At 68.1% G+C, this 112,680-nt stretch carries 110 protein-coding genes, 3 tRNA genes and 4 pseudogenes (2 of these 117 running past the window's edge); 55 read left to right on the top strand and 62 right to left on the bottom strand.

All coding sequences use genetic code 11. The annotated features are described in order from the left end of the window. Positions 1-818 carry the start of a thioredoxin domain-containing protein gene (locus tag ACKY0W_RS05485; protein WP_409436709.1) on the bottom strand. The gene continues 1,258 nt to the left of window position 1, outside the view, so the window shows 818 of its 2,076 coding nt (coding positions 1-818); its start codon is at positions 816-818; the stop codon falls past the left edge of the window. Between the two features lie 175 nt (positions 819-993). On the opposite strand from ACKY0W_RS05485, the gene pstS reads away from it, so the two are divergent. Next, positions 994-2,106: a phosphate ABC transporter substrate-binding protein PstS gene (pstS, locus tag ACKY0W_RS05480; RefSeq protein WP_409436708.1), complete on the top strand. Its 1,113-nt coding sequence runs from the start codon at positions 994-996 to the stop codon at positions 2,104-2,106. 19 nt (positions 2,107-2,125) lie between these two features. After that, entirely contained in the window at positions 2,126-3,238 is a 1,113-nt protein-coding gene (locus ACKY0W_RS05475; protein WP_409436707.1) for a PPE family protein, read from the top strand. Between the two features lie 6 nt (positions 3,239-3,244). Here the strand turns inward: ACKY0W_RS05475 and ACKY0W_RS05470 are convergent, their stop codons facing one another. The 3 genes from ACKY0W_RS05470 to mca all read right to left on the bottom strand — a co-directional run bounded on the left by ACKY0W_RS05470 (position 3,245) and on the right by mca (position 4,890). Further along, a complete protein-coding gene (locus ACKY0W_RS05470; RefSeq protein WP_406758697.1) occupies positions 3,245-3,568 on the bottom strand; it encodes a DUF732 domain-containing protein in 324 nt (107 codons plus the stop codon). A gap of 150 nt (positions 3,569-3,718) precedes the next feature. Beyond that, positions 3,719-4,021, bottom strand: coding sequence for a hypothetical protein (locus ACKY0W_RS05465; RefSeq protein WP_409436706.1), 303 nt, complete (start codon positions 4,019-4,021; stop codon positions 3,719-3,721). Then, a complete protein-coding gene (mca, locus tag ACKY0W_RS05460) occupies positions 4,018-4,890 on the bottom strand; it encodes a mycothiol conjugate amidase Mca (RefSeq protein WP_409436705.1) in 873 nt (290 codons plus the stop codon). Before mca ends, ACKY0W_RS05465 begins: the two co-directional genes overlap by 4 nt. Before the next feature lie 154 nt (positions 4,891-5,044). Between mca and ACKY0W_RS05455 the strand changes: the two genes are divergently transcribed. Together ACKY0W_RS05455 and greA are read left to right on the top strand one after the other, a co-directional pair. Next, on the top strand, positions 5,045-5,467 hold the full coding sequence (locus tag ACKY0W_RS05455; RefSeq protein ID WP_409436704.1) for a DUF4307 domain-containing protein: 423 nt from the start codon (positions 5,045-5,047) through the stop codon (positions 5,465-5,467). Positions 5,468-5,588: 121 nt separating this feature from the next. Continuing rightward, on the top strand, positions 5,589-6,083 hold the full coding sequence (greA, locus tag ACKY0W_RS05450) for a transcription elongation factor GreA (RefSeq protein ID WP_308485921.1): 495 nt from the start codon (positions 5,589-5,591) through the stop codon (positions 6,081-6,083). Positions 6,084-6,107: 24 nt separating this feature from the next. On the opposite strand, the gene ACKY0W_RS05445 is transcribed toward greA, so the two are convergent. The 4 genes from ACKY0W_RS05445 to ACKY0W_RS05430 all read right to left on the bottom strand — a co-directional run bounded on the left by ACKY0W_RS05445 (position 6,108) and on the right by ACKY0W_RS05430 (position 10,645). Continuing rightward, entirely contained in the window at positions 6,108-7,268 is a 1,161-nt protein-coding gene (locus tag ACKY0W_RS05445) for a cystathionine gamma-synthase (RefSeq protein ID WP_409436703.1), read from the bottom strand. Then, positions 7,265-7,981 carry an RDD family protein gene (locus ACKY0W_RS05440; RefSeq protein WP_409436702.1) on the bottom strand — a complete coding sequence of 239 codons (717 nt, stop codon included), beginning with the start codon at positions 7,979-7,981 and terminating at the stop codon, positions 7,265-7,267. The genes ACKY0W_RS05445 and ACKY0W_RS05440 overlap by 4 nt, the downstream gene beginning before the upstream one ends. Before the next feature lie 67 nt (positions 7,982-8,048). After that, entirely contained in the window at positions 8,049-9,443 is a 1,395-nt protein-coding gene (locus ACKY0W_RS05435) for a cystathionine beta-synthase (RefSeq protein ID WP_409437659.1), read from the bottom strand. A 149-nt stretch (positions 9,444-9,592) separates the two neighbouring features. After that, complete coding sequence (locus ACKY0W_RS05430; protein WP_406758691.1) at positions 9,593-10,645, bottom strand: alpha/beta hydrolase; 1,053 nt, start codon at positions 10,643-10,645, stop codon at positions 9,593-9,595. Positions 10,646-10,827: 182 nt separating this feature from the next. Between ACKY0W_RS05430 and ACKY0W_RS05425 the strand changes: the two genes are divergently transcribed. Then, complete coding sequence (locus ACKY0W_RS05425; RefSeq protein ID WP_409436701.1) at positions 10,828-11,682, top strand: SGNH/GDSL hydrolase family protein; 855 nt, start codon at positions 10,828-10,830, stop codon at positions 11,680-11,682. Positions 11,683-11,718: 36 nt separating this feature from the next. Beyond that, a complete protein-coding gene (locus ACKY0W_RS05420) occupies positions 11,719-12,936 on the top strand; it encodes an acetyl-CoA C-acetyltransferase (protein WP_409436700.1) in 1,218 nt (405 codons plus the stop codon). 60 nt (positions 12,937-12,996) lie between these two features. On the opposite strand, the gene ACKY0W_RS05415 is transcribed toward ACKY0W_RS05420, so the two are convergent. Together ACKY0W_RS05415 and ACKY0W_RS05410 are read right to left on the bottom strand one after the other, a co-directional pair. Then, positions 12,997-13,842, bottom strand: coding sequence for a hypothetical protein (locus tag ACKY0W_RS05415; protein WP_409436699.1), 846 nt, complete (start codon positions 13,840-13,842; stop codon positions 12,997-12,999). Positions 13,843-13,952: 110 nt separating this feature from the next. Then, positions 13,953-14,804 carry a Bax inhibitor-1/YccA family protein gene (locus ACKY0W_RS05410; RefSeq protein WP_409436698.1) on the bottom strand — a complete coding sequence of 284 codons (852 nt, stop codon included), beginning with the start codon at positions 14,802-14,804 and terminating at the stop codon, positions 13,953-13,955. Positions 14,805-14,961: 157 nt separating this feature from the next. Here ACKY0W_RS05410 and ACKY0W_RS05405 point away from each other — a divergent pair, with 157 nt between their 5' ends. The 3 genes from ACKY0W_RS05405 to ACKY0W_RS05395 are packed head-to-tail and all read left to right on the top strand — an operon-like array spanning position 14,962 to position 18,494. Next, the gene (locus tag ACKY0W_RS05405; RefSeq protein WP_409436697.1) at positions 14,962-15,999 is read left to right on the top strand and encodes an enoyl-CoA hydratase/isomerase family protein; all 1,038 of its coding nucleotides are present in this window, start codon (positions 14,962-14,964) and stop codon (positions 15,997-15,999) included. Positions 16,000-16,008: 9 nt separating this feature from the next. Next, positions 16,009-16,782, top strand: a complete 774-nt coding sequence (locus ACKY0W_RS05400; protein ID WP_406758686.1) for an enoyl-CoA hydratase — start codon at positions 16,009-16,011, stop codon at positions 16,780-16,782. Positions 16,783-16,793: 11 nt separating this feature from the next. Then, entirely contained in the window at positions 16,794-18,494 is a 1,701-nt protein-coding gene (locus ACKY0W_RS05395) for an alpha/beta hydrolase (protein ID WP_409436696.1), read from the top strand. On the opposite strand, the pseudogene ACKY0W_RS05390 reads toward ACKY0W_RS05395, so the two are convergent. Together ACKY0W_RS05390 and ACKY0W_RS05385 are read right to left on the bottom strand one after the other, a co-directional pair. Next, positions 18,495-18,902 (bottom strand): annotated as a pseudogene (locus ACKY0W_RS05390) (rhodanese-like domain-containing protein); the annotation flags it as partial. Then, positions 18,899-19,444, bottom strand: a complete 546-nt coding sequence (locus tag ACKY0W_RS05385) for a cysteine dioxygenase (protein WP_409436695.1) — start codon at positions 19,442-19,444, stop codon at positions 18,899-18,901. The gene ACKY0W_RS05385 and the pseudogene ACKY0W_RS05390, both read right to left, overlap by 4 nt. A gap of 277 nt (positions 19,445-19,721) precedes the next feature. Between ACKY0W_RS05385 and ACKY0W_RS05380 the strand changes: the two genes are divergently transcribed. After that, entirely contained in the window at positions 19,722-20,720 is a 999-nt protein-coding gene (locus ACKY0W_RS05380; protein ID WP_409436694.1) for a patatin-like phospholipase family protein, read from the top strand. Between the two features lie 5 nt (positions 20,721-20,725). Here ACKY0W_RS05380 and ACKY0W_RS05375 read toward each other — a convergent pair whose 3' ends face one another. From ACKY0W_RS05375 to ACKY0W_RS05345, 7 genes and pseudogenes are all read right to left on the bottom strand, one after another. Continuing rightward, positions 20,726-21,559 (bottom strand): patatin-like phospholipase family protein, encoded by an 834-nt coding sequence (locus ACKY0W_RS05375; RefSeq protein WP_409436693.1) that lies wholly within the window; start codon positions 21,557-21,559, stop codon positions 20,726-20,728. Then, entirely contained in the window at positions 21,556-22,431 is an 876-nt protein-coding gene (locus ACKY0W_RS05370) for a class II glutamine amidotransferase (protein WP_409436692.1), read from the bottom strand. The genes ACKY0W_RS05375 and ACKY0W_RS05370 overlap by 4 nt, the downstream gene beginning before the upstream one ends. An 8-nt stretch (positions 22,432-22,439) precedes the next feature. Continuing rightward, on the bottom strand, positions 22,440-22,907 hold the full coding sequence (locus tag ACKY0W_RS05365) for an SRPBCC family protein (RefSeq protein WP_409436691.1): 468 nt from the start codon (positions 22,905-22,907) through the stop codon (positions 22,440-22,442). Between the two features lie 16 nt (positions 22,908-22,923). Beyond that, a complete protein-coding gene (locus ACKY0W_RS05360; RefSeq protein ID WP_409436690.1) occupies positions 22,924-23,982 on the bottom strand; it encodes a dihydrodipicolinate reductase in 1,059 nt (352 codons plus the stop codon). Beyond that, complete coding sequence (locus ACKY0W_RS05355; protein ID WP_409436689.1) at positions 23,982-25,613, bottom strand: long-chain fatty acid--CoA ligase; 1,632 nt, start codon at positions 25,611-25,613, stop codon at positions 23,982-23,984. The genes ACKY0W_RS05360 and ACKY0W_RS05355 overlap by 1 nt, the downstream gene beginning before the upstream one ends. Before the next feature lie 41 nt (positions 25,614-25,654). Next, positions 25,655-26,635, bottom strand: coding sequence for a YncE family protein (locus tag ACKY0W_RS05350; protein ID WP_409436688.1), 981 nt, complete (start codon positions 26,633-26,635; stop codon positions 25,655-25,657). A gap of 511 nt (positions 26,636-27,146) precedes the next feature. Continuing rightward, positions 27,147-27,254 (bottom strand): annotated as a pseudogene (locus tag ACKY0W_RS05345) (excalibur calcium-binding domain-containing protein); the annotation flags it as partial. Between ACKY0W_RS05345 and ACKY0W_RS05340 the strand changes: the two are divergent. Both ACKY0W_RS05340 and ACKY0W_RS05335 read left to right on the top strand, forming a co-directional pair. Next, positions 27,249-27,467 (top strand): annotated as a pseudogene (locus tag ACKY0W_RS05340) (IS3 family transposase); the annotation flags it as partial. The pseudogenes ACKY0W_RS05345 and ACKY0W_RS05340 sit on opposite strands and share 6 nt — an antisense overlap. A gap of 129 nt (positions 27,468-27,596) precedes the next feature. Continuing rightward, complete coding sequence (locus ACKY0W_RS05335; protein ID WP_409436687.1) at positions 27,597-28,958, top strand: cation:dicarboxylate symporter family transporter; 1,362 nt, start codon at positions 27,597-27,599, stop codon at positions 28,956-28,958. A 69-nt stretch (positions 28,959-29,027) separates the two neighbouring features. On the opposite strand, the gene ACKY0W_RS05330 is transcribed toward ACKY0W_RS05335, so the two are convergent. Continuing rightward, positions 29,028-29,101, bottom strand: a tRNA-Leu gene (locus ACKY0W_RS05330). 64 nt (positions 29,102-29,165) lie between these two features. Continuing rightward, positions 29,166-29,471, bottom strand: coding sequence for a DUF732 domain-containing protein (locus ACKY0W_RS05325; RefSeq protein ID WP_105295776.1), 306 nt, complete (start codon positions 29,469-29,471; stop codon positions 29,166-29,168). A 481-nt stretch (positions 29,472-29,952) separates the two neighbouring features. Between ACKY0W_RS05325 and ACKY0W_RS05320 the strand changes: the two genes are divergently transcribed. The 14 genes from ACKY0W_RS05320 to ACKY0W_RS05255 all read left to right on the top strand — a co-directional run bounded on the left by ACKY0W_RS05320 (position 29,953) and on the right by ACKY0W_RS05255 (position 41,727). After that, positions 29,953-30,252, top strand: coding sequence for a PE family protein (locus tag ACKY0W_RS05320; protein ID WP_406758673.1), 300 nt, complete (start codon positions 29,953-29,955; stop codon positions 30,250-30,252). 9 nt (positions 30,253-30,261) lie between these two features. Further along, positions 30,262-31,500, top strand: a complete 1,239-nt coding sequence (locus ACKY0W_RS05315; protein ID WP_409436686.1) for a PPE family protein, SVP subgroup — start codon at positions 30,262-30,264, stop codon at positions 31,498-31,500. An 8-nt stretch (positions 31,501-31,508) separates the two neighbouring features. Then, entirely contained in the window at positions 31,509-32,753 is a 1,245-nt protein-coding gene (locus ACKY0W_RS05310) for a PPE family protein (protein ID WP_409436685.1), read from the top strand. A 45-nt stretch (positions 32,754-32,798) separates the two neighbouring features. After that, positions 32,799-33,095: a WXG100 family type VII secretion target gene (locus tag ACKY0W_RS05305; protein ID WP_406757180.1), complete on the top strand. Its 297-nt coding sequence runs from the start codon at positions 32,799-32,801 to the stop codon at positions 33,093-33,095. A 14-nt stretch (positions 33,096-33,109) separates the two neighbouring features. Further along, complete coding sequence (locus tag ACKY0W_RS05300; protein ID WP_047317298.1) at positions 33,110-33,394, top strand: WXG100 family type VII secretion target; 285 nt, start codon at positions 33,110-33,112, stop codon at positions 33,392-33,394. Positions 33,395-33,597: 203 nt separating this feature from the next. Continuing rightward, the gene (locus tag ACKY0W_RS05295; RefSeq protein WP_409437658.1) at positions 33,598-33,897 is read left to right on the top strand and encodes a PE family protein; all 300 of its coding nucleotides are present in this window, start codon (positions 33,598-33,600) and stop codon (positions 33,895-33,897) included. A gap of 41 nt (positions 33,898-33,938) precedes the next feature. Then, positions 33,939-35,147 (top strand): PPE family protein, encoded by a 1,209-nt coding sequence (locus ACKY0W_RS05290; RefSeq protein WP_409437657.1) that lies wholly within the window; start codon positions 33,939-33,941, stop codon positions 35,145-35,147. 40 nt (positions 35,148-35,187) lie between these two features. After that, the gene (locus ACKY0W_RS05285) at positions 35,188-35,484 is read left to right on the top strand and encodes a WXG100 family type VII secretion target (protein ID WP_409436684.1); all 297 of its coding nucleotides are present in this window, start codon (positions 35,188-35,190) and stop codon (positions 35,482-35,484) included. 20 nt (positions 35,485-35,504) lie between these two features. Continuing rightward, complete coding sequence (locus ACKY0W_RS05280) at positions 35,505-35,789, top strand: WXG100 family type VII secretion target (protein WP_409436683.1); 285 nt, start codon at positions 35,505-35,507, stop codon at positions 35,787-35,789. Between the two features lie 135 nt (positions 35,790-35,924). Then, positions 35,925-36,740 (top strand): PE family protein, encoded by an 816-nt coding sequence (locus ACKY0W_RS05275; protein ID WP_409436682.1) that lies wholly within the window; start codon positions 35,925-35,927, stop codon positions 36,738-36,740. A gap of 51 nt (positions 36,741-36,791) precedes the next feature. Then, entirely contained in the window at positions 36,792-37,967 is a 1,176-nt protein-coding gene (locus tag ACKY0W_RS05270) for a PPE family protein (protein WP_409436681.1), read from the top strand. A 37-nt stretch (positions 37,968-38,004) separates the two neighbouring features. Next, a complete protein-coding gene (locus tag ACKY0W_RS05265; RefSeq protein ID WP_409437656.1) occupies positions 38,005-40,518 on the top strand; it encodes an ATP-binding protein in 2,514 nt (837 codons plus the stop codon). Further along, a complete protein-coding gene (locus tag ACKY0W_RS05260) occupies positions 40,518-41,201 on the top strand; it encodes a response regulator (RefSeq protein WP_406758667.1) in 684 nt (227 codons plus the stop codon). The genes ACKY0W_RS05265 and ACKY0W_RS05260 overlap by 1 nt, the downstream gene beginning before the upstream one ends. A 67-nt stretch (positions 41,202-41,268) precedes the next feature. Then, the gene (locus ACKY0W_RS05255; protein WP_406758666.1) at positions 41,269-41,727 is read left to right on the top strand and encodes a DUF1942 domain-containing protein; all 459 of its coding nucleotides are present in this window, start codon (positions 41,269-41,271) and stop codon (positions 41,725-41,727) included. 10 nt (positions 41,728-41,737) lie between these two features. On the opposite strand, the gene ACKY0W_RS05250 is transcribed toward ACKY0W_RS05255, so the two are convergent. From ACKY0W_RS05250 to ACKY0W_RS05195, 12 genes and pseudogenes are all read right to left on the bottom strand, one after another. Next, positions 41,738-44,290, bottom strand: coding sequence for a DUF4118 domain-containing protein (locus tag ACKY0W_RS05250; protein ID WP_409436680.1), 2,553 nt, complete (start codon positions 44,288-44,290; stop codon positions 41,738-41,740). Then, positions 44,283-45,185 (bottom strand): potassium-transporting ATPase subunit C, encoded by a 903-nt coding sequence (locus tag ACKY0W_RS05245; RefSeq protein ID WP_409436679.1) that lies wholly within the window; start codon positions 45,183-45,185, stop codon positions 44,283-44,285. Before ACKY0W_RS05245 ends, ACKY0W_RS05250 begins: the two co-directional genes overlap by 8 nt. Position 45,186: 1 nt before the next feature. Next, a complete protein-coding gene (gene kdpB / locus ACKY0W_RS05240) occupies positions 45,187-47,328 on the bottom strand; it encodes a potassium-transporting ATPase subunit KdpB (RefSeq protein ID WP_409436678.1) in 2,142 nt (713 codons plus the stop codon). A 1-nt stretch (position 47,329) separates the two neighbouring features. Further along, positions 47,330-49,000 carry a potassium-transporting ATPase subunit KdpA gene (kdpA, locus tag ACKY0W_RS05235; RefSeq protein WP_409436677.1) on the bottom strand — a complete coding sequence of 557 codons (1,671 nt, stop codon included), beginning with the start codon at positions 48,998-49,000 and terminating at the stop codon, positions 47,330-47,332. Continuing rightward, on the bottom strand, positions 49,001-49,090 hold the full coding sequence (locus ACKY0W_RS05230; protein WP_308485889.1) for a potassium-transporting ATPase subunit F: 90 nt from the start codon (positions 49,088-49,090) through the stop codon (positions 49,001-49,003). 195 nt (positions 49,091-49,285) lie between these two features. Continuing rightward, positions 49,286-50,257 (bottom strand): exopolyphosphatase, encoded by a 972-nt coding sequence (locus ACKY0W_RS05225; protein ID WP_409436676.1) that lies wholly within the window; start codon positions 50,255-50,257, stop codon positions 49,286-49,288. Then, positions 50,248-50,739: a DUF501 domain-containing protein gene (locus ACKY0W_RS05220; RefSeq protein WP_409436675.1), complete on the bottom strand. Its 492-nt coding sequence runs from the start codon at positions 50,737-50,739 to the stop codon at positions 50,248-50,250. Before ACKY0W_RS05220 ends, ACKY0W_RS05225 begins: the two co-directional genes overlap by 10 nt. Further along, the gene (locus tag ACKY0W_RS05215; RefSeq protein WP_409436674.1) at positions 50,732-51,376 is read right to left on the bottom strand and encodes an FtsB family cell division protein; all 645 of its coding nucleotides are present in this window, start codon (positions 51,374-51,376) and stop codon (positions 50,732-50,734) included. Before ACKY0W_RS05215 ends, ACKY0W_RS05220 begins: the two co-directional genes overlap by 8 nt. A gap of 18 nt (positions 51,377-51,394) precedes the next feature. After that, a complete protein-coding gene (gene eno, locus ACKY0W_RS05210) occupies positions 51,395-52,684 on the bottom strand; it encodes a phosphopyruvate hydratase (protein ID WP_406758657.1) in 1,290 nt (429 codons plus the stop codon). An 80-nt stretch (positions 52,685-52,764) separates the two neighbouring features. Then, complete coding sequence (locus ACKY0W_RS05205) at positions 52,765-53,499, bottom strand: lytic transglycosylase domain-containing protein (RefSeq protein ID WP_406758656.1); 735 nt, start codon at positions 53,497-53,499, stop codon at positions 52,765-52,767. 191 nt (positions 53,500-53,690) lie between these two features. Next, positions 53,691-54,251, bottom strand: coding sequence for an RNA polymerase sigma factor SigC (gene sigC / locus ACKY0W_RS05200; RefSeq protein WP_406758848.1), 561 nt, complete (start codon positions 54,249-54,251; stop codon positions 53,691-53,693). Positions 54,252-54,383: 132 nt separating this feature from the next. Beyond that, positions 54,384-55,082: pseudogene (locus ACKY0W_RS05195) on the bottom strand (DUF2275 domain-containing protein); the annotation flags it as partial. A 124-nt stretch (positions 55,083-55,206) separates the two neighbouring features. Here ACKY0W_RS05195 and ACKY0W_RS05190 point away from each other — a divergent pair. Next, a complete protein-coding gene (locus ACKY0W_RS05190; RefSeq protein WP_409436673.1) occupies positions 55,207-56,724 on the top strand; it encodes a PPE family protein in 1,518 nt (505 codons plus the stop codon). A gap of 16 nt (positions 56,725-56,740) precedes the next feature. Here ACKY0W_RS05190 and ACKY0W_RS05185 read toward each other — a convergent pair whose 3' ends face one another. The 3 genes from ACKY0W_RS05185 to ACKY0W_RS05175 are packed head-to-tail and all read right to left on the bottom strand — an operon-like array spanning position 56,741 to position 61,937. Next, entirely contained in the window at positions 56,741-57,625 is an 885-nt protein-coding gene (locus tag ACKY0W_RS05185) for a nucleoside triphosphate pyrophosphohydrolase (protein WP_409436672.1), read from the bottom strand. Positions 57,626-57,630: 5 nt separating this feature from the next. Beyond that, a complete protein-coding gene (mfd, locus tag ACKY0W_RS05180; RefSeq protein WP_409436671.1) occupies positions 57,631-61,275 on the bottom strand; it encodes a transcription-repair coupling factor in 3,645 nt (1,214 codons plus the stop codon). A gap of 59 nt (positions 61,276-61,334) precedes the next feature. Continuing rightward, on the bottom strand, positions 61,335-61,937 hold the full coding sequence (locus tag ACKY0W_RS05175) for a TetR/AcrR family transcriptional regulator (protein ID WP_024442510.1): 603 nt from the start codon (positions 61,935-61,937) through the stop codon (positions 61,335-61,337). Positions 61,938-62,082: 145 nt separating this feature from the next. Between ACKY0W_RS05175 and ACKY0W_RS05170 the strand changes: the two genes are divergently transcribed. The 7 genes from ACKY0W_RS05170 (at position 62,083) to ACKY0W_RS05140 (ending at position 66,515) form a co-directional block, all read left to right on the top strand. Beyond that, a tRNA-Gln gene (locus tag ACKY0W_RS05170) sits at positions 62,083-62,154 on the top strand. 59 nt (positions 62,155-62,213) lie between these two features. Then, positions 62,214-63,719 (top strand): bifunctional UDP-N-acetylglucosamine diphosphorylase/glucosamine-1-phosphate N-acetyltransferase GlmU, encoded by a 1,506-nt coding sequence (glmU, locus tag ACKY0W_RS05165; RefSeq protein ID WP_409436670.1) that lies wholly within the window; start codon positions 62,214-62,216, stop codon positions 63,717-63,719. A gap of 109 nt (positions 63,720-63,828) precedes the next feature. After that, the gene (locus tag ACKY0W_RS05160; RefSeq protein ID WP_308485882.1) at positions 63,829-64,815 is read left to right on the top strand and encodes a ribose-phosphate diphosphokinase; all 987 of its coding nucleotides are present in this window, start codon (positions 63,829-63,831) and stop codon (positions 64,813-64,815) included. 1 nt (position 64,816) lies between these two features. Next, positions 64,817-65,161 (top strand): arsenate reductase (glutaredoxin), encoded by a 345-nt coding sequence (arsC, locus tag ACKY0W_RS05155; RefSeq protein WP_409436669.1) that lies wholly within the window; start codon positions 64,817-64,819, stop codon positions 65,159-65,161. Beyond that, complete coding sequence (locus tag ACKY0W_RS05150) at positions 65,158-65,814, top strand: LpqN/LpqT family lipoprotein (protein WP_409436668.1); 657 nt, start codon at positions 65,158-65,160, stop codon at positions 65,812-65,814. The genes arsC and ACKY0W_RS05150 overlap by 4 nt, the downstream gene beginning before the upstream one ends. Before the next feature lie 57 nt (positions 65,815-65,871). Further along, positions 65,872-66,240 (top strand): heme-binding protein, encoded by a 369-nt coding sequence (locus ACKY0W_RS05145; RefSeq protein ID WP_409436667.1) that lies wholly within the window; start codon positions 65,872-65,874, stop codon positions 66,238-66,240. Continuing rightward, on the top strand, positions 66,240-66,515 hold the full coding sequence (locus tag ACKY0W_RS05140; RefSeq protein WP_409436666.1) for a hypothetical protein: 276 nt from the start codon (positions 66,240-66,242) through the stop codon (positions 66,513-66,515). The genes ACKY0W_RS05145 and ACKY0W_RS05140 overlap by 1 nt, the downstream gene beginning before the upstream one ends. A gap of 6 nt (positions 66,516-66,521) precedes the next feature. On the opposite strand, the gene ACKY0W_RS05135 is transcribed toward ACKY0W_RS05140, so the two are convergent. After that, a complete protein-coding gene (locus ACKY0W_RS05135) occupies positions 66,522-67,907 on the bottom strand; it encodes a DUF1254 domain-containing protein (RefSeq protein WP_409437655.1) in 1,386 nt (461 codons plus the stop codon). A 99-nt stretch (positions 67,908-68,006) separates the two neighbouring features. On the opposite strand from ACKY0W_RS05135, the gene ACKY0W_RS05130 reads away from it, so the two are divergent. From ACKY0W_RS05130 to pth, 3 genes are all read left to right on the top strand, one after another. Next, the gene (locus tag ACKY0W_RS05130; protein WP_409436665.1) at positions 68,007-68,888 is read left to right on the top strand and encodes an oxidoreductase; all 882 of its coding nucleotides are present in this window, start codon (positions 68,007-68,009) and stop codon (positions 68,886-68,888) included. A 138-nt stretch (positions 68,889-69,026) separates the two neighbouring features. Next, positions 69,027-69,656 carry a 50S ribosomal protein L25/general stress protein Ctc gene (locus tag ACKY0W_RS05125; RefSeq protein ID WP_409436664.1) on the top strand — a complete coding sequence of 210 codons (630 nt, stop codon included), beginning with the start codon at positions 69,027-69,029 and terminating at the stop codon, positions 69,654-69,656. A gap of 12 nt (positions 69,657-69,668) precedes the next feature. Further along, complete coding sequence (gene pth, locus ACKY0W_RS05120) at positions 69,669-70,253, top strand: aminoacyl-tRNA hydrolase (protein WP_409436663.1); 585 nt, start codon at positions 69,669-69,671, stop codon at positions 70,251-70,253. 88 nt (positions 70,254-70,341) lie between these two features. On the opposite strand, the gene ACKY0W_RS05115 is transcribed toward pth, so the two are convergent. From ACKY0W_RS05115 to ACKY0W_RS05105, 3 genes are all read right to left on the bottom strand, one after another. Then, complete coding sequence (locus ACKY0W_RS05115; protein ID WP_409436662.1) at positions 70,342-71,976, bottom strand: fatty acyl-AMP ligase; 1,635 nt, start codon at positions 71,974-71,976, stop codon at positions 70,342-70,344. 250 nt (positions 71,977-72,226) lie between these two features. Continuing rightward, on the bottom strand, positions 72,227-73,189 hold the full coding sequence (locus tag ACKY0W_RS05110) for a 4-(cytidine 5'-diphospho)-2-C-methyl-D-erythritol kinase (protein ID WP_409436661.1): 963 nt from the start codon (positions 73,187-73,189) through the stop codon (positions 72,227-72,229). A gap of 76 nt (positions 73,190-73,265) precedes the next feature. Beyond that, positions 73,266-74,729, bottom strand: a complete 1,464-nt coding sequence (locus ACKY0W_RS05105; RefSeq protein WP_409436660.1) for a PE-PPE domain-containing protein — start codon at positions 74,727-74,729, stop codon at positions 73,266-73,268. A 136-nt stretch (positions 74,730-74,865) separates the two neighbouring features. Here ACKY0W_RS05105 and ACKY0W_RS05100 point away from each other — a divergent pair, with 136 nt between their 5' ends. After that, entirely contained in the window at positions 74,866-75,702 is an 837-nt protein-coding gene (locus ACKY0W_RS05100) for a serine/threonine-protein kinase (RefSeq protein ID WP_409436659.1), read from the top strand. Here the strand turns inward: ACKY0W_RS05100 and rsmA are convergent. The 3 genes from rsmA to ACKY0W_RS05085 form a co-directional block, all read right to left on the bottom strand. Then, complete coding sequence (gene rsmA, locus ACKY0W_RS05095; protein WP_409437654.1) at positions 75,618-76,568, bottom strand: 16S rRNA (adenine(1518)-N(6)/adenine(1519)-N(6))-dimethyltransferase RsmA; 951 nt, start codon at positions 76,566-76,568, stop codon at positions 75,618-75,620. The genes ACKY0W_RS05100 and rsmA overlap by 85 nt on opposite strands. After that, a complete protein-coding gene (locus tag ACKY0W_RS05090) occupies positions 76,541-77,659 on the bottom strand; it encodes a transglycosylase family protein (RefSeq protein ID WP_409436658.1) in 1,119 nt (372 codons plus the stop codon). The genes rsmA and ACKY0W_RS05090 overlap by 28 nt, the downstream gene beginning before the upstream one ends. A 134-nt stretch (positions 77,660-77,793) precedes the next feature. Next, on the bottom strand, positions 77,794-78,639 hold the full coding sequence (locus ACKY0W_RS05085; protein WP_409436657.1) for a TatD family hydrolase: 846 nt from the start codon (positions 78,637-78,639) through the stop codon (positions 77,794-77,796). Between the two features lie 18 nt (positions 78,640-78,657). Between ACKY0W_RS05085 and metG the strand changes: the two genes are divergently transcribed. The 4 genes from metG to ACKY0W_RS05065 all read left to right on the top strand — a co-directional run bounded on the left by metG (position 78,658) and on the right by ACKY0W_RS05065 (position 83,654). Then, positions 78,658-80,199 carry a methionine--tRNA ligase gene (gene metG, locus ACKY0W_RS05080; RefSeq protein ID WP_409436656.1) on the top strand — a complete coding sequence of 514 codons (1,542 nt, stop codon included), beginning with the start codon at positions 78,658-78,660 and terminating at the stop codon, positions 80,197-80,199. Between the two features lie 96 nt (positions 80,200-80,295). After that, positions 80,296-81,474, top strand: a complete 1,179-nt coding sequence (locus ACKY0W_RS05075) for an NAD(P)/FAD-dependent oxidoreductase (RefSeq protein ID WP_409436655.1) — start codon at positions 80,296-80,298, stop codon at positions 81,472-81,474. Beyond that, positions 81,471-82,376, top strand: coding sequence for an RNA polymerase sigma-70 factor (locus ACKY0W_RS05070; protein ID WP_406756017.1), 906 nt, complete (start codon positions 81,471-81,473; stop codon positions 82,374-82,376). The genes ACKY0W_RS05075 and ACKY0W_RS05070 overlap by 4 nt, the downstream gene beginning before the upstream one ends. A 12-nt stretch (positions 82,377-82,388) precedes the next feature. Then, positions 82,389-83,654 carry an aminodeoxychorismate synthase component I gene (locus ACKY0W_RS05065; protein WP_409436654.1) on the top strand — a complete coding sequence of 422 codons (1,266 nt, stop codon included), beginning with the start codon at positions 82,389-82,391 and terminating at the stop codon, positions 83,652-83,654. On the opposite strand, the gene rsmI is transcribed toward ACKY0W_RS05065, so the two are convergent. Then, the gene (gene rsmI, locus ACKY0W_RS05060; protein WP_409436653.1) at positions 83,624-84,460 is read right to left on the bottom strand and encodes a 16S rRNA (cytidine(1402)-2'-O)-methyltransferase; all 837 of its coding nucleotides are present in this window, start codon (positions 84,458-84,460) and stop codon (positions 83,624-83,626) included. The two genes, ACKY0W_RS05065 and rsmI, sit on opposite strands and share 31 nt — an antisense overlap. A gap of 24 nt (positions 84,461-84,484) precedes the next feature. Here rsmI and ACKY0W_RS05055 point away from each other — a divergent pair, with 24 nt between their 5' ends. From ACKY0W_RS05055 to ACKY0W_RS05045, 3 genes are all read left to right on the top strand, one after another. Further along, positions 84,485-86,044, top strand: a complete 1,560-nt coding sequence (locus tag ACKY0W_RS05055; RefSeq protein ID WP_409436652.1) for a dolichyl-phosphate-mannose--protein mannosyltransferase — start codon at positions 84,485-84,487, stop codon at positions 86,042-86,044. Positions 86,045-86,174: 130 nt separating this feature from the next. Further along, positions 86,175-87,032, top strand: coding sequence for a hypothetical protein (locus tag ACKY0W_RS05050; protein ID WP_409436651.1), 858 nt, complete (start codon positions 86,175-86,177; stop codon positions 87,030-87,032). A 72-nt stretch (positions 87,033-87,104) separates the two neighbouring features. Next, a complete protein-coding gene (locus tag ACKY0W_RS05045) occupies positions 87,105-87,704 on the top strand; it encodes an alpha-ketoglutarate-dependent dioxygenase AlkB (protein ID WP_409436650.1) in 600 nt (199 codons plus the stop codon). 17 nt (positions 87,705-87,721) lie between these two features. On the opposite strand, the gene ACKY0W_RS05040 is transcribed toward ACKY0W_RS05045, so the two are convergent. Both ACKY0W_RS05040 and ACKY0W_RS05035 read right to left on the bottom strand, forming a co-directional pair. Next, a complete protein-coding gene (locus tag ACKY0W_RS05040) occupies positions 87,722-88,378 on the bottom strand; it encodes a DUF5642 family protein (protein ID WP_409436649.1) in 657 nt (218 codons plus the stop codon). A 42-nt stretch (positions 88,379-88,420) separates the two neighbouring features. Then, on the bottom strand, positions 88,421-89,446 hold the full coding sequence (locus ACKY0W_RS05035) for a GNAT family N-acetyltransferase (RefSeq protein WP_409436648.1): 1,026 nt from the start codon (positions 89,444-89,446) through the stop codon (positions 88,421-88,423). Positions 89,447-89,603: 157 nt separating this feature from the next. Here ACKY0W_RS05035 and gdhA point away from each other — a divergent pair, with 157 nt between their 5' ends. Together gdhA and ACKY0W_RS05025 are read left to right on the top strand one after the other, a co-directional pair. Then, complete coding sequence (gdhA, locus tag ACKY0W_RS05030; RefSeq protein ID WP_409436647.1) at positions 89,604-90,953, top strand: NADP-specific glutamate dehydrogenase; 1,350 nt, start codon at positions 89,604-89,606, stop codon at positions 90,951-90,953. Between the two features lie 101 nt (positions 90,954-91,054). Next, positions 91,055-91,384: a DUF732 domain-containing protein gene (locus ACKY0W_RS05025; protein ID WP_406781100.1), complete on the top strand. Its 330-nt coding sequence runs from the start codon at positions 91,055-91,057 to the stop codon at positions 91,382-91,384. A gap of 9 nt (positions 91,385-91,393) precedes the next feature. On the opposite strand, the gene ACKY0W_RS05020 is transcribed toward ACKY0W_RS05025, so the two are convergent. Further along, the gene (locus ACKY0W_RS05020) at positions 91,394-91,843 is read right to left on the bottom strand and encodes an SRPBCC family protein (RefSeq protein ID WP_409436646.1); all 450 of its coding nucleotides are present in this window, start codon (positions 91,841-91,843) and stop codon (positions 91,394-91,396) included. Positions 91,844-91,882: 39 nt separating this feature from the next. On the opposite strand from ACKY0W_RS05020, the gene ACKY0W_RS05015 reads away from it, so the two are divergent. After that, a complete protein-coding gene (locus tag ACKY0W_RS05015) occupies positions 91,883-92,494 on the top strand; it encodes a TetR/AcrR family transcriptional regulator (RefSeq protein ID WP_409436645.1) in 612 nt (203 codons plus the stop codon). Here the strand turns inward: ACKY0W_RS05015 and ACKY0W_RS05010 are convergent. Both ACKY0W_RS05010 and ACKY0W_RS05005 read right to left on the bottom strand, forming a co-directional pair. Continuing rightward, positions 92,447-93,499, bottom strand: a complete 1,053-nt coding sequence (locus ACKY0W_RS05010) for an EcsC family protein (RefSeq protein ID WP_409436644.1) — start codon at positions 93,497-93,499, stop codon at positions 92,447-92,449. The genes ACKY0W_RS05015 and ACKY0W_RS05010 overlap by 48 nt on opposite strands. A gap of 17 nt (positions 93,500-93,516) precedes the next feature. Then, positions 93,517-94,392 carry an SCO6745 family protein gene (locus ACKY0W_RS05005; RefSeq protein ID WP_409436643.1) on the bottom strand — a complete coding sequence of 292 codons (876 nt, stop codon included), beginning with the start codon at positions 94,390-94,392 and terminating at the stop codon, positions 93,517-93,519. Positions 94,393-94,586: 194 nt separating this feature from the next. Here ACKY0W_RS05005 and ACKY0W_RS05000 point away from each other — a divergent pair, with 194 nt between their 5' ends. After that, a complete protein-coding gene (locus ACKY0W_RS05000) occupies positions 94,587-95,066 on the top strand; it encodes a hypothetical protein (RefSeq protein WP_409436642.1) in 480 nt (159 codons plus the stop codon). A 7-nt stretch (positions 95,067-95,073) separates the two neighbouring features. On the opposite strand, the gene ACKY0W_RS04995 is transcribed toward ACKY0W_RS05000, so the two are convergent. Both ACKY0W_RS04995 and ACKY0W_RS04990 read right to left on the bottom strand, forming a co-directional pair. Next, the gene (locus ACKY0W_RS04995; protein ID WP_409436641.1) at positions 95,074-95,697 is read right to left on the bottom strand and encodes a TetR/AcrR family transcriptional regulator; all 624 of its coding nucleotides are present in this window, start codon (positions 95,695-95,697) and stop codon (positions 95,074-95,076) included. Then, complete coding sequence (locus ACKY0W_RS04990; RefSeq protein ID WP_409436640.1) at positions 95,690-96,943, bottom strand: cytochrome P450; 1,254 nt, start codon at positions 96,941-96,943, stop codon at positions 95,690-95,692. The genes ACKY0W_RS04995 and ACKY0W_RS04990 overlap by 8 nt, the downstream gene beginning before the upstream one ends. Positions 96,944-97,299: 356 nt before the next feature. Here ACKY0W_RS04990 and ACKY0W_RS04985 point away from each other — a divergent pair, with 356 nt between their 5' ends. After that, positions 97,300-98,349, top strand: coding sequence for a MinD/ParA family protein (locus tag ACKY0W_RS04985; protein WP_409437653.1), 1,050 nt, complete (start codon positions 97,300-97,302; stop codon positions 98,347-98,349). Between the two features lie 18 nt (positions 98,350-98,367). Here ACKY0W_RS04985 and ACKY0W_RS04980 read toward each other — a convergent pair. The 5 genes from ACKY0W_RS04980 to ACKY0W_RS04960 all read right to left on the bottom strand — a co-directional run bounded on the left by ACKY0W_RS04980 (position 98,368) and on the right by ACKY0W_RS04960 (position 102,675). Further along, positions 98,368-98,440: transfer RNA gene (locus ACKY0W_RS04980), tRNA-Ala, on the bottom strand. 49 nt (positions 98,441-98,489) lie between these two features. Next, positions 98,490-99,614 (bottom strand): gephyrin-like molybdotransferase receptor GlpR, encoded by a 1,125-nt coding sequence (gene glpR, locus ACKY0W_RS04975; protein ID WP_409436639.1) that lies wholly within the window; start codon positions 99,612-99,614, stop codon positions 98,490-98,492. 147 nt (positions 99,615-99,761) lie between these two features. Further along, positions 99,762-100,424, bottom strand: a complete 663-nt coding sequence (locus tag ACKY0W_RS04970; RefSeq protein WP_406756033.1) for a GNAT family N-acetyltransferase — start codon at positions 100,422-100,424, stop codon at positions 99,762-99,764. A gap of 10 nt (positions 100,425-100,434) precedes the next feature. Further along, a complete protein-coding gene (gene glp, locus ACKY0W_RS04965; RefSeq protein ID WP_409436638.1) occupies positions 100,435-101,712 on the bottom strand; it encodes a gephyrin-like molybdotransferase Glp in 1,278 nt (425 codons plus the stop codon). Between the two features lie 51 nt (positions 101,713-101,763). Continuing rightward, the gene (locus ACKY0W_RS04960; protein ID WP_409436637.1) at positions 101,764-102,675 is read right to left on the bottom strand and encodes a UTP--glucose-1-phosphate uridylyltransferase; all 912 of its coding nucleotides are present in this window, start codon (positions 102,673-102,675) and stop codon (positions 101,764-101,766) included. Between the two features lie 76 nt (positions 102,676-102,751). Here ACKY0W_RS04960 and ACKY0W_RS04955 point away from each other — a divergent pair, with 76 nt between their 5' ends. The 3 genes from ACKY0W_RS04955 to ACKY0W_RS04945 all read left to right on the top strand — a co-directional run bounded on the left by ACKY0W_RS04955 (position 102,752) and on the right by ACKY0W_RS04945 (position 104,528). Further along, a complete protein-coding gene (locus ACKY0W_RS04955) occupies positions 102,752-103,348 on the top strand; it encodes a 5-formyltetrahydrofolate cyclo-ligase (RefSeq protein ID WP_409436636.1) in 597 nt (198 codons plus the stop codon). Positions 103,349-103,442: 94 nt separating this feature from the next. Continuing rightward, a complete protein-coding gene (locus ACKY0W_RS04950) occupies positions 103,443-103,811 on the top strand; it encodes an FmdB family zinc ribbon protein (protein ID WP_409436635.1) in 369 nt (122 codons plus the stop codon). Positions 103,812-103,877: 66 nt separating this feature from the next. Further along, positions 103,878-104,528 carry an SAF domain-containing protein gene (locus tag ACKY0W_RS04945; RefSeq protein ID WP_409436634.1) on the top strand — a complete coding sequence of 217 codons (651 nt, stop codon included), beginning with the start codon at positions 103,878-103,880 and terminating at the stop codon, positions 104,526-104,528. A gap of 6 nt (positions 104,529-104,534) precedes the next feature. On the opposite strand, the gene ACKY0W_RS04940 is transcribed toward ACKY0W_RS04945, so the two are convergent. The 6 genes from ACKY0W_RS04940 to rpmF all read right to left on the bottom strand — a co-directional run bounded on the left by ACKY0W_RS04940 (position 104,535) and on the right by rpmF (position 109,600). Beyond that, positions 104,535-104,963 (bottom strand): MscL family protein, encoded by a 429-nt coding sequence (locus ACKY0W_RS04940; protein WP_409436633.1) that lies wholly within the window; start codon positions 104,961-104,963, stop codon positions 104,535-104,537. 231 nt (positions 104,964-105,194) lie between these two features. Continuing rightward, on the bottom strand, positions 105,195-105,689 hold the full coding sequence (locus ACKY0W_RS04935; RefSeq protein WP_406781119.1) for a molybdenum cofactor biosynthesis protein B: 495 nt from the start codon (positions 105,687-105,689) through the stop codon (positions 105,195-105,197). Between the two features lie 46 nt (positions 105,690-105,735). After that, on the bottom strand, positions 105,736-107,163 hold the full coding sequence (locus ACKY0W_RS04930; protein ID WP_409436632.1) for a S1C family serine protease: 1,428 nt from the start codon (positions 107,161-107,163) through the stop codon (positions 105,736-105,738). A 55-nt stretch (positions 107,164-107,218) separates the two neighbouring features. Further along, a complete protein-coding gene (locus tag ACKY0W_RS04925) occupies positions 107,219-108,670 on the bottom strand; it encodes an ATP-binding protein (protein WP_406781121.1) in 1,452 nt (483 codons plus the stop codon). After that, complete coding sequence (locus ACKY0W_RS04920) at positions 108,670-109,362, bottom strand: response regulator transcription factor (RefSeq protein WP_024442851.1); 693 nt, start codon at positions 109,360-109,362, stop codon at positions 108,670-108,672. The genes ACKY0W_RS04925 and ACKY0W_RS04920 overlap by 1 nt, the downstream gene beginning before the upstream one ends. A 64-nt stretch (positions 109,363-109,426) precedes the next feature. Further along, the gene (gene rpmF, locus ACKY0W_RS04915) at positions 109,427-109,600 is read right to left on the bottom strand and encodes a 50S ribosomal protein L32 (RefSeq protein WP_024442852.1); all 174 of its coding nucleotides are present in this window, start codon (positions 109,598-109,600) and stop codon (positions 109,427-109,429) included. Between the two features lie 271 nt (positions 109,601-109,871). On the opposite strand from rpmF, the gene ACKY0W_RS04910 reads away from it, so the two are divergent. After that, the gene (locus ACKY0W_RS04910) at positions 109,872-111,587 is read left to right on the top strand and encodes an acyclic terpene utilization AtuA family protein (RefSeq protein WP_409436631.1); all 1,716 of its coding nucleotides are present in this window, start codon (positions 109,872-109,874) and stop codon (positions 111,585-111,587) included. Beyond that, positions 111,584-112,680, top strand: the 5' portion of a protein-coding gene (locus ACKY0W_RS04905) for an acyl-CoA dehydrogenase family protein (protein WP_409436630.1). It continues 52 nt past the right edge of the window; the window shows 1,097 of its 1,149 coding nt (coding positions 1-1,097); it begins with the start codon at positions 111,584-111,586; the stop codon falls past the right edge of the window. Before ACKY0W_RS04910 ends, ACKY0W_RS04905 begins: the two co-directional genes overlap by 4 nt.

Here is a 112,680-nt window from a genome sequence, read left to right as displayed (position 1 = left end):
TAGGCCCGCAGCAGCAGTGCATTGTCGTAGAGCATCTTCTCGAAATGCGGTACCACCCAGGCATTGTCGACGCTGTAGCGGGCGAAGCCGCCGGCCAGCTGGTCGTAGATCCCGCCGCGGGCCATCGCCGCACCGGCGCGTTCCACTGCCTGCAGTGCCGGGCGGGTCGCCGTCCGTTCGTAATGACGCAGCAGGGTTTCCAGCAGCGCCGACGGCGGGAACTTCGGTGCGCCGCCGAACCCCCCGTGGGTGATGTCCTCGTCGCGCAGCACCGCGGCCACGGCAGCGTCGCACAGCATCGCATCGACCGGCGGCCCGTCCCCCGGCAGTCCGGCGGCCATCGAGCGCAACTCGGTGGCGATGTTGTCCGAAGCCTCCTCGACTTCGTCGCGGCGCTCGTTCCAGGTGGCGGTGATCGCCGAAAGCAGGTTCAAGAACGCGTCTTTGGGGTAGTACGTGCCGCAGTAGAACGGCCGGCCATCGGGGGTCAGGAAGCAGGTCATCGGCCAGCCGCCGCGCCCGGTGAGCGCCTGGGTGGCGGTCATGTAGATCGCGTCGATATCCGGGCGCTCCTCCCGGTCGACCTTGATGCACACGAAGCCCGCGTTCATGGCCGCCGCGACTTCTGCGTCCTCGAACGAGCCGTGCGCCATCACGTGACACCAGTGGCAGGCCGCGTAGCCGACCGACAGCAGGATCGGCACGTCGCGTTCGACCGCTTCGGCCAGGGCCTCGGGCGTCCACTCCCACCAGTGCACCGGATTGTCGGCGTGTTGACGCAGGTAGGGGCTGGCGGACGTTGCGAGACGGTTGGCCATCCGTCCACGCTAATCCCGTGGCGCTCGGCACGCCGACAGACCCGTAGGCAGACGCTGCCTGCCCGGCTGATGGCCAGATCGAAAACGGTTGCTGAACTCTTGAATTCCCCTGCGAAGTACCAATGTTGCGGGTGCATGCCATTGCTACATTCGCCGATGAGACGACCCGAGGGGTGTGGTTGACATCAATCGACGTGCCGTACCGAGCTTGCTGACCGTGGGCGTGGCGCTGCTGTCCGGATGCGGAGGCGGCCATGACGCGACCGCACCGAGCCATGCGGCACAGGCCCCGGCATCCGGGGTGGACTGTGGCGGTGACCCGAACCTGAAGGCCAGCGGATCCACCGCTCAGGCCAACGCCATGACGCGGTTCGTCGCGACCTTCAGCCAGGCCTGCCCCGGCCAGAGCCTGACCTACCGGCCGAACGGCTCCGGTGCCGGCATCGACGAATTCATGGCCGACCAAACCGATTTCGGTGGATCCGATTCGCCGCTGAGCAAGGGCGAATACGACCGCGCCCAGCAACGCTGCGGTGCACCGGTCTGGAATCTGCCGATGGTGTTCGGACCCATCGCCATCGCGTTTCGCCTCGGCGGCGTGACATCGCTGAACCTGGACGGCCCCACCGCGGCCAACATCTTCAACGGCACCATCACCAGCTGGAACGATCCGGCGATCGCCGCGCTCAACACCGGCACCGCCCTGCCCGCCCTGCCGATTCGGGTGGTGTCGCGCAGCGACGCATCCGGCACCACCGACAACTTCCAGCGCTACCTGGACACCGCATCCGCGGGCACCTGGGGCAAGGGCGCCGGGCGAACCTTCAACGGCGCTGCCGGACAGACCGCCCACGGCAACGAGGGCGTCGCCGCGGCCGCGGCCGACCTCGAAGGGTCGGTCACCTATACCGAATGGTCGTTCGCGCAGAACCACCAGCTGGGTATGGCCAACGTCATCACCTCGGCAGGCCCGGATCCGGTCGCGATCAGCGAGGACTCGGTCGGCAAGACCATTACCTCGGCCTGGTTCATCCGCGACGGCAACGACCTGGCCCTGGACACCATCTCCTTCTACCGGCCGAATCAGCCCGGCGCGTATCCGATCGTGCTGGCCACCTACGAGATCGTCTGCTCGAAGTATCCCGACCCCCAGGTCGGAACCGCGGTGCGCGCCTTCCTACAGAGCGCGATCGGCGACGGCCAGCACGAGCTGGCCGACCACGGCTACGTCCCCATCCCCGACGCGTTCAAGGCGCGCCTATCGGCCGCCATCAGCGCGATCGCCTAACGAGCCACCACCACGGGTCATGCAGTCCATAACCGCGCCCCCCGAGGTCACCTCCGCGCTGGTCCACACCGGCCCCGGCGCGAGATCCCTCGTCGAGGCGTCCGGCGCGTGGCGGCAGCTTGGCAGCTACCTCGATGAATACGCCGATGACTATGTCGCCGCGCTGTCGTCATTGGTGGACTCGTGGCGCGGCCGGTCCGCGGCTGCGATGGTGCAGTCCGCCGAGCCCTACCTGGTGTGGCTGCGCGCCACGGCACAGCAGTGCCGGCGGACTGCCGCCTCGATTCAGGCCGCCGCGGCGGCCTTCGAAACGGTCCGCACCGCGGTGGCCCCGACCGCGGCGATAAAGGCCAACCGCACTCGCCGGGTGCAACTCCTGGCGACCAATCGATTCGGGAACAACTCCCCGGCGATCGCGGAGAACGAGAGCCAGTACCTGGGCATGTGGACGAACAACTCCGCCGCGATGACCCGCTATCAGGCGGCCGCGGCGCAGGCCACCACACTGCCCGCGTTCAGCTCCCCGAAGCCCGCGACAGCCGGCAGTGGAACCACTTCTGCCGACTCGACTTTGGCGTCATTGGAGTCGTCGCTGACCTCATTCGACCCGAACACCAGTTGGACCGGCCTGGCGAACACCTACGCCAACCAGTTCGTCTCGTCCGGCTTCCCGATCAACCTGCTCAGCTATCTCGCCCAGAACACCTCGGCGCAGGCGTTGCAGAACGTCAACGCCGCGATGGCGCAGGGCCTCGCCGAGGGCGAGTCCGCCTTGATCCCGGCCATGCCGCTCGGGGGGCTGGGGGCACTGGGCGCCGCCGGCCTGTCCGAAATGCCCTCGGCCGCCATCGGTGTCGGGATGAAGGTCGGCCCGCTGACCGCGCCGCCCGCCGCGGCGGGATTTCTGGCCGCGACTCAGACGCCGGTGCAACTGGCGTCGTCGGCGGCACCGCTGCCCGCAAACCAGTCCACGACGTTCGCCGGCATCCCGCCGATCATGCCGCCGATGGTGCCCCCCTCGAATTCTGCGGGCAGCGGCTGGCGCAAGCGCAAGCAGCAGAAGTACGAGGACCTGGAAGTCGGTTTGGAGCTGCGGGGCCCGGTCATGCCGAAGCCGCCCTCTGCCGGCTGAGCAGGACTAACCGTGATGCCTCGGGCAGAACGCACTGACGCTGACCCCGACGAAGAAACCGGCGTGGTAACCGTCGAGCTGGCTACTCTGCATCACTTCGGAGACCACGTCGTTCTTCTGCCGGCCGCTGTCGAGCTCGTCGCAGACCTCATGACCGGCGATGACCGCAGACTGCCCGTTGGCGAAATCGATGCCCTTGGAGTTGAGGGCGCCCAGGAAAGTGGTGTCGACCGCGTCGGCATGCACGGCCGGAACCTTGATGAGGCCGACCAGTAACACCATCAAGATGATCGGCGACAGCGCCAACCCGGGTGAGCGATCTGCGAGCATGGCCAACCCCGAACCTTTCTCCCAAGCCGCGGTTCAGGGCAATCATCGCACGCCGCGCTGGCGTCGGCGATACTCGCAATAGCGACGAAACCCCAAGGGGCAAAGGTTAATCCGGCTGTCGCATGTGCGAAACCCGGCGTTGGGGAGCTGTTAGCTCGACGACTGCTGCGGCGCTGAGCCCGGCCCGTCATCGCCCGGAAGATCGCCGGACGAAGCGGACCCGACGGTCCCCTCGTCGGCGGCTTGGTCCGCGGCCGGGTCCTCCCGGTCGAACGATTCCGGCAACTTCTTGAGCTGCCGGTTCATCGACCACACCAGCGCGAACGTGCCGAGCATCAGCAGCACGATGACCAACAGCCCGAACGGGCTGGCCTTGCCGAAATCCGGCCCGGTGTCGCGCGGCACGCCGTCGTCGGCCGCCATCCACAGCACAGTCAGCACAGCGTGGTTCATCCGTTGTCCTCGATCCCGGCGAACAGGTCCGTCTCCGGCAGAGTAACCGGCACCCGAGACCGGGCCAGCTCGAACTCCTCGGTCGGCCAGAGTCGCTGCTGCCACTCGATCGGCGCGGCGAAGAAGTCGCCGTTGGGGTCGATCTGGGTGGCGTGCGCGCGCAGCGCATCGTCACGCTGGCTGAAGTACTCGGCGCATTCGACGCGGGTGGTCACCCGGTCGGCGAACACATCGTGGTCGGGCTGCCAGTGTTCCAGCCATTTGGCGAACGGGCCCACCTCGCCGTTGCGGGCGAACTCGTCCTGCAGTAGCTGCATCCGTTGCCGCAGGAACCCGTGGTTGTAGTAGAGCTTGGCCACGGACCAGGGCTCACCGGCGTCGGGAAAAAGTCGATGGTCGCCTGCCGCCTCGAACGCGGCCAGCGACACCTGGTGGCACCGGATGTGATCGGGGTGCGGATAGCCGCCGTTCTCGTCGTACGTGGTCATCACGTGCGGACGGAACGTGCGCACCGCCCGCACCAGGGCTTCGGTGGACACCTCCAGCGGCACCAGCGCGAAGCAGTCCTCGGGCAGCGGTGGCAGCGGGTCGCCCTTGGGCAGACCGGAGTCGACGAATCCCAGCCAGTGGTGTTCGACCCCGAGGATCTCGGCGGCCTTGGCCATCTCGTCGCGACGCACGTCGGCGATACGGCCGTGCACGTCGGGCAGGTCCATCGCGGGGTTGAGGATGTCGCCGCGCTCGCCACCGGTCAGAGTCACGACCATCACCCGGTGCCCAGCTGCGGTGTAGCGCGCCACCGTGGCCGCGCCCTTGCTGGACTCGTCGTCGGGGTGGGCGTGCACCGCCATCAGCCGCAGTCCACTCATGCGCACATTCCCCGTTCCCTCCAGGTTCCTCCTGCCGGAACTCCGGACCGGACGCCTATAGTTCCAGATGGTTCCGGCCCCCATCGTTACACCACCTGCGGCGGGCGCGGTAACCGCTCCCGACTCCACCGGCGACCATGGGACACACCTGACGATGACCGACTCCAAGCCGGCCCGTTACGGGGATACCCGGGGCAGTGCCCTGCCCCGTCGACTGCTGGCGATCGCACTGGCTGCACTGGCGATCGCCACCGTCGCCGCCATCGCGGTGGTGGGCTACCAGCGCTTCGCGACCGCCGAGGTCAAGGGCGAGCTGTACGGCTACGAGGTGCTCGACGACCAGACGGTCAAGGTTAGGTTCAGCGTGACTCGATCCGAACCGTCGCGTCCCGCGGCGTGCATCGTGCGAGTTCGGTCCAGCGACGGCAGCGAGACTGGCCGGCGTGAAGTGCTGATTCCGCCGTCGGAGTCGGCCACCGTACAGGTGACGACGACGCTGAAATCTTCCCAGCCACCTGTCATGGGAGACGTCTACGGTTGCGGCAGCGACGTCCCGGATTACCTACGATCGCCATGATGCCGCGGTGGTACCCTGTACGGATACACGGTTCCAGCTGGGACCGTGTATTGCTGCATTAGAACGATGTCGCCCCGCTGCCCGACGGCGCCGGATCCGACGACACAAGGAGCACAGTGAGATGACGGACACCCAGGTGACCTGGTTGACGCAGGAGTCACACGACCGGCTCAAGGCGGAGCTGGACCAGCTGATCGCGAACCGTCCGGTGATCGCCGCGGAGATCAACGACCGCCGCGAAGAGGGCGACCTGCGCGAGAACGGCGGTTATCACGCCGCACGCGAGGAGCAGGGCCAGCAGGAGGCCCGCATCCGGCAGCTGCAGGAGTTGCTCAACAACGCCAAGGTCGGCGAGGCTCCGACGCAGTCCGGCGTGGCACTGCCGGGCTCGGTGGTCAAGGTCTTCTACGACGGCGACAAATCCGACACCGAGACCTTCCTGATCGCCACCCGCCAGGAGGGCGTCAGCGACGACAAGCTCGAGGTGTACTCACCGAACTCGCCGCTCGGGCACGCCCTGCTGGGCGCCAAGGTGGACGAGGAGCGCAGCTACACGGTGCCCAGCGGCAAGACCGTCAAGGTGACCCTGGTCAGCGCGGAGCCCTACCACTCCTGAGCCCCGCAGCGGGGGCTGGTCGCTTCAGTCCAGCGCCTGCTTCAGGTCGGCGATCAGGTCGTCGATGTCCTCGATACCCACCGACAGGCGCACCAAGTCGTCGGGAACCTCGAGTTGCGAACCCGCCGTCGACGCATGCGTCATCGCGCCGGGTAGTTCGATCAGCGACTCCACTCCGCCCAGCGACTCGGCCAGGATGAAGATCTCGGTGCCGGCGCACAGCTTCTCGGCGGCGGCCCGGCCACCACGCATCCGGACCGACACCATGCCGCCGAATCCGCGCATCTGGGCCGCGGCGACATCGTGGCCGGGGTGCTCCGGCAACCCCGGATAGAGCACCCGACTCACCGCGGGATGGCCGTTGAGGAATTCGGCGACCGCGGCGGCGTTCTCGCTGTGCCGCTGCATGCGCAGCACCAACGTCTTCAAGCCGCGCAGGGTCAGGTAGGCGTCAAAGGGACCAGGTACGGCCCCCGCCCCGTTCTGCAGGAACGCGAAAGCCGCATCGAGCTCTTCGTCGTCGGTGACCAGCGCACCGCCCACCACGTCGGAGTGTCCGCCGATGTATTTGGTGGTCGAATGCAGCACCACGTCGGCGCCCAGCGTCAGCGGCTGCTGCAATGCAGGCGAGGCGAAGGTGTTGTCCACCAGCACCTTTGCCCCGGATTCTTTGCCGATGGCCGCGATGCCCGCGATGTCGGCGATCGACAGCAGCGGGTTGGTGGGGGTCTCCACCCAGATCAGCCTGGTCTTGTCGGTGAGCGCGGCGCGGACCGCGTCCAGGTCGGACAGCCCCACCGGGGTGTGCGCCACACCCCACTGGGTGAAGACCTTGTCGATCAGCCGGAAGGTGCCGCCGTAGGCGTCGTCGGGAATGATCAGGTGATCGCCGGGGCGCAGGATCGCCCGCAGCGCGCAGTCCGTGGCGGCCATCCCCGACGCGAACGCCCGGCCGAACCGGCCGCGCTCCACCGCGGCCAGCGCGGTCTCCAGCGCGGCCCGGGTCGGATTGCCGGTGCGCGCATATTCGTATCCGCCGCGCAGACCACCGACGCCGTCCTGGGCGAAGGTGCTGCTGGCGTAGATCGGTGCGTTGACGGCCCCGGTTGCCGGGTCCGGACGGAATCCGGCGTGGATCGCCGTGGTGGACAGGCCCTTATTGCTGTGCGATTGGTTCTGGCTCAACGGATCGGCAGGCAGACGGTGGTCATGATCTTGTCGGCGATCGTCTGACGTTTGGCGTCCCACAGCGGGAACAGGTAGCCGATGCACAAGATCGCGCCGTCGATGATGTGTGCCAACTGGCGCACGATCGACATCCCGAACCCGATGGGCTGACCGGTCTGCTCGGAGACCACCTTGAACTTCAGCACCGACTTGCCGATGCTCGATCCGGTGGTGCCCTGCCGATAGCCGAAGTTCCAGATCCCGTAGGCGAGCGCGGCCAGCCAGCCCACGAACATCAGTGCCGCGCCGGTGCTCGACGGCGTAACCGTGCAGGCGAATCCGTCGGAGCTGGTGACGCACTCCTTGTCGGCGGTGGTTCCGGCGATCATCGACGGAATGCCGTAGAGCACCAGGATCGGCAGGAAGTCGACGAAGTAGGCGCCGACGCGAGTCAGCCAGGATGTGTAGGCCTCTTGCGGCAGCTGGCCCACCGGGCTTCCGGCCGCACCTGGGTACGCGCCGTAACCCGGAGGGGCCGGCGGGTAGTTACCCGGAGGCGGCGGGGGGTAGTTGCCGGGCGGCGGCGGCGGGTAATTGCCCGGCGGCGGCGGGTAGTTGCCCGGGGGCGGCGGGTAGTTGCCGGGCGGCGGCGGAGGGTAGTTGCCCTGCGACGGGAAGTCACCGGACGGGGGTGGGTAGTTGCCCTGCGGGGGCTGCGGAAAGTCGGTCATCTCCACCCTTTCGGGTCGTGTCGGTGAACGGTCCAAACGCTACCGCAGGACAGTGAACGTCAAGCCCTTATCGTCGGCGTGGCCCGTCGGACAAAAAGCCCAACAGGTCGTGGCGGGTGATGACGCCCACAGGTTTGCCGTCCTCGACCACCATCACCGCGTCCACGTCGGCCAGGGTGGTGGCGGCGACGCCGACGACCTCGCCGGATCCGATCAGCGGCAGCGGCGGACCCATATGCTGCGACACCGCGTCGGCCAGCTTCGCGCGGCCCTCGAACACCGCCGAGAGCAGATCGCGCTCGGACACGCTGCCGGCCACTTCGCCGGCCATCACCGGCGGTTCGGCGCCGACGACGGGCATCTGCGACACCCCGTACTCCCGCAGGATCCCGATGGCGTCGCGCAGCGTCTCGGCCGGGTGAGTGTGGACCAGGTCCGGCAGCACCCCCGCCTTGGCCCGGAGCACATCGGCGACCGTGGGCTGCACCGTCGAGCCGTCCAGCCGGGACCGCAGGAACCCGTAGGACGACATCCAGGAGTCGTTGAACAGCTTCGACATGTAGCCGCGCCCGCCGTCGGGCAGCAGGACGACGACGAGCGCCTCGGGGCCGGCCTTGACGGCGGTCTCGACCGCCGCCACCACGGCCATCCCGCAGGAGCCGCCGACCAGCAACGCCTCTTCCCGGGCCAGGCGCCGGGTCATGTCGAACGAATCGGCATCGGAGACCGCGATGATGCCGTCGGGAATATTCGGGTCGTAGGCGGCCGGCCAGAAGTCCTCGCCGACCCCTTCCACCAGGTACGGCCGGCCGGTCCCGCCGGAGTAGACCGAACCTTCGGGGTCTGCGCCGATGATCTGCACCCGGCCACCCGACACCTCTTTGAGGTAGCGGCCGGTGCCGGTGATGGTGCCGCCGGTCCCGATGCCGGCGACGAAATGGGTGACCTGGCCGTCGGTGTCGGTCCAGATTTCCGGGCCGGTGGTCTCGTAGTGACTCTCGGGGCCCGCCGGGTTGGAGTACTGGTCCGGCTTCCAGGCGCCGTCGATCTCCTCGACAAGCCGGTTGGAGACGCTGTAATAGCTGGCCGGGTCGTCCGGCGGTACCGCCGTCGGGCACACCACCACTTCGGCGCCGTAGGCCCGCAACACGTTCTGCTTGTCCTCACTGACCTTGTCCGGGCAGACGAACACGCACTTGTAGCCACGGCGCTGGGCCACCAGCGCCAAGCCGACACCGGTGTTGCCGGAGGTGGGTTCGACGATGGTGCCGCCAGGCTTGAGCGCGCCGCTGGCCTCGGCGGCGTCGATCATCTTCACCGCGATGCGGTCCTTGGAACTCGCACCCGGGTTGAGGTACTCGACTTTGGCCACCACCCGGCCGGCGCCGGGGGGAACGATCGAACTCAGCTCGACCAGGGGGGTGTTGCCGATGAGGTCACTGATGTGGCGCGCTATCCGCATGCCTGCCATCGTCTCAGGTTATTTGGCCGGGCGGATCAGCGAGGCTCGACGAAGGAGAGCCGAAGCTGGAACCGCCCCATGAACAGGTCGGTTCAGCGAGGCTCGACGAGGGAGAGCCGAAGTTGGAACCGCCCCATGAACCGGGCGGATCAACCGGTCGCCTCGCGAATGTACTCGCCGATCTGCCGCAGCGAACGGGTGGCCTCCGGCACGAACGGGGCGGCGATTTGGAAGACGTGAATCTGGCCGGGCCACACCCGCAGCTCCACCGGGACACCGGCGGCCGCGAGCACCTTGGCCCCCAGCCGGGCGTCGTGCAGCAGCACCTCGGAACCCGAGACGTGGATCAAGGTCCGTGGAAGTCCGGGCTTTACGTGCTGCAGCGGCTCGAGGACGTCACTGCCGTGGGTGCGGTCGCGGCGGGCTGCCGCTTCCACCAGTTCCACCAACGCGTCAAATGCCTTGGGCGGGAACATCGCACCGGTATGGATGTTGGGGTGTGCCTTCTTGGCTTCCTTGGCGATCTCCAGCAGCGGCGACATCGTGACGATCGCCGCGGGCATGTCTTCGTCCCCCTCCTCCAGCAACCGCTCGGCCAGCGCCAGCGAAAGATAGCCGCCGGCCGAGTCGCCGGCCAGCACGATCTGGTCCGGTTGGTAACCCTGGCGGCGCAGCCAGCGGTAGCCGTCGTAACAGTCGTCCACGGCGTCGGCGATGGAGTACTTGGGAATCATCCGGTACTCCACCACCAGCACCGGGCTGTCGGCATACTTCGACAGCTTGGTGACGAGCCGGCCGTGGGTGTTGGCCCCGCAGGTCAGAAATGCCCCGCCGTGCATGTAGAGCACGACGCGGCGGGTGCCGTCGGCGGGCAGGACGCCGGCCGCGCGCACCATCTGCGCCTTGCAGCGCGGCAGCCGGATGGTGGCGCGGATGGTGCCCGGCGCCGGCAGCATCGCCTTCGCGGCGAAGTCGAGCAGGCCGAACGGCCACGGCATCCGCGGTAGGTAGCTGCCGACCGAGAGAACGGGCCGAATGGTGGCCCGGGCCGCCAGCCACGCCAACCGTCCCTCGACGCTGGTCGACTCCTCGGCAACCTCGACGGGCAGCCCATCGTGGCGACCGTAACGGTAGGGTCGCGGACTGGGGTACAGGCGACTGCGAACACGTAACGAGCTGGGAATTGTGTCGGGTGCGGTCATGATGGACACTCCCTCCAGCCGGCCCGGGCCGGCACAGCCAACGCGGTACCTCGTATCGTCACACGCAGAAAATTGAGAAGAAATCTTACGATTCGTTCCGATGCAGCATCGGGTCCTCTTCGTGACCATATTTGTTTGCTGCACTCAGGTGACGTGGGCCTCCCTTCCCTAAAATCACAGGCATGGCGATCGGGGCAACGCGACGCTCAGCGGTCACGCTCACCACTGCGGGCGTGTTCGCTTTCAGCGGCACCCTCTACGTGGGTGTGCGCAATCTTCTGGCGGGCCAGGCCGACCGGGCCCGCCAGACGATCCCCAAGGCTTGGGGCCTTCCACCACGTGCTGATGGTTTATACGGTCGCGACGACGCCGAAGTTCAGCCATTTCACCGTGGGGAGAACGTCGATCTGCACCTGATGGTTTTCGGCGACTCCACCGCGACCGGCTACGGCTGCCTTTCGGCGGACGAGGTTCCCGGGGCGCTGATCGCCAAGGCGCTGGCGCAGCGCACCGGATTGCGGATTCGGTTGAGCACCAAGGCAATTGTGGGCGCCACCTCCAAAGGCCTGGCCGGCCAAGTGGACGCGATGTTCGTCGCGGGCCCGCCACCGGATGTGGCGGTGATCATGATCGGCGCCAACGACATCACCGCGCTGCACAGCATCGCCGGCTCGGTGCAGCGACTGCGTGCCGCGGTGAAGCGGCTGCGCGCCAGTGGTGCGGTGGTGATCGTGGGCACCTGCCCGAAGTTCAGCGCGATCAGCGCGATACCGCGACCGCTGCGCTGGGTGGCACACGCAAGGGCGTGCCAGCTGGCCCGGGCCCAGACCCTGGCGGTCAAGGCAGCCGGCGGGATCGCCGTGCCCTTCGCCGACTTCCGTGCCCGGGAGTTCCATGACAGTCCGGGCCTGCTGTTCGCCGCGGACCAGTACCACCCGTCGGCGGCGGGTTACGCCCTGGCGGCGGGCCAAATGATCCCGGCACTCTGCGCTGTGCTGGACCGGCCCGATTCCCGCGTGGTGGCCGCTTCGGGCTAGATTCGGCTCTATATACCCGATCTCAAGGAGCCTGAAGTGCCTGAAGCTGTAATCGTCTCAACTGCGCGTTCGCCGATCGGCCGGGCCGGTAAGGGATCCCTGGTCACCATGCGGCCCGACGACCTGGCCGCCCAGATGGTGCGCGCCGCCCTGGACAAGGTGCCCGCGCTGGACCCGCGGGAGATCGACGACCTGATGATGGGCTGCGGCCAGCCGGGCGGCGCCTCTGGCTACAACATCGGGCGCGTGGTCTCGGTGCTGCTCGGCTACGACTTCCTGCCCGGCACCACGGTGAACCGGTACTGCTCGTCGTCGCTGCAGACCACCCGGATGGCGTTCCACGCGATCAAGGCCGGCGAGGGTGACGCGTTCATCTCCGCCGGTGTGGAGACCGTCTCGCAGTTCGCGATCGGTGCCGCCGACGGCGCCCCGAACAGCAAGAACCCGCTGTTCAACGACGGGATCGCCCGCTCCGAGGCCGCCGCAGCCGGTGCCACCGAGTGGCACGACCCGCGCGGCGACGGCCTGCTGCCCGACGTCTACATCGCGATGGGCCAGACCGCCGAGAACGTGGTGCTGCACACCGGTATCAGCCGCGAAGACCAGGACCACTGGGGCGTGCGCAGCCAGAACCGCGCCGAGGAGGCCATCAACAGCGGCTTCTTCGCCCGCGAGATCTCGCCCGTGACGCTGCCCGACGGCACCGTGGTGAGCACCGACGACGGCCCGCGCGCCGGTACCACCTACGAGAAGATCAGCCAGCTCAAGCCGGTGTTCCGGCCCAACGGCACGATCACCGCCGGTAACGCCTGCCCGCTGAACGACGGCGCCGCCGCGGTGATCATCACCAGCGACACCAAGGCCAAGGAGCTGGGCCTGCAGCCGCTGGCCCGGATCGTGTCCACCGGGGTGTCGGGCCTGTCGCCGGAGATCATGGGCCTGGGCCCGATCGAGGCCGTCAAGAAGGCGCTGGCGAACGCGAAGATGTCGGTCTCCGACATCGACCTGTTCGAGATCAACGAGGCCTTCGCGGTGCAGGTGCTCGGCTCGGCCCGCGAGCTGGGCATCGACGAGGACAAGCTGAACGTGTCCGGCGGCGCGATCGCCCTGGGCCACCCGTTCGGCATGACCGGCGCCCGGATCACCGCGACCCTGCTGAACAACCTGGCCACCCACGACAAGCAGTTCGGTGTGGAGACCATGTGTGTCGGCGGCGGCCAGGGCATGGCCATGGTTGTCGAGCGGCTCTCCTGATTTCGTTGACTCTGCGCTCAGGGCGGGAAAGTTCGAGTAACCCCCGCCCTGAGCGCAGAGTCATTTTCGCCTCAGGGCGTCCCATGACTGGCGGACGCGTCGAACGACGTCGTAGCCCCGGTGTTCGGCAAGCACCGTGACGTGGGTCCAGCCCGCCTGCCGGATGTACTCCAGACGCTCGACGTCCTTGACGAACTGTGGGCGGCTGGTGCGGTGCTGGTCGCCGTCGTATTCGACCGCGAGCATGATGTCCTCCCACCCCATATCGAGGAAGTAGCGCGGACAGCCGTCCGCCCCGAGGACCGGGATCTGGGTCTGCGGCCGGGGAAAGCCGGCGTCACTGAGCAGCAGCCGCAGCCAGGTCTCCTTCGGTGATTGCGCACCGGCGTCGACGAGGTACAGCGCGGCTTCGAGTTGGCGCAGTCCGCGGGTATGCCGATGCCGTGCCGCCAGCCGAGCCACATCGTCGATCTTGAAATGCGTGGCATTGGCCAGCGCGTCGAGCCTGGCGACCGCCTGATACAACGGGCCGCGCCGGCCCAGGTCGAAGGCGGTGCGCTCGGGAGTGGTGGCGACGACGCCGCCAAGGTGCTGAGATTCGCCGTCCAGGATCAGGTCGGCGCGGGTCTGGACGCCGTGCGGGGCCCGCGCGTTGCACCAGATCAGTTCGACGATCGCGTCGTCGTCGACCCAGCTGGATCCATGCAGGGCGGCCGCGGCCAGCCCGCTGACGACCGCTTGGCGTTGCGTCCACAGCCAGGCGGCCTGCGTCCGGTGCAGGAGCGTGGGTTCGGCGTGCTTGTCCTGGTAGACGTTCGGCAGTACTGCTGTGTGGAACTGGCGCAGCTCATGGCGGCTCAAAGTTCCAGCTGTCAATGCCTCGCTACCGATGAATGGCTGTCCCATGTCGGCATGCTGCCCGGGGCCACTGACACAAAAAATGACTCTGCGCTGAGGGCGGGTGCTACTCGCACTTTTGCGCCCTCAGCGCAGAGTCAACGGGGAAAGCTAGCGGGTCACTCGCTCTGGAAGTAGCTGAGCAGACGCAGGATCTCCAGGTACAGCCAGACCAGGGTCACGGTCAGGCCGAGTGCGATGCCCCAGGCGGCCTTCTCCGGCGCGCCGGCACGGATCAGCTGGTCGGCTGCGTCGAAGTCGATCAGGAAGCTGAACGCGGCGATACCGATGCACACCAGCGAGAAGATGATGGACAGCGTGCCGCCGCTCCGCAGGCCCAGGCCCTCACCGCCGCCGACGCCGAACAGCGACAGCACCAGGTTGCCGATCATCAGGGCCAGCACACCGAACATGCCGGCGACGAGCATCCGGGTGAACTTCGGGGTGACGCGGATGGCGCCGGTCTTGTAGACGACCAGCATGCCGCCGAACACCCCGAGGGTGCCCATCACGGCCTGACCGATCATCGAGCCGGCGTTGCCGGTCCCCACGGTGAAGGCCGTCAGCACCCAGGAGATGGCACCGAGGAACAGGCCCTCGAGCACCGCGTAGCTGAGCACCACGGCCTTGTTGTCCTGCTTGCGGGCGAACATGGCCACCATGACCACGGCCAGGCCGCCGAACGCACCGACGAAGGTCAGCGGCCCGGCCAGCGCCTGATTGGCCGACACCAGGAAGAAGGAGATGATCGCCGACACGCTCAGCACGCCGAGCGTGATGCCGGTCTTGGTGACGACGTCATCAATGGTCAGCGGGCGAGTGACTTCCCGCTGCTGGTACTGCGCCAACGACGGGTCGACCTGGTAGGTCTGACTCATCTGCTGAGTGGCACCGGCCATACCGGTTCCGAACTGCGCGTAGCCGCCCTGTTTGGGCAACGAACGAAATACCGGGTTGCTGGTCTCCCGCACCGTCCCGATCCTCTCTTGGGGCTGTGAAGCGAAGGGTTACGAATACTGAATCAACGTTTCCCGACTCGCCGGAGTTCCCGACGGCGTTCGGGCCGCTCTGCTGCCAAACCTTACCCGCGGATCCGTGACCGCGCGTAGGGATCTACATTGCGAAGGCGTGACAGGTGAATCTGACGAGGTCCTGGCCCGCGTTGACAACGGGGTCGGCCTGCTGACACTCAACCGTCCGAAGGCGATCAACTCGCTGAACCTTCCGATGGTGACCGCCATGACCGCGGCGCTGTCCAGCTGGGCCGACGACCCGGCGGTAACGGCGGTGGTGCTCACCGGTGCCGGCGAGCGCGGACTGTGCGCCGGCGGCGACGTGGTCGCGATCTATCACAGCGCCAAAGCCGACGGCGCGGATGCGCGACGATTCTGGTACGACGAGTACCTGCTCAACGCGCAGATCGGCGGATACCCCAAGCCCTACGTGTCGTTGATGGACGGCATCGTGATGGGCGGCGGCGTCGGAGTCGGGGCGCACGCCAACACCCGGGTGGTCACCGACACCACCAAGATGGCCATGCCCGAGGTCGGCATCGGGTTCATCCCCGATGTCGGCGGCACCTATCTGCTCGCCCGCTCCCCCGGCCGGCTCGGCCTGCACGCCGCACTGACCGGCGCGCCGTTCTCCGGCCCGGATGCCATTGCACTGGGCTTCGCCGACCACTACGTGCCGCACGCCGCCCTGGAGGACTTCACCGCGGCGATCATCGCCGACGGGGTGGACAGTGCATTGGCAGCACACGCGGTCGAGGCGCCGCCGAGTCAGCTTGCCGCACACCGCGACTGGATCGACGAGTGCTACGCACACGACACCGTCGCCGAGATCGTGGCGGCGCTGGCCGCCCACGCCAGCCCCGACGCCAACGCCGCCGCCGAACTGATCGGCACCCGGTCCCCGGTCGCCTGCGCGGTGACGTTGGAGGCGGTGCGCCGGGCGGGCCGGCTCGCCACCCTCGAAGACGTACTGATCCAGGAATACCGGGTTTCCTGCGCATCGCTGCGCTCGCATGATCTGGTGGAGGGCATCCGCGCCCAGCTGGTCGACAAGGACCGCAATCCGCAATGGTCACCGGCGACGCTGGCCGAGGTGAGCGCCGCCGACATCGAAACGTACTTCGTGCCCGCCGAACCCGACCTGACCTTCTAAGGAGAACCCATGACTTACGAAACCATTCTCGTCGACCGCGACGGCCGTGTCGGCACCATCACCTTGAACCGGCCGCAGGCACTCAACGCCCTCAACAGCCAGGTGATGGGCGAAGTCACCACCGCAGCAGCTGAATTCGACGCCGATCCGGGCATCGGGGCGATCATCATCACCGGCAGCGCCAAGGCGTTCGCCGCGGGAGCGGACATCAAGGAGATGGCCGATCTGAGTTTCGCCGAGGTGTTCGCCGCCGACTTCTTCGCCGCCTGGTCCAAGCTGGCCGCGGTGCGCACCCCGACCATCGCCGCGGTGGCCGGGCACGCCCTGGGCGGCGGCTGCGAACTGGCGATGATGTGCGACCTGCTGATCGCCGCCGACACCGCCAAGTTCGGCCAGCCGGAGATCAAGCTGGGCGTGCTGCCCGGCATGGGCGGCTCCCAGCGACTGACCCGGGCCATCGGCAAGGCCAAGGCCATGGACCTGATCTTGACCGGCCGCACCATCGACGCCGCCGAAGCCGAGCGCTCCGGGCTGGTGTCCCGCGTGGTGCCAGCCGACGACCTGCTGGCCGAGGCCGGCAAGGTGGCCGCCACCATCGCCGGGATGAGCCTGTCGGCGGCCCGGATGGCCAAGGAAGCCGTCAACCGGGCCTTCGAGTCCACCCTGGCCGAGGGGCTGCTCTACGAGCGTCGCCTGTTCCACTCGGCGTTCGCCACCGAGGACCAGACCGAGGGCATGGCGGCCTTCACCGAGAAGCGCGCGCCGAACTTCACCCACCGCTGAGTCGATCTCCGATGAGCGCGACAGCCACCGACACCGCCACCGCGGAAACACCCGCGGAAGCAACCGCGCGCGCACCCTGGTGGGTCCGGCACTACACGTTCACCGGCACCGCGGTGGGCCTGGTGTTCCTGTGGTTGTCGCTGACGCCGTCGCTGCTGCCGCGTGGGCCGCTGTTCCAGGGCTTGGTCAGCGGCGGCTCGGGCGCCATCGGCTATGCCCTGGGTGTGTTCAGCGTCTGGCTGGTCCGCTACATGCGCTCGAAGGACACCAGCCCGCCGGCCCCGCGGTGGGCCTGGCTGGTGCTCATCCCCGTCGCGGCGATCATCCATCTGTGGGTGGTGTGGACGATCCACGGCTGGCAGGACCAGATGCGCGACCTGATGGGTGTGCCGCGGCTGACTTGGTACAACTACCCCCAGGCCGGCGCGATAGCGGTGGTCACGCTGTTCATCCTGGTCGAGATCGGCCAACTGATCAGGCTGCTGATCCGTTTTCTGATGCGCCAGCTCGAACGTATTGCGCCGCCGCGGGTTTCGGCCGTGGTCGCAGTGTCGCTACTGGTTGCCTTGGTTGTGGCGGTGCTCAACGGTCTGGTGCTCAAGACCGCGATGCACGTCATGAACAGCACCTTCGCCTCGGTCAACGAGGAGACCAGCCCCGACCGAGCGGCCCCGTCGACCCGGCTGCGCTCCGGCGGGCCGGAGTCGCTGGCCTCCTGGGAGTCGCTGGGCCATCAGGGCCGTATCTTCGTGGCGAATGGACCGACCGTCGCCCAGCTCAGCGCGTTCAACGAGAAACCGGCCACCGAACCGATTAGGGCCTACGCCGGCCTGAATTCGGCCCACGGGATCAAGGAGACCGCCGAGCTGGCCGCGGCCGAATTGGCCCGCACCGGCGGACTGAGCCGCGCGGTGGTGGCCGTGGCCACCACGACGGGCACCGGCTGGATCAACGAGGCGGAGGCCTCCGCCCTGGAATACATGTTCAACGGCGACACCGCGATCGTGAGCATGCAGTATTCGTTCCTGCCCAGTTGGCTGTCTTTCCTGGTCGACAAGGAGAACGCTCGCCAGGCCGGCCAGGCGCTGTTCGAAGCCGTCGACAAGCAGGTGCGGGCCCTGCCGGAGGCCAAGCGCCCCAAACTGGTGGTGTTCGGGGAAAGCCTCGGCTCCTTCGGCGGCGAAGCCTCCTTCATGAGCCTCAACAATGTGCTGGCGCGCACCGACGGTGCGCTGTTCTCCGGCCCGACGTTTCAGAACACCATCTGGACCGACCTGACCATCAACCGCGATCCCGGTTCCCCGCAATGGCTGCCGATCTACCACGACGGCCGCGCCGTGCGGTTCGCCGCCCGCCCGGGTGACCTGGCACGCCCCGACAACCCTTGGGGCGCACCGGATACGCCGCGGGTGGTGTACCTACAGCACGCCTCCGACCCGATCGCCTGGTGGCATCCCGATCTGCTCTACCACAAGCCGGACTGGCTGAAAGAGCCCCGCGGCTACGACGTGCTGCCGCAGGTGCACTGGACTCCGATCGTGACGTTCCTGCAGGTCTCGGCCGACATGGCGGTGGCTATCGACGTGCCCGACGGTCATGGCCACAGCTATGTCGCCGACGCCGCCGATGCGTGGGCGGCGATCCTACATCCAGCGGCGTGGACCCCGGACAAGACTGAACGGCTCCGCCCCCTGTTGCACTCCAACGCTTAGTCCGACGAGAGGGGCCGGCTCCACCAGCTCCCCGACGGCGGCCAGGGCCTGATAGCCGCCGACGACGTCGGTGGCGCGGTGCAGCCCCAAGTCCTGCAGAGCAGCCGCGGCCAGGCTCGAGGTGTAGCCCTGCGAGCACAGGATGACCCACTGCACGTCGTCGTCGACCGCTTGCGGCAGCCGAGCGTCGCTGGTCGGGTCGCAGCGCCACTCCAGCACGTTGCGTTCGATCACCAGCGCTTCGGGCACTTGGCCTTCCTCCGCGCGCTGGGCCGCCGGCCGGATGTCGACTAGGTGTGCGCCGTTGCGCAGCGCCTCGGGCACCTCATCAGCGGTCAGCCGGTGCAGCTTGGCGCGGGCGGCCTCCAACACCCGGTCGATGCGGCTGGTCACGTGCGTTGTGGTCATGACGCCTCCGGGTGCGAAGTGAGTTCGGTGCGCTGCCTACGCAAAGTATGGTCCTGCGCGACGTCGTAGTAGGACATTTCCGCCAGTGGCGGCGAGTAGGCGTGCACGCTCAGCGTCGGGGCGGCCGGTTCGAACTGGTTTGCCGGCGGCGCCCAGACGACGTCGTGCACCCAGCCCTGGGTGAACGCGGCCTGGTCCCCCGCATCCAGCCGTCGCTGAGCCAGCTCGCGACCATTCCAATGGAATTCCTCCAATGAGCCGGACAGCACGGTCAGCGCGCCGAGCGAGTCGCCGTGATCGTGCAGCTCGGTGGCGTGGCCCGGCACCCAGCTGATCAGCCAGATGTCGAGCCGCTCGTCGCCATGGATTCGAGCGAACCAGCGCTGATCGTCCGGCAGCCCCGACTCGGGCAGCAAGTGGTTGTAGCGGCCTTGCAGCACCGCGTCGGCGGCCAGATCGGTGGTCTGCAAGAGGTCGGGCAGGCGCAACGAGCGCGAACGCGAGGGTGAGCGCCGCAGCGCAATGGGATCAGCGATAACCATGGTGAGAACTCCAAAAAGGATGGGGTGGATTCAAGAAACGGGTCGGCGGCAGCATTCAGCTGCGGCAACAACAACCCCGGAACCCGACGTACTCCATCACAGCGGCCATGCTATGCGGGTGCGGCGCCGGCCGCATCGGCGGGTTGCCGAGAGTTCGCACGTTCTGGCCCTCCCGGCGCGGCAATACCCGCCGTGACCTGCTGGTTCCTGTCGGTACTACGGTTGTAATCGCAATGACGGAAAGAACCGGTGCGGTATTGCCCGCAAAATGGTGGACATGACTTCTGCTGCGGAATCCCGCGCGGCCCGAGCACCCCGGGTGGCCCTGGTGCTCGGCAGCGGCGGCGCGCGCGGCTACGCCCACATCGGGGTGATCGCCGAGCTGCGCGACCGCGGCTACGACATCGTCGGGATCTCCGGATCGTCGATGGGTGCGCTGGTGGGCGGCCTGCAGGCTGCCGGTCGACTCGATGACTTCGCCGAGTGGGCCAAGTCGCTGACCCAGGGCGCGGTGCTGCGCCTGCTGGATCCCTCATTCACCGCGGCGGGCGTGCTGCGGGCGGAGAAGATCCTCGATGTCGTCCGGGACATCTTGGGCGATATCGACATCGAAGAGCTGCCGGTCCCCTATACGGCGGTAGCAACCGATCTGATCGCGGGCCGATCGGTGTGGCTGCAGCGCGGGCCGGTCGATACGGCCATCCGCGCCTCGATCGCCATCCCCGGGGTGATCGCGCCGCACGTGGTCGATGGCCGCCTGCTCGCCGACGGCGGCATCCTCGACCCGCTGCCGATGGCTCCGTTGAGCGCCGTCAACGCGGACCTGACGCTGGCCGTGAGCCTCAACGGCGGCGACCCGACCGCCGCCGGGCCGGCCGCCGAGGATTCCGAACGGAGCGTGCCGGCTGGTCGGTTGAATCGTATGTGGCGCAGTACGTCTGCGCTGCTGGACACCAGTGGGGCACGTTCCCTGCTGGATCGGCCGACGGCGCGGGCGATCCTGGATCGGTTCAGCAGCGGTGAGTCCGAACCCGGCGAGGACGAGGAGTCAGCGTCCGGCGTGCCCAAACTCGGCAGCTTCGAGGTGATGAACCGAACCATCGATATAGCCCAGGCGGCGCTGGCCCGCCATCAGCTCGCGTCGCACCCGCCCGATCTGCTCATCGAGGTGCCCCGCGTCGCCTGCCGCAGCCTGGACTTCCATCGCGCCGCCGAGTTGGTCGACGTCGGCCGAGAACTCGCCGTCCGCGCCCTCGACGCCGCGAAATCGCTCTAGCTGCTCTAGCCGGCCAAGAACTCGGCGATGGCGCCGGCCTGCCGTCGGCCCTGTTCGCGTCCGGCCTGCGCCGACGGCAACCGGCACGCCGGGTCGAGCGGATTGCCACCGAAGGAGCGCAGCGCGTCATCGTCGGCCAGCACCGCGCACACGCGGCCGGCGAACGCCGCGATCTCGCCATCGACTCCGCCACCGGTGGGCACCAGCAGCACGGCCTCGTCGCAGTCGGCGGCCACATCGAGGTTCACCGTGCTGCGCACCCCGCCATCCATGTAGCGGTGCGTGCCGATCACCACCGGGGGCCAGGCGCCCGGCACCGCGCAACTGGCCGCCACCGCGTCGATGAGGTCCACACCCGAGTCGCGGTCGAAGACCGTCAGCTCCCCGGTGTCGATGTCGATCGCGGTGATCCGCAGCGTGCGCTCCGGCCAGTCGTGTGACGGCAGGCGGTCGGCGATGATCCCGCGCCGCACCGGTGCGGCAACCGTCTGCGCCGACAGGGCCACCGCGCCGATGCCCTGCAGTTTCTGCGCAGTAGTCGTGTTGGGCTCGGTGATCGCCGCCACGAACAGCTCGGTCAGCTCATCGGCACCGACGCCGGGATCGATCTCCGAGCAGGTCTGCGAAACCTGGCGGGCGAACAACTGCTCCAGGCTCAGCCCGCTGCCGATCTGGGCGGCCACCGCCGAACCGGCCGATGTCCCCACCAGCACAGCGGATTCCAGTAGTTCCCGCGCGGCGTCGGGCGACTCGTCGGCGATGCCGCACAAGATGCCGGTCTCCCAGGCGATGCCCGCTACCCCACCGCCGCCGAGCACCAGGGCGCGTTTGACTGTCATGTCCGTCCTTTCCATGGGTGTTGGGCCTCCTGGGCGGCGGCAGTCAGATCTTCCCGGCGCAGTTGCCGGGCAGGTGAATCGGGCAGCACCAATTGGCGGGTGATCCGCAGGCCCGCGTCGACGTGCACCAGGTGGCCCGGCTCGATCGGTTCCCAGCGGGTGTCATCGTCCATCGGTTCGGTGGCGAACACTACCGCGGGTCGGCCGCGCAATCTCGCGGCATCAGCTCGAATCCGCTTGGTGCGCAATGTCAAACCTCCGGGTGCTGTGCCGTCTCGCCGGTCCAGGATGTAGAGCTCGTTGGGCTGGGGGTACCGCAACGCCCACATGTCGGTGGCGGTGCTCAGCAGCAGGTTGAGCGAGTAGATCGGCACGTTGGCGGCCAGCCACCGCACGGCGTCGACGAGGCCGCCCGTCACGTCGCCGCGTCGCGCCCGGATCGCGGCGGTGATGAGGGCGAAGATCCGTTCGGAGTCGGTATCGCCTCGCACCATGCCGTAGCCGTCGACCTCGCGCAGCCGCTGGTCAATCGCGGGAAGATCTTCGACAACGCCGTTGTGCGCGAAGATGCGGTTGTCCTGCAGGAACGGGTGAGTGTTGGCGACGCTCCGAGCGCCGGTGGTGGCGTAGCGTACGTGCGCGACGAAGGTGGTGCCGGTCAGTTCATGTGCAGCGGTAGCGAATTCGGTGTCCTGCCACGCCGCGATCGGCTGCTTGCGCAGCTGCGATTGCCCGTAGCCGTCGAACACACCCAGGCCCGTGCCGTCGGGGTTGCGTCGGCTCTGTTCGGCCAGATTGTCCGCGGCGTCGAGCAGCCAGAACGTGGCGGTGAGGACGCTGGTCCCGGCGTGCAGCCCGAAAAGTCGGCACATCGACGGACTCAGCCCTCCAACAGGACGGACAGTCTCGCCAACGCCTGACGCGCGTAGCCCTTCCACAGCCAGCCGAGCACCGGCAGCACCGGCGCGGCCAGCCTGGATCGCGGGTGGATGACCCAGCTCCAGGTGACCGTGGTGCCCGAACCAGCGGGGGCGAACTGCCAGCGGCCCTCGACGTGGGCCACCAGCGGCGCCATCGGGCCGGTGACGTCGGTGAGCCGGTAGGCGAACGCCCGGGGTGGATCGACCTCGGTCAACTCCTCGCGCATGCTGCCGCCGCCGGTCAGTAACACCGTGCGGGTCTGCCCGACGCTCGCCCACTCACCGGATTGTCCCCGGACCTCCTTGATCGGCGGGATGGGCCCGTACCAGCGGCGGAAGAGCTCCGGCAACGGCAATGGCAATGTTGCGGCGAATGCGTCGGCGACGGTCGCCGGTACCGTCCGAGACTGTTCGACAACCAGGGCCATCAGCCGAGGGTAGCGCTCAGCGCGCCAGGTGCGGAGCGGCCCGGCCGGTGATGAGCGGCAGCTCGAAGAACCCGGCGAACCCGGGCGGTGCCGCACAAGTAGCCGGGATGGCGTTGACGCAGTGCGCCGCGGTCGCCACGACGCCGGGGTTGCTGACCAGGCCGGCTTCGACGGTCTCGGGCTGCCAGCCCTTCACGGTGACGAACGTGTCGGGGTTGCCCCGCACCTCCATCTCGTAGCGCTCGCCCGCGGGACCGAAACTCCATGGCGGGTCGAGGTTCTCCTCGCCCATCTGCCAGTTGACCGTGACCCGTGCCACCACCTGGTCGCCGACGGTCGCCTCCCAGTGGAACCGGCGCCCGGCCACCTGACCGGGTTCGATCGCACCGATCGGCGAGTCGATCGGTGCGGTGGCCACCGCCACCTCCTGCGAGGAGCGGATGTGCTCGTCGGCGGCGAAGCCCAGCCGGTCCACGCACAGCCGCACCGATTGGCGGAACCCGCCGTCGAGCAGCTTCTGCATCGGGCCGCTCAGGGCCTGATCGGGGGTGCCGCCGAAGCCCATGACATACCGCAGCACGTCCGGGGCATCGTAGGTACGCAGGTCCGAATACTCTTCGCCGCGAATGAATGTCACGCCGGTGGACATCACCGACAGCAGCAGCGGGAACAGCTCGAAGGCCGCGCCCGGGCCGATACCGGCGCCGTGCAGGGTCACACCGCCTTCGCGCGCCGCGGCCTCCAACGGTCCCACCTCCTTTTCGGAGGGATAGAACCAGCCGACCGGGGTGATGACGTTCTTGCCCGAACGCAGCAGCGTGGCGACCTCGTCGGGGTTGGGCATCAGGGGCGCGTAGATCACCGCGTCGGCGTCGAGCGCCAGGATCTCCTCGACGCTGTCGGTGGCCGTCACTCCCACCGGCTCGGTGCCAATGATCTCCCCGACGTCCTTGCCGCTCTTGGACTTCGAGTGCACCCAGCAGCCGACCAGCTGCAGGTCGGGGTGCTCAAGCACACCCTTGATCGCGGCGACACCTACCCCGCCGGTTGCCCATTGGATGACACGCAGGCTCATCAGTCACGCACCTCGCTCACTTGGTATTGATCCTCGGAATACCTGGCCCGGATGGTCTTCTTGTCGTACTTGCCGACGCTGGTGCGCGGGATCGCCTCGACGAACGTCCAGCGCTCCGGCAGCCACCAGCGGGCGACCTTGTCGGACAGGAACGTTCGCAGCTCGGCACCGCTGACCGACACACCGGTTCGGGCCACCACGACGGCCAGCGGCCGTTCATCCCAGCGCTCGTCGGGCACCCCGACCACCGCGGCTTCCACGACGTCGGGGTGGCCGATCAGCTCGTTCTCCAGTTCCACCGAGGAGATCCACTCCCCGCCGGACTTGATCACGTCTTTGGCCCGATCGGTCAGCGTGATGAAGCCCTGCGCGTCGATGCGGCCGACGTCGCCGGTGCGCAGCCAGCCCGAGGAGAACTTGGATTGGTCCTGGCCGCGGTAGTAGGCGCCGGTGATCCAGGCGCCGCGCACCTCCAGTTCGCCGACCGCCTCGCCGTCGTTGGGCAGCACCGCGTCCTCGTCGTCGACGATGCGGGTCTCGACACCGCATACCGGCCGGCCCTGGGTGCCACGCAGCGCCCAGTGCTGTTCGTCCGGGGTGCCGGGAGGCGGCCAGGCCATGGTGGCCATCGGTGAGGTCTCGGTCATGCCCCACAGCTGCCGCACCTGCACGTCGTGACGCTGCTCGAACGCCTGCATCAGCGAGACCGGAACCGCCGACCCGCCGCAGGCCGCCAGCCGCAATGACGAGATGTCATGGCCGGGTTCGCGTTCCAGGTAGTGCATGACGTCGTTCCAGATCGTGGGCACCGCACCGGCCACGGTGGCCCGCTGCGATTCGATGAGGGCGACCAGCGACTTGGCGTCCAGGTGCCGGTCGGGCATCGCCAGGTCCGCGCCGGCCATCAGCGCCGAATACGGCAGCCCCCAGGCGTTGGCGTGGAACATCGGCACGATCGGCAGCACGCAGTCAATCGCGCCGATCCCGGTGCCGTTGGTGGTGCATCCCGCCATGGCGTGCAGGTAGCTGGACCGGTGGCTGTACACCACACCCTTGGGGTTGCCGGTGGTGCCGCTGGTGTAGCACATGGCGGCCGCCGAGTTCTCGTCGATGACCGGCCAGTCGAACTCGTCGGATTCGGCGGCCAGCAGGTCGGCGTAGCCCAGCACGGTCTTGCCGGACGCCTCCAACGCCGCACGGTCGCCGTCGCCGACGAGGATCACGGTGTGCACGGTTTCCAGTTGCGCCAGGACCGGGGCCAGCAGTGGCACCAGGGACGCGTCGACCAGGATGATCCGGTCCTCGGCCTCGTTGGCGACGAAGACGATCTGCTCGGCAAACAGCCGGATGTTGAGCGTGTGCAGCACCGCGCCCATGGCCGGAACCGCCAGGTAGGCGGCCAGGTGTTCGGTGTTGTTCCACATGAAGGTGGCCACCCGCTCGTCGCCGGTGATACCGAGACGGCGCAGGGCATTCGCCAGCCGGGCGACCTGCCCACCGAGTTCGCGATAGGTGGTGACCCGATATCCGTCGTCGGCCACGGTGGTGACGGTACGGTCACCGTGGACGGCCGTGACGTGGTTCAAGATGGCGCCGACCGTCAGCGGCCAGTGCTGCATGGTGCTGTGCATCGACCTATTCGATCACGCCACCATTTCGAAAGTGGCGTGGGTTACAGCGCGGGTTCGAGTTGCAGCATGCGGGTGACGGCGTCGTCGAGTTCCAGCTGCTCGTGCAGCAACGCCGAAGGCGCCGGCAGGTCGGTCAGCGACGCGATGGTCACCTTGCCGTCGAACCCGGCGATGTAGAGCCGGCTGCCGTCGGCGCTCTCGGCGGCGCAGGACGCCTCGGTGATGCCGGTCAGCGTGCCCAGGATTTCGCTGGTGCGCGCACACAGCACCAAAACGGCGCCCTGCGTCACCAGGTAAACCCGCTGGCCGTCACGCCCGGCGATCAGCTGGACCAGCTGGGCCTCCAGGGCACGGCTGGCGGTGACCGCGTGGGTGCGGGCGTCGACGACGTGGACCCGGCTGCGGCCGTCGGGACCGGCGGTCGCCACGTACAGCCGGGCGCCGTCGGGGCTGACCGCGACATCGATGATGCTCGCGCCGATCCGGATGGTGTCGACGATGTTCAGGTCGCGGTCCAACACCGTGACGGTGTCGCCGGTGGGCTGGCGGACCGCGGCGTACAGCCGCCGGCCGTCGGCACTGATCCGCAGGCTGGCCGCTGCCGCCCCGGGGTGCCCGGACACCGTGGCGGACCCGGCGGGGCGCATGGCCGCGTCGAGGACGAGCACGTCGACACCGGCCGAGCCGGTACGGGTGAGGTAGACGCGGCTGCTGGTGGGGTCGGCGACCAGGTCGCCGATGTCCATGGCCACCGGGTAGCACCCGGCGACTTCGGCGGTGTCGACGTCGATCGCCAGCACGGCATCCAGGGCGGTCGAGCCCGCGGTGACGTAGGCCCAGCCAGAGCCGGCGGGGCCGGCGGCGATCGAGAACGGCTCGTCGGCTTGGAAGACGGTGTTCACGATTTTGCAGCTGACGGTGTCGATGATCGAGACGGTGTCGTCGCCGTAGTTGGTGGCCAGCAGGCGCCGGCCGTCTGCGGTGACCGCGAGGCCGCCGATGGGGCCGCGATCCAGGGTCACGGTGTTCGCGACGAGGGATGCAGAGTTGGCCAATCTATAAGCCGGCACGTCGTCCACATCGCTCCTATCAACCACTGTTCGTATCGCTTCGTTCGTATCGTCACTGCCCTCACGCCCCCGCGGCTGCCGCAACGCGGCCCGGTCGAGACCGGGATGCCGAGGCGGGGCATCCGGTCGATCCTAGCGGTGAATTCGAGGTAACAGGAAAATGTCGTAATTATTGTGATCGAGGTCGCAGACTAATCCCAACCGCACCATGTCACACTGGACAAAACCGCAGGATCCAGGCCTGCCAGCAACTTCCTCCATATGCCTTGAGCAGGCATCAAGGCCGGGTTGGCCAACTTGTGATGCGCATCGCGATTAACATTGAATAAGAATTTAAGAATTCCCAACAGGAAATTCGGAGCTCCTCGTCACAGGGCCCTTGCAAATTCTCGGGCGGGCGGGTATGAGCCAGACAAAGACGCCGGTCAGGCGGTGCGCCGGGGCCGGATGGGGGCCTGCGAACCTAGGATTCGCACGCCACACCATCGCCGTCTCGATCAAGTTCATAGACGTCGTTGCCGACGACCGAGACGGGGCCTTGGACATACGCCGGGCCGTTGCCGCCCTTGCCATCGCCGGTATGTCCCCCTCAGTGGAACGTGCTGGGGACAGCTACGACGCCGTCGCCGCAACCATCAACGGCCTCTACAAGACCGAACTGATCAAAACCCGCGGCCCGTGGCGCACCATCGACCAAGTCGAAGTAGCCACCCTGGAATGGGCGGACTGGTTCAATCACCGCCGCATCAACAGCTACTGCGCCGACACACCACCGGCCGAGTAAGAAGCCCTTTACTACAGTCAGGTCCGAACCCAGCAAACTGCTGAGTTCTCAAACCCCTGAGCGTCCGGAAACGCCGGGGATTCAAGATGCTCGTTGCAGCGCAATCGACGTCAACTGGAGGTGGCACCGATGACCGTGTCGGCAGACTCGCGATCCGAGCCGTCGCCCCCACAGCGTCGCGACCGAACGCACTGGCTCTACATCGCAGTCATCGCGGCCGTCGTCGTCGGCATAGCGGTCGGGCTCGTGGCACCCGAGGTCGGCAAGAGCGTCGGGGTCCTCGGCACCATGTTCGTCAACCTCATCAAGATGATGATCGGCCCCATCATCTTCTGCACGATCGTGTTGGGGATCGGCTCGGTACGCAAGGCCACCACCGTAGGGAAGGTCGGCGGCCTGGCCTTCGTTTACTTCCTGGGCATGTCCACGGTCGCATTGGCCATCGGTCTGGTGGTCGGCAACCTGATTCACCCCGGCAGCGGCATGCACCTGGCCGAGAACTCGACAGGTAAAGGCGCCGAACTCGCGGAGAAGGCACGCAAGTCAGGCGGACTCATGGACTTCGTGCAGGGCATCATCCCCGAGACGCTCTTCTCATCGCTGACCGCCGGAAGCGTGCTTCAGGCACTGTTCGTGGCACTACTGGTCGGATTCGCGCTGCAGGGCATGGGCAGCTCCGGTGAACCGATCCTGCGTGGCATCGAGCACCTGCAGAAGCTCGTCTTCAAAGTGCTCATCATGATCCTGTGGTTGGCACCGATCGGCGCCTTCGGTGCGATCGCCAACGTCGTCGGACAAACCGGCTGGACCGCCGTCAGCCAACTGCTGACGCTGATGCTGGGCTTCTATGTGACCTGCGCGCTCTTCGTGTTCGGCGTGCTCGGCGTTCTGCTGCGCGCGGTGTCGGGGGTGTCCATCTTCAAGCTGGTGCGGTACCTGGCCCGCGAGTACCTGCTGATCTTCTCGACGTCCTCGTCGGAATCGGCGCTGCCGCGTCTCATCGCCAAGATGGAGCACCTGGGCGTCGACCGAAGCACCGTCGGTGTCGTTGTGCCGACCGGGTATTCGTTCAACCTCGACGGCACCGCGATCTACCTGACCATGGCGGCGCTGTTCATCGCCGAGGCGCTGAGCGCCCCGATGTCCGTCGGGCAGCAGATCGGCCTGCTGGTGTTCATGATCGTCGCCTCCAAGGGCGCCGCCGGTGTGACGGGCGCCGGGTTGGCCACGTTGGCCGGAGGCCTGCAGGCCCACCGCTCCGATCTGCTCGACGGGGTCGGCCTGATCGTCGGGATCGACCGGTTCATGTCCGAGGCCCGGGCGGTGACCAATTTCTCCGGCAACGCCGTAGCAACCCTGCTGGTCGGCTCGTGGACACACACCGTGGACAAGGCAAAGGTCGATGCGGTGCTGCGTGGGCACGATCCGTTCGACGAGCTCACCATGGTCGACGACCACTCCTCGGCAATCGCGCAACCTGCGCGCGTCTAGCTCTGGTGGCACCAAGGGCTCCCCCCGGGTGAGCCCGGGCCATCAACCCTTTGACCAGCACAAACACCGTGCCCCCAGTCGGACTCGAACCGACACTGGGCGGATTTTAAGTCCGCTGCCTCTGCCAATTGGGCTATGGGGGCTCGCGGCGAATCTAACGTGGCGAGCGCGCCAGCGCCCTACCGGCACTCCGTGAAGGTGCAGAAATCAGGCGTGCTCGGGGCAGTAGTTCTGCGCGGCGATCCGGGCGAACTCCGCGGCACGCTGCAGCGTGAAGCCGGGGTTGGTGGTCTGGACGGCCACCACGGTGTCCATCGGGGTGAGTCCGGCGTCCATCAGCTGGCACACCGAGTGACCGGCCGAGATGGCCACCTGGTCCGAGCCCTTGTGGCTCAGGCCGGCCCCGGTCAGCTGGGTCAGGAAGGCGGCGTCGCTGCCCACCGGCTCTGCGTGCGCCGGTGCCGCCAGACCGACCAGCGCGGTGAGGCCCGCTAGCAGCAGAAACCGATTCATAGCTCGTAGTGTGCTGAGCGTTCGTTAATAGCGTGTTACGCACCGTTTACTCCTCCGGATCCGGATGTTAAATCCGCGTTACCGGGCCCTCACCGCCCCGACGCGGGTGGCCGGCGCGATGGGCTGAGACGGGCTAAAAATGTTGTCCATCAACCTGATTGACAGCCGGCCAGGCAACGCCGAGATGGCCGCGCCCACGCCCAGGGTGTCAGTGTGAGCTGGACCACGCCGCCGCAACGCGAAAGCCCCACGGCGAGCACCCAATACCGCCACGCACGGCTTTTGCATCCAAGCCCTCGGTCGGCCTCGGGCCCGCGAGATCGTGACGCCCCACACACCGCAGACACCGCTCCACTGAGGTGCATGTAAAGAGTTCCGACACCCCGGTTAAGAAGCGGTTAACCAGCTTTCACAATCGCCCGGTCATACGCAACGGTGGTGCCAGGAGCCGCGTCGTCACGGGCTCCGTAAGGAGAATCCCATGTCTTTCGTGACCACCCAGCCGGAGGCGCTGGCGTCGGCGGCCAGCACCCTGCAGGCGATCGGCGCGGCGCTCAACGCCCAGAGCGCCGCGGCGTCCGCCCCGACCACCGGCGTCGCTCCCGCGGCCGCTGACGAGGTCTCGGCGTTGACCGCCGCGCAGTTCGCCGCGCACGCCGGCCTCTACCAGACGGTTGCCGCGCAGGCGTCGGCCATTCACGACATGTTCGTGGCCACGCTCAAGAGCAGCTCCGCGTCGTACGCGGCCACCGAGGCCGCGAACGCGGCGGCAGCGGGTTAGGCGGAAATCATGTGGGACTACGGAGCATTGCCCCCCGAGATCAACTCCGGGCGCATCTACAGCGGACCGGGGTCGACCCCGATGATGACGGCCGCCGCGGCCTGGCGCGGACTGGCGGCCGAACTGAGCGCAGCCGCCCACTCCTACGAGACGGTGATCACCGAGCTGTCCGGTGAGGAATGGCTCGGTCCGGCCTCCTCCTCGATGGCCGCGGCCGCGGCCCCCTACATCGCCTGGATGAACAACACCGCCGCGCTGGCCGAGCAGGCCGCGGTCCAGGCCACCTCCGCCGCCGCCGCATTCGAGACGGCCCGGGGAGCCACGGTGCCCCCGGCGGCGGTCACCACCAACCGGGTGCAGCAGGCGGCGCTGGTCTCGACCAACATCCTCGGCATCAACACCCCGGCGATCGCGGCTCTGGACGCCCTCTACGCACAGATGTGGGCCCAAGACGCCGCAGCCATGTACGGCTACGCCAGCGGCTCGGCTGCCGCGACACAGGTCACCCCGTTCAACGAGCCGGCCCAGAACACCAACCCGGCCGGGCTGGCCAACCAGGGAGCGGCGGTCACCCAGGCCGGCGGCAGCAGCACCGCCAACAGCACCGCGCAGACCGCACAGATGATCTCGTCGCTGCCGAATGCCCTGCAGAGCATGGCCTCGCCGGCAGCCTCGACCGACTGGCTCGAGCAGATCATCGAGTTCCTCTACAACGACCCGACAAACGGCTACGCGTACATGTTCGGCACCCCGCTCTACAACCTGTTCAACACCGCCGGCACCGGCGCGGCCTTCATCCCGTCTGCGTTGCTGCCGAGCCTCATCGGTTTCATGACCGGTGGCGGCTTCAGCGGCACCACCGGCAGTGCGCTCGGAGGCGGTCTGGGAGCGGCGCTGAGCCCCGGTGGTGCACTCGGCGCCCTCGGTGCGCTCGGCGGCGGCCTGTCCAGCGGCGTCAGCAGCGCCTTCGGGGTCAGCGCGGTCACCCCGGCCGTCACCGCCGGCATGGGGAAGGCCTCGCTGGTCGGGACGTCGTTCTCGGCGCCGGCGAGCTGGGCGGCGAACACCCCCGGCGCTGCGGCCTTGACCAGCGGGCCCGGCGGTTGGGCGGTCCCCACCGAGACCCACAACAACATGGCCTCCATGCCCCCTCCGGTGCCGACCGGCGTCGGGCAGCGCGGCATGAACTACGGCACACCGCGTTACGGGTTCCGACCCAAATTCATGCCCAAGCCGATGGTGGTCTAGGAGCAACGATGATCGACTACGCACTGCTGTCGCCGGAGATCAACTCCGGACGTCTGTACGCCGGTCCCGGCTCCACGCCGATGATGACGGTCGCCTCTGCCTGGCGCGGACTGGCCGCGGAGATCTCCTCGGCGTTGACCTCGTACGAAACGACGATCACCCAGCTCGTCGACGAGGAGTGGATGGGCCCGGCATCGGCCTCGATGTCCGCCGCCACCAAGCCGTATCTGACGTGGATGGCCGACACGGCGACCAAGGCCGAGGAGGCCGCCACCCAGGCCACCTCGGCGGCGGCCGCGTTCGAGGCGGCCCACGCGGCCACCCCTCCCCCGGCGGTGATCGCTGCCAATCGCGCGCAGCAGAAGCAACTGGTGGCGACCAACGTCGTCGGCCAGAACTCGGCCGCGATCATGGCAAGCGACGCACAGTATTTCGAGATGTGGGCCCAGGCCGCCGACGTCATGTACGGCTACGCCGCGTCGTCGGCAGTGGCGACCAAGGTGACGCCGTTCAACGAGCCCAACCAGACCACGAACCCGGACGGAACGGCCAGCCAGGCCGCCGCGGTCACTCAAGCCAACGGCAACACCGCCGCCAACAACACCGCGCAGACGGCACAGGCGATTTCGTCGCTGCCGAACACGCTGCAGACGCTGACCTCGCCGAGTCCCGCCGACGCCGGTCTTCCCCCGCCCACGCTGGCCGGGCTGCTCGAAGCCATCGGCCGCAACGCGTCGATCAATGGTGTTGTGTCGCTGGTGACTTACCCGTTCAACGGCCTGATGAGCTTCACCGGAACCTCGGCGGCGTTCACCCCGGCAAGCTTGATCCCGACCATGACCACGTTCTTCTCCGGTGGTGGTTTCAACGCCCTCGGCGGTGGTGCGGCCGGTGCCGGCATCGGTGCCCTGCTGGCCCCGGGTGGTCCGTTGAGCAGCCTGGGCGCATTGGGCGGCGCGTCGGCGTTCACCGCGAGCGCCCCGTCGGTGTCGGCCGGCGTGGGTCAGGCCACCTTGGTCGGCGAGCTTTCCACGCCGCCTACCTGGGCCGCAGCCGCTCCCGCCGCCAGCGCCGTCGACTCGGCCGGCGCCTTGCAGGCCAGCAGCTGGGCCGCCGCCCCCGAAGAGATCGAGTCGATGGCGGCCATGCCCGGCGGCATGCCGATGGGTGCAGAACGGGGCGGCTTCGGTCTGGGCACCCCGCGCTACGGCTTCAAGCCGACCGTCATGGCCCGACCGGTAGTTGCCGGATAAACCCCCTCACCGTAAAAACGGAACCGCAGACAAGGAGACACAGCAGTGGCAACACGATTTATGACCGATCCGGACGCGATGCGTTCGATGGCGGGCCGTTTTGATGTGCACGCGCAGACGGTGGAGGACGAGGCTCGTCGGATGTGGGCGTCCTCGACGAACATCTCCGGTGCGGGCTGGGGTGGTCTGGCGGAGCGGACCTCGATGGACACCATGGGTCAGATGCAGACCGCGTTTCGCAACATCGTGACCATGCTGCACGGTGTGCGTGATGGGCTGATTCGGGACGCGAACCACTACGAGCAGCAGGAAGCTGCTTCCCAGCAGATCCTGTCGAGCTAGAAGGAGAACCGCAGATGTCGATCAATTACCAGTTCGGTGATGTGGATGCCCACGGTGCGTTGATTCGTGCGCAGGCTGCTTCGTTGGAGGCTGAGCACCAGGCGATCGTGCACGATGTGCTGGCTGCCGGTGATTTTTGGGGTGGTGCTGGTTCGGTGGCGTGCCAGGAGTTTGTGGCGCAGTTGGGTCGCAACTTCGCGGTGATCTACGAGCAGGCCAACAGCCACGGTCAGAAGGTGCAGTCGGCCGGCAACAACATGGCCAACACCGACGCCTCGGTGGGCTCCAGCTGGGCGTAACGTCGGCCAAGACCCGGGAAACCCGACGCAGCAGAGGGGGCTGCGTCGGGTTTTTCCGTTTCGCGGCATCAAGAACTCATCAAGGTTCGATTCCGCCGCGTTAAGAGCGCATAAGGGCAGCAGCTAACCGAGCACCGTTGCGGCACGGTGGATCTCGTGGTCGGCACCGTGCCGGCCCGATCGGTTAGGAGATGGTGATGTTGATGTCGTTCGTGAGCGCGCAGCCTTTTGAGCTGACGACCGCGGCCGGCGAATTGACCGGTATCGGCTCGGCGATGGCCGCCCAGAACGCGGCAGCCGCCCCAGCCACCACCGGCGTGATCCCCGCGGCGGCGGACCCGGTCTCGGCGTTGACCGCCGCACAGTTCGTCGCGCACGCCGGCCTGTACCAGGCGGTCAGTGCCCAGGCGAATGCGATTCATCAGATGTTCGTCACCACTCTGGCGACCAGCGCGGCAGCGTACGAGGCGACCGAGGCCGCCAACGCGATCGCAGCGCGCTGAGTCACGCAAAACCAAGCAAGTCAAAGGAACTCAAGAACATGATGGAGTTCGGTGCGTTGCCACCGGAAGTCAACTCCGCGTGGATGTACACCGGGCCGGGAGCGGCGCCGCTGATGGCTGCCGCCACGGCCTGGCGCGGACTGGCCGCGGAGCTGGGGTCGACGGCCGCCGCCTACCAGGCGGTGATCGCCCGGATGGCCGGTGAACTGTGGGCCGGTCCGGCGTCGGCGTCGATGGCCGCCGCGGCGGTTCCCTTCGTGGCGTGGATGAACACCACCGCCGCTGCGGCCGAGCAGGCCGCCACCCAGGCCACCGCGGCCGCGGCCGCCTTCGAGACCGCGTTCGCGATGACGGTGCCCCCACCGGTGATCGTGGCCAACCGCAGCCTGTTGATGCTGCTGGTCGCGACCAACCTGCTGGGGCAGAACGCCCCGGCGATCACGGCCACCGAGGCGCAGTACGCCGAAATGTGGGCCCAGGACGCCGCCGCCATGTACGGCTACGCGAGTGGTTCGGCCGCCGCGGCGCAGGTGACGCCGTTTGCCGAACCCGCCCAAACCACCAACCCGGCCGGGTTGGCCGGCCAGGCCGCCGCGGTCACCCAGGCCGCCGGCAGCTCCGCGGCGAGCAACAGCCAGGCCAGCCAACTGATCTCGGTGTTACCGGGCGTGCTGCAGAGTCTGGCATCGCCGACCCAGGGCGGCCCATCATCAGCTTCGTCAAGCCTGTCGGGGATTCTGGGCGGTCTGTTCGACAACAGCCAGATCACCGACGGCATCAACGGGATGGTGAACACCGGAGCCTGGAACGTCGCCAGCACGCTGTCGACCGCGGTCGGCTTCTTGAGCAGTCTCGGCAGCAGCGCGGGATCCTCGCTGGGAACCGCGGGCTCCGCGGCTGCCGGGGGGCTGAGTTCGGCCGTCGGTGCGGTGGCACCAATGGCTTCGCTGGGCCCGGTCGGCTTGGCCGGGCTGGGTTCATTCGGCGGCGCGCCGGTGTCGGCGGCCCTCGGTCAGGCCGGTTCGGTCGGCATGCTCTCGGTGCCGCAGAGCTGGGCTACCGGAGCCACCGCCGGCGCCGTGTCGGCACTGCCGAGCACCGGCTCGACCGTGCCCGCAGCAAACGGGGCATCGGCCGTACCGGCCGGCCTGCCGATCGGTGCTGCTGGGGGCCGCAGTGGCCCCAGCGGGAACCTGCCTCAGTACGGATTCAAACCCAGTGTCGTCGCACATCCGGTCCTGGCCGGCTGACGACGGAAGAACCGCAACCAACAATCAAGGAGTTACCGCAATGACCACCCGTTTTATGACCGACCCGGACGCCATGCGTTCCACGGCGGCGCGATTCGACGCGCACGCGCAGACCGTGGAGGACGAGGCCCGGCGGATGTGGGCATCGACGACCAGCATCTCCGGCTCCGGCTGGGGCGGCCTGGCCGAGCGCACGTCCTACGACACCATGGGCCAGATGCAGACCGCTTTCAGCAACATCGTCAACATGCTGCACGGCGTGCGGGATGGTCTTGTCCGGGACGCCAACCAGTACGAACAGCAGGAATCTGCCTCGCAGCAGATCCTGAGCAGCTAACACAAGGAGCAATGGTTCAGATGTCCATCAACTATCAGTTCGGCGACGTCGACGCCCACGGCGCGTTGATCCGCGCCCAGGCCGCCGCCCTGGAGGCCGAGCACCAAGCGATCGTGCAGGACGTGCTGGCCGCCGGGGACTTCTGGGGCGGCGCCGGCTCGGTGGCCTGCCAGGAATTCGTCACCGCCCTCGGGCGGAACTTCCAGGTCATCTACGCCCAGGCCAACGCCCATGGTCAGAAGGTTCAATCGGCCGGCAACGACATGGCCAACACCGACGCCGCCGTGGGCTCCAGCTGGGCCTGAAAGCAAACCGTCAATAATCCGTGCGAGACCGTAAAGAACTCGTTAACGACCTCTGGCAGTCGGGAGTCCGACGAAACAGTGGAGCGGTGACCGAGCCCCGCTTGGGGTCCGGCTCGTATCCGCCGAGGAGATGTCATGTCGTTCCTGACCACCCAGCCCGAGGCGCTGGCTGCGGCGTCCGGCAATCTACAGACGATCGCCGGCACGCTGAACGCCCAGAACGCGGCCGCAGCCGGCCCGATCACCGGGCTGGCGCCGGCCGCCGCCGACGAGGTCTCCGCACTGCAGGCCACCCAGTTCTCCGCCTACGGCACCCTGTACCAGCAGATCAGTGCGCAGGCCGCGGCAATGCAGGAGATGTTCATTCACACCCTGCGTGTCAGCGCTGATTCCTACGGGGAGACCGAGACCGCCAACTCGGCGGCGGCGACCACCACGGCCGGGTTGGGCACTGCCACGGGGCTGGGGAACGCCGGTACCGGGGCCGCCGCCGACCCGACGTTCGGGCTGGGTGGAATCGCCAGCAACTCCGCCATCCTGGCCGCCATGAACGCCGCGAACCTCGGCTCCGCGACCTCAGCATTCACCGGCTTGGGCACCGGCTTCATCACCAACCCGTCCGGCGTCATCCATCACGTCGAGGGTGTCAGCCAGGGCAACCTGGTCTCCCAGAGCACCCCGGGCGCAGCGGCCCCGGTGGCCGCCGCAGCCGGCCAAGGGGCCCCGGTCAACAAGATGTCGGCGCCGCCGAACTGGGCCGGCGAAGCCGTCCCGGCAGCCGAGCCGCGCCCGCTGGTCGCCGCAGGATCGTCGGAAGTCGAGCCGCGCGGGGCCGCCACGGTGCCGGCAGGAGCACCGGCAGTCGCCTCTTCCGATCGTGGTGGCCCCGGTTTCGGCCGGCCTCGCTACGGCGTCAAGCCGGTCGTGATGCCGCGCAAGCCGATCGTCTAGCGGCAACCCGCGCCTGGCCGAAACCGACTAGAGGAAACGGACTTCCACGAGATGGACTACGCAGCATTGCCCCCGGAGATCAACTCCACTCGGATGTACTCGGGCGCCGGGGCCGCGCCGATGACGGCTGCCGCAACGACATGGAACGCGCTGGGCGCCGAGCTGGCCACGACAGCGGCCTCCTACGAGTCGGTGATCTCGACGCTGACCGACGAAGAGTGGCGGGGCCCGGCCGCAGCGGCGATGGCCGCCGCGGTCCGGCCCTACGTGGCGTGGCTGAACACCACGGCCGCCGCCGCCGAGCACGCCGCCGCCCAGGCGTCGGCATCGGCCGCGGCCTACGAAGCGGCGTTTGCGATGACGGTGCCCCCGGCGGTGGTGGCCGCCAACCGGGCACAGTTCGCGGCGCTGGTGGCGACGAATTTCCTGGGGTTCAACACCGCGGCAATCGCGGCGGTGGAGGCGCAGTACGCCGAGATGTGGGCACAGGACGCCTTGGCCATGTACGGCTACGCGGCCTCCTCAGCGCTTGCCGGGACGCTACAACCGCTGAGCTCACCCGCTCCCAGCACCAACCCGGCCGGGATCGCCGGTCAGGGCGCGGCCGTCGCCCAGGCCTCGGTCGGCAGCGCACAGAACGGGTTGTCGCAGCTGGTATCGGGATTGCCGACCGCCATGCAGACCCTCGCCTCGCCCTTGGCCGCCGGATCAGCCCAGAGCGGGCTGGGTGACTTCCTGTCCAACTTCATCAACTCGACGCAGAACATCGGCATCTGGAACGGGGTTCAGACCTACAGTTCGGCGTTGACCAACGCCGGCGCGTGGCACGCGTTCGCCGGTATCGCCAGCGCCATCGCCATCGCGCACGGCGGTGCGGCGGAGGCGGTGACTTCGCCGTTGCTGGTGGACTCGGTCTCCGCGCCACCAGCGACGCCCCTGGGCCGCGCGCCGGTGCTGGCCGGCATCGGAAACGCCGCCCCGGTGGGCGGACTCTCGGTGCCCCAGAGTTGGCCGGCGGCCGTCCCGACAACGGCGACGTCGATCCCCGAAAGCAACGCCACTCTGGTCAGCCATGGCTGGACCGAGGCCGAGGAGGCCGGCACGGTCAACACGGTGGGCGCCGGTGTGCCAGGAGTGGCATCGGCCGGCCGCGGAGGCTCCGGTCTGAGCAACCCGAGGTACGGGTTCAAACCCACTGTGATGGTGCGGCCTGTCGTCGCTGGCTGATGCCGTCGGTTGCCGCGATGATGGTCTGGTGAGTCTCGTGAGACAAGCCGGGCAGCCTGCAGAACCACGGGGAGAACTCCGCATCTACCTCGGAGCCTCGCCCGGGGTCGGTAAGACCTACGCGATGCTCGGCGAAGCGCACCGCCGCACCGACCGCGGCACCGATGTGGTCGCGGCCGCGGTCGAGACCCACGGCCGCAGCAAGACCGCCGAACTGCTGCAGGGCATCGAGATCCTCGGCGAACCCGGCGGGCCACTCGATGTCGACGCCGTGCTGACCCGCCGCCCCGAGGTGGTCCTGATCGACGATCTCGCGCACACCAACCCCGCGGGCAGCCGCAACCCCAAACGCTGGCAAGACATAGAAGAACTGCTTGCCGCCGGCATCACCGTGGTCTCCACCGTCAACGTGCAGCAGCTGGAGAGCCTGAGCGACGTCGTCGCCAAGATCACCGGGACCACCCAGCACGACACCGTCCCCGACGCGGTCGTGCGCCAAGCCGCGCAGATCGAACTCATCGACGTCGCACCGGAGGCGTTGCGCCGCAGGCTGTCCCACGGCAACGTCTTTCCGCCGGAGAAGGTCGACGCGGCGTTGGCCAACTACTTCCGCGGCGAGACGCTCACCGCGCTGCGGGAATTGGCGTTGCTGTGGCTCGCCGGGCAGGTTGACGCGACGCTCACCCGCTACCGCGCCGACAAGAAGATCACCGAGACCTGGGAGGCGCGGGAACGCATCGTCGCCGCGGTGACCGGCGGCCCGGAATCGGAGACCCTGGTCCGGCGGGCCTCCCGGATCGCCTCGAAGGCCGGCGGTGACCTGCTGGTGCTGCATGTCCTGGGCGGCGATGGGCTCTCTGGTGCGCCGGCACCCCGGGTGGGCAAGATCCGCCAACTGGCGATCAGCCTGGGCGCCTCGCTGCACACCGTGATCGGCGACGACGTGCCGACCGCGCTGCTGGACTTCGCCCGTGACGTCAACGCTACCCAGTTGGTGATCGGCAGTTCACGCCGTTCCCGTTGGGCCCGCATCCTCGACGAGGGTGTCGGTGCGGCGGTGGTGCAGCAGTCCGGCGATATCGACGTCCACATCGTCACCTACGAGGACGCCAAGCCCAGTTTCCGGGGGTTGTCGATCTCGCCGCGGGAACGGCGTGCGGTGTCCTGGCTGGCCGCCGTCGTTGTGCCGTTCCTGATGTGCGCGATCATGGTGGGCTGGCTGGACCGCTACTTCGACGCCGGTCAGAGCGCACTGTTTTTTGTCGGGGTGCTCTTGGTGGCCCTGCTCGGCGGTATCGCCCCGGCGGTTCTGTCGGCGTTGCTGTCCGGGGTGTTGCTGAACTACTTCGTCCTCGCGCCTCGGCGCGATTTCACCATCGCTGAGCACGACGTCGCCGTGACCGAAGTCGTCCTGCTGTTGGTGGCCGTCGCGGTGGCGGCCCTGGTCGACGGCGCGGCCAAACGAACCCGGGAAGCCGGCCGCGCCTCCCGCGAAGCGGAGCTGATGACACTGTTCGCCGGGTCGGTGCTGCGCGGCGCGGACCTGGACACCCTGCTGGAGCGGGTTCGTGAAACGTACGCGCAGCGGGCGGTGAGCCTGGTGCGCGTCCCGACGAACACCGCGACGCCCGAAGTCGTCGCCTCCGTCGGCGAAAACCCCTGTACTTCGGTAGATCTCGCGGACACCTCGATCGATGTCGGCGACGACGAGTTCTGGATGCTGATGGTCGGCCGGCAGTTGGCCTCACGTGATCGCCGGGTGCTCTCGGTGGTGGCTCGCCAAGCCGCAGGACTGGTCCGCCAGGAGGAACTGGCCGCCGAGGCCGGCCGGGCCGACGCGGTGATGCGGACCGACGAGCTGCGCCGTTCCCTGCTGTCGGCGGTCAGCCACGACCTGCGCACCCCACTGGCAGCAGCCAAGGCGGCGGTGTCGAGTCTGCGCGCCGACGACGTCGACTTCTCCCCCGGCGACACCGCCGAACTGCTCGCCACCGTGGAGGAATCGGTTGATCAGCTCACCGGCCTGGTGGGCAACCTGCTCGATTCCTCGCGACTGGCCGCGGGTGTGATCCGACCGGAGTTGATCAAGGTGTACCTGGAGGAGGTGGTGCAGCGGGCCTTGATCGGAATCGGCAAACGCAGCAGCGCCTTCGGCCACGGCCGCGGCCTGGACCAGGTAAAGGTCGAGGTGGGCCCGACCGTGGTGATGGCCGATGCCGGCTTGTTGGAGCGCGTGCTGGCCAACGTGATCGACAACGCGCTGCGCTACGCCTCCGACAGCGTGGTGCGGGTGACGGCAGGCCGAGTCGGCGACCGGGTGCTGATCAACGTCGCCGATGAGGGCCGCGGGCTGCCCCGCGGCGGCGAGGCGCACGTGTTCGATCCGTTCCAGCGTCTCGGCGACCGCGACAACACCAGCGGCGTCGGCCTCGGACTGTCGGTGGCGCGGGGTTTCACCGAGGCGATGGGCGGCACCATTTCGGCGACGGAGACGCCGGGCGGCGGGTTGACCATGGTGGTAGACCTGGCCGCACCGGCAGGAGAGAGCTGATGAGCACACGAGTTCTGGTAGTCGACGACGAGCCGCAGATTCTGCGCGCGCTGAAGATCAACCTGTCGGTGCGCGGCTACGAAGTCGTCACCGCGGCGACCGGCGCCGGCGCCTTGCGTGCCGCCGCCGAGCAACGCCCGGATGTGGTGATCCTCGATCTGGGGCTGCCCGACATCTCCGGCATCGAGGTGCTGGCCGGGCTGCGTGGCTGGCTGACGGTGCCGGTGATCGTGCTGTCGGCACGCACCGACTCGGCCGACAAGGTGGAGGCGCTCGACGCCGGCGCCGACGACTACGTGACCAAACCCTTCGGAATGGACGAGTTCCTGGCGCGGCTGCGCGCCGCCGCCCGGCGCAACGCCGCAACCGCTGAAATCGACCAGCCAATAGTGGAAACCGCCTCGTTCACCGTCGATCTGGCGGCCAAGAAAGTGATCAAGAACGGCGGCGAGGTCCACCTGACTCCCACCGAATGGGGAATGCTGGAGATGCTGGTGCGAAACCGGGGAAAGCTGGTCGGCCGCGACGAGTTGCTCACCCAGGTATGGGGCCCGGCATACGCAAAGGAAACCCAATATCTTCGGGTCTATCTGGCGCAGTTGCGCCGCAAACTCGAAAACGATCCCTCAAACCCCAAACACCTGCTCACCGAGGCGGGGATGGGTTACCGATTCGAAGTGTGAATTTTTGAGGTTTTGAAATCCGTCGACGCGGATATGCCTGGGAGAACCTAGCGGAAGGAGCTTTACCGTGATGTTCTCCCAAATCGCCAAGAAGACGGCAGTTGCAGCGGCCGGCCTCACGACGGCCGGAATGCTTGCGGTGGCACCGGCTTCTGCAGACCCACAGGTGGTCGGATTCGGCCAGACCCAAGAGATTCAGAGCCCCGGTGGGGCCATCGACTACACCGTCTCGGACCTGCAACCCAGCGGGCACAACGACGGTATTTGGTACTCGGAGGTGACCGCCCGGGCAGTAAGCGGTTCCCCCACACCGAACATCGCTGACTTCAATGCGCGTGCCGTCAACAGCTCAACGTTCGCGGTGATGAAGGGCAACGAGGTCGACGGCCTGCCCAACGGACCGATCGCTGCGGGAAGTCAGACCAGCGGACGACTCTACTTCGACGTCAAGAACGGCACCGCGCCGGACAGCGTGGTCTACCGCGACGCCGCCGGAGTCGACAAGGTTGTCTGGAAGCACGCATAACCCGTCGTAGTCAGATCGCCGGGGGCGCGGCCAGATCCACCACCATGGTGAGGCCGCCGCCCGGCGTCTCGGTGGCGGAGACCGTTCCGCCCATCGACTCGACGAACCCGCGTGCCACCGACAAGCCCAGGCCGATACCGGTGGTGTTGTTCTGATCGCCGATCCGCTGGAACGGCTCAAACAGGCGCTCCCCACCCGGCGGTAGGCCGCGGCCCTGGTCGGCAACATTGATCAGAACCCGATCACCGACCTGACACGCACTGACGCGGATCGGGCCATCGGGGGCATAGCGCAACGCGTTGTCCAGGAGGTTGGCCAGCACCCGTTCCAACAGTCCGGCGTCGGCCAGCACCACCGGGTCATCAACGTCGACTTTGACCCTGTCGATACCCGAACGGAAGAAGCCGGTCTTGCCCCGTCCGATACTGACCAGGGCCCGTTCCACGACTTCTTCCAGGTACACCCGACCCAACTCGGGGTGTACCACTCCCGCGGCCAACCGGGACGAGTCGAGGAGGTTGCCGACCAGTGCGGTGAGTTGGTCGATCGACTCCTCCACGGTGGCCAGCAGTTCGCCGGTGTCCTCCGGTGAGAACCCGACGTCGTCGGCGCGCAGACTCGACACGGCTGCCTTGGCACCCGCCAGCGGCGTACGCAGATCATGGCTGACCGCGGACAGCAGCGAGCGGCGCAGCTCATCGGCTCGCATCACAGCCTCGGATCGGCTCGCCTCGTCCGTCAATTCGCGTTGCCTGACCAATCCGGCCGCCTGCTTGGCCACTGCGGACAACACGCGTCGATCGCGCGCCGCCAATTGTCTGCCCGCGATCAGCATCCAGAACTCGTCGTCGCCCACATCGATGGCGGTGTCCGCAGCGTCGACAGTCGTACACGGGTCAGTGCCCGCGGCGGCAATCACCGTCTGACCGGCCTGCTGGCCGTCGACGGTAGCTATCCGCAGGATGCTCACCGCCCGTAGCGCATAGGTCTCCCGGACGCGTTCCAGCAGCGTCTCGATGTCGGCGCCCCGCAATACCGAACCAGCGAACAGCGCCAGCAACTCCGCCTCTTGGGAAGCCCGCCCGGCTTCCCTGGCGCGTTCGGCGGCGCGATCCACCAGCACCGACACCGCGACCGCAACCAACAGCAGCACGATCTCGGTGATCGCCGAATCGGTTTCGGCGATGGTGAAACTGTGCCGGGGATCGATCAGGAAATAGTTGAGCAGCAGACCCGATATCACGGCCGAGAGAATTGCCGGGGCCACACCGCCGAGCAGGGCCACCGCCAGGACGCTGACGAAGAACAGCGCGCTCTCCCCGCCCAAGCGCAGTACCGGATCGAGCCATGTCGTGGTGATCGCGCAGACCACCGACGGCACGAGCAGCGCCGCCAGCCACGGCAGCGCGCGGCGTTGTCGCGGTGAGATGGGTGTGATCCGGAAACCTTGCTTGGACTCTTCATGAGTCACGATGTGCACATCGATCTTGCCGGACCGCCGCACCACCACCGCGCCGATGCCCTCGTCGAACAAGCGCGCCCAGCGAGACCGCCGCGACGTCCCGATCACCAACTGGGTGGCGTTGACTTCCCGGGCGAAGTCCAATAGCGCGGTCGGCACGTCGTCGCCGACGACGATGTGCAGTGAGGCACCGAGGCCGGCCGCCAACTCACGGATCTTTCCCATCCGCGCACTGGGAACGGCCGAGTGTCCGTCACCGGCCAGCACGTGCAGCGCCAGCAGCTCGGCGCTGGACTTCGATGCGATCCGCGAGGCACGCCGTACCAGCGTCTCCGATTCCGGGCCGCCGGTCACGGCCACCACCACCCGTTCGCGGGCTTCCCAGGTGTCGGTGATCTTCTTGTCCGCGCGGTATTTCGCCAGCGCGGAGTCCACCTGGTCGGCCACCCACAGCAGTGCCAATTCCCTTAGCGCGGTGAGGTTTCCGCTGCGGAAATAGTTGGACAACGCCGCATCGACCTTCTCCGGTGCATAGACATTGCCGTGGGCGAGCCGGCGGCGAAGCGCCTCCGGAGCGATGTCGACGAGTTCAATCTGCGACGCCTGACGGACGAACGAATCCGGCACCGTCTCCAGTTGCTCAACACCAGTGATCTGTGCGACGACGTCGTTGAGGCTCTCCAGATGCTGCACATTGACCGTAGAGATCACCGTGATCCCCGCGGCGAGCAGTTCCTCGATGTCCTGCCACCGTTTGGCGTTGACGCTGCCCGGCGTATTGGTGTGGGCCAACTCGTCGACGAGGACGACCTGCGGTCGTCGCGCCAGCACCGCTGGGACGTCGAGTTCGGGGAAACGCTTGCCCCGGTAGTCGAGCTGGCGAGGCGGGACGACCTCGATTCCCTGCAGCAGTTCCGCCGTCTTTCTCCGACCGTGCGTCTCGACCACGGCGGCCACCACGTCGGTCCCTCGTTCCATCCGCCGGTGGGCCTCGCCCAGCATCGCGTACGTCTTTCCGACCCCGGGGGCCGCACCCAGGTAGATGCGCAACTCCCCACGTCTGGCGCGGGAGCCATAAGCACTCACCGATAGATCATCCATCGGAACAGCAACCGGGGACAGGATGCTCGTGGTCGAGTTCCAGGTTCACCTCAACCACGTTGACGCGGGCCTCACCCAGGAACCCGAGCAGTCGGCCGCTCTGATGAGCGCGGACCACGGCACGGACCTGCTCGGCGCGTATCCCCCGGGCCTTGGCGACTCGGTCGATTTGAAGTTCGGCGTAGGCCGGTGAGATATCGGGGTCCAGGCCGCTGCCGCTGGCGGTGACGGCATCGGCGGGAACACGCGGATGTTCGGCCGCGGCTCCCCGGATCGGCACGATCTGGCCGGCCGAGTAATCCTCACCGGGCCGGGCACATTCCACCCGAACGCCGTGATAGCCGGACACAAACGGTTCGCTGCCGGGGGCGCAGGGCTCATTGACGCTGACCACGCGGGTCGGACGGGCGACGGTGCCGCCGGGGCCACGCGGACCGAACACAGCCAGCACGGCGCCCCGCCCACTGGCGGTGCAGAACGGTCGCGACGCGGCCTCCGCGTCGAGGCCTTCGGCCTTCGCAACGGCCACGCTGCGCGTGCAGACCTCGGTGAGCAGGCTCGGCGCAGCGGGCATGTCGACGATGCTCTCCGGGCCAAGATTGCTCGCTCCACTGGCCAAGGCGTCGTAGCCGATGCCGGCCTTCGACGGCCTGCTCTGAAGGTACTGCGGCAGCGGCCGGCCGGCAGTGTCGGTGAACGACTGCCCGAGCAGCGCGCTGGCGACCGGTCGGCCACCGGCGTCGGCGACCAGTGACCCCTCCGCACGCTGATGCAGACCCGGGATCTGGGCCACCAGCCAGACCAACACCGGGTAGCCGATGCCGAGCACGACGGTCAAGACCAGCAGTGCACGCAGCGCGGCCCCGTAGCCCCGCACCAAGCCCGCAAATCGCATGTCATGCCATCCCAGGAAGAAGTTGAACCAGCAGGTCGATGAGCTTGATCCCAACGAACGGGGCCACGATCCCGCCCAGGCCGTAGACCGCGAGGTTTCGGCTGAGCAGTTTGGACGCGCTGCCCGGAACGTAGCGGACCCCACGCAGTGCCAGCGGGATCAGGGCGGCGATCACCAGCGCATTGAAGACCACCGCCGACAGGATCGCCGATTGCGGGCTGTGCAACCTCATCACGTTGAGCAGACCCAAGCCCGGGAAGATCGTTACGAAAAGCGCTGGGATGATGGCGAAATACTTGGCGATGTCGTTGGCGATCGAGAAAGTGGTCAGCGCGCCTCGGGTGATCAGCAGTTGTTTGCCGATCTCCACGATCTCGATGAGCTTGGTGGGGTCGGAGTCCAGGTCCACCATATTGCCCGCCTCCTTGGCGGCGCTGGTGCCGGTGTTCATCGCCACCCCGACGTCGGCCTGCGCCAGCGCCGGTGCGTCGTTGGTTCCGTCGCCGGTCATCGCGACCAGTCGTCCACCCTGCTGTTCGCGTTTGATCAGCATCAGCTTGTCTTCGGGGGTGGCTTCGGCGAGGAAGTCGTCAACACCGGCCTCATCGGCGATCGCCTTGGCGGTCAACGGGTTGTCTCCGGTGATCATCACGGTCCGGATACCCATCCGCCGCATGGCGTCGAACCGCTCTCGCATGCCCTGCTTCACCACGTCCCGCAGATGAATGACACCGAGCACCACGGCCGGCCCGCCGACGAGCACCTCACCGACCACCAGCGGTGTTCCACCGGCAGCGCTGATGCCGTCGACGATCCGGCCGAGCTCGGCGGGGATGTCCCCGCCGTGGCCACGCACCCAGTCGCTGACGGAATTGGCGGCGCCCTTACGCAATTGGCGGCCGCCGATGTCGACACCGGACATCCGGGTCACCGCGGTGAACTCGACCCAGGACGCCGCGGTGAGCTCGCCCGGTGTCCGGGTTCGCAACCCAAAGGCCTCCTTGGCGTAGACCACGATGGAGCGGCCTTCGGGAGTCTCATCGGCAAGGCTGGACAGTTGCGCGGCGTCGGCGAGCTCGGCGGCCGATACCCCGGATATCGGAAGGAAATCCGATGCCTGCCGATTGCCCAGCGTGATCGTGCCGGTCTTGTCCAGCAGCAATGTGTTGACGTCCCCGGCGGCCTCGACCGCCCGGCCGGACATGGCGAGCACATTGCGCTGCACCAGCCGGTCCATGCCGGCAATTCCGATGGCGGACAGCAGCGCACCGATCGTGGTGGGGATCAGACAGACCAGTAGTGCCACCAAGACGATGCCGGTGACACCGTTGCCATCGAGCGCCGCCGTATCCGAGACGCCCGGGTTGTTGGCCTTGGAGTAGATCGCCAACGGTTGCAGCGTTGCGACCGCCACCACGAAGATCAGGGTCAGCGCGGCCAGCAGGATGTTCAGCGCGATCTCGTTCGGGGTCTTCTGCCGGTTGGCCCCCTCGACCAGCGCGATCATCCGGTCGACAAAACTCTGTCCTGGTTTCTGGGTGATCCGGACCACGATCCGGTCCGACAACACCAGCGTCCCACCGGTGACCGCGGAACGATCGCCGCCGGATTCGCGGATCACCGGCGCCGATTCGCCGGTGATCGCCGATTCGTCCACCGACGCGATGCCCTCCACCACGTCGCCGTCGCCGGGGATGATCTGACCCGCTTCGACAACGACGATGTCGCCCCGTTGCAGCAGGGGCGCCGCGACCGACTCCTCGATGGCGGGCGTATTGGGCGCCCAACCACGCAGCCGACGTGCGACGGTGTCGGACTTCGACTTTCGCAGGGCGTCGGCCTGCGCCTTCCCGCGACCTTCGGCGACCGCCTCGGCCAGATTGGCAATGACCACGGTCAGCCACAACCAGCACACGATCAGAGCGCCGAACCAAGTCCGCTCGCCGATGACCAACACCGTGGACCACACCGCGCCGACCTCGACGATCAGCATCACCGGGTTGCGCCACAGGGTCCGGGGATCGAGCTTGCGCAACGCCGCGGGCAGTGCCGCCAGCAGCATCGCGGAGCCGATCAGCCCGCCCGATACCCGCCGATGATCGGTGGCCGGCGGCGGCGATGAGATGGTTGTGGCCGAACGCATTTCAATGCAGCCCTTCAGCGAGTGGCCCCAAGGCCAATGCCGGCAGGAAGGTCAGGGCGACCAGAATGAGTGTCACTCCGACGACCATGCCGACGAATTGGGGCTTGTGGGTGGGCAGCGTGCCAATGGATTCCGGGGTCTGCCCCTGTGCGGCCAGCGCCCCGGCCAGCGCAAGCACCAAGATCATGGGCAGGAACCTGCCGGCCAGCATCGCGATCGGCAGCGCGGTCTCGTACCACGTCCCGTCGGCCGCCAAGCCCGCGAACGCCGAACCATTGTTGTTCGCCGCTGAGGTAAACGCGTACAGCACTTCGGAGAGTCCGTGCGGTCCGGTGTTGGCCATCGCCGAGCGCGGGCCCGGCAACGCAATCGAGATGGCCGTTCCGCACAGCACAACCACCGGGGTGACCAGGAAATAGCTTGCCGCCAGCTTGATCTCGCGTGGACTGATCTTCTTGCCCAGGTATTCCGGGGTACGCCCGACCATCAACCCGGCGACGAACACGGCGATCACCGCGAGGATCAAGATGCCGTACAGGCCCGAGCCGACACCCCCGGGAGCGACCTCCCCGAGCTGCATGTCGACCATCGTCAGCAGGCCGCCCAGACTGGTATAGGAGTCGTGGGTGGAATCCACTGCACCGGTGGAGGTCAGCGTGGTCGCCGCGGCGAAGACCGCCGAGTCGGCCACTCCGAGCCGCTGCTCGATCCCTTCTGTCGCCGCCCCCACGGCGGTCGGGACGGTGCCGTGATGCGCCAGCTGCGACCAGCCGAGCAGGCTGACGCTGAGGAGGGCGATCACGGCCATGACGGCGGTGATGGCATGGCCTTGCTTGGCGTTGCCCACCATTGCGCCGAAGGTGCGGGGCAGTGAGAAGGCAATGACCACCAGCAGGAAGATCTCGACCCAGTTGGTCCATGCGGTCGGGTTCTCGAACGGATGCGCGGAGTTGGCGTTGTAGAAGCCGCCCCCATTGGTGCCGAGCAGCTTGATCACCTCCTGGCTGGCCACCGGACCACCTGGAATGGCCTGCGGTGCACCGGTCAGGGTCGTGATTGTCTGGTCGTTGAGGTGAAAGTTCTGGACTACCCCGCCGACGATCAACACCGTCGCGCCGATGACCGCGAGCGGCAACAGGATGCGCAGGGTGCCGCGAACCAGGTCTACCCAGAATGAGCCCAGCACCGCGGTGCGCCGACCGATGAACCCGCGGACGAACGCGACGGCAACCGCCATGCCGACCGCGGCGGAGACGAAGTTCTGCACCGCCAGGCCGGCCATCTGCACCAGATGCCCTTGGGTCGACTCGCCCGCGTAGGCCTGCCAGTTGGTGTTCGTGACAAAGCTGACCGCGGTGTTCCACGCCAACCCAGGTGTCATCGATGTCGCCGGATGATCCAGATGCAGGGGAAGTTTTCCCTGGATGAGCTGCAGCACGAACAGGAACACCACGCACACTGCGGAAAACGCCAGAACACTGCGCGCATAGCCGACCCAGGTCTGTTCGGACTCCGGGTTGACCCCGATCGACCGGTAGACGAATCGCTCGCTGCGGGAGTGTGTTTCGCGGGTGTAGACCCGATACATGTAGTCGCCCAACGGTACGTGCACCGCGGCCAACGCCACGACCAATGACGCCAGGAATAACACGCCCGCCGTTGTCGTACTCAACTAGAACCGTTCCGGGAACAGCAGCGCCGCCACCAGCAGCGCCACCACCGCCAGGGCCAGCGTCAGACCGACGGCATTGGCAAGATTCACAGTCGCTCAACCAACTTCAACGCCCCGCCGAGCAGGACGAAGATCACCGCCGTCAACAGTAGGTAGGCCAGTACAGCCACGTGTTCTCCGTTCTCGAGAACCCGACCGGGTCTGTCCTGAAGTTAGACCCGGTCAGCGGGCACGATGGAGACCGTTGACGCTTTCTTTACGCTGGACGAGGCGACCTTTACGCCTTTACAGCCGGCCGGAAGATCGCGAGGCGATCGACAGCACGATGCCGTCCAGGATGTCGTGTTCGCTGACCACCAACTCCGCGATTCCGGCGCGCCGCGCCAAGATCCGGGCCAGCTCCTGCACCACGATCGCCCCCCCGCCGATGACGTCGACACGGCCGGGGTGCATGGGCCCCAGGGCGGCCCGTTCGACGCGGGTCATGGCGATCAACCGATCGCAGACCGCCGTCAGATCATCGAAGCCGACCCGTGACAGATGTATTGCGGCCGAATCATATTCGGTAAGGCCGTGCGCCAGGGCCGACAGCGTGGTCATGGTGCCCGCCACCCCCACCCACGTTCGGGCGTGCTGCACCGGCACCGCCTGCACCGCCGCCCCGAGGAGCTCGCGGGCCACCTCGCGAGCGGCCGAGATTTCCCCGGCGGTCGGCGGGTCGGAGTGCAGGCACCGTTCGGTCAAGCGGACGCAGCCCACGTTGGCCGAGTAGCTCGCGGACACCCCGTTGTCCGGATCGCCGAGCACCACCTCGGTCGAACCACCACCGAGGTCGACAACCACGAACGGCCCGTCGGCACTGTCCAATTCACCCACCGCGCCACGGAAGGACAGCTCCGCTTCCTCTTGCCCGGTGATCACCTCGGCGATAGCCCCCGCAACGGCGCGTCCCAGCACCTGCGCCGTCATGTCGAAGAACACGTCACGGTTAGCCGCGTCGCGGGTGGCCGAGGTCGCCACCATCCGCACTCGTGAAACACCCTGGGCCACCAGCAAATCGGCGTAGTCGGCCAACGCCGCGCGGGTGCGCTCGATCGCCTCGGGGGCAAACTGCCCGGTGGCGTCGACGCCCTCACCCAAGCGGACGATGCGCATCTCGCGGTGGATGTCGCGCAGTCGGCCATCGATCGGCTCGGCGATCAACAGGCGAATCGAGTTGGTGCCGCAGTCGATTCCGGCCAGGCGGGTCACAGCCACTGCTCCGGTGCCAGGACCCCGGCCATCGCCGGCTCGGCGGCCAGGATGGCCAGCGCCTCGTCACCGAACGGGTTGACGCCGCGCCCCTTGGCCAGGGAATGCGCCATCAGCACGTGCAGGCATTTCACCCGGTCGGGCATGCCCCCGCCGGTGAACGTGGTTCCCAACGATTCGATCGCGTCCCGCTCGGCGAGATAGGACTCGTGAGCCACCCGGTAGCCGGCGGCGAGTTCGGGATCGTGCTGCAGCCGCTCGGTCATATCGGCCATCAGGCCCGACGATTCCAACCGGCTGGCCGCGGCGGTCAGCGCCGGGTGCGTCAGGTAGTACAGGGTGGGAAACGGTGTTCCGTCCGGCAGCTTCGGGGACGTCTTGACCACGGCGGGTTCGCCATTGGGACACCGATAGGAGATCTCCAGGACGCCGCGAGGCTCTCGGCCCAATTGCCGGCCCACCGCGTCCAGGTCGGCGGGATCAACCAACGGGCACCACCGGTGCGGGCGGACCGGGCAGCCCCGGGGGACTTGGCGGCGCCGGCGGGGGGTGCGGCGCGTCGGCGATGGTGTGCCACAGCGCGGTGTACCAGGGATCGCCGCTGGGGGCGGCCAGCGGTTCGGCGCCCGGCTCGCCCGGCACCTCAGCCATCCCAGGCAGCTGGACCTGATACGGAATCTCGCCGGGCATGACGAAGCCGAGCCGCTGGCGGGCCTGCGCCCGGATGTGCGCGGGGTCGTCCAAGTTGGACTTCTGTTGCTGCAGGTCGGTGATCTGGCGGTGCAGGGTGGTCTCCAATTGGGACTGTTGTTTCATCTCCGCATGCTGGGCGAAGAACGTACGGACCGGTCCGGCGACGGTCAGTGTGAGCACGCACATCACGGCTGCCAGGATGACCGCCCGCCGGGCGGTGAAACCGACCCGCAGCTCCGAGCTCTGCTCGGTCGCCGCCGCAATGGCCCGTTTGACCGCTCCGGCCGGTGACGGCAGCGGGTTGCGCGAGGCGCCCGTCCCGCGGCGCACCGCCGCCGACCGGCGCGGATGCGCACGCCCGTTCTCCCCGCCCCGTCCCGGCCGCGACGTCGCGGCACGCCGCTTGGCGTCAGGCCGTTTCGGATCGGTCATGGCATCGGCCCCTGGCGGCTACTTGCTCTCCGGCGCGTAGCGGGGGAAGGCCAGCTCGCCGGCGTAACGGGCCGCGTCGCCGAGTTCCTCCTCGATCCGCAGCAGCTGGTTGTACTTGGCCACCCGCTCGCTACGGGCCGGGGCACCGGTCTTGATCTGACCGCTGCTGACGGCCACCGCCAAGTCGGCGATGGTGGTGTCCTCGGTCTCGCCGCTGCGGTGGCTCATCATGGTGCGGTAACCGCTGTGGTGGGCCAGGGTGACCGCGTCCAGGGTTTCGGTCAGCGTGCCGATCTGGTTGACCTTGACCAGCAGCGCATTCGCCGCGCCCCGCTCGATGCCCTCCTCGAGCCGTTCGGGGTTGGTGACGAACAGGTCGTCGCCGACGAGCTGCACCCGGTCGCCGATCGCCGAGGTCAGCGCCACCCAGCCGTCCCAGTCGTCCTCGGACAGCGGGTCTTCGATGGACACCAGCGGGTAGCTGTCGAGCAGCTTGGCGTAGAACTCGGCCAGCTGGGCCGCGGTGCGGTTCTGCTTCTCGAACGCGTAGCCGCTGCCCTCGGTGTAGAACTCGGTGGCCGCGACGTCGAGGGCCAGCGCCACGTCGGTACCCAGCTTCAGCCCGGTGGCCTCGATCGCGGTGCTGATCAGGTCCAGCGCGGCGGTGGTGCCGGCCACGTCGGGGGCGAAGCCGCCCTCGTCACCGAGCCCGGTGGACAGACCCTGCTTCTTGAGCACTGCCTTCAGCGAGTGGTAGACCTCGGTACCCCAGCGCAGCGCCTCGGCGAAGTTGGGGGCGCCGATCGGGGCGACCATGAATTCCTGGACGTCGACACCGGTGTCGGCGTGGGCGCCGCCGTTGAGGATGTTCATCATCGGCACCGGCAGGATGTGGGCGTTGGGACCACCCAGGTAGCGGTACAGCGGCAGCGCCGCGGAGTCGGCAGCGGCCTTGGCCACCGCCAGCGACACCCCGAGCATGGCGTTGGCGCCCAGCCGGGACTTGTCCGGGGTGCCGTCGAGGTCCACCAGCGCCTGGTCCACCAGTCGCTGGTCGTCAGCGCTGATCCCGATGACCGCCGGCGCGATCTGGTCCAGTACCGCGGTGACCGCCTTCTGCACACCCTTGCCGCCGTAGCGAGCACCACCGTCGCGGAGTTCCACGGCCTCGTGCTCGCCGGTGGACGCGCCCGAGGGCACCGCGGCCCGGGCGAACGTGCCGTCTTCCAGCGCGATCTCGACCTCGACCGTGGGGTTGCCGCGGGAATCGAGGATCTCGCGGGCACCGACCTGCTGGATGATGGGCACTGACTTCTCCTTGAACGTGATGGGGCTGGCCTTCTTGTCCTATCGGGGGCCTGCTGGGAGCCTATCCCGTACCAGACACCTCACAGCGGGCGACCGGCCGCGTACGCGGCGGCCCAATCCCGGACGGCGCGGGCGTAGATCTCCGACTCGTTGTAGGCCATCAACGCCGTCATCCAGCCCTTGGGGGTGGCCAGGTCCTTGCCGCGCCAGCACAGATAGCCGGCCGCCGACAGGGCGGCGTCGTCGATGTTGTCGGGGCTGACGACGCCGTCGTTGTTGGCGTCGACGCCGTAGAGCCGCCAGGTCTCCGGAATGAACTGCATCGGGCCCATCGCGCGGACCACACCGTCGTCGTCGGCCAGATCCGGCTGCACGTCCTCGACGATGTGGAGATTTCCTCCGGAGCCGTCGAGCCGGACCCCGCGGATCTTGGGCCGCACGTCGCCGTTGCGCGCCACCGTGGCGTTGTTGTAGTGACCGTGATGACTCTCGATCTGGCCGATGCCGGCCAAGGTGGTCCAACCCAGATGACAGTTGGGGTTCTCCACCTCCGCGACCCGCGCGGCGTAGGCGTAGGCCTCCAGCGCGGTGATCGGGATGCCGAGCATCGGTGCCCGTTCAGCGGCCCAGTGATAGAGCTGGTCGGCCGGCCGGCCCGAGGCGACGTCCGTACTGACCGGCGGGACCGGATCGCCGGGTGGCGGCGGCACGCCCTGCGGGATGGGATTGCCGAGCTGCCAGCTGCAACTGGACGCCAGCAGAACAGCCGTCGCGCCGACGACGGCGGCCGTCCGCAGCCAACGTAGCGCCGACACCGCTCTCCCCAACCTCGAAGCTATGGTTTTGCGTCCATCGTTCCATGACTAGTCGACGGGCGAGACGCCACCGGTCGCCCACACCGCCCGCGCTCGTCGCAAAAACCGGCTCTGCCAGCGCGAACTCAGACGAGTCTATGCGGCTGGTTCCAGCTTCGACTCTCCTTCGTCGAGCCTCGCTAGCCCGCCGGCTAACCGGTCAGCTCACCGCGTTCCGGATCGGCCAGCAGCGCATCACGTGCGCGCGCGACCCGGGATCGAATGGTGCCCACCGGACAACCACAGACCGCGGCGGCGTCGGAGTAGGACAGCCCGAACAGTTGGGTCAGCAACAGTGCCTCGCGCTGATCGGTCGACAGGCCGGCGATCAACGCAGTCACCTCGACGACGTCCTCGAAACCACGGGACGGCCGGTCGCGGTCGAGCAGCAGCTCGGGGTCGGCGCCCGGGGCGGTACGCGGACGCGACTTGAGGTACCGAATGTGGTCGGCCACCACTCGCCGCGCGATGGCCAGCAGCCAGGTCCGGGCACTGGAACGGCCGGCGAAACGCGGGATCGCGCCGATGGCGCGCAGGAAGGTCTCCTGAGTCAGGTCATCAGCGCTGACACCGTCGAAAAGGTAGGCCACGAATCGCCAGACATCGTGCTGAGTGGCCTTGATGAAGGCCTCCAACGCGCGGGCATCACCGGCGGCGGCGGCAACGGCGAGAGCGGTGACAGCATCGTCGTCCACTCGGTCAGCTCCCGCCATGAACACCCACCTTAGACCCGCGGTCGCGGCGCTATTACGACGCATGGTCGTAGAGCCCTCGGAGCGGTTGACCGACCGCAGATGGCGACGGCGACCGCGACTGACGGCCGCCCCCGGAGCGGCCCCGTCAGCGGCGCCGTCGGCGTCCCACCGGGCTGGGCGCGGGCCTGCGCCGCCCATGCGTTGACGCGCCACCAGCAAAGCGAACGCCAAGCCGATCAGCACCGGCAGGTGGCTGGCGACCCGCGCCGCCGTCACCTGACCGTGGTAGGCGTCGACAGCCACGTAACCACCCAGTGCCACCGCATATACCCCGGTAATCGCGGCAACCCCGGCCGCCACGGCCGGCCAGATACCCGCTGCGATCATCGCTCCACCGAGCGCCAACAGCCACGCCGTGGATTCATGCAGCAAATGCGCGCCGGTGGCCGCAGGGTGCCCGTGGCCATGTGCCGACACCATGCCGAAGTCGACGCCGGCGATCTGTACCGCCGCCATCGCCACCTGCAGCACGCCGACGGCAACCAGCGCGGGCCGTCGAAATCCCCACCGGGACCAGAGGCTGTCGTCGGCGTCCTCGGCGGTGATCGATGTCACCCCGGCGGCCGCCAGGATCTGGGCGGCCAGGTCAGGGCCTTTCCCGGCCGCGTAGTCACTCTCGGTGTCGCCGTTGATGTCGGTCAGCCGGCGGGCCTGGGCGGCAGCGCCGACCAGCCAGCGCCGGCAGCCGCGGCATGATGCCAAGTGCGCATCGACCTGCTGCGCCGGTAGTTCCTGCTGCTCGCCGTCGAGCAGCGACGACAGGGTCTCGCGCACTACCTCGCACCGCATGTCGCCATAGTCGCTCATTAGGCGCCCGGACACAAAGGTTCGCCAGGATGGAACCAAACCGGGCCGCGACGCGACTAATGAGTGTCTGAACAACGTCACACATCTTCGGGGGAAGAGGACTTCGATGACCGCACCGGTTTGGCTGGCGTCGCCGCCAGAGGTGCACTCAGCGCTGCTGAGCGCCGGGCCCGGACCCGGTCCGCTGCTGGAGTCGGCGACGGCGTACTCGGTGATGAGCGCCGAATACGCCGAAGTGGCGGCCGAGCTCGACGCGGTACTGGCTGGAGTGGCCGGTACGTGGCAGGGCCCCAGCGCCCAGCAGTACGCAGCCGCACACGCCCCGTATCTGAGCTGGCTGGCTGACAGCGCCGCCAAGAGCATCGCCGCCGCCGGTCTGCACCAGACCGCGGCCGCGGCCTACACCACCGCACTGGCCGGCATGCCCACCCTGGCCGAACTGGCCGCCAACCATGCCGTGCACGCGACGCTGCTGGCGACGAACTTCTTCGGCATCAACACCGTCCCGATCGCGCTGAACGAAGCCGACTACGCCCGGATGTGGGTCCAGGCCGCCGAGATGATGACCGTCTACCAGGGCATCGCGGGCGCGGCGCTGGCCTCGGTTCCGGCAGCGACGCCCGCACCGCCGATCGTGGCCCCCGGGGCTGCCGAGGCCGCTGCCGCCCCCAGCTGGGAACAGCAGCTCAAGGACCTGATCACGCAGTTCAACATGGGCTTTGCCGACCCGATCGCCAAGTGGTTGTGGGCGCAGTTGGGCGTCGACGGATATCCGATCGAGGCGTTTCCGTTTGCCAGCGCAGTCACCCAGATGCTGGTGCAGATCCCGGGGATGTCCCCGATTCTGGCCGGGGCCCTGGGCTGGTTCACCTTTCACACGTTGATGCTGTTGTGGCCGATGGGCCAGATTGCAGTAATGATGGCGATCCCGATCGTGATGGCAGCGGCCCCGGCGCTGGCCGCGGCGGCCGGGCTCGGTGCGCTGGGCGCGATCGGTGCAGTCGGGCTGGACCAGACCGTCGAGCCGACCCCGCCGATGCCGGTGGGCGGGAGCGTCGGCGCGCCGGTCGCCGCGGGCGCCCCGGTGCCCGCGGGAGCCGAAGCGTGCGCCTGCGCAGACCCGATCTCCTCGGCGGGCCCCACCGCTCCTGCCACCGCGGGTGCCGGCATGCCGGCCGGCGGCGGCGCGGGTGGTGGACCGGGCGTCGGATTCGGGCCCACCTCCTGCCTGTATCTGGTGAGCAGTGTCTCCTCCTCGGCGCGCAGCTCCAGCGGTGCGCGGCGTTCCCGCAGTGCCGACGAAGAGGCGTCGGAGAGCCAGGGCGCCCCCGGTGAGGCCACGGCGCAGGCGCTGGCCGCCAAGCGCCGGCAGCGGCAGCGCGCCAAGCAGCGCGGATTCGGCGACGAATACATGGACATGAACATCGACGTGACGCCGGAGTGGGATGGGCCCCCGGGCGCGGCAAGCGCCTCGGATTCCGGTGCCGGCCCGCTGGGCTTCGCCGGTACCGCGACCGGAACCAGCCGTCAGGCCTCCGGAATCGCTGTGCTGACCGGTGACGGGCTCGACACCGAGCCGCGGATGCCGATGCTGCCGGGCAGCTGGGGCGAGAACCCGAACTGATCGGCTGCGATAAGCGCTAGGGCTGGGGCCAGTGGGCGCGCCACTGCTCTTCGGTGGACTCCCCGATGATCGCCTTCTCCACCACACGGACCGTGTCCATGAGCTCCAAAACCGCTGCGCGCAAGTGGTTCTCCGCATCGATATCAGCGGCGACCGTGACGTGGGTGACCGTCTCGGGGATCAGGTCGGCGGGCACGCCGGCGCGGGCGAGCCGTTGCAGCACTTTCTGCGCCAGCGCTAATGCCGGTTGAGCGGTCGGCAAGTCGTCCATGATCGAGTCTCTGGACTTCTTCTCCAGCGACTTGCGTTGCTCCCACTGCGCCACCTGATCGGCCAGCGAGATCTCCTCGCCGGCCAGCACCGCCGGCGCCCGATTGACCAGCTTGCGCAGCAGCGAATCCGCGACGTCGTCGATGGAAAACGGGCGCTCCAGTGCGTCCTCGGCGATACGGGCGTGGAACAGCACCTGCAGGAGCACATCGCCGAGCTCCGCACACAACTCGTCGGCGTCGCCGCTGCGGACCGCGTCGAACAGTTCGTAGGTCTCCTCGAGCAGAAACCGGCGCAGCGAGTCGTGGGTCTGCTCGCTCTCCCAGGGCCCGGTGGTGCGCAACCGGTCCATGATCGCGACCGCGTCGATCAGCCGCTCCCCCGGCGGCGCATCCGGCGCCGCGATCAGCGTTTCGCCGGCCGCCAGGCGAGCAACCACGTCGGGATGGTTGCGGTCCGAAGAAAGCAACACCGGGGCTTCGACGCCCGAGAGCACCGATCGCGCGGCCGGCAACGACCAGGGCACCACGATCGGCAATTCCTCGGTGTAGACGATCTCACCGGCGAGCAGCGCGAGGGCTTCGACCGGGACAAGCGAGGGCCGGCGGGGGTCGACCAGGACAACGGTCATCGTGGCTACCGTACTGCGGGCGTCGTGCCGGTGACGTCGATGAGACCCTGCGGCTTGCCGTCCAGTGCCGAAATCAGATCGGCCACCATCTGCACCAGTTCGACGTCACGGATGCGCGGCGCCCCGACCGGCGCGCCGGCACCGCCGGCACGCGGGATCGGGACCTGGATGGTGGCGGTGGTCGCGCGGTAACTGGCCGACGGATGCATCCGCTTGAGTCGCAACTGGGCGGAGTCCGGCAGGGTCATCGGGGCCAGCCGCAGCGTTGTCGCCGACGCCGCCGAGACCTCGGTGATCCCGGCTGCCCGGCACAGCAGCCGCAGCCGGGCCACCGCCACCAGCCGGCCGGCGGGCTCGGGCAGCGGCCCGTAGCGGTCGGTCAGTTCCTCGATGACCGCGGCGATCTCGTCGTCGCCGGGAGCGGCGGCCAACCGTCGGTAGGCCTCCAGCCGCAACCGGTCCGAGTTGATGTACTCCGGCGGCAGGTGGGCGTCGACCGGCAGGTCGATCCGGACGTCCTTGACCTCTTCGGTGGTGACCGTCTCGCCGTTGAACGCCGCCCGATACGCCTCGACCGCCTCGCCGACCAGCCGCACGTACAGGTCGAAGCCCACCCCGGCGACGTGCCCGGACTGCTCCACCCCCAGCACGTTGCCGGCGCCGCGAATCTCCAGGTCCTTCATCGCCACCGCCATCCCGGCGCCCAACTCGTTGTTCTGGGCGATGGTGGCCAGCCGGTCGTGGGCGGTCTCGGTCAGCGGGCTCTCCTTCGGGTAGAGGAAGTACGCGTAGCCGCGCTCTCGGCTACGTCCCACCCGGCCGCGCAGCTGATGCAGCTGCGAGAGCCCGAAGGTGTCGGCACGCTCGACGATCAGCGTGTTGGCGTTGGAGATGTCCAGGCCGGTCTCGATGATGGTGGTGCACACCAGGATGTCGTATTCCCGGTTCCAGAAGCCCTGCACCGTGGTTTCCAGCATCTCTTCGGGCATCTGGCCGTGCGCGACGACCACCCTGGCCTCGGGCACCAGGCCGCGCACCCGGGCGGCGGCCGCGTCGATGGAGCTGACCCGGTTGTGCACGTAGAACACCTGGCCGTCACGCAGCAGCTCCCGGCGCAGCGCGGCCGCGACCTGCTTGTCGTCGTGGCCGCCGACATAGGTCAGCACCGGATAGCGGTCTTCGGGCGGGGTCAGGATCGTCGACATCTCCCGGATGCCGGCCAGGCTCATCTCCAGGGTCCGCGGGATCGGCGTGGCACTCATGGTGAGCACGTCGACGTGGGTGCGCAGGGCCTTGATGTGCTCCTTGTGCTCGACACCGAACCGCTGTTCCTCGTCGACGATCACCAGGCCGAGGTCCTTCCAGCGCACCCCGGTCTGCAGCAGCCGGTGGGTGCCGATCACCACGTCCACCGAGCCGTCGGCGAGGCCGTTGACGGTCGCCTTGGACTCTTGGGCGTCGGTGAACCGCGACAGTCCTTTGACGGTGACCGGGAAGCCGGCCATCCGGGTGCTGAACGTCTGCAGGTGCTGGTCCGCCAGCAGCGTGGTGGGCACCAGCACCGCGACCTGCTTGCCGTCCTGGACGGCCTTGAACGCCGCGCGCACCGCGATCTCGGTCTTGCCGTAGCCGACGTCGCCGCAGATCACCCGGTCCATCGGGACCGGCTTCTCCATGTCGGCCTTGACCTCGCTGATCGCGGTGAGCTGGTCCATGGTCTCGGTGAAGCCGAACGCGTCCTCCATCTCGGCCTGCCACGGACTGTCCGGGGCGAACGCGTGGCCCGGCGCGGCCTGTCGTTTGGCGTAGAGCGCGACCAGTTCGTCGGCGATCTCTCTGACCGCCTTGCGGGCCTTGGTCTTGGTCTGGCTCCAGTCGCTGCCACCGAGCCTGCTCAGCGCCGGGGCCTGGCCACCGACGTAGCGGGACAGCTGGTCGAGGGAGTCCATCGGCACGTAGAGCTTGTCGGTGCCGTTCGCGCCGCGCTTGCCCGAGGCGTACTCCAGCACCAGGTATTCGCGCCGCGCCCCACCGACGGTGCGCTCGGTCATCTCCACGAATTTGCCGATGCCGTGCTGGTCGTGCACCACCAGGTCGCCGGCGGTCAGCGCCAGCGGGTCGACGGCGTTGCGGCGCTTGGCCGCCAGCCGCTTGCCTTCCGGACCGCTGACCCGGTTGCCGGTCAGGTCGGCCTCGGTCACCACAACCAGGTCGGCGCCCGGAATCACCAGACCCTCGTGCAGCGGGCCCTTCAGCACCCCGACCGCCCCGGGCTGCGGCGCGGCACCGGAGTCCAACAACGTTGCCGCAGTATCGGATTCGGCCAGCTGCTCCACGATCCGGCGTGCTGTACCGACACCCGGCGCGACGACCGCCGCACGACCCCCGGTCGCGATGTGCGCCCGCAGCATGGCGAAGATCTCGTCGATGTCGCGCTGCCGGCCGCGGGCCGACGGCGACGGACGGACGTCGAGTTCGGTCGCCTCCGGGTCGGGCAACTGGCTCAGCGTCCACCACGGATGGGCGGTGTCGAGCGCCGCCTGGCGCACCTGCGCGAACTCCCGGAATCCCGACCCACCGAGCTGTTCGATGTCGATCGGTGCCTCGCCGCCGATCGCGGCGACCGACCAGGACGCCTCCAGGAATTCGCGTCCGGTCTTGATCAGGTCGGCGGCGCGGGCCCGGACCTTCTCCGGATCGCAGACCAGCACCGGGGTGCCTGGGCGCAGCTGATCGGTCAGCAGTGCCTGCGGGCCAGGCCGCAGCACCGGACTCAGCGCCTCCATGCCGTCGACCGGGATGCCCTCAGCCAGCTTGGCCAGCATGTCGCCGACGGTGCCCGAGACGGCGTTGTCGGTCTGTGGCTGATCGCGCGCCAGCTCGGCCGCGCGCGCCCGCACGTCGTCGGTGAGCAGCAACTCCCGACACGGCACCGCGACCACGGTGCCGACCTCGACCTCGGGGATGGAGCGTTGATCGGCCACCGAGAACGGCCGGATCTCGGTGACCTCGTCACCCCAGAACTCGATGCGCACCGGATGTTCGGCGGTCGGCGGGAACAGGTCGAGGATGCCGCCGCGGACCGCGAACTCGCCGCGCTTGCCCACCAGGTCCACTCGCGAGTAGGCCAGCCCGACCAGCCGAGAGATCACCTCCTCGAACGGGACCTCGTCCCCGACGGCCAGCATGACCGGCTCGATCGCGTCCAGTTGGCTGGTCATCGGCTGCAGCAGCGACCGGGCCGCGGTCACCACCACGCGCAACGGCGGCCCCAGCCGGGCGTCGTCGGGCGCAGACAGCCGGCGCAGCAACAGCAGGCGGGCGCCGACGGTATCGACCCCGGGCGAGAGCCGCTCATGCGGAAGCGTCTCCCAAGACGGGAACAGTGCCACCGCGTCGCCGTAGACACCACGCAGTTCTGCGGTCAGGTCGTCGGCCTCGTGGCCGGTGGCGGTGACCACCAGCAGCGGGCCGTTGCGGGCCAGGGCGGCAGCCGTGAACGGCCGCGCACCGACCGGACCGACCAGCGCGAGTTCGGCGGGCGGGTCGCCCGCACGCTCGATCAGTTCGGTGAAGGCCGGCGCGGTCAACGCCAGGTCTACGAGCCCCGCAATCGGGTTTTGGACAGTCTGGTACCCCGGTGCGGTCATGATGCGGGCAATTCTAGGCGGTGCGGTGCGGTGCGCCGATTTGCGTTGCGGTACATGCCCTATTCGTCGTGCAGGGTCGGATCGGACTCGAGGTGAGTCAGTCCGTTCCAGCAAAGGTTGACCAGGTGCGCGGCCACCACTTCCTTCTTGGGCTCGCGTACGTCGAGCCACCATTGGGCCGTCATCGACACCGAACCGACCAGCGCCTGGGCGTACAGCGGCGCGGTCTCGGGGTCCAGGCCGCGCTTGGCGAAGTCGCCGGCCAAGATCGACGACACTTGGCCGATCGCGTCGTTGAGCAGGGTCGAGTAGGTGCCGGAACTGATCGACGCCGGAGAGTCGCGGATCAGGATGCGGAATCCGTCGGTGTGCTCGTCGACGTAGGTCAGCAAGGCCAGCGCGACGCGCTCCACTCGCAGTCGGGACTGGTTGTTGGTCGCCTTGGTCAACGACGTGGTGATGCCGTCCAGCAACGCCGACATCTCACGGTCGACCACCACGGCGTAGAGCCCCTCTTTGCCGCCGAAGTGTTCGTAGACCACGGGCTTGGACACGTTGGCGCGCTGCGCTATCTCCTCGATGGAGGTGCCCTCATACCCGCGTTCGGCGAATAGCGAGCGGGCGACATCGATCAGTTGGTGACGACGCTCGCTACCTGTCATCCGGGCTCGCGGCGCCCGGCCGTCCTTGTCCAGACCAGCCACGCGACCAGGGTAGTCCGTGGGACGAGACCGGATTGTCCGACTTCTTACTCGGGCCGCGGGCGGCCCTCGCCGTCGTCGGACTAAAGTCACTGCGGAACACCGATCCGTCGTGGTGTAATCGGCAGCACCTCTGATTTTGGTTCAGATAGTTCAGGTTCGAGTCCTGGCGACGGAGCTCACGGAATTGCCCCACCCCTTTGCCGCGAACGTGCGCAGAATGACAGGCTAGGCGGCGTGTCGACGCACAAACACGCACAGTCGCCCCAGGAGGCAGGCCAGGACGCCGTCATCGTCTTGGCGGCTGGAGCCGGCACCCGGATGGTCTCCGACACCCCCAAAGTGCTGCATGAGCTGGGCGGGCGCAGCATGCTGGCGCACTGCCTGCAGGCGGCCGCCGGCGTCGGACCCCGTCACCTGGTGGTGGTGTTGGGCCACGCGCACGAACGCATCACCGGGCCGGTCGCCGAGCTGGCGCAAGCCCTGGACTTTCCCATCGACATCGCCCTGCAGGACCAGCAGCTCGGCACCGGGCATGCGGTGCTGTGCGGCCTGGCAGCCCTGCCCGACGACTTCACCGGCACCGTCGTCGTCACCTCCGGCGACATTCCGCTGCTGGACACCGCCACGCTGCAGGCGCTGATCGACACCCACCGCGTCGCCCCGGCCGCGGTCACCGTGCTGACCACCACGCTGGCCGACCCCACCGGCTACGGCCGCATCCTGCACACCCAGGACGGCGAGGTCACCGCGATCGTCGAGCAGGCCGACGCCACCGAATCGCAGCGTGAGATCCGCGAGGTCAATGCCGGGGTGTACGCCTTCGACATCGCCGCGTTGCGTTCCGCGCTGGGCCGGCTGGGCTCGGACAACGCCCAGCACGAGCTGTACCTCACCGACGTGATCGGCATCGTCCGCGGCGACGGCCAAGTGGTGCACGCCCGCCATGTCGACGACGCGGCGTTGGTGGCCGGCGTCAACGACCGGGTGCAGCTGTCCGCGCTGGCGGGCGAGCTCAACCGCCGCCTGGTGGCCACCCATCAGCGGGCCGGCGTCACCATCGTCGACCCCACCACCACCTGGATCGACGTGGACGTGACCATCGGACGCGACACGACGGTCGCCCCCGGAACCCAGCTGCTCGGCCGCACCGCCGTCGGGGCGCACTGCACGATCGGCCCCGACACCACCCTGACCGATGTCACCGTGGGCGACGGTGCGTCCGTGATCCGCAGCCACGCCACCTCGTCATCGATCGGCGACGGTGCGACGGTCGGCCCGTTCACCTACCTGCGTCCCGGCTCCGTGCTGGGCGCCGACGGCAAGCTGGGCGCGTTCGTCGAGACCAAGAACTCGACCATCGGCACCGGGACCAAGGTTCCGCACCTGACCTACGTCGGTGATGCCGACATCGGCGACCACAGCAACATCGGCGCCTCCAGCGTCTTCGTCAACTACGACGGCCAGACCAAACGACGGACCACAGTCGGCTCGCACGTGCGCACCGGTTCGGACACCATGTTCGTCGCGCCGGTCACCATCGGCGACGGCGCCTACACCGGCGCCGGGACCGTGGTGCGCCATGATGTGCCGCCGGGCGCACTGGCGGTCTCAGCCGGCCCGCAGCGCAACATCGAGAACTGGGTGCAGCGCAAGCGGCCCGGCAGCCAGGCCGCCGCGGCGGCCGACACAGCGAACAGTGCCGAAGAACCCGGCCAGACTCCACCCGACCTGTCATCGTGAGCTTGATCGCGTTGAGGCAGCCCGAGGCGAAATCGCGCACCGGGCTACGTACCATAAGGCCCGAGTTAACTCGACCGAAATCCACAATCTCCTACGGCGGGGGCAGCACGTGAGCCACGACTGGACAGACAATCGCAAGAACCTGATGCTCTTCGCTGGTCGTGCGCACCCGGAGCTGGCTGATCAGGTCGCCAAAGAACTGGACGTACCGGTCACCGCGCAGACCGCCCGGGACTTTGCCAACGGCGAGATCTTCGTGCGTTTCGACGAGTCCGTGCGCGGCTGCGACGCCTTCGTTCTGCAGTCGCACCCCGCGCCGCTGAATCAGCACCTGATGGAACAGCTGATCATGATCGACGCGCTCAAGCGGGGCAGCGCCAAGCGGATCACCGCGATCCTGCCGTTCTACCCGTATGCCCGCCAGGACAAGAAGCATCGCGGCCGCGAACCGATTTCGGCCCGCCTGGTCGCCGACCTGCTCAAGACGGCCGGCGCCGACCGGATCGTCACGGTGGACCTGCACACCGACCAGATCCAGGGCTTCTTCGACGGCCCGGTCGACCACATGCGCGCCCAGCCGCTGCTGTGTGGCTACATCCGGGACAATTACCTCAACAACGGCAAGGACGTCGTGGTGGTCTCCCCCGACTCCGGCCGGGTGCGGGTCGCCGAGAAGTGGGCGGACTCGCTGGGCGGCGTGCCGCTGGCCTTCATCCACAAGACTCGTGATCCGCGGGTGCCCAACCAGGTCAAAGCCAACCGGGTGGTCGGCGAGGTCGCCGGCAAGACCTGTGTGATCACCGACGACATGATCGACACCGGCGGCACCATCGCCGGGGCGGTCGGCCTGCTGCGCGAAGCGGGGGCAGTCGATGTGGTGATCGCCGCCACCCACGGCGTGCTGTCCAGCCCGGCATCCGAGCGGTTGGCGGCCTGCGGCGCCAGCGAGGTGATCGTCACCAACACCCTGCCGATCACCGAGGACAAGCAGTTCCCGGCGCTGACCGTGCTGTCGATCGCTCCGCTGCTGGCCAGCACCATCCGGGCGGTATTCGAAAACGGCTCGGTCACCGGACTTTTCGACGGAGACGCCTGACATGACTGACGGGGTGGTCTATCACAACCCGCGCTGCTCGACTTCGCGCAAGACGCTGGATCTGCTGCGCGAGAACGGTATCGAGCCGACGGTCGTGGAGTACCTGAAGACCCCGCCGTCGCGTGCGGAGCTGGCGGAGATGATCAGCGCCGCCGGCATCGGTGTGCGCGACGCGGTGCGCACCGGCGAGGCGGTGTACGCCGAGCTGAACCTGTCCGGCGCGTCCGACGACGAACTGCTCGACGCGATGGCTGCGAACCCGATCCTGATCCAGCGGCCGTTCGTCGTCACCGGTAACGGCACCCGGTTGGCCCGTCCGATTGACGCGGTCCGCGAGATCCTGTGACCTCGCTGCGCTTGGCGGCCGTGGCCCTGGCGTGCACGGCGATGGTCGGCACGACATCCGCGTGCGGCAGCAAAACCCCTGACTATCACTCGATTTGGGGTAACGGCAGCACGCCCACCACTTCCTCGGAGCCGGAGGCCCCGGTGAGCGTGGGGCGCTACCTCGAGGACCAGGGAGTGGCCGCCGAAGCGGTGGCCCCCAACGCACCGACCGACCTGACCGTGTCGATCCCGACACCGGCGGGCTGGACGAAGAAAGAAAACCCGATGCTGCCCGCCACCACTCTGGTGCTCGGCAAGGGCGAGAAGTTTCCCCGGGCGATTCTGAGTGTGGTCAAGCTCAACGGGAAATTCGACTCGAAAGAGGCCATCAAGCACGGTGTGGTCGACGCCCAGCTCTCACCGAACTTCCGACTGCTGGACGCCTCCAACGAGGACTACCAAGGTTTTCCGTCCTCGATGGTCCAGGGCACCTACGACATGGACGGTCAGCGCCTGCACAGCTGGTTCCGGATGGTGATCGCCACCGGTTCGGCACCGGCCGAACAGCGTTACCTGGTGCAGCTGGCGGTCACCGCCCCGGCCGAAGAGGCGCCCAAGGATGCCACCGATGTCGAGGCGATCATGAAGGGCTTCACCGTCACTGCGAAGTGACCCCCACCGGACTCGGGTCTTGTTAAAGTGACGCACCCGCCTGAAGGGAGTTCCGCGATGTCCCTCGTTCGCCTATCCTCACTGAGCCTTGCCGGCCTCGGCGTGGCCGCCGTCGCGACCGGCCTGCTGGCACCGGCCACCGCGCTGGCAGACCCGCAGCCCGGTTGCACCGCCGCCGACATGGCCAACGTTGCCACCGGCGTCGCCGCCTCGACGTCGGGTTACCTCTACGCGCATCCGGACGTCAACGAGTTCTACACCGGTCTGCACAACCGGCCCGATGACGAAGTGCCCGAGGCGGTTCGCGGCTTCTTCGCCGACAACCCGCAGGCCCACTCCGACCTGTTGGGGCTGCGCCAGCCGCTGGCTGACTTCCGCGCCCGCTGCGGATTGCCCCAGCCCGAGCGCCCACTGCTGGACCAGTGATGGCACGCCGGATCTGGGTCGTCGCGGCACTGGCCCTGACCAGCCTGCCGGGGACCGTGGTCGTGTTCACGCCGGCCGGCACCGCCACCGCGCAAGGCTGCGTCGGTGTGGGTCGCCGGGTCTATGTCAGCGGATGCGCCGACCCGGTACCGCCGCCGGCCTACTACGCGCCGCTGCCCGAAGACGTGCCTCCGCCGCCGCCCCCGCCGCCTCCGCCGATCAACACCTGCGTGGGCTACAACGGCCGTTGGGTGCACGCCAACAACTGCAACTAGGCCGGCCTAGTTCTTCACCGCCTTCGGCGGTGCCCAGATGCCGCCCAGCGCTGCTTCCTTGGGCCAGTACAGCCGCAGGATCATCTGGAACGGCCCCTCGGGTGCGGGCAGCCAGTTGGCTTCCTTGCCCGCGCCCGGGGACTGGCTCTGCACGTAGACGGTGATTCCGCCGTCGGGATCGCGGGTCAGATCCGGCAGCATCGGCGAGTTGATCAGGTATCGGTCGATCGGGTTGGCCACCAGCAGGCTTTCGGGCATCTTGTACATGGTCAGCGACCAGAACGAGTTGACCGGCGGCAGTGCATCCGGCGCGAACCGCAGCGTGTATCCGTTGGCACCACTCAGCGGCGCGCCGTCGGAATCCACGGCCACCACCGGATAAATGGCCTCCTCTTGCGAGTTGCCGTAGATCCCGAGCACCGCACCGGCCATCCGGTAGAGATAGTTGCCGGCGAGGAACTCCCGGGTCCCGAACAACTGTCCCGAGGTCACCTGACCGGTGTCCAGCTTGTCCTTCTTGAATGCGTTGAGTTCCGCCCAGGCCTGCGCCATCCCGGCCTGGACGGCGTCGCGACTCTCGGCGCTGAGTTCGTCGGCGTTGAAGGCGCCGTCGGGGCCGATACCGAGACTGGCGAACCGGGCCCGCAGGTCCTGCTCCCCCGGCAACACCGGCGCGTACTTCAACAGGAAGCTCAAGATCTCGAAGAACCTCGGCGACGTCTTCTGCTCGTCAGGTGTCAGTGGCGCAATGAAATCCACCGGCGGGGCGCTCGGCGCGGGTTGCTTGAGGTAGGCCGACAGCGGCTCCACGGTGTAACCGGCCTGGATCTTCTTGACGTTGTCGATGTCGGCCGGGTCGAACAGCTGGGTGCGGTAGATGACCTGTGCGAAGTCGGTCTCGGCGCGAATCACCTCGTCGACGCCGTCGGGCTTGTCGCCCGTCCAGCCGGGCCCGGCCAGCAGGTACCTGCCGCCGTTGTTGCCGGTGGTCCGGCTGCCCACGTAGGCGAAGTTGTAGGTGTAGGCGTCGATGAACTGCAGCGAGTAATAGCGAGGCGCCTCGATCGGTGGCACGGTGAGCACCAACGGCTCGGCCCGCAGGTCGGCGCCCAGCATGGTGTAGGGGGTGTCGGAGTTCGGCGTCTGCACGGTGGTGTCATCGGGCGTGTAAACCCTTGCAGCGCTGTGCGTCTGATTCCAATCACCCTTGTACTGCGGACCCGATTTGTCGACGAAGTAGGCGTGCCGGATGCGGTAGGAGTCCACCATCGGGAAGCCGTAGACGTAGGCCTCCTTGGCGATCTGACGGACCTGATCGGCGGACGGTGCCGGCGCCGGGCTAGCGGGTTCGGACGGCTGCCGGTTGCCGCAGCCACCGACCGCGGCCAGCATCACGACGATCAATCCGAGGGTGGTCCATGGCTTCACGTCGCTCCTCGAGTCTGATCGGCATACCGGCGCAGCTGCCGGCGCCTCGTTAGAGTGTCAGCCATGGCCTCCTGGTCTGCCACCGATCTGCCGTCGTTCGCCGGCCGATCCGTCATCGTCACCGGAGCCAACAGCGGCTTGGGCGCCGTGACCGCGCGCGAATTGGCCCGGGTCGGCGCCGCCGTCACCCTGGCGGTCCGCAACACCGCCAAGGGCCAGGCCGCCGCGGCGGGCATGCCCGGCCCTACAGGTGGGGTGACGGTTCGTGCCCTGGATCTCGCGGACCTGTCCTCGGTGCGGCGGTTCGCCGACGAGACCACGAGCGTCGATGTGCTGATCAACAACGCCGGCATCATGGCGGTGCCCTACGCCAAAACCGTCGACGGCTTCGAGGCTCAGATCGGCACCAATCACCTGGGTCATTTCGCGCTCACCAACCTGCTGTTGCCCAAACTCACCGACCGGGTGGTGACGGTGTCGTCGGCCCTGCACCGGATGGGCTACATCAGCCTCAAGGACCTGAACTGGGAGTCGCGGCGGTATTCGGCATGGCTCGCCTACGGTCAGGCCAAGCTGGCCAATCTGCTGTTCACCAGCGAACTGCAACGCCGGCTCGTGGCGGCGGGTTCACCGCTTCGCGCGTTGGCCGCCCATCCCGGCTATTCGAGCACCAACCTGCAGGGCCAGACCGGTAACCGGATCGGCGACCTGATGATGCGCACCTTCGGCAACGGCCTGTTCGCCACCAGCCCCGACTTCGGGGCGCGCCAAACCCTGTATGCGGCGTCGCAGGACCTGTCCGGGAACACCTTCATCGGTCCGCGCTTCGGCATTGTCGGCCGCAGCGGGTCGGTGGGCCGCAGCCTGCTGGCCAAGCGCGGTTCCACGGCCGCCGGACTGTGGGAGCTGTCTGCGCAGCTCACCGGGGTTCAATTTCCGCTCTGAGCTGCCGATGCGCTAGCCTGACCAGGCGTCACGGCGAGGGCGGCCACCATTCGGCCGCCGTTATCGACGAGGACCTCCTAGATGGTTGTCGCGATCTGGCCGTGCCTCATGCACGCCGTAGCAACCAAGGAGTTCCCCATGGCTAAGAACGCATCCACCACCAACCAGCTGACCGTCTCGGTGCGGACCGAGACCGGCAAGGGCGCCTCCCGCCGGGCCCGCCGCGCAGGCCGGGTCCCCGCGGTACTCTACGGCCACGGCACCGAGCCGCAGCACCTGGAGCTCCCGGCCCACGACTTCGCGGCCGTGTTGCGCCACTCCGGTACCAACGCCGTGCTCACCCTCGACATCGAGGGCAAGGAGCAGCTGGCGCTGACCAAGGCTCTCGAGATCCACCCGATCCGTCGCACCATCCAGCACGCCGACCTGCTGGTCGTGCGCCGCGGCGAGAAGGTCACCGTCGAGGTCAACGTCGTCATCGAGGGCGACGCCGCTTCCGGCACCCTGGTCACCCAGGACGCCACCGCCGTGGAGATCGAGGCCGAGGCACTGTCGATCCCCGAGCAGCTGACCATCTCGATCGAAGGCGCCGAGGCCGGCACCCAGTTCACCGCCGGCGCTCTCGAGCTGCCCAAGGGCGTGAACCTGATCTCCGACCCCGAGCTGCTGCTGGTCAACGTGATCGAGGCACCGAGCGCCGAGGAGCCGGCCGAGACCGAAGCGGCGGGCGAGGAAGCCGCCGAGGCCCCGGCCGCCGAGTCCGAGTAAGCCGAGCACCGCGTGGCCGAGTCACCACCGATACTGGTGGTCGGCCTGGGCAACCCGGGCCCGAACTACGCACGCACCCGACACAACGTCGGCTTCATGGTCGTCGACCTGCTCGCCGAGCGGATCGGGTCGGCGTTCAAGCTGCACAAGAAATCGGGTGCCGACGTGGCCACCGGGCGCCTAAGCGGGCGCTCGGTGGTGCTGGCCCGGCCACGCTGCTACATGAACGAATCGGGCCGCCAGGTGGGGCCGTTGGCCAAGTTCTATTCGGTCCCCACCGGCGGCATCGTGGTGATTCACGACGACCTCGATCTGGACTTCGGCCGGATCCGGCTCAAGCAGGGCGGCGGTGAGGGCGGCCACAATGGCCTGCGCTCTATCGCGACCGTCTTGGGCAGCAAGGACTTTCAGCGGGTCCGCCTCGGGATCGGCCGACCGCCGGGGCGCCAAGATCCAGCAGCCTACGTGCTGCAGGCGTTCGGTGCGCGCGAGCGCGACGAGCTACCGACGATCTGCGAGCAGGCCGCCGACGCCACCGAGTTGCTGATCGAGCTGGGCCTGGAACCGGCCCAGAACGTCGTCCACGCCTGGGGCTGACCCAGCTTTCCGCGGCGAGCGTGCGTGCTTGTACGCAAAAGCCCGGCGTGTCGCGTACAAACACGCTCCCTCGCGGGAAAGGGGACGCCTAGGTGACCAGCGCGACGGAGTTGGCCCGGCGCAGCTTGCCCGACGGAGTCTTGGGGATGCTGCCCGGCCCGAGCACCACCACGTTGCGGGGCCGCATGTCGACCTCGGTCACCACCTCATGGGCGACCTGGTGCTCGATGCGGCGTACCTCGACCGGGTCCTGCCAGGCGTTGGATTCCACCGCCACCGCGAACGTCTCCCGGGAGTGCCCGGCGTCCAGGCGCACCGCGACCGCACAGCCCGGGCGCACGCCCTCGACTCGGCCCGCGGCCCGCTCGATGTCGGTCGGGTAGATGTTGCGGCCCGCCATGATGATGACGTCCTTGACGCGGCCGCAGACCACGACGTGACCGTCTTCCATCTGGTAGCCCAGGTCGCCGGTGTCATACCAACCGTGCTCGTCCTGCGCCGGCAGGAAGCCCGCCATGGTCAGGTAGCCCGGCGTCACCGGCTCACCGCGCAGCTGGATCACTCCGACCCCACGCGGCGGCAACGAATTGCCGTGCTCGTCGACGATCCGGATCTCGATGCCCTCCAACAGCGGACCCAGCGAGGCCAGTCGGCGGGTGTTGCCCTTGGTGGCCGGCACCGCCTGGCGCAGCGCGGCCAGCAGGTCGGCGTCGATCTCGTCGACCACCAGGCCCGCATTGCACTTGGAGAAGGACACCGCCAGCACCGTCTCGGCCATACCGTAGGCCGGCAGGATGGCGGTCGGGTTCAGCCCGAACGGCCTACCGGCGTCGATCAGGTCCTCGACGTCGGCCGGCTCCACCGGCTCTGCACCCGAGAGCGCGAACCGCAGCGTGGACAGGTCGAACTGCCCCGGCGTGGCCTGCTTGCGCAGCCGCTTGGCGAACAGCGCGTAGGCGAAGTTCGGGGCCGCGGTCATGGTGCCCTTGTACTTGTCGATCAGCTTGGCCCACAGCAGGGTGTCGCGCAGGAAGTCCATCGGGGTGATCTTGACCAGCTCGGCACCGAAATACATCGGCACGGTGAGGAACCCGATCATGCCCATGTCGTGGAAGCACGGCAGCCAGCTGACCATGACGTCCTTGTCGACGTCGTACTCGGCGCTGATGAACATCGCCTCGGCGTTCGAGTAGATGTTGCGGTGGGTGATCTGCACGGCCTTCGGCGAACCGGTCGATCCCGACGTCAGCTGCATCAGCGCCAGATCGTCCTCACCGGCTTCTTCCGGGTCGATCGGTTCGGCGGCCAGCAGGTCAGCAACCGTGACGACCTTCAGGCCCTTCTCCTCCAGCACCGGGGCTGCCGGCATGAACGGGTCGGAGATGATGACGGCCTTGGCGTCGATCATGTCGACGACGGTCATGGTGTCCTCGGCCCACACCGCCAGGTCGGTACGCGGGGTCGGCTGGTGCAGCATGGTCAGGCTCGCCGCGCGCATCCACACACCCTGGGCGGTGGGGGCGATTTCCACCGGGGCGCCGGCCAGCACCCCGACCGCGTCGCCCGGGCCTACGCCGGCCGCGGCCAGCCCGCCGGCGATACGCCGGGCGCGTTCGTGGACCTCGGCCCAGGTGTGCCGGACGGGCGTGTGCGGCTCACCCGTCACCATGCCCTTCGACGACTCCCGGGCACTGCGGAACATGTTGTCGGTAAACCTGCTCACGACGGCCTCCTAGCCGGCACCAGTACGTTCCATACGGGCTCAGATTTCATGTTCCACCTGCTTTAGACCACATCGCGAGAGGCACACGCACACAATTCGGTGGCGGTTAGATCTCGATACCGTAATGCGCGGCCCACCAGATCGGAGAGCGTCTGGCTGGCAGGGTTGTCCTGGCCGCGAATAGTCACCGCGGGCTATCTTAAACTCCTCTTAATCCACGGGCAAATCTACCCGCGGATCGGCGGCTCGGTCAGGCCCCGCTCACCGACGACGGCACCACGCGAGCGCCATAGACCGGGCCGCTGGCCACCCGCACCGCCCGCCCCGCGCCGAGCGCCGACAGTTCGACGGCGACGTCGGCCGCCGACTGCGCCGAGGAGCACAGGAACGCACACGTCGGGCCGGAGCCGGACACCACACCGGCCAGGGCACCTGCCTCTACCCCGGCGCGCAACGTGCGACGCAAGCCCGAGTTGAGGCTGACGGCCGCGGCCTGCAGGTCATTGCCGAGCAATCCGGCCAGGCGCTCTGGATCACCGGCGGCCAACGCCGCCAGCACCGGCTCGGGCTCACCCGACTCCGGCAGCTTGCGCCCGGTGTCGCGCAGCCGGTCCAGTTCACCGAAGACCGCCGGCGTCGACAGCCCCCGGTCGGCGAACGCCAGCACCCAGTGGAAGGTCTCGCGGGTGAGCACCGTCGCCAGCTCCTCGCCGCGTCCGGTGCCCAGCGCGGTGCCGCCGTGCAACGCGAACGGCACGTCGCTGCCCAGCTTGGCGGCCAGCGAGTGCAGGTCGCGGCGCGGCACGCCGAGCTCCCACAGCACGTTCATGCCGACCAGTACCGCCGCGGCGTCGGCGCTGCCACCGGCCATGCCGCCGGCCACCGGAATGGACTTGTCGATGCTGATCGCCACGTCCGGAGCCCGGCCCACGTACTCGGCCATCAGCTCGGCGGCCTGCCACGCCAGATTGCGCTCATCGGTGGGCAGCACATCGGCACCCTCGCCGCTGACCCGCAGCGACAGCACGTCGGCGTCGCGGACGGTCACCTCGTCGACCAACGAAACCGCGTGGAACACGGTGGTCAGCTCGTGGTAACCGTCATCTCGACGGTCACCGACGGCCAGGTAGAGGTTGAGCTTGCCCGGTACCCGCACCGTCACCGAACCGGTCGGGGACCACTCGGTGGCGGTATTGCCGTCGGATGCGGTCACGCCGATGAGACTATCGGGCTACGGCGGCTCCGAGGGGCCGTAGTACCCCGGGCTCTGGCCAGCAGTGCCTACCCGATCAGGAGAACAGGTCGGAGAAGTCGGCGCTGATCGAGCTGAAGGCGTTCATCAGGACCTCCACCTCGAACCCGCCGGCCATGGTGACCAACCCGGTGGTGGCCGCCAGCGGCATCCCGATCGCGTTCAGCAGATCTCCCGACATCAGTTCGTTGAAGAACAGGCTCGCGGAGTAGGCCGGCAGCGTGGTGATCAGCGAATTGATGATGTCGGCGGTCGGCAGCAGCGTCGCGTACAAGGTCGCCGCGGCGCTGCTGAAGGTGTTGACGATGTCCGTCAGGCTCGGCAGCGAGAAGTCCGCGGGGCCGCCACTGAAGTCGAACAGGTCGGAGGCGCCGCCGGACCCGATGTTCTGCAGGTCGGCGATGAAGTCGTTCCAACCCTGCTCGGCGCCGTTGACCAGGGCGGTGAGCACGTCCATCGGGTTGACGTCGGGGAACACTCCGAACGGCGTGGAGATGTCCGCCGGACCCTGGTCCCAGCCGTGCTCGATGTTGCCGTAGCCGAGGTTGACCAGCACCCGCAGGGCCGGCTGCAACAGGTCGGCAAACGCGTTGCCGAATGCGTTGCCGCGCAACAGCGCCAGCAACGGCAGGTCCTCGGTGGGGATCATGAAGTACTGGTTGTTGCCGGTGTAGCCGTCGGAGGTGTCCAGCTCGATGGCCGTCGCCAGCTGGGCATCGGTCAGCGTCGGGTAGGTGCCGTGAATGAACATGATGCCCAAGAAGGCGTTGAGGTCGGCCAGGAAATTCAGCGGATACTTCGGGAAGTCAGCGAAGCCGTCGTATTCCTGGATGTAATTGGCCGTCTCCCAGGGCGTCTCAGACGGGGCACCCCCGCTGAACGTGACGCCGAGGGCTGGCAGGCTCAGCGGAACCCCGGGGACGTCGAAGCGGGCCAACAGGCCGCCGTTGGGGTTGGCCGGGCTGCCCAGCGTCACGAAGGACAGCTCGTCGGAGGTCGGGCGCTCGTCCTCGGGCAGGGCCAGCAGCTGGTCCATGACCAGCCCGTTGATCACACCGCTCTGCGAATACCCCAGTACGACAAGGTCATTGCCCTTGCCAACCTCTTCCATGATCTTCTGGTACAGGATGGTGGAGCCCTGGGCCAGCGAGGTGTCCAGCGGCAGCGTCTTCACGCCGGTGAGCGGGTAGAGACCCTCCGGGGTGAACAGCGGGTTGGCGGCGTCCACCGGGAAGGTCGGCTGCCCCTCGAACTTCGGCGTCGCCGGGTCAATGAACCGATCGGTGACGGCAGCCAGGTAGCTCGGCGGCGGGATCGGCAGCCCGCTGCCGCCCATGATCCACGACTCGGTGTCCAGCAGAGTCGTCTGGGCGACCACCGTTTTGGCGGTCGCGGCCAGGGTGGGCGCCACCACGGGTGCGACACCGAGGGCGGCAATGGCGGCCAGGGTCAAGGGCACGGCACCGATGGAACTCAGGTTGCGATGGGACAGAGTTGTCATGGCGGCCTCCCTGGAATGCTGCTGCAATCGGTCGATTATTCACCTCGCACCAGCCAAATGTCATCGCTTTTTTGTAATTCGATCATGCTACTCTCAGTTTTCTGCGAGGTAGCTGTGCGCGTCCTAATCTGAGGTCATGAACGCAGCCGGCGACTACGGCGGCTACCTGATCGAGCGCGAGGTCGGCCGCGGCGGGCACGCCGGGGTGTATTTGGCCCACCACCGCAGCGCCCCCGACGTGCCCGTGGCACTGAAGGTCCTCGACGAGGCGCACCGCTCCCCCGCCGAGCAGGCCCGGCTGGATCGCGAGTTCGCGTTCGCGGGCGCCCTCAAGCACCCCAACATCGTCGCGGTGTACCGGCACGGCCCGTTCTGGCTGGCCATGCAGTACGTCGACGGCGGTAAGGTGACCGGTCTGCGCTCGCTCGACGATCGCCTGGCGGCGCTGACCCAGATTGCCGCCGCGCTCGACTACGCACACCGTCGCGGCATCGTGCACTGTGACGTCAAACCCGCCAACATCTTGATCCACGCGGACTTCGGCCGCGCCGGGGCGGTGCTGACCGATTTCGGAGCGGCCCACGCCGTCGTCGAAGACGTGTGGCACCGGGCCCGACATCCCGAAAACCCCGAAGTCTCGTTGCCCTACACCGCACCGGAGATCCTGCAGGGCAAGGCCCCATCGGCGGCCACCGACGAATACGCCTTGGCTTGCACGGCGGTCGAGCTGTTTACCGGAGCGCCGCCCTTCCCCGCTCAGTGCGCAGCCGATCTGGCCGATGCGCACCTGCGGCTGCTACCGCCGCCGCTGTCCGACACGCTCGGTCCGGCGGCGCGGGCCGCCGATGTGGTGGTGCAACGTGCGCTGGCGAAGTTTCCGGCGCGCCGCTACGAGTCCTGCGCCGATTTCGTCGAAGAGTTGTCCCGCGCGCTGCTGTCGCACGCCGGGCCCGCCAAAGCCGCCGAGACCTGAAGCAGCCGCACGAAGTCCGCGATCGCCAGGGTTTCGCCGCGACTCATCGGATCGATGCCCGCCGCCTCCAACAGCTCGGCAGCCCGCGCGCCCGAGCCGGCCCAGTCGGCGATCGCGTTGCGGGCGGTCTTGCGGCGCTGGGCGAATGCGGCGTCGATCAGCCTGAAGACCTGTCGGCGAAACGCGTCGTCGACCGGCCATGGGGCGGCCTCGTGGCGATCGATGCGCACCAGCCCGGAATTCACTCGCGGCACCGGCCAGAACACGCTGGGCGGCACCGTGCCGCAGCGGCGCACGGCGCCGAAGAACCGTGCCTTGGCGCTGGGCACCCCGTAGTCCTTGCCACCCGGCTCGGCGGCCAGCCGCTCGGCCACCTCCAACTGCACCATGACCGTGACGGTGCGAATGGAGTCGAACTCCGACAGCAGGTGCAGCAGCGCCGGGACCGCAACGTTGTAGGGCAGGTTTGCCACCACCGCCGTCGGCGCGGTCGCCACCTGGTCGCGGCGCAGGGTCAAGACATCGGCGCCGAGCACCTCCAACCGGGTGGCGTCGGCGGGCGCGTGTTCGGCGATGGTCTGCGGCAACCGGGTGGCCAGCACCGGATCCTTTTCGACGGCGATCACCGTCGGGCCGTGTTCGAGCAGTGCCAGGGTCAGCGAGCCGAGCCCAGGCCCGACTTCGAGGACATGGTCGTCGGCGGTGATACCGGCGCCGTCCACAATCCGGCGCACGGTGTTCGCGTCGTGAACGAAGTTCTGTCCCAGTGATTTCCGGGGCCGCAGGTCGAGTTCATTCGCCAGGGCCCTGATGTCACCGGCCCCGAGTAGCCCGATGGTCAGCGTCTCCCGCTGCACACCGGCCAGGCGCCCCAGCCCTGCCGGGCCTGGGTGACCTCCGCGATCGCGATCTGCTCTTCGCGGGTCGCCATATCCGCGCGCGGTGCGTACTTCAGACCGCCGTTGGCCACCCAGGTGCCGTAGTCGAACTGCACGCCGCCGTAGAAGCCGTTGCCGGTGTTGATCGCCCAGTTTCCGTGCGACTCGCAGTTGGCGATGCGGTCCCAGGCTGCTCCGTACACCGACGGCGGCACCTCGGTGCCGGGCTTGGCGCCGACCCGCAGCACCGAGTCGCGGGCCGGGGCCACCACCGCATTGGCGACCGGCAGGCGGCCGGTCTCGGCGCCGTTGACGGTGGCCACCGAGTAGGTCACGTCCTGGGTGCCCGGAGTCCCCGGGTCCTCGACGACCTGCCGGCTGATGTTCAGCGCCGGGTCCTCGATGCGACGGGCGGGCGGGGGAAGCGGCACCCGCTCGGTGACCTGCTTGACCCGGATCCGCGTCACCTGGATCGCCATGCCCTCGGTGATCGGGGTCGACGCGGCCGGGATGACCTTGTCAGCCTGCTCCAGCGGGGCGCCGTCGGCGGCCAGCAGTTCGGCGACATTGGGCGCGGCCAGGTGCACCGTACGCACCACACCGCCGTCGTCGAGCGTGACGGTCTTGGCACTGACGACCGGCAGCGCCATCCCGGCCAGCGGGACCCGGCTACCGCGCGATGCCGCGGCGGGGGCGGTGTCGGTCATCGACAGCTGGGCCAGCGCCTCGTCCACCGAGAGCGCCGTCGTCCACAGCTGCTGGGGCTCGCGCCCGTCCAGGGACACCTGTAGCGGCCGGCCGCGACGGACCATGATCGTGTCGGAGTCGTTCACCCGGGCGGTGCGCGCGGGGCTCACATCGTCACGCTCGCCGAGGTTGAAACCGTTCTCGGCGACGACGTCGATGACCCGCGACCGCATGGTGGTGACGGTGATCGGAGTTCCGTCAACGTCCAACGTCACGGTCTTGACGCTGGCAACCGCAAAGCCGCCGGCAAAGGTCAGCACCAGTAGTAAAGCGCCGACCAGAAGCCGCAGCATCGGCGATGGCGCCTGGTGCAACCTGGTCAAAGCGTTCAAGACAGAAAAACCTCACTACGTTCAAGACAGCAGCAGACACAGCGAAGGGGCAGTTGCTCCTGCCCCCCAGGTTCGATAACGGAACGGTAACGAACCTACCGGCGGTCGGCAACCGACTGTGACCTGCTCGACCTTCAGTCCAGCCCGTACACACGCCGGGCGTTGCAGTTCGTCACCTGCGCCAGCTCGGCCGCCGATGTTCCCAACAGCTCAGCCAGCGCCCTGACAGTGTATGGCAGACAGTAGGGCTCGTTCGGTGCACCGCGGTACGGATGCGGAGTCAAAAACGGCGCGTCGGTCTCCACCAACAGTTGCTCCTGCGGTATCAATGCCGCCGCTTCCCGCAGGTCACGCGCATTTTTGAAGCTGACCGTGCCGGACAGGCTCAAGATCCAGCCGGCGTCGACGCAGGTGTGAGCCATCTCGGGGCCCGACGAGAAACAGTGGAAGATCACCGTCTCGGGAGCGCCTTCGGCGCGCAAAACATCGAGCACGGCGGCGTCGGCGGCGCGGTTGTGGATCATCAGCGGTTTGCCCGTGCGTTTGGCCAGGTCGATATGCCAGGCGAAGGCCTCCCGCTGGGTCTGCGGGTCCGCGCAGCCCTCTAAGCGCCCGGGCCAATACAGATCCATGCCGGTCTCCCCGACCGCCACCACCCGCGGGTGGGCGGCCAGCGCCTCGATCTCGGTGCGGGCCCCCTCGGTCAGGGTGCCGGCCCGCGTCGGATGCAGCGCGACCGCCGCATAGACCCGATCGTCGGCGTCGGCGGCCTGGGTCACCCAGCGAGCCGACGCCAGGTCGTCGGCGACAGTCACCGCCGCCTGCACCCCGACCGCGGCGGCGCGGTCCATGATCGCGCGCACCGAAGCGGCGTCGGAGGCGCCGCAGGCATCGAGGTGGGTGTGGGCGTCGACCAGCGGACTGAGCTCCTGCGGTGCGGGCGGCGGAGTTTTGCCTGATCGTTTCGAGCTCACCCGCACACAATAGGGTGAACGGTGATGAAGCCTTTCTACGTCACCACCGCGATCACCTACCCCAACGGTGATCCGCATATCGGCCACGCCTACGAGTACATCGCCACCGACGCGATCGCCCGATTCCATCGGCTCGACGGATTCGACGTGCGGTACCTGACCGGCACCGACGAGCACGGGCTGAAGATGGCCGAGACCGCCGCCGCCGAGGGCATTCCCACCGCGGAGCTGGCGCGGCGCAACTCCGATGTGTTCGAGCGGCTGCAGCGCAAGCTCAACGTTTCCTTCGACCGGTTCATCCGCACCACCGACGCCGATCACCTGGAGGCGTCCAAGGCGATCTGGCAGCGCATGGTCGACGCCGGTGACATCTATCTGGACGCCTACTCCGGCTGGTACTCGGTGCGCGACGAGCGGTTCTTCACCGAGGGCGAGACCCGGCTGACGCCGGACGGCTCGCGGGTGGCCAACGAAACCGGGGCGCCGGTCACCTGGACCGAGGAGCAGACCTATTTCTTCCGGCTGTCGGCCTACACCGACAAGCTGCTGGCGCACTACCAGGCGAATCCGGACTTCATCGCCCCCGAGGTGCGCCGCAACGAGGTGGTCAGCTTCGTCTCCGGCGGGCTGCGGGACCTGTCGATCTCGCGCACCTCGTTCGATTGGGGCGTGCCGGTGCCCGGGCATCCGGACCACGTCATGTACGTCTGGGTGGATGCGCTGACCAACTACCTGACCGGCGTCGGCTACCCCGACACCGACTCGCCAATCTTCAAGCGGTACTGGCCCGCCGATCTGCACATGATCGGCAAGGACATCATCCGGTTCCACACGGTGTACTGGCCCGCCTTCTTGATGTCGGCCGGGATCGAGTTGCCGCGCAGGGTTTTTGCGCACGGCTTCCTGCTCAACAGCGGCGAGAAGATGAGCAAGTCAGTGGGCAACGTGATCGACCCGGTCGAGTTCGTCGACAAGTACGGCGTGGATCAGGTGCGCTTCTTCCTGCTGCGCGAGATCCCGTTCGGCCAGGACGGCAGCATCTCCGATGAGGCGATGATCGGCCGGGTCAATGCCGATTTGGCCAACGAGCTGGGCAATCTGGCGCAGCGCTCGCTGTCGATGGTGGCCAAGAACCTTGACGGGGTGGTGCCCGAGCCGACCGCCCAGGCCGCCGACGGCGACGAACTGCTGGCCCTGGCCGACGCGCTGCTGGAGAAGATGCGGGTGGCGTTCAGCGCGCAGTCCATGCACGTGGGACTGGAAGCGATCTGGCAGATGCTGGGCGCAGCCAACCGGTACTTCTCGGCCAACGAGCCGTGGAAGCTCGCCAAGAGCGAGTCCGCGGACGATCAGGCCCGCTTCGGCACGGTTTTGTACACCACGCTGGAGGCGGTGCGGATCGCGGCGCTGCTGGTGCAGCCGGTGATGCCCGAATCGGCGGGCAAGCTGCTGGACCTGCTGGGCCAGACCGATGAGCAGCGGATGTTCACCGCCGTGCCCGAGCGTCTGGTGCCCGGGCTTTCGCTCCCGGCGCCGTCCGGGGTGTTTCCGCGCTACCAACCCTGAACGTGACGGCGGGCCCGTGATCTGGGCCACAAGCTGTCACATCTGGCAGGCGCGCGGTGTCTTGAGGGCATAACCCTTGAGAGACAGGAGCACCTCATGACCCGCATCCAAGTCGTCATCATCGGCGGCGGCTACGCCGGCACCCTGGCCGCCAACCGGCTGCGCCAGCACCCCGACGTCGACATCACCCTGGTCAACCCGCGCCCGGCATTCGTCGAGCGGATCCGGTTGCACCAGTACGTCGCCGGCACCGGGACGGCCACCATCGACTACCCCGAACTGCTCGGCGACGGAGTCCGGCTGCTGGTCGACTCGGCCACCCGGATTGACGCCGCCGACCGGCGCATCCAGCTGGCATCGGGCACCGTCCTGCGCTACGACTTCCTCATCTATGCGGTGGGCAGCACCGGGGCGATCACTCCGGCGGTTCCCGGTGCCGCCGAATTCGCCTACTCGATCAGCGAATTGGAGCATGCGACCCGGCTGCTGGCGCGCCTGACCGCGGTGGCGCCGGATGCCCCGGTGACCGTGGTGGGCGGTGGACTGACCGGTATCGAAGCGGCCTCCGAACTGGCCGGACAAGGTCGGCCGGTGACCCTGGTCTGCGGTGAAATGCTGGGACCGTCACTGCACGCGGCGGGCCGGCGCTCGGTGGCCAAGGCACTGCGCAAACTGGGTGTCGACGTGCGCGAGGGCGCGGTCGTCGCCGAGGTGCGCGCCGACGCTCTGGTGCTGCGCGACGGCACCGTGCTGCCCAGCGCGGTGACGGTCTGGACGGCAGGATTCGGCGTGCCGGACCTGGCCACAGCCAGTGGACTGGCCACCGACGCGTTGGGCAGACTGCTCACCGACGACACCCTGACCAGTGTCGACAACCCGTGGATCATGGCGGCCGGGGATGCCGTGGCCCCCTCGGGCCAGCCGCTGCGGATGAGCTGCCAGGCCGCCCTGCCGCTGGGCGCCCAAGCCGCCAACACCGTGTTGGCCCGCATCGCCGGCACCTCACCGGTCGCGCTGGACCAGGCGTTCGTGTCGCAGTGCATCAGCGTGGGGCGCCACGCGGCGACCGTACAGTTGTCGCGCCGCGACGACACCCCGATCAAGGCGTTCATCGGCGGCCGCCTTGGCGCCGTGGTCAAGGAGTCGATCTGCAAGTACACGGTGAAGTGGATTCGGGGCGAGGCCGCCAAGCCGGGCTCGTACCGTTGGATGAAGGGCGGCGCCCGGGCGGCCCAGGCCGCACAGGGCCAATCGGAACGGGGGGCTGCGGTGTGAGAAGCGAACACGCCCAACGGTTCACCGAGCTCCGGCCGCTGCTGTTCACCATCGCCTACGAGATCCTGGGCTCGGCAACCGAATCCGATGACGTCTTGCAGGACAGCTACCTGCGCTGGGCCGAGGTCGATCTGGCCGAGGTCCGCGACGTCAAGGCGTACCTGGCCAGCCTGGTCACCCGTCAGGCGCTCAACGCGCTGCGGGCCGGGGCCCGACGCCGCGAGGAGTACGTGGGGCCGTGGCTGCCCGAGCCGCTGCTGCTCACCGAGCACGATCCCTCGGCCGATGTCGTACTGGCCGAGTCGGTCTCGATGGCGATGCTGGTGGTGCTGGAGACGCTGCGTCCCGAGGAGCGGGCGGTGTTCGTGCTGCGCGAAGTGTTCGGCTTCGACTATGACGAGATCGCGGCCGCGGTCGGCAAATCTGCGGCCGCGGCCCGTCAGGTCGCGCACCGGGCCCGCAGCCACGTCCAGGCCCGCCGGCCGCGCTACGCCCCGGTGGACCCGGAGGAGAGCGCACGGGTCACCGCGGAGTTCATGACCGCGGCGGCGGGCGGCGACCTCACCACGGTGCTGTCGATGCTGGCCCCCGACGTGGTGTGGACCGCTGACAGCGGCGGCAAGGCCAGCGCGGCCCGGCGGCCCGTCGTCGGAGCCGACAAGGTCGCCCGCACCGTCATCGGGCTGCTGCGGCAGGGCGCACAGATGCCCGACGTGCGGGTGGACATGGGCGTCTGCAACTCCGCACCCGCGGTGCTGCTCTACAGCGCCGACCGCCTGGAGGGCGTGTTCACCGTCGAGATCGTCGACGGGCTGATCACGAACTTCTACGCGATGCGCAACCCGGACAAGCTGGCGGCGGTGGCGGCCGCCCGCGAGATCACCCGCGGCGCTGACGTCTGACAAGCTAGTGCCGTGCGGATCGAGCGTCTCGGCGACTTGGGTGCGGCACCGGAGGTGCTGCGCGCGGTCGGCGATGCCACCGACCGACATGGGCTGCCGTCGCCGGCCGCGCTGACCGGCGAGTGGTTCGGCTCACGGGCGGTGATCGCGCCCAGCGTGGCCGTCGAGCCGGTCGGCCCCGGCGAGGTGTTCGATGTCCCGGCCGGAGCGCCGCATGAACCCACTGCCGAGGCACAGCCCGTTGTGGTGGGTGGCGGCTGGATCGGCTATCTGTCCTACCCCGATGCCGGCGCCGACGGCCTGGGCCCCCGCATCCCCGAGGCTGCCGGCGGCTGGACCGACTGTGTGCTGCGCCAAGACGACGACGAGCAGTGGTGGTTCGAAAGCCTGTCCGGCGCGGCGATGCCGAGCTGGCTGGCCGAGGCGCTGACGACTCCCGCCCCGGCCCGCGGATGCCGGATCTACTGGGAGACCCCGGACCGGCAGGCGCACCGCGCCGGCGTGCTGGCGTGCCTGGAGGCCATCCGGTCCGGCGAGGTGTATCAGGCCTGCGTGTGCACCCGCTTCACCGGAACCGTGACGGGCGCCCCGCTGGACTTCTTCGCCGACGCCGTGGCGCGCACCTCGCCGGCGCGTGCCGCCTATGTCGCGGGTGACTGGGGCGCGGTGGCCTCGCTGTCACCGGAGCTGTTCCTGCGCCGCCGCGGTCAGGTCGTGGACTCCAGCCCGATCAAAGGCACCTTGCCGCTGTACGCCCGCCCGTCCGCGCTGCGCGCGTCGACCAAGGACGTCGCGGAGAACATCATGATCGTCGATCTGGTCCGCAACGACCTGGGCCGAGTGGCGATCACCGGCACGGTCACCGTGCCCGAACTGTTGGCGGTGCGGCCCGCCCCGGGTGTGTGGCATCTGGTGTCGACGGTCTCGGCCCGGGTGCCCGAGCAGCTGGCGATGGCCGAGTTGCTGGACGCGACATTCCCGCCCGCGTCGGTAACCGGCACCCCCAAGCACCGTGCCCGCCAGCTGCTTTCGGAGTGGGAATCGTCGCGGCGCGGTACCTACTGCGGCACGGTGGGGTTGGCGTCACCGGTGGCCGGTTGCGAACTGAACGTCGCGATCCGCACCGTGGAGTTCGACGCCGGCGGTGGCGCGGTGCTGGGGGTCGGCGGCGGAATCACCGCGGACTCCGACGTCGACGCCGAGTGGCAGGAGTGCCTGCATAAGGCCGCCCCGATCGTCGCCGACGGTCAGTCGCGGGAACGCAGCACCGCGTCGTAAAGCTCGCGTCGCGACACCGCAGCCGACACGTCGGCGATCACCTGCGCGCAGGCGTCCTTGACCCGCATCCCCTCGGCCGCCAACCTGTTGACCTCGTCCACCAACGTCGCCAGGTCCGCGCGCGGTGTCGCCCCGGCCAACACCACGGTGATCTCCCCCAGCACACCGTCGACCGCCCAGTCGGCCAGCTCGGCCAGCGTCCCGCGCAGCACCTCTTCATGGGTCTTGGTCAGCTCCCGGCACACCACCGCGCGCCTTTCGCTGCCGAGCTCGTCGACGGCGTCACGCAGGCAGTCGGCCAACCGCCGCGGCGACTCGAAGAACACACAGGTGCGCCGTTCGTCGGCCAGCGAGGCCAGCCACGCCCGGCGGGCCGCCTGCTTGCGGGGCGCGAAGCCCTCGAAGCAGAACCGCTCCGCGGCCAACCCGGACACCGCCAGCGCGGTCGTCACCGCCGACGGGCCGGGCAGGCAGGTCACCGGCAGCCCGGCCTCGGCGCACGCGGACACCAGGCGGTAGCCCGGGTCGCTGATCAGCGGCATCCCGGCGTCGCTGACCACCAGCACGGTCGCCCCGGCCTCGAGATCGGCAAGCAGCGTGGGCACCCGCGACGCCTCGTTGGCGTCGAACAGACTGACCACCCGGCCGCCGATCTGCACGTCGAGGGCCTTGGCCAGCGTGCGCACCCGCCGGGTGTCCTCGGCGGCCACGACGTCGGCGGTGCTCAGCGCTTCGACCAGCCGGGGGGAGGCGTCGGCGGGCTGGCCCAGCGGGGTGGCACCCAGCAGCAATCGACCATCGGGCATGGCGCACAGCCTACGATCGTCGGAATGAGCGCTCCGACCGCTACCAGGCTCGTGGCCGCACCGGAGCGCACCGCTCCGGTGATCAGCCCGGGGCTGCTGGTGCCGGTCGCCGATTTCGGGCCGACCGACCGGGCCCGGGGCTGGGCGGTGACCGCGGCGGTGACGCTGCTGGCCGCGGTGACGCGTTTCTCGAACCTGTACACACCGACTGACGCCGGCACCCCGATCTTCGACGAGAAGCACTACGCGCCGCAGGCATGGCAGATGCTGCATAACCATGGCGTCGAGGACAATCCCGGCTACGGCCTGGTGGTGCACCCGCCGGTGGGCAAACAGCTGATCGCGATCGGTGAGGCGCTGTTCGGCTACAACGGGCTGGGCTGGCGATTCACCAGCGCGCTGCTCGGGGTGCTCGCGATAGCGCTGCTGGTGCGGATCGTGCGGCGAATGACCCGCTCGACGCTGGCCGGCGGGATCGCCGGACTGCTGCTGGTGGGCGACGGGGTCAGTTTCGTCGCGGCGCGCACCGCGCTGCTGGACGGTTTCCTGACGTTCTTCGTGGTGGCCGCGTTCGGGGCGCTGATCGTCGACCGCGACCAGGTGCGCATGCGGATGCACACCGTGCTGACCGACGGTCGCTGCGGCGCGACGCCGTGGGGCCCTCGGCTGGGGGTGCGCTGGTGGCGCTTCGGCGCCGGGGTGTTGCTCGGATTGGCCTGCGCCACCAAATGGTCCGGCCTGTACTTCGTGGTGTTCTTCGGCGCGATGTCGCTCGCGTTCGACGTGGCCGCGCGACGGCAGTACCGGGTGCGGCGGCCGTGGCTGGGGACCCTACGCCGCGACGCCGGCCCCACCGCTTACGCCATGGTGCTCATTCCCTTCGCGGTCTACCTGGCGTCCTATGCGCCGTGGTTCGCCTCGGAGACCGGCGTGGACCGCCACGAAGTCGGCCAGTCAATCGGATTCGAGTCCCGATTCCCGATTCCCGATGCACTGCGCTCACTGTGGCACTACACCTACCAGGCGTATCACTTCCACGCCGGACTGACGAACGCCGCGGGCAATCATCACCCGTGGGAGTCCAAGCCGTGGACGTGGCCGATGTCGCTGCGCCCGGTGCTCTATGCGATCGACCAGCACGACGTGCCCGGCTGCGGCGCGCAGTCCTGCGTCAAGGCGGTGATGCTGGTGGGCACCCCGGCGATGTGGTGGCTGGCCGTTCCGGTGCTGGGTTACGCGTTGTGGCGCTCCCTGGTGCGCCACGACTGGCGCTACGCCGCGGCGCTGGTGGGCTACTGCGCGGGCTGGCTGCCGTGGTTCGCCGACATCGGGCGGCAGATGTACTTCTTCTACGCGGTGCCGATGGCCCCGTTCCTGGCGATGCTGCTGGCCCTGATCTGCGTCGACATCGTCAACGACGGGCGAACCCGTACCGAGGAGCGCTGGGCGCTCGGGCTGTTGGCGGTGTCCGGCTACCTGGCGCTGGTGCTGACCAACTTCGCCTGGCTGTATCCGATTCTGACCGGGGTGCCGATCTCCCCCGTCACCTGGAACATGGAGATCTGGCTGCCCAGCTGGTCTTAGCGTGCTGGAGCGTCGAGCCCTTTGGCGTTGAGATTGCAGCCACGGCTGCTACCGCGGTCGATCCACAGCCATAGACGCAATCTCACCGCGCTGGCCTTCACATGTCGGTGGCACACACCACCATCGCCCCATGTCTGAGGTGTTCAAGGGAACCGAGGCGCTCGGTCGTGGACTCACGCGCGGGACGCTGCGCTGGAACTACACCGCGATCTTTCCCGACGTCTACCTGCCGAAGACGGCACCTGCCACACTGCGGCTCAACACCATCGGCGCCTGGCTGTGGTCAGGCCGCGACGGCGTGATCGCCGGGCGCGCGGCGGCGGCGCTGCACGGTGCGCGATGGGTCGACGCAGCCACGCCGATCGAAATGATCTGGCGTAGCGGGCGCCCGCCCCAGGGCATTGTGGTGCGTAACGAACGGATCGACGCCGACGAGCTCGTGGACATCGACGGGATGCTGGTGACCAACCCGGCGCGGACCGCGCTGGACCTCGCCCGGCATCTCCCCCGTAACCAGGCCGTGCGCCACCTCGATGCGTTGGGCCGTGCCACCGGGGTGCGGGCCCGCGACGCACTGCTGCTGAGCGAGCGCCACCGCAAAGCGCGAGGACGGCGTCGGTCGAAAGTTGCTCTCGCCCTGATGGACCCTGGTGCGGACTCGCCGAAAGAAACCTGGTTGCGGCTGGTACTCATCGATGCCGGCCTTTCCCCGCCGCGGACACAGATCCTGGTGACTGACGGCTTCACTCAGGCGTTCATCGACATGGGCTACGACGGACCGATGGTCGGCCTGGACTACGAGGGTCGGCATCACAGCACCGATCGCGCACAGTACGTGCACGGCATCGGACGCGCGGAGCTGATCGAACGCCAAGGTTGGCTCAACATTCTTGTGGTGGCCGAACACAGTCGTCGATTCATCCTCCACCGGGTGTCGGAAGCGTTCACCCGCCGCGGGCATCCCCTGACATTGCGCACAGGGTCGTGACGTGCGTCTGCGAACAGCCCTGGACGCAATATCAACACCCCACTCGAACGAATGTGCGATAAAGTGCATCTCATGGCGATACCGGTACAGGAGTCGCTGTTCGACCTCAGCGAACGCCGACAGCTCGGTGACGGTGCCTGGCTCGACGTTCGTCCGGGCTGGCTGTCCGAGGAAAGCAGCGAACTGGTCAGCGAGCTGCAGTCGGTCATTCCCTGGCGGGCCGAACGCCGCCGGATGTATGACCGGGTGCTCGACGTCCCCAGACTGGTGAGCTTCCACGACCTGGCGACCGGTGATGCGCCGCATCCGGCGATCGCCAAGCTGCGCCGCCGGCTCAATGACATCTACGCCGGGGAACTCGGCGAGCCGTTCACCACGGCGGGGCTCTGCCTATACCGCCACGGGGGCGACAGCGTGGCCTGGCACGGCGACACCATCGGCCGCGGCGCCAGCCAGGACACCATGGTCGCGATCGTCAGCGTCGGCGCCACCCGCACCCTGGCCCTTCGGCCACGCGGGGGCGGTCCCGGCCTGCGATTGGCGCAACACCACGGCGACCTGGTGGTGATGGGTGGCTCGTGTCAGCGGACGTGGGAGCATTCGATCCCCAAGACGGCCATGCCCACCGGCCCGCGGATCAGCATTCAGTTCCGCCCGCGCGGCGTGCGATAGCTCAACGGACCGGTCCGCTAGTTGCGTATCGCGTCCACCGCGGCCACCAACAGCTCACGGGCCCGGGCGGTGTCGACCGGAGCGACGGGCTTGCCCGGCTGCACCAGGGGGTTGGCGGTGACAAGCACCTGGTAGGGGCCGAAATAGGCCGAGTAGTTGTAGAGCTCACCGACCCGGGACTTGCCGGCGGCGACGGCCTCGATCACCCGGTGCACGCCCAGGGTCTTCACCCCGTCGATGTGCGGCGCCTCGACCGTCTCGATCAATCCGCGCATCTGGCCACCGGCGAAGCCGATCCGCCGGCAGGTACGCCCCGGCTCGCTGACCGGAACCGGCTCGGAGGTCTCCAAGGCGATGGTGATGAACCGGTTGCCCTGGCCTTCGGCGGCGACGGCGGCCATGTTGCCCTGGACGCCCTGCGGCAGTTGCTGACTGATCGCGAACTTCGAGCAGTCAGCCGGGTCGAAGGTCAGGCCCGGGGGCAGCGCGGTGCCCGCCAGCAGTTTGGGATCGATCCCGGTGCGCGAGATGGCCTTGGCCTCGAAATCCGGGCCGAACGAAGACTTGAGATCGACCACCTTGCTGATGTCGGCGGAAACCTCGGCGGGGCTGGAGCTGCAAGCGGCGAGCAGGCAGACACAGCCGATAGCCAGCACCGCGCGAAGGGTCAACATCGCAGCCAATTTACCCAACGCGACCTGGGCCGTTGGCAGCGGTTACCCCACGGCTTGGATCGCTTGGCGGCCAACCTCTTTAATCTGATCGGCGGTCGCACGGTCGAACGGCAGCTGGTCCTCGCCGGGAACATCGAGGACGGTGGTGACAACGCCCGGGTCGTCGCGCTCCCAGAAGGCGCCCAGATGATCAAGGATGGCGCGCATGGGCGCATTCTCCGAGAGCACCCGCGCGGTGAACTTCTCGATGCCCTCGAGCCGTGCGATCACCGCCACCGCCCCCATCAGGTAGGTGCCGATGCCACGGCCCTGGTAGCTGTCGCCGACGATGAACGCTACCTCGGCGAAGGTCGGGTTGTCGGGATCGCGGACGAATCGCCCGTCGGCGACGAACGAGCCGTCGAGCTCAGTGATGACCCACACGAAGTGGTCGACGTAGTCGACCTCGAACAGGTAGTGCATCAGGGCCGGACTCGGGGTCCGGGTGGTCTGGAACCGCCGGTAGAGCGTCTCGCCGGAGAATTCGACATGGCCTGAAACGGTTCGCGCGCTGTCGCCGGGCAACACCGGCCGCAACAGCAGCTCGGTACCGTCGCGGGCCCGGATCGGGACGGCGGAAAGGTAGGCGGCCAGGCGCTGGCGTGCGATGCGCACCAGCCGCCCCATGACCTCGGGGACATGCACCATCTCGTGGAAGGCCTGCTCGTCACCGATCCAGCCGGTCAGCGGCGTCGAGGTGGTGACGGTTGCCGTTCGCAGGCCCTTGCGCAGCAGCGCGATCTCACCGACCACCATGCCGGCCGTCACTTCGTTGACTACCACGGTGCCGTCGTCGCCGATATGCTTGACCTGGGCTGATCCCGACGAGATCAGGAGGAACGACAGCGCCTGCTCGCCCTGCCGCATCAGTTCGGCACCGGCGGGGGCCTGCAGGGGCCGCAACCCGGCGGCCAACGGCGCCAGATCAGCCGCGGAGCATCCGGCGAAGATCTCCATCTCGGCGAGGTCGGCGGCGGGTAGCGCTCCATCGGGTGCTGCGGAATTCGGGTCCCGCCGCGACATCACCATGGAAGTGCTCCGCCCCTTGTTCGCCAACCAAGGTTAACCGGTGCCCCGCGAATGTTAATGATTTAACAATGATGTAACGGCCAGGATTCGGCGTTAGCGATTCCGGCCGCTAGCCTGTGGCCGCTGACTGCGACACGCGAGGAAGAGATCATCCAATATGACCGAACTGAATCCGAAGCTGCACGAGATCTACGACGAGGTGCTCCGGCGCAACCCCGGTGAGGCCGAGTTCCATCAGGCCGTTTTCGAGGTGCTCAGCAGCCTCGGCCCGGTGGTGACCAAGCACCCCGAGTACGTGGATCGCGCCGTCATCCGACGGATGTGCGAGCCCGAGCGCCAGATCATCTTCCGGGTGCCGTGGCTCGACGACAACGGCGACGTGCAGATCAACCGGGGTTTCCGGGTGGAGTTCAACTCGGCTCTGGGCCCCTTCAAGGGCGGCCTGCGCTTCCACCCGTCGGTGTACCTGGGGATCATCAAGTTCCTGGGCTTCGAGCAGATCTTCAAGAACTCCCTGACCGGTCTGCCCATCGGCGGCGGTAAGGGCGGGTCGGACTTCGACCCCAAGGGCCGCTCCGACAACGAGATCATGCGGTTCTGCCAGTCCTTCATGACCGAGCTCTACCGCCACCTGGGCGAGTACACCGACGTCCCGGCCGGTGACATCGGCGTGGGCGGTCGTGAGATCGGTTACCTGTTCGGCCAGTACAAGCGCATCACCAACCGCTACGAGTCGGGTGTGCTGACCGGCAAGGGCCTGAGCTGGGGCGGGTCGCAGGTCCGCACCGAGGCGACCGGTTACGGCGCGGTGTTCTTCGCTGACGAGATCCTCAAGACCTCCAAGGACTCCTTCGAGGGCAAGCGGGCCGTGGTCTCCGGTTCGGGCAACGTGGCGATCTACGCCATCGAGAAGATCCACCAGCTCGGCGGCACCGTGGTGGCCGCTTCGGACTCCAGCGGCTACATCGTCGACGAGAAGGGCATCGACCTGGAGCTGCTCAAGGAGATCAAAGAGGTCAAGCGCGAGCGGATCGAGGCCTACGCCAAGGCCCGCGGCGGGGCGACCCAGTTCGTCAGCGACGGCTCCATCTGGGACGTGGCCTGCCAGATCGCGATCCCCTCGGCCACCCAGAACGAGCTGGACGGCAACCACGCCGCCACGCTGGCCCGCAACGGCTGCAAGATCGTCGCCGAGGGCGCCAACATGCCGTGCACCCCGGAGGCGGTCAAGCTGTTCGGCGAGGCCGGTGTGACCGTGGCCCCGGGCAAGGCGGCCAACGCCGGTGGTGTGGCGACCAGCGCGCTGGAGATGCAGCAGAACGCATCGCGGGACTCGTGGAGCTTCGAGTACACCGAGCAGCGGCTGGCAGCGATCATGCAGAGCATCCACCACCGCTGCCTGGTCACCGCCGACGAGTACGGCGCCCCCGGCAACTACGTGCTGGGTGCCAACATCGCCGGCTTCATCCAGGTCGCCGACGCGATGACCGCGCTGGGCCTGATCTAGCCTCTGTTGACTCTGCGTCCATGGCGGGGTGCACTCGCACTTCTCCGCCATGGACGCAGAGTCAACGTGGTTTTGACCCCTTATCGCTTAGCATCGCCGGTATGAATCGGATTCTGGGTGCCGCCGTGTTCGTCGGGAGCGCCGCCATCGCCCTGCTCGGCAGCGCTCCGGCCTACGCCGACGACGCCAGCTATCTCGCGGCACTCGACGCCAACGGCGTCTTCAAGTCCGGTCCCCCCAATGCACGCCTGTCGGCGGGACACCGGTTCTGCAGCCAATTGCGCGGCGGCTCCACCCCCGACCAGGTCGTCAACGATTACGTGCGTCGACCGTCGTTCGGTGGTCCGTCGATGGTCGACGATCTGACCGTCAACCTGCGCCCGGTGATCGACATCGCGCAGCACGAACTGTGCCCTGACACCCTGCACTGATTCGTCGGCCTAGCCGGCCTTGCACTCGGCTGCCGCGACGAGCTTGCGCGTCAGCGTCCCGAGCACCACCCGCAGGACCAGCCAGTAGGCCATACCCACGACGCGCCAACGCGTCTCGTACCGCCCGCGCCACGTCACCTGGGTGCCCTCGGAGTCCTCGACGAAGGTCACCTCGGCTTGATAGTCGCGGATCGGGCCATCGATGAGCATGGTGTAGCCGTGCCGGCCGGGCGGCTCGTGGATGGTGACCATCTCGCGGGTCGGCCGTTGGCGCCTCCCGACAGCGCGGATCGCGCCTACGCCACTATCGCCGGCCGAGCTCAGCGATTCCCATGTCGAGTACGGGATCAACGGCGCAGCCCATCTGGACCACCCGGCGCCGTCGGAGACGAGGGCGAACAGGGTCTGCGGCGTGGCCGTGGTGCGGCTCGAGATGACGCATTCGTAGCGGTGAACCATGGTCGACACGATAACAGAACGTTGTTCTATTATGGGGTGGTGTCAGCATCCCCTCCCCTGCCGTTCGCGCGCGCCCGCAACGAGGCGCAGCGCCAGGACCGGTTGACGCAGCTCACCGCCGCCACCCGCGGGCTGCTGACGCAGACCCGGGCCACCGCACTGACGCTGGGCGACGTGGCCGCGGCGGCCGGTCTGGCGAAGTCGGGCATCCTGCGCTACGCCGGGTCGCGGGAGGCGCTGCTGCTGCGGGCGATGCATGAGGAGCACCTGGCCTGGATCGACGCACTGAACGGCGAACTGCCGCACACCGCCCCGGCTACAGCCCTGGCTCACACGCTCGCCGCTCGCCCCGTCCTGTGCGACCTCATCGCGGCGTCACCGGCACTGATCGCCAAGCTCGGCCCCGACGAGATGCGGGTCCTGCTCGCCCAGGCCAGCGACGCACAACGGCGTCTCGGTTCGGCGCTACATCCCTGGCTGCCGCTCTCCGACGACCAGCTCGGCACCCTGACCGCGGCGGTGCACGCCTTCACCGGCACCGCGTGGGCCTGGATGGACCCGGATGCGACCCGGCCGATAGTCACCGACTTCGAGTCGACCGTCCTACGGCTGCTGCAGATCTTCGTCGCCGGGTTGGAGTCGACCAGCTGACCGGTCGAGTATCTCGTCGACCAGCGGGATGTCGACGTCGCCGTCGGCAATCACCGCCGGCGCCCACAGTCCGGCGTCCAGGTCGTACTTCTCGGTGAGGAACCGCAGCCGATAGGCCTGTTGTGAGCGTTCGAATGTCTGCTGCGCGATACGGGCGTTGAGCCCGCCATTGACCACCGCACCCAAGATCGGAACCGCCTGCGCCAGCTTGCGTTTGGCCAGCCGAAATCCCAGCGCCAGGGATACCTGACTGATCACGTTGTCGGCCTGCTGCGGCTGCAGTTGGTGCCACGACGCCTGACGCATCATCTGCTGGGTCAATCGCGACAGCGAGGCCAAGGCTGCGGCCTTCTCCGCGGAGTTACCGGCGGTGGAATAGGCGATGACCCCCGAGGCGAACGCCTGCTCGTCTGGCTCGCGAACGTCGTAACCGTAATGCGCCGCAACCAATGCCACGATCCGGCCCATGCCCACCAGCACTGCGGTCACGTCGGCCACCACGGCCGACGCGGCGACCGGCAATGTGGTGCCGCCGGTCACCGCGCTCGACACCGCCGAGCCCGTCACCGCCAGCGACGACGCCGCACCTTCGGCAATGGCCAGGGCTACGTAGCGCTCCTTGCGCCGCGGGACCGAACGATCGCAATGCTTCAGGTCGAGGTTCTTGACCTGCGCATAGGACTGCACGCTGATGCCTTCATCGGCGAACATCGCAAAGACGTTGGCCGGCTTGACCGAATTGAGTCCACGCTCGACCAGCACGGTGTGCAGAGTGTCCAGGGCCTTGGTGGTGAGCTGGTCCACTTTGCCGATGGCCGCCGTGGCGCCCGGGACCTGTTCAACCCCGGAGCGGACTTGGGAAACCACGTCTTTGGCGCGATCGGCGATGCCCTGACTCAGGCCTTCAAACCACCCGGGCGATTCGGTACCGGTGGCCGCGTCCAGCAGCGCGTCCCATTGCTTGCGCTCGTAGGGGGACATGTCCGGCCGGCCAGACTGAGCCACGTGGGAAATCCTACCGCTCACTGCCGTTCAAGGAGGGGGCGAAGATCAAGGCCCATCGGCGAATCAAGAGGGATCTCACCGGCCGCCACGACGGCCCGGGTCAGGGGGTGCAGCGCACGGATCAGGTCGTGCCGTTCGGTATCGGACAGCGCCTCATAGCCCGCAGCGGCGAGCCGATCGGTTTGGTCTTCGATCTGCGCCTTGAGCCGGATGCCTTCCGGGGTGAGCTCGTCGGTTCCGGCAAGGCCCTTGTCGCGCAGTGCGTTCCCCAACCGGTTCCATTCGTCATCGGTGAAGTCGCGGGCGACGGTGTAGGTATGACGCGGGGTTCCCGAAGCCAGGGCGTGGAACACATGGGATTCGCGGCCCTCGATACCGGCAGCCAGAAGTGCCGCGACGTGGCCGTCGCCGCGATGCTCACGCAGCACCGTGGCCGCGTGCCACAACCGCGCCAAGGGCTGTTCGGGCAGCGGAAGTGCATGATTCGCGGCACCCAGCACCCGGCCGACGAGGGGCACCGCAGCCGCCGCTCGCGAGGCCAGTTCGGCGGCGCGGGCCACCTCGGGGCCCTCCGCCAGATCCGCGAGCTGGCGCCGCAAGGCGGCGACGGCACCCACTCGGCGTGCCTGGAGGGCAGCTTCGGGCGGGGCGAAGCGCCACGCGGCCGGCAGCGCCTTGGCGACCCGTTCGAAAGAGAAGTTGTAGAACGCCGCGTGCACGACTTCGGCGCCGACCGCACCCAGTGGCGCGGCACGGCCCGCGAAGTAGCCCATCCAGAATCCGCGATAGCCGGCGGCGTCGAGTGCGGCCAGGGGTTCCGGTGAGAAGTAGACGACCGCGTGCAGGGGCTCCAACAGCCGCCAGGCGTCCCGGGCGCTAGACACGGTCGCCACCCGATTGTGCGACGGCGCGAACTGACATGAACACGGTCTTACCACTACCTCGCTGTCGCTACCTCCGCCGCCAGACGCCCTTCGAAATGACGTGTACGGAAAGTGACGGTACGGTTAACAGAAGGTGAACTGATGTTTGCTTAGTCCGTCAGAGCGTGTGTTGTTGTAAGCCGAAATCTAAGGATTACGCCCCCATGTCCACCCATCTGATCACCGGTTCGATCATCGGCATCGTCACCTTCGGCGCGGTTGCATTCGCCGGCGTCTACAGCCCCCCAGTCGCCCGCGCCGACCTTCCCGCCAACTGCGATTCGCGCCCCTGGGGCTTTCTGGGCAGAGAAACGCGGGTGATCTGCGATTCGCCGATCCGGCCAGACGGCTACTGGACACGCAACCGGATCATCGGCATTCCCGCCCACTACGAGAACGCGACCAGTCACTGTTCGAACCGCAGGTACTACAGCAACTGCACGTACTACCCCGGTGGCTGGGTCAGCACCCGCATATCAAGCCAAGACACCTACCAGGTCCGCGCCGACAACGTTCTCCCCGACGAACCCGGGCACATGCCCGACCCGGCGCCGCTCCCCCCTCCGCCCGAGAACTCCGCGCCCCCGGGCGGCTCCGGACCGGTATTGAGCAACCTCATCACGCCTACCGGCCCCCGGGACTGAGGGCGTCTTACCCCTGAACCGACAGTGCCGTCAATCGTGGATAGAGAATGGCCGGCCCCAACCATCGAGCGATGAATCCGCGTAACGCGAGTCCGGTACGCGGCACTTGTCCATGATCGGTCAACAGAGACTGCACCGTGCGCAAGGTCATCTCGGCGAGTTCACGCAGAGCCGCAGCATCGAAGCCGTGAAGCTTCCAATCCACATCGAAGCGGTGAAAAACAGACAGGCAGAACGTGATTGCCGTGTCGGAGGTCAGCGAGACGATGGCTTCGCCTTCATCTCGCTGGGTCAAGAGGCTTTCCAGCTGCGGATCACCGGAGAGGTTCTCAACTCCGAACGCGACGCTCTCAACCACGGCGGCAACCGGGTCGTACAGGCCGCTGACGTGGTCTGCAATCTGGTCGATGAATCCGTTGACCGCACGCATTGCACTGGCGATGAGCAGCGCGTCAGCATTGGGAAAATAGCGGTACACCGTCTGGCGCGTAACCCCGAGCCTGCGGGCAACGTCGGCTAGGCGCACCGCCGCTCCGCGCACGGCGATCTCCTCGTCTACCGCACTCAGGATTCGCGAAATGGCTTCCTCGTCCGATGCGGGCGTCGAACCCGCCCAGCCTCTACTACGCATCCGCCGTCACCAGCCTTTCGCTGGTGAACTCGATCGAAAGAGTTGTCGGACCCGTCATTCCGAGCACCGGTTTCCATGGGGCCGGACCCACCCGGCGGGCGGTGGGAAGCCGACGCGTCAGGACTGTCAGTGCTTCCGCCAGTTCCCGGCGTGCGAGGTTCGCCCCCAGACAGTAATGCGCGCCACCACCGAACGTCAGAATTGCGGGGACGTCCCTGCGCGCAATGTCGAAGCGGTCGGCATCTTCATAGATCGCTGGATCTCGGTTGGCGGCAAAAGTGTTCGCCAGCACGAACGTTCCTGCCGGGAACAGGTAGCCACCGAACTCGACATCGTCGACGGCGGTTCGCGGCACGATGCAGGCCGCCGGTGAGTGACGCATGCTCTCCTCGACCGCCTGCATCGCAAGTTCAGGATGGTCGCGCAGCTTCGCCCATTGGTCCGGATGCTCGCAGAGCACCTGGACCGACGCCGCCAGTTGGTTCCGCGTCGTATCCGTCCCCGCCATCAGGAAGCCGGCAACCAGCATGCGGAGTTCGTCGAGACTCAGACGCTCGCCTTCGCTTTCGGCGCGGATGAGCTCGGAGAGCAGATCATCGGTCAGGTTGCCTCGGCGGGCGGCGACCATGTCGTCGACGTAGGCGTCGAGTTCGCTCCAGGCGCGCATGATCGCAGCTTCATCAAAGCTGGCATCTGGCTGGAAGTTGAAGGCCTTGAACACCTCCTCGGTCCAGTCCGCGAACAACTGCCAGTCCGCGCGAGGCGCACCGAGCAGCGCGCACATGATCGGCGTGGGGTAGGGACGCGCGATGTCTGCCACGACGTCACACCGCCCGGCGTCCATCACCCGATCAATCAGTCCGTTGACCACCTCGTGGATCGTGTCGTGGAGACGCGATGTGGCGCGGGGGGTGAACGCCTTGGAAACCAGTTTGCGCAACCGAGTATGGGGTGGGCCGTCCAGGCCCAGGAGGCTGCTCGCCAGCTTGTCGAACAGCGGACCCGATGTGATGCCCTGTGCGGCCAGAGTGATACCGGGTGGCAGACGGAATCTGTTGTCGCGCAATATGTCGCGAGTCAGTTCGTAAGACAGGATCTCCGGGCCCAGTGGCCCGATGGCGATGGGCGCGCGTGATCGCGCCAGCCGGAGGTCTTCGAGGATGTCGTGCGGAGCGGCAGTCAGGCCGTAGTCGACGGCGGGAAGTCCAGCGTCAAAGACGCTGGGCGCGGCGCGGTTCACAGCCATCGACATTCACACCCTTCCGCTGGGCCTGCGTCGGCCTTGAGGAGACATAATTGCCAAGAGCGTATGACCATGGATCGCGATCCGTCAACGATTGGGGCTCTTTACCCAGATAGATCCGGATATCGCGGATCATGGTCATACGTCTTAGAAGTAACTGTCCAGATGGAGGCCACCGCATGGGGCGCGGTGCATGTTCGTCGACGGATCAGCCGAACCCGGGACTTAACTGGACCGTCGCGGGGCACCGGATCGTAACGACCGGCAAACAGTTGTGTCTTGCTGTCATAAATTGTCTATTGGCAATTGACCGCCCGTGCTACTAATGCCTCGTGACCGACCTGCACCGACCGTCACCGATGCCGCACGAGTGGAGCACCGCCGGCACGGAACGGGGTTCGCATCGGCGTCCGAATCAGGCAGGTGCCCACCGGATCCGCAGCGAAGCAGGTCGACGTCCCCATCGGCATTACCCGATCGCCGAGATCCTGCATATGCCGGATCTGCAAGCGCCACGGAAAGCCGCACCTGCCTCCGGCTGGCGCAAACTCGTTTATGCCGCCTCATTCCGCGGCATCAATGCCGGGGAATCACCGCTTGAACAGCATTTCCGCGCACTCCGCGATCAGATCCGTCAGCGCATGCACAAACACTTGGTCATCGGCGTGGTCTCCGGTAAAGGCGGCGTCGGCAAGACCACGATGACCACGTGCATCGGCGGCATATTCCGGGAATCGCGATCAGACAACGTCGTAGCGATCGATGCCGCACCGGGCTTCGGGACGTTGGCCGACCGGATCGACACCGCCTCACCCGACGGCTACACCGAGATCATCGCCAAGATCGATGTTCGGGGCTACACCGATATCCGAGAACATCTCGGCCACAACAGCATCGGTTTGGACGTGCTGTCGGGCAATCGGACGTCCGACCAGCCTCGTCCGCTCGTGCCTTCGATGCTGAACGAGGCGCTGGCCCGCCTGCGCCGCACACACCAGATCGTCCTGATCGACACGTCGGACAATCTGGACCATCCGGTGATGAAGGCGGTATTCAACTCCTGCGACGCCTTGGTCTTCGTGTCCGGACTGACCGGCGATACCGCACTGCCGGTCGCGCGTTCCATCGATCTGCTGCGCTCAATGGACTACCACGACCTGTTGGCGCGCTCGATGGTCATCCTCAACAACAGCAGGAACCACGCCACTCCGAATGCGCGACGCTATCTCACCGATCTGTTCACGGAGGCCGAGATCCGCGCCGAATACATGCCGCACGATCCACACCTTGCCAAAGGCGGCATCATCGACACGCAGTACGAGCTTCGCCCGCAGAGCCGGCTACGGCTGTTCGAAATAGCGGCGACGCTGGCGGATCAACATGTGCGCAAAGCCGATCGACCGATCTGACCAGCTACCCAACCTCTGTGGAGCTAAGGGGAATCGAACCCCTGACCTTCTCGATGCGAACGAGACGCGCTACCAACTGCGCTATAGCCCCTGACCGCTAGGAGATTACCAGCCCCTAGCGGGTGCACTGAAACCGAGACCTATTGACCGGAGGCGCGCGCCAGGTCGCCGCGCCAGTTGTACCGGCCGGAGCTCGACGTGTACTCCAGGTGCTCGAACACCGGGTCCTCGTCGTCGATCTCCAGCACCGCCACGCCCGGACGGCGCAGCCGCGACGGCACCACCTCGAACGCGTCGCTGTGGACACTCTCGCGCTGCATACGCGGCCGCTCGGAACGCCGTGCCCGGCGGGCCCGCACCTGCTGCTCGATCCGGGTCTGGCGCCGCAGGTAGGCAAGATAGAGCACCGTCGCGCCGGCCGCGCCACCACAGATCCACCACGCACTGGGTGCCACGGTGAAGGCGGTGAGCGCCGAGAGCACCAGGATGACCGCCAGCGACATCAACACCCGCTTGCGGAACTCGTACTTGCGCGCACTGACAGCCGCCGCGGTGTCGATACGAGGCCGCCGCCCACGGGCCGACAGACCGGACCCGCGCGCGGAGGACTCCGCCTCGGGCTCGAGCCCGGAGCTGTCCTCGACGTACTCGTACTCGTAACCGTCGGATTCGGCTTCGGCGGCCGGCTCCTCATAGGTGTCCTCGTCGGCCTCGGCTTCGACCTTGGCCGCCAAGGCCTCGGCCGCCATGGCGGCCTCCTCCGCAGCGCGAGCTTCCGCCTCGGCGGCGGCCTGAGCTTCGGCCTGGGCACGCGCCTCGGCTTCGACCTCGGCGGCCAGCCCCGCTTCCGACAGCGGGAGCACGTCGGAGTCATCGGCGACGACATCGACGTCCAAGTAGTCGAGCTCGGTCTGCTCACCGACCTGCTTTTCCGCGGTGGCGACGAAAACGGCCGCCGCGGCGACGAACACCCGCGAGCCGTCCTGGGCGGGCTCGCCCTCGACCTCGTCGACATCATCGATGTCGGCGTCCTCGTCGATGTCGTCGGCGCTGTGCTGCCAGTCGGGGTCGCTGCGGTGGCCGGTGGCCGGGCCGCCGCGCTTGAGCAGCCGGGCGCTGGAGCCACTGGTCAATACCCTGGTCGCCAAGGCGACGTCACTGGTACGACGCACCGCGTCGCGCTTGCTGACCAGCATCGGCACCAGTACGAACAGCCAGAGAACGACCAGTGAGATCCAGAGCAATGATTGCGGGATGCTGGGCATGGTTGGCCTGCTCCTTTCCGAGCCAAGGCTAGGTGTGGGACCCACACGACCTCGGACGACGCGCCGAACCAATTACACAGTTGTAATTTACTCGCTGACCTCGTTAGTCACAACTACCACACGGGTAACATCTCGCCCGAAATTGCGTCAGACCCGGGCGGCGCGGCCGGAACGGATCAGCGCCGCGGTCACCGAGCCGGCGACCTCCTCGGCCGTCATCGCGACCAGCAGGTGGTCGCGCCACGCCCCGTCGACGTCCAGGTAGCGCTGCAACAGTCCTTCCTGGCGGAAGCCGGCCTTCGCCAACACCGCTCGGCTGGCCGCGTTCTCCGGCCGGACGGTGGCTTCCACTCGGTGTAGCCGTACCGGCCCGAAGCAGTGGTCCAGCCCGAGCGCCACCGCCCCGGTCGCCACTCCCCCGCCGGCCACCGCACTGGACACCCAATAGCCGATCCAGGCCGAGCGCAGCGCCCCGTGAGCGATGTTGCCCACCGTCAGCTGGCCGCAGAACCGGCCGTCGAGTTCGATCACATACGGCAGCATCCGCCCGTAGCGGGCCTCGGTGCGCAGGCTCGAACACAACGGCGGCCAGGACGCGCTGCCGTGCCGGGTCACCCAGTCCACCTCCACGCTGGGTTCCCACTGCTCCAGGTAGGCACGGTCGGCCAACCGGATCCGGCTCCATGCCACGCCGTCACGCATACGCACCGGCCGCAGCCGGATCACCCCCGCCGGCACCCGCAGGGGCCCGAGCACACTCGGCCAGCCGGGGTGCTCAACGGCCTTGAACGGCCACAGATTGACCAACATGGACTCGGGTTCAACCCCGCTGAGCCAGGAAGGCGACGTCCACCAACTCGCCGGCGGCGACCTGGTCGACCTCCTCGGGAACCACCACCAGACAGTTCGCCTCGGCCAACGTGGCGAGCAGGTGCGACGACGTGCCGCCGGAAACGCCGAGCACCTGCACCAGGTATTCGCCGGTGTCCTCGTCACGCATCAGCTGGCCGCGCAAGAATCCCTTGCGCCCGGGCATCGAAGCGATCGGACCGAGGGTGCGGGCCTGCACCATCCGGCGCATCGGCTCGCGTTTGCCCAGCGACAGCCGGATCAGCGGGCGGATCATCACCTCGAACACCACCAGTGCGCTCACCGGATTGGTGGGCAACAGGAACGTCGGCACCCCTTCCGGGCCGAGCTGGCCGAAGCCCTGCACCGACCCGGGGTGCATCGCGATCCGGGCGACTTCCATGTCGCCGAGGTCGGCCAGTACCGCGCGCACCTCATCGGCCGCGGCGCCCCCGACTCCACCGGCGATCACCACCACTTCGGCGCGATTGAGTTGTCCCTCGACCGTCTCGCGCAGTTTCTTGGGGTCATTGCTGACGATGCCGACCCGGTTCACCTCCGCGCCCGCGTCACGACCGGCCGCGGCCAGCGCGTAGGAGTCGACGTCGTAGACCTGCCCGTTGCCGGGGGTGCGATTGACGTCGACCAGTTCGCCACCCACCGCCATCACCGACAGTCGGGGCCGCGGGTGGACCAGCACACGGTCGCGGCCCACGGCGGCCAGCAGCCCCACCTGGGCCGCGCCGACCACCGTGCCGGCACGCACCGCGACGTCACCGGGCTGCACGTCGTCACCGACCCGGCGCACATAGTCGCCCGGGCGCACGCCGCGCAGCACCCGGACCCGGGAGTTCCCGCCGTCCGTCCAGCGCAGCGGAAGGACCGCATCGGCCAGGGTGGGCATCGGCGCCCCGGTCTGGATCCGGGTGGCCAGCTTGGGTTGCAGCCGGGTCGGGGTGCGCGCACCGGCTTCGATGACACCCAACACCGGCAGGGTGACCACGGTGTTGGAGGCATCATCGCGCCCGGCCCCATCGGAGCTGTCGCCGATCGCGTCGGCACCCAGCACATCGACGCTGCGCACCGCGTAACCGTCGATGGCGGCCTGGTCGAATGCGGGCATCGGCCGCTCGGCGACCACCTCTTCGGCGCACATCAAGCCCTGCGCCTCGGCGATCGCTACCCGGACCGGGCGGGGCGCCACCGCGGCAGCCGAAACCCGGGCCTGCTGCTCCTCAACCGAACGCACGGTGCGCCTTTCTCCGTTGCTGCATCGGTCCGATTCTCCGCAGACGTCAGCTCAGTTCTCCGCCAAGCCCAGCCGCGCCACCAACCACCGACGCAGATCCGGACCGTAGTCGTCGCGGTCCAAGGCAAAGTCAACCGCAGCTTTGAGGTAGCCGCCCGGATTTCCCAGGTCGTGTCGCGACCCCCGGTGCACGACGACGTGCACGGGATGGCCCTCGGCGATCATCAGCGCGATGGCATCGGTGAGCTGCACCTCGCCGCCGGCCCCGCGATCGATGCGCCGCAACGCGTCGAACACGGCCCGGTCCAGCACATAGCGGCCCGCCGCGGCATACATCGACGGTGCGTCCTGCGCCTTGGGCTTCTCGACCATCCCCTTGACCCGCATCACGTCCGGGTTGTCACTGTCGGGCAGCGACTCGACGTCGAAGACGCCGTAGGCGCTGACCTCGTCGGGACTGACCTCGATCGCGCACAACACGGTGCCGCCCCGGCGAGCACGCACCTTCGACATGGTCTCCAGCACACCGGTGGGCAGCACCAGGTCGTCGGGAAGCAACACCGCGACGGCATCTTCGTCGGGGGACAACGTGGGCTCGACGCAGCTGATGGCATGCCCCAGGCCCAACGGCTCGGCCTGCACCACCGACTCGACCTTGATCAACTGCGGGGCCCGGCGCACCTTGGCCAGCATGGCCTTCTTACCGCGAGCCTCCAGCGTGCCTTCCAGCACCAGGTCTTCGACGAAGTGCGCGACCACGCCGTCCTTGCCCTCGGAGGTGATGATCACCAACCGCTCGGCACCGGCCTCGGCCGCCTCGGCTGCGACCAGCTCGATTCCGGGGGTGTCGACGACCGGCAACAGCTCTTTGGGCACTGTCTTGGTCGCGGGCAGAAAGCGGGTGCCCAAACCTGCCGCGGGCACAATGGCGGTGCGCGGAATCGGGACCTTCGGCGTGGGCATTGCTCACACGATAACCGCAATCCACTTGATCTCTTCGGCTGGCGGTAGGCGAGCCGTTGCTGACAGTCTGGTTGCCGTGACCGACGACGCGGTGGTGGCCGCCAAGTCCGCGTTGCGGGCGCGACTGCTCGCCGACCGACGCGCGGTACCCCCCGACGTGCACGCCGCCGAGGCCGCGGCGTTGGCCGAGCACCTGCAACAACTGGCGGGCCGGGCCACCACGGTCTGCGCCTATGTCCCGGTCGGCAGCGAGCCGGGCTCGATCGAGATGCTGGCTCGCCTGACCCGTCGCGGCGTGCGGGTGCTGTTGCCGGTGGTGCGCACCGACGACGCCGGGACCCCGCTGGCGCTGCTATGGGGCGAGTACCGGCCGGATTCCCTGGTCACCGCCCGGTTCGGCCTGCTCGAACCACCGCAACCGTGGCTGGCCGCCGAAGCGCTGGCCGAGGCGGACCTGATCGTGGTGCCGGCAGTGGCCGTCGACCGCCGGGGGGCGCGACTGGGCCGCGGCGCCGGCTTCTACGACCGCTCGCTGCAGTGGCGCAGACCGCAGATTCCGCTGGTCGCAGTGGTCCGCGACGCCGAGCTTCTCGACAAGCTGCCTGCCGAGGCCCATGACGTGCCGATGACCCATGCCCTGACACCCGGACTCGGCCTGGTGGCGCTGGGCTGAGCCACAGGGGCCTGGAATGAGGAAGGCCACATAGTGGTTCTAGCACTTAGCACGGTAGAGTGCTAAGCCGATTGTTCGATTCACGGAGGTTCACGTGCCCACCTACAGCTATGCCTGCACCGAGTGCAGCAACCGCTTCGACGTGGTCCAGGCCTTCACCGACGATGCACTGACCAACTGCGAGGAATGCAACGGCCGGCTGCGCAAGATCTTCGGCAAGGTCGGCGTGGTCTTCAAGGGCAGTGGCTTCTACCGCAACGACAGCCGGGAAGCGGGCAAGTCGGGGAAGTCAACGTCCAACGGTTCCAGCAACGGCAGTAGCTCCGCCAGCTCCACGAGCTCCAGTGACTCCGGCAGCGGTTCGAGCGACAGCGGCACCAAATCGGCCGACAGCGGCGCCAAGTCCAGCGACAGCGCCAAGGCGAGCACCACCTCGTCGGCACCGGCGACAACCGCCAGCTAGTCCGTTATCCACAGTCCGGCGCTTGAGCCGACGACGCCCGGTGAACCTACCGGTTAGCGTGCGGCCATGGGCGAGTCGCTCAATCCCACACTGATCAGCCGAATATCGCTGGCCCTGCGCCCGGACTGGACCCGCACCGTGCGCGCCCGTCGAGTGACCGCAGCCGCACTTGTCGTGCTGGCCGGCGTCGCGACGATCCGCTCCAACCCGCAGGGCGACCGGCTCGATGTGGTGGTGGCAAACCACGATATCGCGCCCGGCACTGCCCTGACCATCAACGATGTTTCCCTTGAAAGCCGTTCGGCCCAAACAGTTCCCGACGGCGCCGTCACCGATACGGCGGCGGTGGTGCAGTCCACGCTGACGGGTCCTGCCCGCCGCGGCGAGATACTCACCGATGTGCGTCTGTTGGGTCGCCGGCTCACCGAGGCCGCTGCCGGAACCGACGCGCGCATCGTGGGAGTGCACCCGGCCGACGCCGCCCTGATCGATCTGGTGCGCCCAGGCGATGTCGTCGACGTCGTGACGGCCGCCCCCGAGGATGCCGCCGGCCCTCCGGGCGCCGCCCGGGTGCTGGCCAGTGGCGGGATCGTGGTGCTGGTGTCCGACAAGCACAACCACGACGACCGCGTGGTACTGGTGGCGTTGCCGGCCACCGCCGCGGTAGCGGTGGCCGGCGCCACGCTGGGTCAGGCCGTCACGCTCACCCTGCGCTGACCGCCGCTAAGCGGCGGCGGGCTGCACGCTGGCGCAGAACTTACACCTGTTCGCGTCGGCGGCGATTTCGGACTTGCACTCGGGGCAGGTCTTGGTCGGTGCCGGGTCGCCGAATACGGTGTTCCCGCGGCGCTTCTGGATGTGCTTGTAGGGCAACACGATCAGGAAGTAGATCGTGGCCATGAACACGACGAAGTAGATGATGGCCGAGATGAAGGCGCCGAGGTCGATGAACGTCGCTTCGTTGCCCTCCGCACCCAATTGGTAGCCCAGCCCCAGCCCTGCGGTATCGGGCTGGGCGGCCGAGATCAGCGGGTTGATCACGCTGTCGGTGAAGGCCTTGACCAGGTTGGAAAACGCCAGCGCCACGACCAGACCGATGGCCACGGTGATGACGTCATCGCGCATCAGGAAATTCTTGAACCCCTTGAGCACCGCAATTCCCCTTCCGTACGGATGCACTGCGAAGCGGCGCCACGCCGCCTACGGCGAACCGTAGTAGCCGTCGCGGAGTCCGTACGGGGGATTTCGAGAAGTCGAACCTCAACCGTGATGCGGCGGGATGTTGTCCCGTAACCAGCGCTCGCGTTCCTCGGCTTCCCGGGCGTCGTCCGGGTCGCGTTCGTCCGACGACGACTGATGCTCTTCGAGTCCGGGCATGGCCGCCTAGATCTCCAGGCTGGACAGTTGGCCGATAATCGCCGCGGCCAGCGGGTTCAGTGTCGCCATCCCGTCGCGCACCGCCGCCCGGGACCCGGCCAGGTTGACCACCAGGGTGCTGCCCGAGACCCCGGCCAGACCACGCGAGAGCCCGGCGTCGGCGATCCCGGCGGACAGCCCGGAAGCGCGCAGCGCCTCGGCGATGCCGAGGATCTCGCGGTCCAGGAGCTCGCGGGTGGCCTCGGGTGTGACGTCGCGCGGGGTGACCCCGGTACCGCCCACCGAAACAACCAGGTCGACGCCGCCGATCACCGCCGTATTCAGCGCGTTGCGGATCTCGACCTCGTCGGCGGAGACGGCGACCACACCGTCGACCATGAATCCGCCCTCGGCCAACAATTCGGTGACCAACGGGCCACTGTGGTCCTCATCGCCGTGGGCGGTGCGGTCGTCAACAACGACGACGAGTGCGCGGCCGGCGAGTTCTCGGGACTGCTCCATGGGTGCAACCGTATATCCGGATTCCGACACCGCAGTCACCAACCCGTCACTGCTGCGCTTTACCCAGCGTGACCTGCGCGGTCTTGGATGCTCCGCCGGCATCCAAGTAGGTCAGCGTCACCTGGTCGCCGGGCGCCTTGGAGCGCACCGCGGCCACTAGCGCGTCGGCGCTGCCGATGGGGCGCTTGTCGAACGCCGTCACCGTCGCGCCCTCGGGCAGGCCGGCCTTCGCGGCCGCCTCACCGGGCACCACTTCGACCACCTTGGCGCCGTGCAGGCTGCGCTCGCTGGTGACGCGCACCCCCAGCGAGGCATGCGACGCCGTGTGGTCCGGCGAGTTGATGAGTTCATCGGCGATCCGTTTGGCCTGGTCCACCGGTATCGCGAAGCCGAGGCCGATCGAGCCGCTCTGCGCTTCGGCGGAATCGCCGCCCATGGTGGCGATCGCGGAGTTGATCCCGACCAGGTCGCCGTTCATGTTGACCAATGCACCGCCCGAGTTACCGGGGTTGATGGCGGCATCGGTCTGGATCGCATCGAGCACGGTGTTCTGGTTACCCGCCTCACCGCTGGTGGACACCGGCCGGTTGAGTGCGCTGACGATCCCGGTGGTCACCGTGCCCTCCAGGCCGAGCGGCGACCCGACCGCCACCACGTTCTGGCCCACCCGCAGGTCTGCAGACGAGCCGATCGTGATCGGGGTCAGATCCGACACGCCCTGGACGCGCACCACGGCGATATCGCTGGCCGGGTCCGTCCCCACCACGGTGAACGGTGCGGTGCGGCCATCGGCGAAGGTGACCGTGGTCCTCGGCGCCCCCTTGGGCGCTCCGTCGGGCTTGCTGCCCGGGTCTAGCTTGGTGCTCGGGTCGGGCTTGGCGGCAGCGGCGGCCACCACATGGTTGTTGGTCAGGATCAGGCCGTCGGCCGACAGGATGATGCCCGAGCCCTCTTCGGACTGGCGGCCCAGATCGGTCTCCAGCATGACGACGCTGGGCACCACTTTCGCCGCAACCTTCTCCACTGAGCCGTCCGGCAGATTCACCGCGGCCGGCACACCCGGCGCCTGGATGCTCGGCGAGTGGCTTCCGGTGGCGACCGGCTTGTGATCGGAGTGCAGCGCCGAGCCGACCACGCCGCCCATCACACCGGACATCGCCGCGATCGCCACCGCCCCCAGCACCAAACCTCCGGTGCGAGAACGCTTCGGCGGTGTCCCCCCGGGACCGCCCGGGCCGACCGGAATCCCGGGGCGGCCGTAGGAGGCGTCATAGGCGGAGCGGTACGCGGACTGCTGGTGCTGCTGCTGGCCCTGCTGAGGGGCGTAACGCCAGTCGTAGGGCGGCGGGTACGAACCCTGCGCGGCCCGGCCCGGATAACCGGACTGTCCGCGTTGGTCCGCCGGCTGCCCACCGGTCGGGTTGGCCCGTTCCGGTTGCTGAGGCGGCGGAAGGTACCCGGGGTAATTCGTCATGTTTGCTGCCTACTCCTAGGGACACGACTGCGGCGACGTTGCCTCACCACCATGCCTACGTGGACTGAGAAGCGCCTGTGACTGCTCCGGCCGGTATTTGCTCGGCCGACGTGGCCCCGCCGGGCAACACCATTCGGAACGAAGTCCCAGGCGGCGTCCCCCCGGGCATGGTCTCTCCGATGGTGATCTTTCCACCGTGTTTGAGCACCACCTGTTTGACGATCGCCAGCCCCAGCCCGGATCCGGGCATCGCGCGCGCCGAGTCCGATCGGTAGAAACGTTCGAACACCAATTCCCGTTGGCTCTCCGGGATTCCGGGCCCCTCGTCGGACACGACCATCTCCACGTGCGTGGGGTCGAGCTGCCGCATTCGCAGACCCACGACGCCGCCCGCGGGGCTCCACTTGGCGGCATTGTCGAGCAGGTTGAGCACCGCGCGCGACAGCCCCGCGGCATCGCCGTATACGTGCCACGGCACCACCTGGATGTCGAACTCGATGTCGTTGCGGCGCCGCCGGACCCGCTCCATACTGCGGTCGACGACCTCGGTGATGTCGACCTGCTCGTAAGCAACCTCGCGTTGATCGTCGCGGGTGAGGTCCACCAAATCGCCCACCAGCGTGGATAATTCCTCGATCTGGCCGATTGCGTCAGCACGCAATTCGGCCATCTCCTCCTCCGGCAGCTGGGGGGCACCCGGCGCCGCCGACGCCATCAACAGCTCGACGTTGGTACGCAGCGACGTCAACGGGGTCTTCAGCTCATGCCCGGCGTCGGCGACCAGTCGTGCCTGCCGCTCCCGCGACTCGGCCAAGGCCCGCAACATGGCGTTGAACGCCTCGGTAAGTCGGGCCAACTCGTCACTGCCGTAGACCGGGATCGGTCTCAGGTCATCGGTGCGCGCCACGCGTTCGGCCGCCTCGGTCAGGCGGCCCACCGGTCTCAGCCCGGTTCTGGTGACCATGCCGCCGGCCACCGCGGCCACCACGACACCCACCCCGCCGACGACCAGCAGCACCCACCGCAGCTTCATCGTCACCGCCCGGGTAGGCGCCAGGCTCTTGGAGATCAACAGCGTGCTGCCATTGGGCAGGTGCACGGCCAGGACCCGCTGGCCGGACGCGGTGCGGCGCGACAGGAACAGCTCGCCGCGGATGACGGCCTTCTCCTGCTGTCCGACCGGCAACCGCTGACCGGGCTGGTTGGCGGTGTAGATCGACCGGCCCGGGTTGACCAGCATGGCGTTGACGTCGGAGTAGGCGGTGCCCTCGATCGCTTTGCGCGGATCGGCGGCCAGCGAGCCGCTGGCGATCAGCATCTCGGCACGGCTCTGCAGCTGATTATCGATGTCGTTGTAGAGCGCCGCCGAGATCACGGCGTAGACGGCCACCGCCATCAACACCACCACCAATGCCACCATCGACATCGCCAGTAGCATCACCCGCCAGCGCAGTGACAGGGATGTCTTCTTCGCCTCTTCACCCTGTCGGCGGCGGAACGATTGCATCAGGGAGGAGTCTCGCGCAGCACGTAACCCACCCCGCGAACGGTGTAGATCAGCCGCGGCTCACCTTCGGCTTCAGTCTTGCGACGCAGGTACCCGATGTAGACCTCCAGCGCGTTGCCCGAGGTGGGGAAGTCGAAGCCCCACACCTCCTCGAGGATCCGGCTGCGGGTCAGCACCCGACGCGGGTTGGCGATCAGCATCTCCAACAGGGCGAACTCGGTGCGGGTCAGGCTGATCTGGCGGTCACCCCGGGTGACCTCGCGGGTCACCGGGTCCAACGTCAGGTCTTCGAACGACATCGCCACCGATTCGGACAGGTCCTCGGCGGTGGTGCGGCGCAGCAATGCCCGCATCCGCGCCAGCAGCTCCTCCAGTGCGAACGGCTTGGGCAGGTAGTCGTCGGCGCCGGCATCGAGGCCGGCGACCCGCTCGGACACCGAGTCGCGGGCCGTCAGGACCAAGATCGGCAGGTCGTCACCGGTGCTACGCAGCTGACGACAGACTTCCAGTCCGTCCAGCCGCGGCATCATGACGTCCAGGATCATCGCGTCCGGACGGTCGCTGGTGATTGCCTCGAGCGCCTCGACGCCGTCGGTGGCCAGCGAGACCGAGTAACCATTGAACGACAAAGACCTGCGCAACGACTCGCGCACAGCGCGATCGTCATCAACAACCAGTACCCGGGTAGCCATGGGTGCTATCCAATCATCCGAAAGGCGATCTGGAGGGTCAGGAGCAGGTCGTGTCGGAGCCTAATTAGCGACGATCGAGGTCGATAAGGCCCAGGCGTGCAGCTTTGAGGAGGCGACGCGGCACCTTGTGCGCGCGGCCGGCGACCGTCACGTTGACCAGGCCGGTTGCCTCAGCCTTCCACTGCGCGCGGCGACTACGAGTGTTCGCACGCGACATCCTGCGTTTCGGCACGGCCATGGTCGAGCCTCTCCTGTTGTTGGCATAGTGCCGCTTCGATACCAGCGGCGGGACTATCCGAAAGGATAGCCGGTGACCAGCGTCGGCTCCAAAATAGCGAATACGGCGGTTCAGCGAGGCTCGACGAAGGAGAGGCGAAACTGGGACCGACGCATAGGCCCGGCGGTTCAGCGAGGCTCGACGAAGGAGAGGCGAAGCTGGGACCGACGCCTTGACGCGGCACCGGCGGTACCGGCTAACCTACCGGTTGGTTGAGGGATGGGATTTGGGGATGACAGCAGCCGTTCGGATCGGTAACTGCTCGGGGTTCTACGGCGACCGCCACGCCGCAATGCACGAGATGCTCACCGGCGGCGAGCTGGACTACCTCACCGGCGACTACCTGGCCGAACTGACCATGCTGATCCTGGGTCGCGACCGGATGAAGCACCCGGAACGCGGTTACGCCAAGACCTTCCTGACCCAGCTCGAACAGTGCCTCGGACTGGCCCTCGACCAGGGCGTTCGCATCGTGGCCAACGCCGGCGGGCTCAATCCGGCCGGCCTGGCCGACGCCGTGCGCGAGCTGGCGCAGCGCCTGGGCGTTCCGGCCCGCGTCGCCCACGTCGAAGGCGATGACCTGCTCCCCCGTGCCGCCGAGCTCGGATTGGGCACTCCGCTGACGGCGAACGCCTACCTGGGCGCCTGGGGCATCGCCGAGTGCCTGGCCGGCGGCGCCGACGTGGTGATCACCGGCCGCGTCACCGATGCATCGGTGATCGTCGGACCCGCCGCCGCTCATTTCGGCTGGAGCCGCACGGACTACGACCAGCTCGCGGGGGCCGTGGTCGCGGGCCACGTCATCGAGTGCGGAATCCAGGCCAGCGGCGGCAATTACTCCTTCTTTACCGAGATTCCCACCGAGAAGTTGCTGCACCCCGGGTTCCCGCTCGCCGAGATCCACGCCGACGGGTCGTCGGTGATCACCAAACATGCCGGCACCGGCGGGCTGGTCAGCGTGGACACCGTGACCGCGCAACTGCTCTACGAGGTGACCGGCGCGCGCTACGCCAACCCCGACGTCACCGCGCGGATGGACAGCATCGAGCTGGCCGCCGACGGGCCGGACCGGGTGCGGATCTCGGGCGTGACCGGGGAGGCGCCGCCACCGACCTACAAGGTCTCGTTGAACAGCATCGGCGGGTTCCGCAACTCCACCACCTTTGTGCTGACCGGCCTGGACATCGAGGCCAAGGCCACGCTGCTGCGCACGCAGCTCGAGGCGGCACTGACCGTCCGGCCGGCCGAGCTGGACTGGACGTTGTCGCGCACCGACCACCCCGACGCCGACACCGAGGAAACCGCCAGCGCCCTACTGCACTGTGTGGTGCGCGACCCGGACCCGGCCAACGTGGGCCGCAAGTTCTCCGCGGCCGGCATCGAACTCGCACTGGCCAGCTACCCCGGGTTCTGTGTCACCGCCCCACCCGGCGACGGCCAGGTCTACGGGGTCTTCACCCCCGGCTATGTCGATGCCACCCGGGTGCCGCACGTCGCCGTGCACGCCGACGGCACCCGGGTGGACATTCCCTCCGCCACCCAAACCCTGGAACTCGCTGCGGCCGCCGACCCGGAACTGCCCGAGGCGCTGTCGGCCGGCCCAAGCCGCCGCGCGCCACTGGGGACGATCGCCGGCGCCCGCAGCGGCGACAAGGGCGGCTCGGCCAACGTCGGAGTCTGGGTGCGCACCGACGAGCAGTGGCGCTGGCTGGCCCACACGTTGACCGTGGACAAGCTGCGCGAACTGCTGCCCGAAACCGCCGAGTTGCCGGTCACCCGTCACCTGCTGCCGAAATTGCGCGCGGTGAACTTCGTCATCGAGGGCATCCTCGGGCAGGGCGTCGCCTACCAGGCCCGATTCGACCCGCAGGCCAAGGGGCTGGGCGAATGGCTGCGAAGTCGTCACCTCGAGATACCCGAGCAGCTGCTGTCAGAAGGGGAACTGTGAGTATCTGGACCACCGCCGAGCGCCAGGAGCTGCGCAAGACCGTGCGCGGCTTCGTCGAGCGCGAGATCCTGCCGCACGTCGACGAGTGGGAACGCTCCGGCGAGCTGCCGCGCGAACTGCACCGCAAGGCCGCCGAGGTCGGCCTGTTGGGTGCGGGCTTCCCCGAGGAGGTCGGCGGCAGTGGCGGCGACGGCGCCGACGCGGTGATCGTCTGCGAGGAGATGCACCAGGCCGGAGCGCCGGGCGGGGTGTTCGCCTCCCTGTTCACCTGCGGTATCGCGGTGCCGCACATGATCGCCTCGGGCGATGCGCGGCTGATCGAGGAGTTCGTCCGCCCCACGCTGGCCGGCGAGAAGATCGGTTCGCTGGCCATCACCGAGCCCGGCGGCGGCTCCGATGTCGGACACCTGCGCACCACAGCGCGCCTCGACGGCGACCACTACGTGGTCAACGGCTCCAAAACCTTCATCACCTCCGCGGTGCGCGGCGACTACGTCGTCACCGCGGTGCGCACCGGCGGGCCGGGAGCGGCCGGGGTGTCGCTGCTGGTGGTCGAGAAGGGCACGCCGGGGTTTGAGGTGAGTCGCAAGCTGGAGAAGATGGGCTGGCGATCCTCCGATACCGCCGAGCTGTCGTACGTCGACGCCCGGGTGCCGGTAGCCAACCTGGTCGGCGTCGAGAACACCGGCTTCGCCCAGATCGCCTCGGCGTTCGTCTCCGAGCGGGTCGGGCTGGCAGCGCAGGCGTATTCCAGCGCGCAGCGCTGCCTGGACCTGACCCTGACCTGGTGCCGGGACCGGGAGACGTTCGGCCGGCCACTGATCTCGCGGCAGGCCGTGCAGAACACGCTGGCCGAGATGGCCCGCCGCATCGATGTGGCCCGGGTCTACACCCGCCACGTCGTCGAGCGGCAGCTGGCCGGGGAGGCCTTCCTCATCCCGGAGGTGTGTTTCGCCAAGAACACCGCGGTGGAGGCCGGTGAATGGGTGGCCAACCAGGCGGTGCAGCTGTTCGGCGGCATGGGTTATATGGCCGAGTCCGAGGTGGAGCGCCAGTATCGGGACATGCGCATCATCGGCATCGGCGGTGGAAC

The sequence above is a fragment of the Mycobacterium sp. SMC-14 genome, assembly GCF_046250075.1.
Taxonomy (GTDB): domain Bacteria; phylum Actinomycetota; class Actinomycetes; order Mycobacteriales; family Mycobacteriaceae; genus Mycobacterium.
This window is presented reverse-complemented; position numbering and strand designations above follow the sequence as displayed.

Excerpts from the sequence above, each read along its gene's own strand:
- ACKY0W_RS05475 (WP_409436707.1), top strand. The coding sequence starts at position 2,126 with ATGCAGTCCATAACCGCGCCCCCCGAGGTCACCTCCGCGCTGGTCCAC.
- ACKY0W_RS05470 (WP_406758697.1), bottom strand. The coding sequence starts at position 3,568 with ATGCTCGCAGATCGCTCACCCGGGTTGGCGCTGTCGCCGATCATCTTG.
- ACKY0W_RS05465 (WP_409436706.1), bottom strand. The coding sequence starts at position 4,021 with ATGAACCACGCTGTGCTGACTGTGCTGTGGATGGCGGCCGACGACGGC.
- mca (WP_409436705.1), bottom strand. The coding sequence starts at position 4,890 with ATGAGTGGACTGCGGCTGATGGCGGTGCACGCCCACCCCGACGACGAG.
- ACKY0W_RS05455 (WP_409436704.1), top strand. The coding sequence starts at position 5,045 with ATGACCGACTCCAAGCCGGCCCGTTACGGGGATACCCGGGGCAGTGCC.
- greA (WP_308485921.1), top strand. The coding sequence starts at position 5,589 with ATGACGGACACCCAGGTGACCTGGTTGACGCAGGAGTCACACGACCGG.
- ACKY0W_RS05440 (WP_409436702.1), bottom strand. The coding sequence starts at position 7,981 with ATGACCGACTTTCCGCAGCCCCCGCAGGGCAACTACCCACCCCCGTCC.
- ACKY0W_RS05435 (WP_409437659.1), bottom strand. The coding sequence starts at position 9,443 with ATGCGGATAGCGCGCCACATCAGTGACCTCATCGGCAACACCCCCCTG.
- ACKY0W_RS05430 (WP_406758691.1), bottom strand. The coding sequence starts at position 10,645 with ATGACCGCACCCGACACAATTCCCAGCTCGTTACGTGTTCGCAGTCGC.
- ACKY0W_RS05425 (WP_409436701.1), top strand. The coding sequence starts at position 10,828 with ATGGCGATCGGGGCAACGCGACGCTCAGCGGTCACGCTCACCACTGCG.
- ACKY0W_RS05415 (WP_409436699.1), bottom strand. The coding sequence starts at position 13,842 with ATGGGACAGCCATTCATCGGTAGCGAGGCATTGACAGCTGGAACTTTG.
- ACKY0W_RS05400 (WP_406758686.1), top strand. The coding sequence starts at position 16,009 with ATGACTTACGAAACCATTCTCGTCGACCGCGACGGCCGTGTCGGCACC.
- ACKY0W_RS05395 (WP_409436696.1), top strand. The coding sequence starts at position 16,794 with ATGAGCGCGACAGCCACCGACACCGCCACCGCGGAAACACCCGCGGAA.
- ACKY0W_RS05385 (WP_409436695.1), bottom strand. The coding sequence starts at position 19,444 with ATGGTTATCGCTGATCCCATTGCGCTGCGGCGCTCACCCTCGCGTTCG.
- ACKY0W_RS05380 (WP_409436694.1), top strand. The coding sequence starts at position 19,722 with ATGACTTCTGCTGCGGAATCCCGCGCGGCCCGAGCACCCCGGGTGGCC.
- ACKY0W_RS05375 (WP_409436693.1), bottom strand. The coding sequence starts at position 21,559 with ATGACAGTCAAACGCGCCCTGGTGCTCGGCGGCGGTGGGGTAGCGGGC.
- ACKY0W_RS05370 (WP_409436692.1), bottom strand. The coding sequence starts at position 22,431 with ATGTGCCGACTTTTCGGGCTGCACGCCGGGACCAGCGTCCTCACCGCC.
- ACKY0W_RS05365 (WP_409436691.1), bottom strand. The coding sequence starts at position 22,907 with ATGGCCCTGGTTGTCGAACAGTCTCGGACGGTACCGGCGACCGTCGCC.
- ACKY0W_RS05360 (WP_409436690.1), bottom strand. The coding sequence starts at position 23,982 with ATGAGCCTGCGTGTCATCCAATGGGCAACCGGCGGGGTAGGTGTCGCC.
- ACKY0W_RS05355 (WP_409436689.1), bottom strand. The coding sequence starts at position 25,613 with ATGCACAGCACCATGCAGCACTGGCCGCTGACGGTCGGCGCCATCTTG.
- ACKY0W_RS05335 (WP_409436687.1), top strand. The coding sequence starts at position 27,597 with ATGACCGTGTCGGCAGACTCGCGATCCGAGCCGTCGCCCCCACAGCGT.
- ACKY0W_RS05325 (WP_105295776.1), bottom strand. The coding sequence starts at position 29,471 with ATGAATCGGTTTCTGCTGCTAGCGGGCCTCACCGCGCTGGTCGGTCTG.
- ACKY0W_RS05320 (WP_406758673.1), top strand. The coding sequence starts at position 29,953 with ATGTCTTTCGTGACCACCCAGCCGGAGGCGCTGGCGTCGGCGGCCAGC.
- ACKY0W_RS05315 (WP_409436686.1), top strand. The coding sequence starts at position 30,262 with ATGTGGGACTACGGAGCATTGCCCCCCGAGATCAACTCCGGGCGCATC.
- ACKY0W_RS05310 (WP_409436685.1), top strand. The coding sequence starts at position 31,509 with ATGATCGACTACGCACTGCTGTCGCCGGAGATCAACTCCGGACGTCTG.
- ACKY0W_RS05300 (WP_047317298.1), top strand. The coding sequence starts at position 33,110 with ATGTCGATCAATTACCAGTTCGGTGATGTGGATGCCCACGGTGCGTTG.
- ACKY0W_RS05295 (WP_409437658.1), top strand. The coding sequence starts at position 33,598 with ATGTCGTTCGTGAGCGCGCAGCCTTTTGAGCTGACGACCGCGGCCGGC.
- ACKY0W_RS05290 (WP_409437657.1), top strand. The coding sequence starts at position 33,939 with ATGGAGTTCGGTGCGTTGCCACCGGAAGTCAACTCCGCGTGGATGTAC.
- ACKY0W_RS05285 (WP_409436684.1), top strand. The coding sequence starts at position 35,188 with ATGACCACCCGTTTTATGACCGACCCGGACGCCATGCGTTCCACGGCG.
- ACKY0W_RS05280 (WP_409436683.1), top strand. The coding sequence starts at position 35,505 with ATGTCCATCAACTATCAGTTCGGCGACGTCGACGCCCACGGCGCGTTG.
- ACKY0W_RS05275 (WP_409436682.1), top strand. The coding sequence starts at position 35,925 with ATGTCGTTCCTGACCACCCAGCCCGAGGCGCTGGCTGCGGCGTCCGGC.
- ACKY0W_RS05270 (WP_409436681.1), top strand. The coding sequence starts at position 36,792 with ATGGACTACGCAGCATTGCCCCCGGAGATCAACTCCACTCGGATGTAC.
- ACKY0W_RS05260 (WP_406758667.1), top strand. The coding sequence starts at position 40,518 with ATGAGCACACGAGTTCTGGTAGTCGACGACGAGCCGCAGATTCTGCGC.
- ACKY0W_RS05250 (WP_409436680.1), bottom strand. The coding sequence starts at position 44,290 with ATGGATGATCTATCGGTGAGTGCTTATGGCTCCCGCGCCAGACGTGGG.
- ACKY0W_RS05245 (WP_409436679.1), bottom strand. The coding sequence starts at position 45,185 with ATGCGATTTGCGGGCTTGGTGCGGGGCTACGGGGCCGCGCTGCGTGCA.
- kdpB (WP_409436678.1), bottom strand. The coding sequence starts at position 47,328 with ATGCGTTCGGCCACAACCATCTCATCGCCGCCGCCGGCCACCGATCAT.
- ACKY0W_RS05215 (WP_409436674.1), bottom strand. The coding sequence starts at position 51,376 with ATGACCGATCCGAAACGGCCTGACGCCAAGCGGCGTGCCGCGACGTCG.
- sigC (WP_406758848.1), bottom strand. The coding sequence starts at position 54,251 with ATGGCGGGAGCTGACCGAGTGGACGACGATGCTGTCACCGCTCTCGCC.
- ACKY0W_RS05190 (WP_409436673.1), top strand. The coding sequence starts at position 55,207 with ATGACCGCACCGGTTTGGCTGGCGTCGCCGCCAGAGGTGCACTCAGCG.
- ACKY0W_RS05185 (WP_409436672.1), bottom strand. The coding sequence starts at position 57,625 with ATGACCGTTGTCCTGGTCGACCCCCGCCGGCCCTCGCTTGTCCCGGTC.
- mfd (WP_409436671.1), bottom strand. The coding sequence starts at position 61,275 with ATGACCGCACCGGGGTACCAGACTGTCCAAAACCCGATTGCGGGGCTC.
- ACKY0W_RS05175 (WP_024442510.1), bottom strand. The coding sequence starts at position 61,937 with ATGACAGGTAGCGAGCGTCGTCACCAACTGATCGATGTCGCCCGCTCG.
- arsC (WP_409436669.1), top strand. The coding sequence starts at position 64,817 with ATGACTGACGGGGTGGTCTATCACAACCCGCGCTGCTCGACTTCGCGC.
- ACKY0W_RS05145 (WP_409436667.1), top strand. The coding sequence starts at position 65,872 with ATGTCCCTCGTTCGCCTATCCTCACTGAGCCTTGCCGGCCTCGGCGTG.
- ACKY0W_RS05140 (WP_409436666.1), top strand. The coding sequence starts at position 66,240 with ATGGCACGCCGGATCTGGGTCGTCGCGGCACTGGCCCTGACCAGCCTG.
- ACKY0W_RS05135 (WP_409437655.1), bottom strand. The coding sequence starts at position 67,907 with ATGCTGGCCGCGGTCGGTGGCTGCGGCAACCGGCAGCCGTCCGAACCC.
- ACKY0W_RS05130 (WP_409436665.1), top strand. The coding sequence starts at position 68,007 with ATGGCCTCCTGGTCTGCCACCGATCTGCCGTCGTTCGCCGGCCGATCC.
- ACKY0W_RS05125 (WP_409436664.1), top strand. The coding sequence starts at position 69,027 with ATGGCTAAGAACGCATCCACCACCAACCAGCTGACCGTCTCGGTGCGG.
- ACKY0W_RS05105 (WP_409436660.1), bottom strand. The coding sequence starts at position 74,729 with ATGACAACTCTGTCCCATCGCAACCTGAGTTCCATCGGTGCCGTGCCC.
- ACKY0W_RS05100 (WP_409436659.1), top strand. The coding sequence starts at position 74,866 with ATGAACGCAGCCGGCGACTACGGCGGCTACCTGATCGAGCGCGAGGTC.
- metG (WP_409436656.1), top strand. The coding sequence starts at position 78,658 with ATGAAGCCTTTCTACGTCACCACCGCGATCACCTACCCCAACGGTGAT.
- ACKY0W_RS05075 (WP_409436655.1), top strand. The coding sequence starts at position 80,296 with ATGACCCGCATCCAAGTCGTCATCATCGGCGGCGGCTACGCCGGCACC.
- rsmI (WP_409436653.1), bottom strand. The coding sequence starts at position 84,460 with ATGCCCGATGGTCGATTGCTGCTGGGTGCCACCCCGCTGGGCCAGCCC.
- ACKY0W_RS05055 (WP_409436652.1), top strand. The coding sequence starts at position 84,485 with ATGAGCGCTCCGACCGCTACCAGGCTCGTGGCCGCACCGGAGCGCACC.
- ACKY0W_RS05050 (WP_409436651.1), top strand. The coding sequence starts at position 86,175 with ATGTCTGAGGTGTTCAAGGGAACCGAGGCGCTCGGTCGTGGACTCACG.
- ACKY0W_RS05045 (WP_409436650.1), top strand. The coding sequence starts at position 87,105 with ATGGCGATACCGGTACAGGAGTCGCTGTTCGACCTCAGCGAACGCCGA.
- ACKY0W_RS05040 (WP_409436649.1), bottom strand. The coding sequence starts at position 88,378 with ATGTTGACCCTTCGCGCGGTGCTGGCTATCGGCTGTGTCTGCCTGCTC.
- ACKY0W_RS05035 (WP_409436648.1), bottom strand. The coding sequence starts at position 89,446 with ATGGTGATGTCGCGGCGGGACCCGAATTCCGCAGCACCCGATGGAGCG.
- gdhA (WP_409436647.1), top strand. The coding sequence starts at position 89,604 with ATGACCGAACTGAATCCGAAGCTGCACGAGATCTACGACGAGGTGCTC.
- ACKY0W_RS05025 (WP_406781100.1), top strand. The coding sequence starts at position 91,055 with ATGAATCGGATTCTGGGTGCCGCCGTGTTCGTCGGGAGCGCCGCCATC.
- ACKY0W_RS05020 (WP_409436646.1), bottom strand. The coding sequence starts at position 91,843 with ATGGTTCACCGCTACGAATGCGTCATCTCGAGCCGCACCACGGCCACG.
- ACKY0W_RS05000 (WP_409436642.1), top strand. The coding sequence starts at position 94,587 with ATGTCCACCCATCTGATCACCGGTTCGATCATCGGCATCGTCACCTTC.
- ACKY0W_RS04995 (WP_409436641.1), bottom strand. The coding sequence starts at position 95,697 with ATGCGTAGTAGAGGCTGGGCGGGTTCGACGCCCGCATCGGACGAGGAA.
- ACKY0W_RS04990 (WP_409436640.1), bottom strand. The coding sequence starts at position 96,943 with ATGGCTGTGAACCGCGCCGCGCCCAGCGTCTTTGACGCTGGACTTCCC.
- ACKY0W_RS04985 (WP_409437653.1), top strand. The coding sequence starts at position 97,300 with ATGCCGCACGAGTGGAGCACCGCCGGCACGGAACGGGGTTCGCATCGG.
- glpR (WP_409436639.1), bottom strand. The coding sequence starts at position 99,614 with ATGCCCAGCATCCCGCAATCATTGCTCTGGATCTCACTGGTCGTTCTC.
- ACKY0W_RS04970 (WP_406756033.1), bottom strand. The coding sequence starts at position 100,424 with ATGTTGGTCAATCTGTGGCCGTTCAAGGCCGTTGAGCACCCCGGCTGG.
- ACKY0W_RS04960 (WP_409436637.1), bottom strand. The coding sequence starts at position 102,675 with ATGCCCACGCCGAAGGTCCCGATTCCGCGCACCGCCATTGTGCCCGCG.
- ACKY0W_RS04945 (WP_409436634.1), top strand. The coding sequence starts at position 103,878 with ATGGGCGAGTCGCTCAATCCCACACTGATCAGCCGAATATCGCTGGCC.
- ACKY0W_RS04935 (WP_406781119.1), bottom strand. The coding sequence starts at position 105,689 with ATGGAGCAGTCCCGAGAACTCGCCGGCCGCGCACTCGTCGTCGTTGTT.
- ACKY0W_RS04930 (WP_409436632.1), bottom strand. The coding sequence starts at position 107,163 with ATGACGAATTACCCCGGGTACCTTCCGCCGCCTCAGCAACCGGAACGG.
- ACKY0W_RS04925 (WP_406781121.1), bottom strand. The coding sequence starts at position 108,670 with ATGCAATCGTTCCGCCGCCGACAGGGTGAAGAGGCGAAGAAGACATCC.
- ACKY0W_RS04920 (WP_024442851.1), bottom strand. The coding sequence starts at position 109,362 with ATGGCTACCCGGGTACTGGTTGTTGATGACGATCGCGCTGTGCGCGAG.
- rpmF (WP_024442852.1), bottom strand. The coding sequence starts at position 109,600 with ATGGCCGTGCCGAAACGCAGGATGTCGCGTGCGAACACTCGTAGTCGC.
- ACKY0W_RS04910 (WP_409436631.1), top strand. The coding sequence starts at position 109,872 with ATGACAGCAGCCGTTCGGATCGGTAACTGCTCGGGGTTCTACGGCGAC.